92 protein-coding genes and 1 pseudogene (2 of these 93 cut by a window edge) are annotated in these 115,343 nt (G+C 43.7%); 66 read left to right on the forward strand and 27 right to left on the reverse strand.

Annotated features, from left to right (window positions below; genetic code table 11):
* The 3 genes in view from ACYTXU_RS02225 to ACYTXU_RS02235 are tightly spaced (at most 4 nt apart) and all read left to right on the forward strand, a layout consistent with a single transcriptional unit that may run on beyond the window.
* A protein-coding gene (locus ACYTXU_RS02225) for a PD-(D/E)XK nuclease family protein (protein WP_462208024.1) crosses the window boundary here: on the forward strand, positions 1-981 show its final stretch. 1,761 nt of this gene lie to the left of the window's left edge; only the last 981 of its 2,742 coding nucleotides appear in the window; its start codon lies beyond the left edge, outside the window; its stop codon occupies positions 979-981.
* Positions 978-4,394 (forward strand): UvrD-helicase domain-containing protein, encoded by a 3,417-nt coding sequence (locus ACYTXU_RS02230; RefSeq protein WP_462208025.1) that lies wholly within the window; start codon positions 978-980, stop codon positions 4,392-4,394. Before ACYTXU_RS02225 ends, ACYTXU_RS02230 begins: the two co-directional genes overlap by 4 nt.
* A gap of 4 nt (positions 4,395-4,398) precedes the next feature.
* Positions 4,399-4,938: a GNAT family N-acetyltransferase gene (locus ACYTXU_RS02235; RefSeq protein WP_462208026.1), complete on the forward strand. Its 540-nt coding sequence runs from the start codon at positions 4,399-4,401 to the stop codon at positions 4,936-4,938.
* 87 nt (positions 4,939-5,025) lie between these two features.
* Here ACYTXU_RS02235 and ACYTXU_RS02240 read toward each other — a convergent pair whose 3' ends face one another.
* A complete protein-coding gene (locus ACYTXU_RS02240) occupies positions 5,026-6,876 on the reverse strand; it encodes a DUF885 domain-containing protein (protein ID WP_462208027.1) in 1,851 nt (616 codons plus the stop codon).
* A gap of 118 nt (positions 6,877-6,994) precedes the next feature.
* On the opposite strand from ACYTXU_RS02240, the gene ACYTXU_RS02245 reads away from it, so the two are divergent.
* From ACYTXU_RS02245 to ACYTXU_RS02265, 5 genes are all read left to right on the forward strand, one after another.
* The gene (locus ACYTXU_RS02245; protein ID WP_462208028.1) at positions 6,995-7,513 is read left to right on the forward strand and encodes a DUF4442 domain-containing protein; all 519 of its coding nucleotides are present in this window, start codon (positions 6,995-6,997) and stop codon (positions 7,511-7,513) included.
* A 171-nt stretch (positions 7,514-7,684) separates the two neighbouring features.
* Positions 7,685-8,783 (forward strand): peptide chain release factor 2 gene (gene prfB, locus ACYTXU_RS02250; RefSeq protein WP_462208030.1). Its coding sequence is split into 2 segments (ribosomal slippage): positions 7,685-7,759 and positions 7,761-8,783, totalling 1,098 coding nucleotides; the frame shifts between segments, so codons are not numbered across the junction.
* A gap of 469 nt (positions 8,784-9,252) precedes the next feature.
* Entirely contained in the window at positions 9,253-10,752 is a 1,500-nt protein-coding gene (gene lysS, locus ACYTXU_RS02255; protein ID WP_462208032.1) for a lysine--tRNA ligase, read from the forward strand.
* Between the two features lie 113 nt (positions 10,753-10,865).
* Positions 10,866-11,141 carry a DUF3081 family protein gene (locus ACYTXU_RS02260; protein WP_462208034.1) on the forward strand — a complete coding sequence of 92 codons (276 nt, stop codon included), beginning with the start codon at positions 10,866-10,868 and terminating at the stop codon, positions 11,139-11,141.
* A gap of 120 nt (positions 11,142-11,261) precedes the next feature.
* On the forward strand, positions 11,262-13,109 hold the full coding sequence (locus ACYTXU_RS02265) for a DUF885 domain-containing protein (protein ID WP_462208035.1): 1,848 nt from the start codon (positions 11,262-11,264) through the stop codon (positions 13,107-13,109).
* Between the two features lie 77 nt (positions 13,110-13,186).
* Here the strand turns inward: ACYTXU_RS02265 and ygfZ are convergent, their stop codons facing one another.
* Positions 13,187-14,101, reverse strand: a complete 915-nt coding sequence (ygfZ, locus tag ACYTXU_RS02270) for a CAF17-like 4Fe-4S cluster assembly/insertion protein YgfZ (RefSeq protein ID WP_462208037.1) — start codon at positions 14,099-14,101, stop codon at positions 13,187-13,189.
* 107 nt (positions 14,102-14,208) lie between these two features.
* Here ygfZ and ACYTXU_RS02275 point away from each other — a divergent pair, with 107 nt between their 5' ends.
* Positions 14,209-14,463, forward strand: a complete 255-nt coding sequence (locus tag ACYTXU_RS02275; RefSeq protein WP_462208038.1) for an FAD assembly factor SdhE — start codon at positions 14,209-14,211, stop codon at positions 14,461-14,463.
* Positions 14,464-14,513: 50 nt separating this feature from the next.
* Positions 14,514-15,023: a protein YgfX gene (locus tag ACYTXU_RS02280; protein ID WP_462208040.1), complete on the forward strand. Its 510-nt coding sequence runs from the start codon at positions 14,514-14,516 to the stop codon at positions 15,021-15,023.
* On the opposite strand, the gene nadB is transcribed toward ACYTXU_RS02280, so the two are convergent.
* Positions 15,014-16,618 carry an L-aspartate oxidase gene (gene nadB, locus ACYTXU_RS02285; RefSeq protein WP_462208042.1) on the reverse strand — a complete coding sequence of 535 codons (1,605 nt, stop codon included), beginning with the start codon at positions 16,616-16,618 and terminating at the stop codon, positions 15,014-15,016. The two genes, ACYTXU_RS02280 and nadB, sit on opposite strands and share 10 nt — an antisense overlap.
* A 252-nt stretch (positions 16,619-16,870) precedes the next feature.
* Between nadB and rpoE the strand changes: the two genes are divergently transcribed.
* From rpoE to ACYTXU_RS02350, 13 genes are all read left to right on the forward strand, one after another.
* The gene (gene rpoE / locus ACYTXU_RS02290; RefSeq protein ID WP_462208043.1) at positions 16,871-17,461 is read left to right on the forward strand and encodes an RNA polymerase sigma factor RpoE; all 591 of its coding nucleotides are present in this window, start codon (positions 16,871-16,873) and stop codon (positions 17,459-17,461) included.
* A 364-nt stretch (positions 17,462-17,825) separates the two neighbouring features.
* Positions 17,826-18,503, forward strand: a complete 678-nt coding sequence (locus ACYTXU_RS02295) for a sigma-E factor negative regulatory protein (protein WP_462208045.1) — start codon at positions 17,826-17,828, stop codon at positions 18,501-18,503.
* 168 nt (positions 18,504-18,671) lie between these two features.
* Entirely contained in the window at positions 18,672-19,163 is a 492-nt protein-coding gene (locus tag ACYTXU_RS02300; protein WP_462208046.1) for a SoxR reducing system RseC family protein, read from the forward strand.
* Positions 19,164-19,324: 161 nt separating this feature from the next.
* Positions 19,325-20,623 carry a trypsin-like peptidase domain-containing protein gene (locus tag ACYTXU_RS02305; RefSeq protein ID WP_462208048.1) on the forward strand — a complete coding sequence of 433 codons (1,299 nt, stop codon included), beginning with the start codon at positions 19,325-19,327 and terminating at the stop codon, positions 20,621-20,623.
* 185 nt (positions 20,624-20,808) lie between these two features.
* Positions 20,809-22,617, forward strand: coding sequence for a translation elongation factor 4 (lepA, locus tag ACYTXU_RS02310; protein ID WP_462208050.1), 1,809 nt, complete (start codon positions 20,809-20,811; stop codon positions 22,615-22,617).
* 15 nt (positions 22,618-22,632) lie between these two features.
* Positions 22,633-23,505, forward strand: a complete 873-nt coding sequence (gene lepB, locus ACYTXU_RS02315) for a signal peptidase I (RefSeq protein WP_462208051.1) — start codon at positions 22,633-22,635, stop codon at positions 23,503-23,505.
* Between the two features lie 74 nt (positions 23,506-23,579).
* Complete coding sequence (locus ACYTXU_RS02320; RefSeq protein ID WP_462208053.1) at positions 23,580-23,945, forward strand: DUF4845 domain-containing protein; 366 nt, start codon at positions 23,580-23,582, stop codon at positions 23,943-23,945.
* A gap of 23 nt (positions 23,946-23,968) precedes the next feature.
* Complete coding sequence (gene rnc, locus ACYTXU_RS02325; protein ID WP_462208055.1) at positions 23,969-24,658, forward strand: ribonuclease III; 690 nt, start codon at positions 23,969-23,971, stop codon at positions 24,656-24,658.
* Positions 24,659-24,660: 2 nt separating this feature from the next.
* Complete coding sequence (gene era, locus ACYTXU_RS02330) at positions 24,661-25,560, forward strand: GTPase Era (RefSeq protein WP_462208056.1); 900 nt, start codon at positions 24,661-24,663, stop codon at positions 25,558-25,560.
* On the forward strand, positions 25,560-26,279 hold the full coding sequence (gene recO, locus ACYTXU_RS02335) for a DNA repair protein RecO (RefSeq protein WP_462208057.1): 720 nt from the start codon (positions 25,560-25,562) through the stop codon (positions 26,277-26,279). Before era ends, recO begins: the two co-directional genes overlap by 1 nt.
* A gap of 122 nt (positions 26,280-26,401) precedes the next feature.
* The gene (gene pdxJ, locus ACYTXU_RS02340) at positions 26,402-27,151 is read left to right on the forward strand and encodes a pyridoxine 5'-phosphate synthase (protein ID WP_462208059.1); all 750 of its coding nucleotides are present in this window, start codon (positions 26,402-26,404) and stop codon (positions 27,149-27,151) included.
* A gap of 9 nt (positions 27,152-27,160) precedes the next feature.
* Positions 27,161-27,544, forward strand: a complete 384-nt coding sequence (gene acpS, locus ACYTXU_RS02345; RefSeq protein ID WP_462208060.1) for a holo-ACP synthase — start codon at positions 27,161-27,163, stop codon at positions 27,542-27,544.
* A gap of 123 nt (positions 27,545-27,667) precedes the next feature.
* Positions 27,668-28,177 carry a porin family protein gene (locus ACYTXU_RS02350; RefSeq protein WP_462208061.1) on the forward strand — a complete coding sequence of 170 codons (510 nt, stop codon included), beginning with the start codon at positions 27,668-27,670 and terminating at the stop codon, positions 28,175-28,177.
* A gap of 65 nt (positions 28,178-28,242) precedes the next feature.
* On the opposite strand, the gene ACYTXU_RS02355 is transcribed toward ACYTXU_RS02350, so the two are convergent.
* Positions 28,243-29,073, reverse strand: coding sequence for an SDR family oxidoreductase (locus ACYTXU_RS02355; protein WP_462208063.1), 831 nt, complete (start codon positions 29,071-29,073; stop codon positions 28,243-28,245).
* The gene (locus ACYTXU_RS02360) at positions 29,066-29,551 is read right to left on the reverse strand and encodes a glutathione peroxidase (protein WP_462208064.1); all 486 of its coding nucleotides are present in this window, start codon (positions 29,549-29,551) and stop codon (positions 29,066-29,068) included. Before ACYTXU_RS02360 ends, ACYTXU_RS02355 begins: the two co-directional genes overlap by 8 nt.
* Before the next feature lie 124 nt (positions 29,552-29,675).
* On the opposite strand from ACYTXU_RS02360, the gene ACYTXU_RS02365 reads away from it, so the two are divergent.
* The 10 genes from ACYTXU_RS02365 to ACYTXU_RS02410 all read left to right on the forward strand — a co-directional run bounded on the left by ACYTXU_RS02365 (position 29,676) and on the right by ACYTXU_RS02410 (position 38,857).
* A complete protein-coding gene (locus ACYTXU_RS02365) occupies positions 29,676-31,070 on the forward strand; it encodes a M28 family peptidase (protein ID WP_462208065.1) in 1,395 nt (464 codons plus the stop codon).
* 285 nt (positions 31,071-31,355) lie between these two features.
* Complete coding sequence (locus tag ACYTXU_RS02370) at positions 31,356-31,841, forward strand: Na+/H+ antiporter subunit E (RefSeq protein ID WP_462208067.1); 486 nt, start codon at positions 31,356-31,358, stop codon at positions 31,839-31,841.
* Positions 31,841-32,116 (forward strand): monovalent cation/H+ antiporter complex subunit F, encoded by a 276-nt coding sequence (locus ACYTXU_RS02375; RefSeq protein ID WP_462208068.1) that lies wholly within the window; start codon positions 31,841-31,843, stop codon positions 32,114-32,116. Before ACYTXU_RS02370 ends, ACYTXU_RS02375 begins: the two co-directional genes overlap by 1 nt.
* Positions 32,113-32,487, forward strand: coding sequence for a monovalent cation/H(+) antiporter subunit G (gene mnhG, locus ACYTXU_RS02380; RefSeq protein WP_462208070.1), 375 nt, complete (start codon positions 32,113-32,115; stop codon positions 32,485-32,487). Before ACYTXU_RS02375 ends, mnhG begins: the two co-directional genes overlap by 4 nt.
* 77 nt (positions 32,488-32,564) lie before the next feature.
* Positions 32,565-33,497 (forward strand): Na(+)/H(+) antiporter subunit B, encoded by a 933-nt coding sequence (locus ACYTXU_RS02385; RefSeq protein ID WP_462208071.1) that lies wholly within the window; start codon positions 32,565-32,567, stop codon positions 33,495-33,497.
* Positions 33,494-33,862 (forward strand): cation:proton antiporter subunit C, encoded by a 369-nt coding sequence (locus ACYTXU_RS02390; protein ID WP_462208072.1) that lies wholly within the window; start codon positions 33,494-33,496, stop codon positions 33,860-33,862. Before ACYTXU_RS02385 ends, ACYTXU_RS02390 begins: the two co-directional genes overlap by 4 nt.
* Positions 33,859-35,337, forward strand: a complete 1,479-nt coding sequence (locus tag ACYTXU_RS02395) for a monovalent cation/H+ antiporter subunit D family protein (RefSeq protein WP_462208073.1) — start codon at positions 33,859-33,861, stop codon at positions 35,335-35,337. The genes ACYTXU_RS02390 and ACYTXU_RS02395 overlap by 4 nt, the downstream gene beginning before the upstream one ends.
* Entirely contained in the window at positions 35,334-36,854 is a 1,521-nt protein-coding gene (locus tag ACYTXU_RS02400) for a proton-conducting transporter transmembrane domain-containing protein (RefSeq protein WP_462208075.1), read from the forward strand. The genes ACYTXU_RS02395 and ACYTXU_RS02400 overlap by 4 nt, the downstream gene beginning before the upstream one ends.
* On the forward strand, positions 36,847-37,179 hold the full coding sequence (locus tag ACYTXU_RS02405) for a hypothetical protein (protein WP_462208076.1): 333 nt from the start codon (positions 36,847-36,849) through the stop codon (positions 37,177-37,179). The genes ACYTXU_RS02400 and ACYTXU_RS02405 overlap by 8 nt, the downstream gene beginning before the upstream one ends.
* Entirely contained in the window at positions 37,166-38,857 is a 1,692-nt protein-coding gene (locus tag ACYTXU_RS02410; RefSeq protein WP_462208077.1) for a Na(+)/H(+) antiporter subunit D, read from the forward strand. The genes ACYTXU_RS02405 and ACYTXU_RS02410 overlap by 14 nt, the downstream gene beginning before the upstream one ends.
* Positions 38,858-38,963: 106 nt before the next feature.
* Here ACYTXU_RS02410 and ACYTXU_RS02415 read toward each other — a convergent pair whose 3' ends face one another.
* Positions 38,964-41,057: a hypothetical protein gene (locus ACYTXU_RS02415; protein WP_462208079.1), complete on the reverse strand. Its 2,094-nt coding sequence runs from the start codon at positions 41,055-41,057 to the stop codon at positions 38,964-38,966.
* Between the two features lie 202 nt (positions 41,058-41,259).
* On the opposite strand from ACYTXU_RS02415, the gene ACYTXU_RS02420 reads away from it, so the two are divergent.
* On the forward strand, positions 41,260-43,461 hold the full coding sequence (locus ACYTXU_RS02420; RefSeq protein WP_462208080.1) for a winged helix-turn-helix domain-containing protein: 2,202 nt from the start codon (positions 41,260-41,262) through the stop codon (positions 43,459-43,461).
* Positions 43,462-43,491: 30 nt separating this feature from the next.
* On the opposite strand, the gene ACYTXU_RS02425 is transcribed toward ACYTXU_RS02420, so the two are convergent.
* Positions 43,492-43,689, reverse strand: coding sequence for a hypothetical protein (locus ACYTXU_RS02425; protein WP_462208082.1), 198 nt, complete (start codon positions 43,687-43,689; stop codon positions 43,492-43,494).
* 397 nt (positions 43,690-44,086) lie between these two features.
* On the opposite strand from ACYTXU_RS02425, the gene fadR reads away from it, so the two are divergent.
* The 5 genes from fadR (at position 44,087) to ACYTXU_RS02450 (ending at position 50,995) form a co-directional block, all read left to right on the forward strand.
* Positions 44,087-44,809, forward strand: a complete 723-nt coding sequence (fadR, locus tag ACYTXU_RS02430) for a fatty acid metabolism transcriptional regulator FadR (RefSeq protein ID WP_462208084.1) — start codon at positions 44,087-44,089, stop codon at positions 44,807-44,809.
* A 120-nt stretch (positions 44,810-44,929) separates the two neighbouring features.
* Positions 44,930-47,071 carry a hypothetical protein gene (locus ACYTXU_RS02435; protein ID WP_462208085.1) on the forward strand — a complete coding sequence of 714 codons (2,142 nt, stop codon included), beginning with the start codon at positions 44,930-44,932 and terminating at the stop codon, positions 47,069-47,071.
* 203 nt (positions 47,072-47,274) lie between these two features.
* A complete protein-coding gene (gene sohB / locus ACYTXU_RS02440) occupies positions 47,275-48,429 on the forward strand; it encodes a protease SohB (protein ID WP_462208086.1) in 1,155 nt (384 codons plus the stop codon).
* A gap of 14 nt (positions 48,430-48,443) precedes the next feature.
* Positions 48,444-49,106 carry a thiopurine S-methyltransferase gene (gene tmpT, locus ACYTXU_RS02445; RefSeq protein ID WP_462208088.1) on the forward strand — a complete coding sequence of 221 codons (663 nt, stop codon included), beginning with the start codon at positions 48,444-48,446 and terminating at the stop codon, positions 49,104-49,106.
* A 5-nt stretch (positions 49,107-49,111) separates the two neighbouring features.
* Positions 49,112-50,995 carry a S9 family peptidase gene (locus tag ACYTXU_RS02450; RefSeq protein WP_462208090.1) on the forward strand — a complete coding sequence of 628 codons (1,884 nt, stop codon included), beginning with the start codon at positions 49,112-49,114 and terminating at the stop codon, positions 50,993-50,995.
* 17 nt (positions 50,996-51,012) lie between these two features.
* Here ACYTXU_RS02450 and ACYTXU_RS02455 read toward each other — a convergent pair whose 3' ends face one another.
* The 3 genes from ACYTXU_RS02455 to ACYTXU_RS02465 form a co-directional block, all read right to left on the reverse strand.
* Positions 51,013-51,576 (reverse strand): hypothetical protein, encoded by a 564-nt coding sequence (locus ACYTXU_RS02455; protein WP_462208091.1) that lies wholly within the window; start codon positions 51,574-51,576, stop codon positions 51,013-51,015.
* A 61-nt stretch (positions 51,577-51,637) separates the two neighbouring features.
* Positions 51,638-52,201 carry a hypothetical protein gene (locus tag ACYTXU_RS02460; RefSeq protein ID WP_462208092.1) on the reverse strand — a complete coding sequence of 188 codons (564 nt, stop codon included), beginning with the start codon at positions 52,199-52,201 and terminating at the stop codon, positions 51,638-51,640.
* A gap of 94 nt (positions 52,202-52,295) precedes the next feature.
* Positions 52,296-53,606, reverse strand: a complete 1,311-nt coding sequence (locus ACYTXU_RS02465) for a dicarboxylate/amino acid:cation symporter (protein ID WP_462208094.1) — start codon at positions 53,604-53,606, stop codon at positions 52,296-52,298.
* A gap of 149 nt (positions 53,607-53,755) precedes the next feature.
* On the opposite strand from ACYTXU_RS02465, the gene ACYTXU_RS02470 reads away from it, so the two are divergent.
* Together ACYTXU_RS02470 and ACYTXU_RS02475 are read left to right on the forward strand one after the other, a co-directional pair.
* Positions 53,756-54,133, forward strand: a complete 378-nt coding sequence (locus ACYTXU_RS02470; RefSeq protein WP_462208095.1) for a BlaI/MecI/CopY family transcriptional regulator — start codon at positions 53,756-53,758, stop codon at positions 54,131-54,133.
* A complete protein-coding gene (locus tag ACYTXU_RS02475; protein ID WP_462208096.1) occupies positions 54,123-56,324 on the forward strand; it encodes a TonB family protein in 2,202 nt (733 codons plus the stop codon). The genes ACYTXU_RS02470 and ACYTXU_RS02475 overlap by 11 nt, the downstream gene beginning before the upstream one ends.
* Positions 56,325-56,389: 65 nt before the next feature.
* On the opposite strand, the gene astB is transcribed toward ACYTXU_RS02475, so the two are convergent.
* From astB to astA, 3 genes are read right to left on the reverse strand one after another with little or no spacing between them, the layout of a single operon-like run.
* Positions 56,390-57,760, reverse strand: coding sequence for an N-succinylarginine dihydrolase (astB, locus tag ACYTXU_RS02480; RefSeq protein ID WP_462208098.1), 1,371 nt, complete (start codon positions 57,758-57,760; stop codon positions 56,390-56,392).
* On the reverse strand, positions 57,761-59,236 hold the full coding sequence (gene astD / locus ACYTXU_RS02485; RefSeq protein WP_462208100.1) for a succinylglutamate-semialdehyde dehydrogenase: 1,476 nt from the start codon (positions 59,234-59,236) through the stop codon (positions 57,761-57,763).
* A gap of 27 nt (positions 59,237-59,263) precedes the next feature.
* Complete coding sequence (astA, locus tag ACYTXU_RS02490) at positions 59,264-60,286, reverse strand: arginine N-succinyltransferase (protein WP_462208102.1); 1,023 nt, start codon at positions 60,284-60,286, stop codon at positions 59,264-59,266.
* Positions 60,287-60,579: 293 nt separating this feature from the next.
* Here astA and ACYTXU_RS02495 point away from each other — a divergent pair, with 293 nt between their 5' ends.
* Positions 60,580-61,800: an aspartate aminotransferase family protein gene (locus tag ACYTXU_RS02495; protein ID WP_462208103.1), complete on the forward strand. Its 1,221-nt coding sequence runs from the start codon at positions 60,580-60,582 to the stop codon at positions 61,798-61,800.
* A gap of 75 nt (positions 61,801-61,875) precedes the next feature.
* On the opposite strand, the gene ACYTXU_RS02500 is transcribed toward ACYTXU_RS02495, so the two are convergent.
* Together ACYTXU_RS02500 and ACYTXU_RS02505 are read right to left on the reverse strand one after the other, a co-directional pair.
* A complete protein-coding gene (locus ACYTXU_RS02500) occupies positions 61,876-62,382 on the reverse strand; it encodes a hypothetical protein (RefSeq protein WP_462208104.1) in 507 nt (168 codons plus the stop codon).
* A gap of 58 nt (positions 62,383-62,440) precedes the next feature.
* Positions 62,441-62,839: a hypothetical protein gene (locus tag ACYTXU_RS02505; RefSeq protein ID WP_462208105.1), complete on the reverse strand. Its 399-nt coding sequence runs from the start codon at positions 62,837-62,839 to the stop codon at positions 62,441-62,443.
* Positions 62,840-63,085: 246 nt separating this feature from the next.
* Between ACYTXU_RS02505 and ACYTXU_RS02510 the strand changes: the two genes are divergently transcribed.
* Positions 63,086-63,760: an OmpW/AlkL family protein gene (locus tag ACYTXU_RS02510; protein ID WP_462208107.1), complete on the forward strand. Its 675-nt coding sequence runs from the start codon at positions 63,086-63,088 to the stop codon at positions 63,758-63,760.
* Between the two features lie 61 nt (positions 63,761-63,821).
* Here the strand turns inward: ACYTXU_RS02510 and ACYTXU_RS02515 are convergent, their stop codons facing one another.
* Together ACYTXU_RS02515 and ACYTXU_RS02520 are read right to left on the reverse strand one after the other, a co-directional pair.
* Positions 63,822-64,187 carry a hypothetical protein gene (locus ACYTXU_RS02515; RefSeq protein ID WP_462208108.1) on the reverse strand — a complete coding sequence of 122 codons (366 nt, stop codon included), beginning with the start codon at positions 64,185-64,187 and terminating at the stop codon, positions 63,822-63,824.
* An 85-nt stretch (positions 64,188-64,272) separates the two neighbouring features.
* On the reverse strand, positions 64,273-64,608 hold the full coding sequence (locus ACYTXU_RS02520) for a hypothetical protein (protein ID WP_462208109.1): 336 nt from the start codon (positions 64,606-64,608) through the stop codon (positions 64,273-64,275).
* 285 nt (positions 64,609-64,893) lie between these two features.
* On the opposite strand from ACYTXU_RS02520, the gene ACYTXU_RS02525 reads away from it, so the two are divergent.
* The gene (locus ACYTXU_RS02525; protein ID WP_462208111.1) at positions 64,894-65,325 is read left to right on the forward strand and encodes a hypothetical protein; all 432 of its coding nucleotides are present in this window, start codon (positions 64,894-64,896) and stop codon (positions 65,323-65,325) included.
* 54 nt (positions 65,326-65,379) lie between these two features.
* Here ACYTXU_RS02525 and ACYTXU_RS02530 read toward each other — a convergent pair whose 3' ends face one another.
* Together ACYTXU_RS02530 and ACYTXU_RS02535 are read right to left on the reverse strand one after the other, a co-directional pair.
* Entirely contained in the window at positions 65,380-69,366 is a 3,987-nt protein-coding gene (locus ACYTXU_RS02530; RefSeq protein ID WP_462208113.1) for an ATP-binding protein, read from the reverse strand.
* Positions 69,367-69,384: 18 nt separating this feature from the next.
* Complete coding sequence (locus ACYTXU_RS02535) at positions 69,385-70,008, reverse strand: arylesterase (protein WP_462208114.1); 624 nt, start codon at positions 70,006-70,008, stop codon at positions 69,385-69,387.
* Between the two features lie 60 nt (positions 70,009-70,068).
* On the opposite strand from ACYTXU_RS02535, the gene ACYTXU_RS02540 reads away from it, so the two are divergent.
* The 5 genes from ACYTXU_RS02540 to rlmKL all read left to right on the forward strand — a co-directional run bounded on the left by ACYTXU_RS02540 (position 70,069) and on the right by rlmKL (position 79,452).
* Positions 70,069-70,803, forward strand: a complete 735-nt coding sequence (locus ACYTXU_RS02540; RefSeq protein WP_462208116.1) for an ABC transporter ATP-binding protein — start codon at positions 70,069-70,071, stop codon at positions 70,801-70,803.
* Positions 70,803-73,301, forward strand: a complete 2,499-nt coding sequence (locus ACYTXU_RS02545; RefSeq protein WP_462208118.1) for an ABC transporter permease — start codon at positions 70,803-70,805, stop codon at positions 73,299-73,301. The genes ACYTXU_RS02540 and ACYTXU_RS02545 overlap by 1 nt, the downstream gene beginning before the upstream one ends.
* Positions 73,302-73,465: 164 nt before the next feature.
* Positions 73,466-76,096, forward strand: coding sequence for a type I DNA topoisomerase (topA, locus tag ACYTXU_RS02550; protein WP_462208119.1), 2,631 nt, complete (start codon positions 73,466-73,468; stop codon positions 76,094-76,096).
* Positions 76,097-76,196: 100 nt separating this feature from the next.
* Positions 76,197-77,225: a quinone-dependent dihydroorotate dehydrogenase gene (locus ACYTXU_RS02555; RefSeq protein ID WP_462208120.1), complete on the forward strand. Its 1,029-nt coding sequence runs from the start codon at positions 76,197-76,199 to the stop codon at positions 77,223-77,225.
* Positions 77,226-77,295: 70 nt separating this feature from the next.
* Positions 77,296-79,452: a bifunctional 23S rRNA (guanine(2069)-N(7))-methyltransferase RlmK/23S rRNA (guanine(2445)-N(2))-methyltransferase RlmL gene (gene rlmKL, locus ACYTXU_RS02560; RefSeq protein ID WP_462208122.1), complete on the forward strand. Its 2,157-nt coding sequence runs from the start codon at positions 77,296-77,298 to the stop codon at positions 79,450-79,452.
* A 79-nt stretch (positions 79,453-79,531) separates the two neighbouring features.
* Here the strand turns inward: rlmKL and ACYTXU_RS02565 are convergent, their stop codons facing one another.
* On the reverse strand, positions 79,532-80,167 hold the full coding sequence (locus ACYTXU_RS02565; RefSeq protein WP_462208123.1) for a hypothetical protein: 636 nt from the start codon (positions 80,165-80,167) through the stop codon (positions 79,532-79,534).
* A 133-nt stretch (positions 80,168-80,300) separates the two neighbouring features.
* Between ACYTXU_RS02565 and ACYTXU_RS02570 the strand changes: the two genes are divergently transcribed.
* From ACYTXU_RS02570 to rimI, 6 genes and pseudogenes are all read left to right on the forward strand, one after another.
* Positions 80,301-80,567, forward strand: a complete 267-nt coding sequence (locus ACYTXU_RS02570) for a glutaredoxin family protein (RefSeq protein WP_462208125.1) — start codon at positions 80,301-80,303, stop codon at positions 80,565-80,567.
* Positions 80,568-80,860: 293 nt separating this feature from the next.
* Entirely contained in the window at positions 80,861-81,490 is a 630-nt protein-coding gene (locus ACYTXU_RS02575) for a TetR/AcrR family transcriptional regulator (protein ID WP_462208127.1), read from the forward strand.
* Positions 81,491-81,521: 31 nt separating this feature from the next.
* Complete coding sequence (locus tag ACYTXU_RS02580; RefSeq protein ID WP_462209344.1) at positions 81,522-83,990, forward strand: acyl-CoA dehydrogenase; 2,469 nt, start codon at positions 81,522-81,524, stop codon at positions 83,988-83,990.
* 210 nt (positions 83,991-84,200) lie between these two features.
* Positions 84,201-85,346, forward strand: a pseudogene (locus ACYTXU_RS02585) (2-isopropylmalate synthase); the annotation flags it as partial.
* Between the two features lie 27 nt (positions 85,347-85,373).
* Positions 85,374-85,847: a hypothetical protein gene (locus tag ACYTXU_RS02590; RefSeq protein WP_462208128.1), complete on the forward strand. Its 474-nt coding sequence runs from the start codon at positions 85,374-85,376 to the stop codon at positions 85,845-85,847.
* Between the two features lie 63 nt (positions 85,848-85,910).
* Positions 85,911-86,369 carry a ribosomal protein S18-alanine N-acetyltransferase gene (rimI, locus tag ACYTXU_RS02595; RefSeq protein ID WP_462208130.1) on the forward strand — a complete coding sequence of 153 codons (459 nt, stop codon included), beginning with the start codon at positions 85,911-85,913 and terminating at the stop codon, positions 86,367-86,369.
* Here rimI and ACYTXU_RS02600 read toward each other — a convergent pair.
* On the reverse strand, positions 86,366-89,761 hold the full coding sequence (locus tag ACYTXU_RS02600) for an EAL domain-containing protein (protein WP_462208131.1): 3,396 nt from the start codon (positions 89,759-89,761) through the stop codon (positions 86,366-86,368). The genes rimI and ACYTXU_RS02600 overlap by 4 nt on opposite strands.
* A 287-nt stretch (positions 89,762-90,048) precedes the next feature.
* On the opposite strand from ACYTXU_RS02600, the gene ACYTXU_RS02605 reads away from it, so the two are divergent.
* From ACYTXU_RS02605 to ACYTXU_RS02625, 5 genes are all read left to right on the forward strand, one after another.
* Positions 90,049-91,353, forward strand: a complete 1,305-nt coding sequence (locus ACYTXU_RS02605; protein WP_462208132.1) for a mechanosensitive ion channel family protein — start codon at positions 90,049-90,051, stop codon at positions 91,351-91,353.
* A gap of 86 nt (positions 91,354-91,439) precedes the next feature.
* The gene (gene prfC, locus ACYTXU_RS02610; protein ID WP_462208133.1) at positions 91,440-93,029 is read left to right on the forward strand and encodes a peptide chain release factor 3; all 1,590 of its coding nucleotides are present in this window, start codon (positions 91,440-91,442) and stop codon (positions 93,027-93,029) included.
* Positions 93,030-93,082: 53 nt separating this feature from the next.
* Entirely contained in the window at positions 93,083-93,880 is a 798-nt protein-coding gene (locus tag ACYTXU_RS02615) for a TatD family hydrolase (protein ID WP_462208134.1), read from the forward strand.
* A 155-nt stretch (positions 93,881-94,035) separates the two neighbouring features.
* A complete protein-coding gene (locus ACYTXU_RS02620; RefSeq protein WP_462208136.1) occupies positions 94,036-96,945 on the forward strand; it encodes a TonB-dependent receptor plug domain-containing protein in 2,910 nt (969 codons plus the stop codon).
* A gap of 144 nt (positions 96,946-97,089) precedes the next feature.
* Positions 97,090-98,853, forward strand: a complete 1,764-nt coding sequence (locus ACYTXU_RS02625) for a GspE/PulE family protein (RefSeq protein WP_462208138.1) — start codon at positions 97,090-97,092, stop codon at positions 98,851-98,853.
* Between the two features lie 68 nt (positions 98,854-98,921).
* Here ACYTXU_RS02625 and mltF read toward each other — a convergent pair whose 3' ends face one another.
* Entirely contained in the window at positions 98,922-100,412 is a 1,491-nt protein-coding gene (gene mltF, locus ACYTXU_RS02630) for a membrane-bound lytic murein transglycosylase MltF (protein ID WP_462208140.1), read from the reverse strand.
* Positions 100,413-100,577: 165 nt separating this feature from the next.
* Between mltF and purL the strand changes: the two genes are divergently transcribed.
* Complete coding sequence (gene purL, locus ACYTXU_RS02635) at positions 100,578-104,510, forward strand: phosphoribosylformylglycinamidine synthase (protein ID WP_462208142.1); 3,933 nt, start codon at positions 100,578-100,580, stop codon at positions 104,508-104,510.
* Positions 104,511-104,969: 459 nt separating this feature from the next.
* Here the strand turns inward: purL and ACYTXU_RS02640 are convergent, their stop codons facing one another.
* From ACYTXU_RS02640 to ACYTXU_RS02650, 3 genes are all read right to left on the reverse strand, one after another.
* Complete coding sequence (locus ACYTXU_RS02640) at positions 104,970-105,836, reverse strand: hypothetical protein (RefSeq protein WP_462208143.1); 867 nt, start codon at positions 105,834-105,836, stop codon at positions 104,970-104,972.
* A gap of 159 nt (positions 105,837-105,995) precedes the next feature.
* Positions 105,996-106,340, reverse strand: a complete 345-nt coding sequence (locus ACYTXU_RS02645; protein WP_462208145.1) for a hypothetical protein — start codon at positions 106,338-106,340, stop codon at positions 105,996-105,998.
* A 684-nt stretch (positions 106,341-107,024) separates the two neighbouring features.
* Positions 107,025-107,354, reverse strand: coding sequence for a hypothetical protein (locus ACYTXU_RS02650; RefSeq protein ID WP_462208146.1), 330 nt, complete (start codon positions 107,352-107,354; stop codon positions 107,025-107,027).
* Positions 107,355-107,527: 173 nt separating this feature from the next.
* Here ACYTXU_RS02650 and gshA point away from each other — a divergent pair, with 173 nt between their 5' ends.
* The 4 genes from gshA (at position 107,528) to purT (ending at position 112,642) form a co-directional block, all read left to right on the forward strand.
* Entirely contained in the window at positions 107,528-109,096 is a 1,569-nt protein-coding gene (gshA, locus tag ACYTXU_RS02655; protein ID WP_462208148.1) for a glutamate--cysteine ligase, read from the forward strand.
* 28 nt (positions 109,097-109,124) lie between these two features.
* A complete protein-coding gene (gene putP, locus ACYTXU_RS02660) occupies positions 109,125-110,714 on the forward strand; it encodes a sodium/proline symporter PutP (RefSeq protein WP_462208149.1) in 1,590 nt (529 codons plus the stop codon).
* Positions 110,714-111,199, forward strand: a complete 486-nt coding sequence (locus ACYTXU_RS02665; RefSeq protein WP_462208151.1) for an N-acetyltransferase family protein — start codon at positions 110,714-110,716, stop codon at positions 111,197-111,199. The genes putP and ACYTXU_RS02665 overlap by 1 nt, the downstream gene beginning before the upstream one ends.
* 261 nt (positions 111,200-111,460) lie before the next feature.
* Entirely contained in the window at positions 111,461-112,642 is a 1,182-nt protein-coding gene (purT, locus tag ACYTXU_RS02670) for a formate-dependent phosphoribosylglycinamide formyltransferase (protein WP_462208153.1), read from the forward strand.
* A gap of 118 nt (positions 112,643-112,760) precedes the next feature.
* Here purT and ACYTXU_RS02675 read toward each other — a convergent pair whose 3' ends face one another.
* Positions 112,761-113,183, reverse strand: coding sequence for an Hsp20/alpha crystallin family protein (locus ACYTXU_RS02675; protein WP_462208154.1), 423 nt, complete (start codon positions 113,181-113,183; stop codon positions 112,761-112,763).
* 158 nt (positions 113,184-113,341) lie between these two features.
* Between ACYTXU_RS02675 and ACYTXU_RS02680 the strand changes: the two genes are divergently transcribed.
* Positions 113,342-113,797, forward strand: coding sequence for a universal stress protein (locus tag ACYTXU_RS02680; RefSeq protein WP_462208156.1), 456 nt, complete (start codon positions 113,342-113,344; stop codon positions 113,795-113,797).
* Between the two features lie 55 nt (positions 113,798-113,852).
* On the opposite strand, the gene ACYTXU_RS02685 is transcribed toward ACYTXU_RS02680, so the two are convergent.
* Positions 113,853-115,343: the 3' portion of an efflux RND transporter permease subunit gene (locus ACYTXU_RS02685; RefSeq protein WP_462208157.1), read on the reverse strand. Its footprint extends 996 nt past the window's final position; 1,491 of the gene's 2,487 nt are visible here — the last part of the coding sequence; its start codon lies beyond the right edge, outside the window — the gene reads right to left on this strand; it ends in the stop codon at positions 113,853-113,855.

The following is a 115,343-nucleotide window of genomic DNA, read 5'->3' on the forward strand; positions in this document are numbered from 1 at the left end:
CCTGGCTTTATTAACGAAATCACAGCAAATGCGAAGCGTGAAGAGTTTGTTGAACATTACCAGGACACGCATGGTCAGCCACTAGCTGCAGGTGTCGTGAAAGGGGGAACAGGCTTCTTTAGAGATCAGATTAACTGCCCATTCAAAGCCTATATGAGCTATCGCTTGAAGGTCAAAGAGTTTGAAGAAGTGGAGCAGGGTTTAAATGCCATGGAGCGAGGAAGTCTGGTGCACAGTGTTCTGGAAGCATTCTGGAAAGAGCATGATAGTAACGAGATACTGATTGGTAAAAGCGAGTCACAATTATCCTCGCTCATAGAGCCTTATCTAAGCAGCGTGCTTGACGAATATAGGGAACAGTTTTATTACCTGCAGCTTGCTGACTTTGCAGACAATGAATTCCAACGATTGCTGAAACAGTTAGTACAGGCACTACAAGTTGATGCTAGGCGCTTACCGTTTACATCGTTACCACCAGAACAGAATCAATCAATCACCATTGAAGGCTTAACCTTTAATTTGAAAGTCGATCGAATTGATGAAGTTGAAGATGGCCTTTTAATTATTGACTATAAAACCGGATCACCTACTCGCGCAAAACTGTATCCCAGAGATAAAGAATTAGCACCTGAGGAGCCACAACTGGCACTGTATGCGATTAATCAGGGTGATACGCCTATTGCAGGTGTAAGCTTTTTTAATATCAATGCCAAGGAAGTTCGCTATCAAGGCATTGCGGATACTATCGAGCATTTAGCATTGGATAAACGAAGCGCTATTAAAGAAGACATGTCCGATATTATTGAGCGCTGGCAATTACAGATGTCAGAAGTCGCGCGCGATATAAAAGCAGGCACAGCAATTGTGGATCCTAGAAGCTGTGATTATTGTGACTTTGCCTCTGCTTGCAGAATTAATCAGCGCAAAAGCTTACCGCAGCAGACAAACAAGAATGTCATCAATAGTGGAGGCGCTTTATGATTCAGGATCTGAAAGCTCGCCAAGAGGCGATTGATCATACTCGTTCCTTTATTGTGCAGGCGCCAGCAGGATCAGGCAAAACAGAGTTGCTGACCCAACGGGTATTGAAACTGTTAGCCGTGGTACAAAATCCAGAAGAAGTGGTGGCGATTACCTTCACCAATAAAGCCGCTCGTGAAATGCAGAACCGGATTCTGCAATCGCTGTACTCTGCGCAAGGTTCAAAGCCTGATGAACCACACAAAGTATTAACCTGGGAACTGGCTAAAAGTGTATTACAGCGAGACCAGGAACTGGACTGGGGACTTATGCACAGTCCGCATCGCTTACGCATTAAAACTTTTGACTCATTGTGTGCGACTATCGCTAATCAGATGCCGGTTCTGGCAAAATTTGGTGGTCAATTAAGTCCCACCGAAAATCCTTACGAGCTTTATTATCAGGCTGCTAAATCAGTGGTGGACGGAGTCAAGACACAGGAACCCTGGGCTGCGCATGTTCATCGCGTTCTGGCGCATACCGACAATAAGGTCGAGCAACTGCAAGAGCTGCTGGCGCAACAGTTGGCAAAACGTGACCAATGGTTGCGGTTAGAACAGGAGGGCACTGCGGAGCGTGACATATTGGAGCAGGGGTTTATTGATGTGCTTGAAGCTGAGCTTAAACAACTTGATGCATCAATCCCGCAGGCATTAAAACACCGATTGCTTTCTTGCATTATTTTTGCGGCAAATTATTTTGAGGATACCCATCCATTGTTTGCGCTCAAAACTTTGGTTGAATGGCCAGAGCCGAAAGCTGGGCATTTGGTTTATTGGCAGGGCATTGCCAATTTCTGTATGAGTAAAAACAAAACCGAGCTGTTAAAAACAGGGCCAATGCCGCCACAAAAACTGGGCGAAACCAAAGATGAAAAAGCTGTCATCAAATTAAAGAAAGATGAAGCGACAGAAATTATGGTGGAGCTGGCTGAATATTCCGCTTTTGTGGAGCACATGGCTATTATTCGAAACTTCCCCAATATCCATTATCAGGATAATGAGTGGGAAGTGATTGAGTCTTTAACCCAGTTGATGCGTATTGCCACTGCTCATCTCACTATAGAGTTTAAACGACAAGGCGTGGTTGATTTTTCTGAAATCTCTATGGCTGCGGATCGTGCGCTGGGCAATATTGATGCTCCGTCTGAATTGGCGCTTAAACTGGATTATGGTATTTCCCATATTCTGGTGGATGAATTCCAGGATACTTCCTATGGGCAGTATCAGCTGATCGAAAAGTTAACCGCAGGGTGGCAAGCCGATGATGGACGCACGCTCTTTGTGGTTGGCGATCCGATGCAATCGATTTATCGTTTCCGTGAAGCTAATGTTGGTTTATTTATTCAGGCTCGCGATCATGGAATTGGTGATATTAAGTTAGAGTTTTTGCAACTGACCAGTAACTTCCGCTCCAGTGAAAAAGTAGTCAGCTGGGTCAACAAAAGTTTTGCCAGTATTTTTCCGAGTTATGACGATGCTGTGTTAGGAGCGGTGAGTCTGGCGGAAGCAACCGCCACAAAAGATACTACCGAAGATGATAATGTTGAGTTTAAGATATTCTTTGGCGAAGATTCTAATTCTTCTAGTTCTGATTATGACACTAATGAAATTATCACTGATGCAGCGACGCAGGAAGCAAACTACATCGCTGAGCAGATTAGCGTGCTATTAGAAAAGCACCCCGAACAAGATATCGCGGTATTGGTCAGAGCGCGCAACCATGGCATTGCCATCATCGAAGCATTACAGCAAGGTTCGATTGCCTATGTGGCTGAAGAGTTCGAAGAGCTGGCTGAAAAGCAAAGTGTGCTTGATGTGCTGACGTTGTTACGGGTATTAATTCATCCGCATGATAAATTGGCCTGGATGGCTTTATTGAAGTCTCCCTGGTTTGGTTTGACCTTAACAGATATGACTTTGATTGAGTCTATGTTTGGGGATGAGGTTTATCGTGTTTTAACAGAGCACAAGTTAGTGGATAGCTTATCAGAGTCGGCAGTTTCTGCTTTGGAAAAACAGGGGAGCATTGTTGAAAAGTATCGTTGGCAGTTGTATCAGCAACCCTTAGCCATTCAGTTGGAGGCATTATGGCTACACCTCGGGGGTGCTTTGAGCTGCCAGCCTAATGAAATTGAACAGGTTTACACCTTCCTCGACTTTGTCAGTAGTTACGAGCAGAACCAGATCATTACGGATTACAAGCCTTTGCTTTCTGCAATGAGTAAACTGCATGCTCCGCCGAGCCGTGAAGATGGCTGCCGCGTCTCGGTCATGACCATGCACAAATCGAAAGGTCTTGAGTTCGATACGGTTTTTTTACCGCAGCTTAATAAAGGCAGTGGCAATAATGATAAGCAGTTGATGGTGTGGGAAGAGTTTCCGGCACAAGATGACTCCAGTCAGTATTTAATGGCACCGGTTGATCAGGTCGGTGAAAGCAACTCGCTGTATAAGTTTGTGAATGACTTTTCGCGACAAAAGAATCGCTTGGAGAGTGGCCGTTTATTGTATGTAGCTTCAACTCGCGCCAAGCGCCGACTCTTTTTAACTTGTTGCGGGTCAGTTTCTTTTAATCAGAAAGAAGAGCGATTGAAGTTAGGTTCATTTGGCAATGACAGTTTGATGAATTTATTAAAGCCAATTTATGAAACCTATATTGATTCAGAAGTATTGCGACTGGAATCGAATCAAGAAATGGAGCAGGGTTCTGAGCAGATGTTGGATCACAGCTGGCAACGGCTTAAGGCTGACTGGAGTTATTCAGAATTAAATGATTCATTTAAAGGTGTTAAATCAATTCTTGAGAAGAATTCGGTCATTGCTGAGCAAGCAACGATTGAGTTTGATTGGGCGACCGATGTGGCTAAAACAATTGGTGTCTTGATGCATCGGCAGTTAGAACTTATAAGCAAAGGGCAGTGGCAACTTAACCAACAATCGATTAGTGATTACGCAGTAGCTATGTACGAGCTGTTATTGAGTTCAGGTTACAATGAAAAGAATGCTCGCTATGCTCAGCAACGAATCGAAGAAGGATTAGGCAACGTACTAAATGATCCTAAAGCGCAGTGGATTCTATCTTCACAGCACCAGGAGTCAGCTTGCGAATTAGCGTTGACAGGTGTTGTTGATGGGGAGTACAAAGCTTTTGTGATTGACAGAACTTTTGTCGATGAAGAGGGCACTCGTTGGATCGTTGATTACAAAACCGGTAGTCATCTTGGCGATGATGTGGCTGAATTTATTCAGTCCGAGAAAGAACGCTACCAAGGCCAGTTAGAGCAATACAAAACACTGATGGCTCAGATTGATGATCGCCCTATTAAACTGGCCTTGTACTTCCCGATGATGAAACGGTTTGAGGAATTATAGCTCGATGAAAAACACTATAGAAACCGAACGTTTGATTTTAAGACCTTTCCAGGAGTCAGATGTAGATGATTATCTTGATTACGCACTTGATCCTGAAGTGATGAAATATATCCGTCCCGTTGGTGATCCGAAGGAAGCTAGAGAATTATTCTTAAGTCACGCCGGAGAGTGGGATGGCGAAGAAGGCAAGTGGATGGGCGCTGCGGTAGTGCTTAAAGAAACAAATAAAATGATTGGTGATGTTGGGTTTCGTTACAAAAGTAAACAGCATCAACAAATTGAAATAGGTTATAAATTTAATCGTCACTTTCAAGGACACGGTTACGGTACTGAAGCGATTAAAACTATGGTCAAGTTGATTGTTAGAGACTGGCCATTTCATAAACTCGTCGCTTATTGTGAACCTAGAAATATTGCTTCCTGGAAGTTAATGGAAAAACTAGGTATGCAACGAGAAGGTTATTTTCAGGAAAATTTCAACTTTGATGGGCGCTGGCAAAATGAAGTGGCTTACGGAGTTTTGAGAAGAAATATAAAGTTGTAAGTTATTCATTTAAGAACAAAAAAAGGAGCCGAAGCTCCTTTTTTTGTTGGATGATAAATTTGTTAGAGGATAGTTGTTAGAAGAGAATCAGGATTCGTCTAACTGTGAATCTATCCATTCGCGGATTTTAGTTTCCAGTACCGGCATTGGCACGGCACCGTCCACTAATACTTCTCGGTGGAAAGCTCTGATATCAAACTTATCACCAAGTTTTTCTTCGGCTTCAGCTCTTAGGTTGCTGATCACGCGCTGGCCAACTTTGTAGGAAACCGCCTGACCTGGCCACGCAATGTAGCGCTCTACTTCGGAAACTACATCCGTATAGGCCATTGATGAATTGGCTACCATGTAATCGATGGTTTCCTGGCGCGACCAACCCTTGGCGTGCAACCCGGTATCAACCACTAGGCGCATGGCGCGTAACATCTCGTCGCTGAGGCGACCATAATATTGCATTGGGTCTGTGAACATACCCATTTCCTTGCCAATTGATTCAGCATAAAGCGCCCAGCCTTCGCTGAAAACACTCAAGCCACCAAAGCGGCGGAACATGGGCAATCCTTCGATTTCCTGCTGTAATGAAATCTGGAAGTGATGGCCTGGGGCTGCTTCGTGAATGGATAGCGTTTCCATACCAAACTTAGGCTGACCTTTCAGGTTGAAAGTATTAACGTAGAAAATACCTGGGCGAGAACCATCCGGCGATCCGGACATGTAGGATGCACCTGCTGCTGACTCAGCTCGGAATGCTTCTACTGCTCGAACTTCATAGTCAGTTTCGGGAGCTATGTCGAACATGCTCGGCAATAACTTATTAACTTTGGCTTGTAAGTCACGATAGCCCTGCAACAAGTCTTCTTCGTTGTCGTAATAGAACTCAGGATTGGTTTGTACGTACTTGAACCATTCTTCCAGCGTGCCTTCAAAACCTACTTTTGCCATCACTTCCTTCATTTCAGAATGGATTCTTGCAACTTCATCTAAACCAAACTGGTGAATTTCTTCGGCAGTCAGATCTGTGGTGGTGTAAGTTTTTAGCTGATAGTTATACCAGGCTTCGCCATTAGGTTGCTCACTTAAACCAAAGGTATCGCGAGCATGTTGCATGTAATCGTCTTTAATATAATCATGCAGATCTTTATAAGCAGGAACCAGTTTCTCAACAATGGCTGTGCGATAAGCTTCTGTTAAACGCTTCTTGTCTTCTTCTGAAAAGTTTTCAGGCATATCTTTGATTGGCGTATAGAAAATACTCGCGGTAGGATCTTCAACTACATGCGCTGCCAGTTGTGGAATTACTTTTTCCATCAGAGCTTTAGGTTGAACGACTTTCTTTTCGATTCCCTGATCCATATTAATGATCGCTTGCTCCATAATGGCAACACCACCATCAATCCGCTTCAACCAATTTTCATAGTCCTCAACCGTTTTGAATGGTTGGAAACTTTGGCCGGAACCCAGCTGCGCAAAGAAGTTGGCAATATTGCTGGATTGATTGATTGGAATCAGGTGGCCAGGAAACTGTTCACCTTTAAGGCTGTGCTCTGATTGATAGACGAAAATATCGTAACTAAGACGATCCTGACCGGATAACAGGCTGCGATCGATTTGTTTGACTTTATCCAGCCATTCAACAGTAAAATCATGGCTCTTCTTGCGAAACTCTGGCGACAGCATATTAGGCAGTTTATCGTTATAACCTGGAATGCCAATGGCCGTGGCCTGAATAGGGTTGAGTGCCAGGCTTGCCTGAAATTGCTGCTCAAATATTTCATTTAAAGCCTTTGACGCTTCTTCTTTGGTCATGCCTTGCTGTTGCTGGCTTTGCGTCACTTCTGCAGCTGTCGAATTAGCTGTGGGGTTTGCTTGTTCTTGTTCACTGTTACAGCCGTATAAAGCCAAAGCCAAACTAAGGCTCACTAAGGTCATTTTGGTCATACTTGGGTTCCTGAAAATTCCTACCGAGCTAAGAACATTAGCACTAAATTATTGAAGAGGATATGATTTGTAATATCTGTTTACAAATAGGGTCAAGCCCTGCTCATAAGGAATTAATATGAATGAAACAAGCTCGTCCAGTATATTACTGGCGAACAATCGACTCGCCAAAGTGGTCAAGACCATTGAGGGTTATCCGACATTTATGCAGAGCTTTTTACTGAATTTTGTCATCAGAAGAACCGTTAAACTGGTGGGTACGGCCAAAGTTGAAGTCTTAAAACTGACTAAAGAAGAGTCCCAGTTTCGTATTCAGAATCGCAAAAAAGTGCAAAATCATATAGGCACCATCCATGCAGCGGCGATGGCACTTATCGCAGAAACGGCTACCGGCATGGTCGTCGGTATGAATGTGCCAGACGATAAGTATCTGGTGATCAAAACCCTGAAAGTCGATTTCCTGAAAAGAGCCGTGGGTAGCTTAACGGCCACTGCAAAACTGAGTGAAGCGCAGCGCCTGGCAATCCTCAATGAAGATAAAGGTGAAGTGAATGTTGCTGTCAGTGTCATTGACGAAGAGGGCAAAGAGCCTATCGCATGCACCATGATCTGGGCCTGGACACCAAAGCGACGCTAATACAGCATCACATATGACGCGATAGGTATAAGAAAAGAGGCCAGGCTTCATATTTAAGGTATGCAGTGAGCATCAGATTGGTTAAAATGTGTCCCTTTTGCGTGATGCGCTGATGGCCATAAATAATCGTCTCTGGCGCAAAATCCACAAATGAGAAGTGACTGACGTACTATGCTGGAAGTAAACCCAATCCGCGAACAACTAAAAGATATGTCTGAGCGTGTCGAAACGCTTAGGGGGTATCTTTGACTTTGATAGCAAACAAGAACGGCTGGTAGAAGTCGAGCGAGAGCTTGAGCAGCCAGATGTCTGGAACGATCAGGAACGCGCGCAAGCCTTAGGTCAGGAGCGAGCGAAACTGGAAACAGTCGTTAACACCATCAAAGACCTAGAATCAGGTATTGAAGATAATCAGGAATTATTAGAGCTTTCAGTTGAGGAAGATGATGCTGAGAGCGTTACCGAGATTGAAAAGGAAGTAAAGCAACTAAACACCAGTCTCGAAAAACTAGAGTTCCGTCGTATGTTTTCTGGTGATATGGACGAGAATAATGCCTATCTTGATATTCAGGCGGGTTCTGGTGGCACCGAGGCACAAGATTGGGCCAGCATCCTATTAAGGATGTACCTTCGCTGGTGCGAAAGCCGAGGCTTTAAGGCTGAAGTGACCGAAGAGTCTGATGGTGATGTGGCCGGTATCAAAAGCGCTACCATAAGAGTTGAAGGCGAATATGCCTACGGTTGGTTGAGAACTGAAACAGGTGTTCATCGATTAGTGCGCAAATCACCCTTCGATTCTGGCAATCGTCGCCATACATCATTCGCATCGGTGTTTGTATATCCGGAAGTCGATGACAGTATCGACATTGAAGTGAATCCTGCAGATTTGCGGGTGGACACGTATCGCGCTAGTGGAGCAGGTGGTCAGCACGTAAACAAAACTGACTCCGCCATCCGCTTAACGCATATCCCGACTGGGATAGTGGTGCAATGTCAAAATGATCGTTCGCAGCACAAAAATCGTGCGCAGGCGATGAGCATGATGAAAGCTAAGCTGTACGAGCTGGAGATGCAGAAGCAACGCGAAGAGCAGCAAGCATTGGAAGATACAAAGTCCGATATTGGCTGGGGCAGTCAGATTCGTTCTTACGTCTTAGACCAGTCGCGAATTAAAGATTTACGCACGGGACATGAGTCATCGAATACAACAGCTGTGCTTGATGGGGATTTGGATAGCTTTATAGAGGCTTCGCTAAAAGCAGGCGTTTAACTTCAGCGCTTTGTGCGTTGTAATTGCTTTGTTAAAACTTTTTAAGCGGAGCAGTCACCTACTAAAAGTAGGCTCCGGCCCTCGCTAAGAAGTTTTGCCTCGCACTTACTTAGCAAAAGGGCTGAGAAGGTTTGTAGGGGCGACCTGCGGTCGCCCGATTTGGAGCAGGTGCTTTGAGGTTTAGAATAAACTTTCATCGCGCTAGTCGCTAGTTTCAGTTAAAGTTTATTGGTGTGCCAAGGCACACCCTACAAGAGCTTTAGATGATGGTGTAGGGGCGAGCGGCGCTCGCTCGATAGAATAACTTGTAGCCTTGAAGGAGCAATGTGATTTCGAGGTCTGTTTCACCCAGGCATGACTTACGATAAAAATGTATTTTGACATTTTTATCACAGCAACAATTTAATAGTAGTAACAATGTATTTTTTGTAATGGTAAATTTAACGGTAAATTGAGGTAATAAACGAAAATGAGCAATCAAGAAACCCCAGTAGTTGATGTCAACGAGCAGATTACTTTACGTAAGCAGAAGTTGGCAGACAAACGAAAACAGGGGATTGCCTTCCCGAACGACTTTCGTCGTGATTCTTTAGCTGAGAATATCGCCAATGAATATGGCGATAAAGATAAGGCTGAGCTAGAAGAATTGGGTAAACAGGTAACGGTTGCAGGTCGTATCATGTTGTTCCGCAATATGGGCAAAGCGAGTTTTATTACCATCCAGGATATGTCTGGCCGAATTCAGTCCTATGTTCGTAAAGATGCTGTAGGTGATGAAGTTTATGAAGATTTCAAAACCTGGGATATCGGCGATATTGTTGGTATTGAAGGTACTGTTTTTAAAACCAATAAAGGCGAACTGTCAGTTAAGGCATCTAACATTCGCCTACTAACGAAATCTTTGCGTCCATTACCTGATAAGTGGAGTGGTTTGTCGGATCAGGAAACTCGTTATCGCCAAAGATATGTTGACCTGATTGTTAATCAGCAATCACGCGAAACTTTTATCATTCGCTCAAAAGTGATTAAGGCGATACGTGACTTTTTGGAGTCGCGCGACTTCCTGGAAGTAGAAACGCCGATGATGCATGTGATTCCAGGCGGTGCATCTGCACGTCCTTTCGAAACCCATCATAATGCATTGGATATGCCGCTTTATTTGCGCGTAGCCCCAGAGTTGTACTTGAAGCGGTTGGTTGTTGGTGGTTTGGAAAAAGTCTACGAGATTAATCGTAATTTCCGTAACGAAGGTTTATCAACGCGCCATAACCCAGAATTTACCATGTTGGAATTCTATTGGGGATATGCCGATTATAATGACCTGATGGATTTAACTGAAGCTATGTTGCGCTTTACCGTTGAAACGGTTCTAGGTAAAACGGTATTTGAAAGTAGCGGTGAGACCTATGATTTTGGTAAGCCATTCGCGCGTATGACCGTTCTTGAAGCTATCATGAAGTATCAGCCAGAGATTACTCTTGAGCAACTGAGCGATTTAGATAAAGCGCTTGAAGTTGCCAAACGTTTGAAAATCAAAACTGAGAAATCATGGGGCCTGGGTAAAGTTCAAATTGAAATCTTTGAAGAAGTAGCTGAACACAAATTAATTCAACCAACCTTTATTACCGCTTACCCAGCAGAAGTTTCGCCATTAGCGCGTCGCAATGATGAAGATCCATTCGTCACTGACCGTTTTGAGTTCTTTGCCGGTGGTCGTGAGTTAGCCAATGGCTTCTCAGAGCTTAACGACGCAGAAGATCAGGCCGAGCGCTTCAAAGCACAGGTTGAAGCCAAAGACGCCGGCGATGACGAAGCCATGCACTATGATGCCGACTACATTCGCGCATTAGAGTATGGTCTGCCACCAACTGCTGGTGAGGGTATTGGTATTGATCGTCTAGTGATGCTGCTAACGGATAGCCCAAGCATTCGAGATGTACTGCTGTTCCCACACATGCGACCAGAGTAAATTTTCTGCGTTTATTATTGATGTTGTAAGGGCGACTAATGAGTCGCCCTTTTTTTATTTAGAATTCACGTCACTTCCTTTATGATGATTCAAAACTATCGAGTTAAATAATTATGTCAACTGATATAGATATTCGCCAAGCGTTAAGAGTGTTTCAGATCATTGCTGAGCAAGGTGAGCAGCGCGGTAACCGTCATTACTTTAAAGGTATCTACGCCACTTCGGGTTTTGATGGTTATGATGTTGAGTTGACGGATGAGAAGGTGACTCTGAGCATCTATTTTCACAGCAGGTTTGATTTGGACTATAAAAATCAACTGGATAAAGACGCTTTCTTTGAAAAGATTGCTAAAATTGATGCGCTTAGAAAGTCTAAAACGAGCGAATAATTACTTCAAACCTCGCCATTTGTTTACACTTTGTTACCAGTTACTTTTGAGTTGTGATTTGCCCACAGTTATAGTGATTTCCACTAAATCAGTCTAAATATAAACCAGTGGGAGTATTCAATGAGTAGTTCGAGAATCCACAAAGTAACAGCTTTATCTTTTTCAATCGCAATGGCGGTTTCCAGTGCAGCTGTTATAGCAAGTCCTTCCTCAGTGAGCTTTTCAAGCAGCGACAAAGTGGTTGCAGCACAACAGCAAACTGAAGCCGAAAAAGCCGCAGCCATATATGCAGAACATTGGGAACGCAGCCTTGAAATGAACCCCATCATGGCAACCTTTATGGGCGACAATCGTTTCAATGATCAATTGGGTGACTGGGGTACCGAAGAGGGCATTGCCAAAGATTTGGCTTTTAGCAAAGAGTTTCTTGCCAAGATCAATACTATTGATGCTTCAAAACTTCAAGGCCAGGATCTACTGAGTTATAAAGTTTTTAAGGGTGAGCGTGAGGCGGAAATTGAGGGACACCAATACCCTGATCATCTGCAGCCAATCCAACAATTCTATAACCCCTTTAACTTCATCGCGATGCTAGGTTCAGGCAATAGCGCGCAACCTTTTAACACGGTTAAAGACTATGAAAACTGGCTCAGCCGTCTTGAGCAGGCCGCCGGTGGTGTCGATGTGATAATTGGTAACATGCGTGAAGGGATGGAGCAGGGCGTGGTGCAACCTAAGGCTTTGATGGTTAAAGTCTTGCCACAACTTAAAGCACATGTTGTTGATGATGTTGAGACCAGTCTGTTTTACGGTCCTATAAAAAATATGCCCGAATCATTCTCTGATGAAGACAAAAAGCGCTTAACTCAAGAGTACGTTAAAGCGATTAAAGGCTGGGTTGTGCCTACTTACCAAAAAATGCATGACTTCATTGAGAAAGAGTATATTCCTGCGGCACGTGAGACCTCGGGTATGGTTGCACTTCCGAACGGTAAAGAGTGGTATGCCTTTAAAGTCAAGGAAACGACCAGCACTGATTTAACGCCTGAGCAAATCCATCAGATTGGCCTTGATGAAGTGGCTCGCATTCATGAAGAAATGAAGGGCGTTATGAAAGAGGTTGGTTTTGAAGGTAATCTACAGGAGTTCTTTGAATTTACTAAAACCGATCCTCAGTTCCAGTTTGATACTAAAGAGGATATGTTACAGGCCTATGAGAATCTGAGAGGAAAGCTTGATAAAACAGCTCCTGATTTGTTCAAAGTCATTCCGAAAGCTGAGTTTGAGATTCGTGCAGTTGAGGCATATCGTGAACAGTCTTCGTCAGCAGCCTCTTATCAAAGTCCTGCACCAGACGGCTCACGTCCGGGTATTTTCTACGTCAATACTTATGATTTGACTGCTCGTCCAACTTGGACCGTTGAATCATTATATTTACATGAAGCTGTGCCTGGTCACCATTTCCAACGTTCGACTCAGATTGAGTTAAAGGATGTTCCGAACTTCCGTCGCTTTGGTGGTAATACCGCCTACACTGAGGGCTGGGGTTTGTATTCCGAGTCACTGGGTAAGGAAATGGGGGTTTATACGGATCCATACCAGTACTTTGGAGCCTTAGGTGCTGAACTGTGGCGAGCGATTCGTTTGGTAACCGACACTGGCTTACACGCTAAGGGTTGGACGCGTGAAGAAGTGTTGGCGTACATGGAGCAGAACTCACCTGCAGCAGAAGCGCGTATGGTGTCTGAAGCAGAGCGTTTTATGGCCATTCCAAGTCAGGCGCTTGCCTACAAAATTGGTCAAATGAAAATTCGCGAACTGCGAACTTTAGCTGAGAAGGAATTAGGTGATAAGTTTGATATTCGTGAATTCCATCATGAAGTCCTAAAAGATGGTGCGATTCCTTTGAATATTCTCGAAGATAAGATCCATCGCTGGATTAAAGAGCAGAAAAAGTCACAGGCATAATTGACTTGATCTGAATACATAAAAAAAGCCCTTAATTCCTTAAGGGCTTTTTTGTGGTTTAGTATCAAGTTTGCAATTTAATCTAGCACTTCAAACTTAGCTCCATTGATACTCAGTTGGCTTTCTAAAGCTTTATCGGCAAGGCTGATTAAGGCATAAGTTTTGCCATCAAAAACAGTTGAACGGATAACGTCACCAACCGCCTTTTCTTCTTCGCTAAGTACCTTATCACCAGGTGTTAAAGTTGCGGTATCTTTTGAATAAGCGAGTAGGGCATGTATTTTCAGCTTTCCACGATAATGCATGCGTGCGACGATTTCTTGACCGGTATAGCAACCTTTGTCGAAACTGACGCCGCCAACTTGAGGCAAGCCAATGAAATGCGGCAATAACTCTTCAAGGGTTTCTTCGTAGATCAGCGGAATATGAGCTTGAATTTCAATATATTCCCAGGCGTTGACGTCAGCTAGCGTGGTTCCTTCCAATGCCTTAATTATGGCGTTGGCATGCTCTTTCTCGGCAATCATAAAGGAAGCATTGAACAGGCTGTTCAGGTGAACTTCGGTGACGCTATTATCGCGGGTGACCACCAGACTCATATCTTCAGCGAAGTTGGCGGTAGCTCCCTTTTGAGTATGCCCCCAAATTTGAAAGTCGAGGCTGGCATCGGTTAATTCCGCTTTGAAGAATACGGCGTACATTTTGAGCTTGTTCAGCAAGTGCTCAAGCCCTTCTTTGGGCACTAACAATAAGTAGTCATCACCGTATTTAAGGGTGAAAAAGATGCCATGCAAACGTCCCTGAACATTGCAGAAACCACCAAGAGTGGCTTGCTCATTAGTGATTTTTTCCAGGTCACAGGTTAATTGGCCCTGTAGGAATTTTTTGGCTTCCTCACCATGCACTCGAATAATGCCGTAGTGGCCGAGCTCGCAAGCAATATTTTGAAGTTGTGTGATGTGTTGCATTGCGTCTTGATTGGTAAAATTCATAGTTGAATGCTTATTTTGCTTCATAACGTGCATAATTTTACTCTGATTCTTAGCGGTTTTGCACCGTTACCGTTATAATTTCGCGAAACAATTTTAGGTTTGTGCCAATGACTGATGAACAGCTAAAAAAATTACACTGGGCTAGCCGCCGAGGCATGTTGGAATTGGATGTGGTTCTGATTCCTTATCTGGAGCAAGAAGCTTGCCACTTTGATGATAGCAAGTCTGCCGAATACGCTACTTTTCTAGAGCAGGATGATCCAGATCTGTATTCCTGGATTATGGGCTATGAAACGCCTAAACCCGAATTTGAGAGTTTTGTCCTTGCGATCAGAGAGTTTATTAATAAGCAGATAAAGTAATAGAGCCCAATCTATACTGCGTTAATGTCAGGGAGTGACATAAGAGTGACATGAATTTATTTATCGATATACAAGCATCCAAAGCGCTGCCTCGAGTGTTTGTAGCACTGTGGGTCTTGCTCATCCTCAGCTTTGCTCTTTTCGTTATTTCACAATACGCCTTGTTGACCAGCTTTCTCCTGTTGCTAGTGGCGACGTTGGTTTTTGCACCTTGTGCGCTGTGGCAGCAGAAGAAGGTTAATTATCTAAACGAGAGGGTACAACAGCTTCAGTTTGTTGATGGCTGTTGGTATCTGATCATGTCGCATAGTTCAGGAACTGATAAGCATTCCATTGAGCTGGCCAGTGATAATGTAGTTTGGCCCTGGTGGATTCGGTTGAATTATAAACTGGAGCAAGACGATGTAGAGCAACCGTTCATGAATAGATTTACTCCACAGAAAAAACAACTACTGATTTGTCGTGATGCCGTAAGCGAGACAGACTTCAGGCATCTATCTCGAGTGTTACGCTATTACCGCACCGATCATGATGAGGCAGTGGATCAGAATCAGTCCTGAACTGGTGGCTTTAAGCTGGAATCTATCGCTTTGTCAGCAAGTTCTGGGTAGTCTAACGTATAATGCAGGCCGCGACTTTCTTTGCGTTGCATGGCGCAGCGTACGATAAGCTCGGCGACCACGACCAGGTTTCTCAGCTCAATGAGGTCATTGCTTACCTTGAAATTACTATAATATTCGTGAATTTCCTGTTTTAGCAGTTCGATGCGTCTAAGCGCTCTTTGCAGGCGTTTATCGGTGCGTACAATGCCCACATAGTCCCACATCAATTGACGCAGCTCGTGCCAGTTATGGCTCAGCACTACTTCTTCATCAGAGTCAGTGACCTGGCTTTCATCCCACGGTGGCAAAGCCGGTGGTGACTGGCTGGGATCCCATTGTGCCTCAATGTCATTGGCTGCAGCCTGAGCAAATACCAGGCATTCGAGTAATGAGTTGCTGGCCATGCGATTGGCGCCATGCAGACCGGTGCAGGCTACCTCGCCAACAGCATAAAGACCTTCCACATCAGTACGGCTGTTGAGATCCACCTTGACGCCACCGCAGGTGTAGTGAGCGGCCGGAACCACAGGAATGGCATCTTTAGTAATATCCAGTCCAAACTCCAGACAGCGCGAATAAATGGTTGGGAAATGACTTTTGATAAAGTCTTGGTCTTTATGTGAAATATCGAGATAGACGCATTCGATACCATGCTTTTTAATTTCATGGTCAATTGTGCGCGCGACAATGTCTCGAGGTGCCAGTTCTGCGCGCGCATCATATTCCGGCATAAAGCGCTCACCATTAGGACGCAATAATACGGCGCCTTCACCACGTAAAGCCTCGCTGATCAGAAAGCTACGGGCTTGTGGGTGGTAAAGGCAGGTTGGGTGGAACTGATTAAACTCGAGATTGGCCACGCTGCAACCAGCTCGCCACGCCATGGCAATGCCATCGCCGCTGGCGACGTCCGGGTTGGAGGTGTAAAGATAAACCTTGCTAGCGCCGCCGGTCGCTAATACCACAAAACGGGCACTGATAGTTTCGACGCGATCTTCTTTAAGATTGAGTACATAAGCGCCATGGCAGCGATTATCGGTTTTTCCAAGCTTTTGACTGGTGATCATATCCACTGCGATATAGTGTTCGAGGATATGAATATTGGGCTCATTGAGCACTGCGGAAACTAACGTGGTGGAAACGGCTTTACCAGTAGCGTCGTCAGAATGGATGATGCGGCGTTTACTGTGGCCACCTTCGCGAGTCAGGTGATAAGCTTCATCTTCTTTACTGAACATAACACCGCGTTCAATGAGCCACTCAATGGCTTCGCGCGAATGTTCGACGGTATAGCGAACAGCTTTTTCATCGCACAGACCAGCACCGGCAATTAGGGTATCCTCTACATGAGAGTCAACACTGTCGCTTTCATCTAATACAGCGGCAATGCCGCCTTGGGCATAGAAGGTTGAGCCTTCGGTGACTTCAGCTTTGCTGAGCACGGTGATTTTGCCCAGGTGAGCCAGCCGCAAAGCGACTGACAAACCGGCCGCGCCGCTGCCAATAACCAGCACATCTGTAGTGTGCTGAGTAGGATTAATTTTGTTTTTCATGATATCCATGATAAAAGTTGGGAACTTTTCTACTGTTAAGCGAGTCTGTGTTTGTCGCTATCTGTTAGAAAGTCACTGGAAACTTTAGTTTTTTCCTAGCAGAATACCGTTTAATATTGGCGGACTTTATCATAACCGCACGATAGCCAGTTAGTTTTTTTGCTGGTTAGCGAAGGGTTGAATGACCCTGATCAATCAATGTTTGCCCTGCAAGCGACTTCGTCAAGAAGATAACAATTAAAAGGGGATTATATGTCTGGGGCTGATTTAGACTCAGAGTTAGTTAAGCGTGTTCAGGAAGGCGATAAAACTGCTTTCGATATGCTGGTGAAGAAGTATCAGCATAAAATTATGAACTTAATATCCCGTTATGTCAGAGACAGTCATGAGGTAGCGGATATTTCACAGGAAGCTTTTATTAAAGCTTACCGTGCCCTGCCGGGGTTTCGTGGCGATAGTGCTTTTTATACCTGGTTGTATCGGATTGCGATCAATACCGCGAAAAATTATCTGGTATCTCAAGGGCGTAGACCTCCTGGCAGTGACATTGACTCAGTTGATGCAGAACAGTACGAAGGTGGCGACGCCTTGCGCGACACTGGAAGCCCTGAGCGAATTATGTTTCGGGATGAGATTCGGACCATTATTTTCAGAACCATTGACGAATTGCCGGAAGATCTGAGAACCGCGATTACGTTGAGGGAGATGGATGGTTTGAGTTACGAGGAAATTGCTGAGGTTATGGACTGCCCAGTAGGAACGGTGCGTTCGCGTATTTTCCGTGCACGGGACGCGGTTGATCAAAAGATTGCCCCGCTTTTGGAACAGGGTTGGCGATCCTAGCGGGATCAAGTTAACAGTGGAAATACAAACTTTTTTACATTTCTGCTGAACTTTTTACACAGGGTCTAGTCAATGTGTATAGGATTTGAACTGAAAGAAGTAAGCTGAATTATTACTGAATCATAACTCAAATCAAAAATTTCTTTTGAAATCAAGCGGATAGAGTTTTGCTTGAGGTCTTAAAGATAGGATTGGAAACAAAGGGTAATGCTTATAGTTTAAGCGAAAGCCTATCAATTCTCACTCTAAAGACCATTTGACGCACGGATTGTAAGTCGTCGGTTATGCCGATTTTCACATATTTAAACGGCATATTTAAACGGCATCATTAAGGCTTGTGGTTGGAATAAGAGGTTGGATGTTAATGTTGGATAAAAACGGTTTAGAAAAAGGCGCAGCTGGAAGCTTCAATAAGCAGAATGTATCCGCTTGCGTGGATAACGAGCTGGAAGCTTTTGCAACTGAAAGCAGCTTCGCCCTTGAATCTGAAGAAATGCAACTGTGGAGTCGTTATCATTTAATCGGTCAGGTTATGCGTGATGAGGCTCAACATTTGGATATCGATATTTCCGGCCGCATTAATGAGCAAATTGCCGATGAACCAGCTCACACAATGAATCCAGCTAAACCCAAATCCAATGTCATTAGATTCCCAACCAAACCCTTCAAGCAACTAACAGGTTATGCGATTGCTGCTTCGGTAGCTTTGGTGGTGCTTTTCAACGTGGGCACACAATCACAGTTTGACTCACCGGTAACGCCTTTAGCGACGGTCGCCAGCACCGATACTGCTACTTCCAGCTCGAACACAGCAAACCTCAGCAGAGTAGAGCGTCAGGAACTACAAACGATTCATGACATGTTCTTAAAGCATGAAGCTTTGTCGCAATCAAGCTTGTTGCCGAGCGTACAGGTGGTGAGCAATCAGAAAGTGATTCCGGTCAGTGTGCCAATGTTGGCTGAGCAGACTCCTCAAGAGTCTAGTTTGCAAGCACTACCAGTTCCTATGAAAAGTGAAAGTGAGCAGGAAGGCGTTCAGTAAAAACTTTTAAATGTGTATGAATCCAACCTATGCAAGAAAGCCGAAGTCTGACTTCGGTTTTTTTGTTTATGAGAGTCAATCAAGTTATTTCCAAAAGCACATGAGTCACTGCTTTTATACTTGATTTCCAGTAAAATGGTAATACTAAGTCTAGAAGACTCATTCCTTATGACCGAAAGCAATATGTTGACCGAAGTTGGCCGCGTGGTGGCTAAAGAAAATGATACCGTCTGGGTGCAAACTCAGAGTAAAACCGGTTGTTCAAGCTGCCAGGTCAACACAGTGTGTGGCAGTGGTATTGTCAGCAAGGCTTTTTCTCATAAGGTCTTTATCACCCCCTTGAAAAATCGTTTAAGTGCCAATATAGATGATGAAGTAGAAGTTGGAATTCCAGAGGATCTGGTGGTTCGAGCTTCTTTTATGGTGTATCTGGTGCCGCTGATTAGCATGATCATTGCTTTGCTGGTTTGGCAGTTCTGGCTCGCTAACCCTTCTGAGCTGAGCTCTATTCTCGCTGCTGTAGTTGGCCTGGCAATTGGTTTTGTGATTACTCACTTTTACAGTAAGTCGGCGGCCCAAAAAGGTCAAACAGAACCGGTACTGTTAAGAATTGTAAAGAGACCGATTGCGGTGAAACAAATCGAAACAACCCTCGACTAACCACTGACGACTCTGTCGGAACTGTTTACCTTATAAATTTTCCAATCTGTGAAAAGCCTGATTCAATCAGTCTGTCATTGAGCCTTTGCTGTGGCTTTCTGTTATCAGGCCAATACTTTGAAACAAGTGCTGATATAACACGTTGCGGGAGTTATTTAATTATGCTGAAGCGTTTTTATTCGAGTGGTTTAGCCTTTGTATTTTTTGTATTAGCCGCTACTTTTAGTGTAACCGCCAAGTCTTCCTTCCCTGAGTTCACCGAACTGGTTGAAAAGGTACAACCCAGTATTGTGAGTATTCAGGTCGACGTGGTGCGTTGGGGGCGAATGGCCGGGCGTTCTGGCGGTTCCGGTTTTATTGTTGATGATGAGGGTTATATTCTAACCAACCATCATGTTATTGATAATGGTAGCAAGGTCATCGTCAAACTGTTCAATGGTCGTGAGTTTGAAGCTGAAGTGGTGGGTAGCGATGCCAATACCGATGTGGCTTTGTTAAAAATTGAACCCGGCAAGCAAAAATTGAAAGCGCTGAAATTGGGCACTTCAGATGTACTTAAAGTTGGTGAGTGGGTACTGGCTTTCGGTGCACCCTTTAATCTTGAGCAGACAGTCACTGCGGGAATCGTTAGTGCCAAAGGTCGTGGTGAAGTGGGCTCGCAATATGTACCCTTTATTCAAACCGATGTTGCTATTAATCGTGGCAACTCAGGCGGCCCACTAATAAATCTCAGTGGGGAAGTTGTCGGTATTAATTCAATGGTTTTCAACCCTATGATCAGCTCGGGCTTGTCTTTCTCGATTCCGATTGACTTAGCCAATAATATTCGCGAACAGCTGATGGAGTCAGGAGTTGTTAATCGCGGTTATCTTGGTGTCATGTTTAGCCCAATCGACCAGGATAGGGCTGACGCTTTTGGCTTAAAGGATGTGAGTGGTTCATTGATTAGACGTATTCACCCCAACTCAGCTGCAGCTGAGGCCGGTTTGCAAGCAGGTGATGTGGTGGTGGCTGTTGATGGCAAACCAGTACGCAAAGCACAAGACCTGCCATATTACGTTGGGCAAAAGATGCCAGGCGATAAGGTAAAGCTCAAAGTGATCAGAAATGGTGATGAGATTGCTGTTGATGCTGTTCTGACGGATAGTGCTGGCCGAACTGCATTAGTAGGAAGCGGCAGCGATCAGCTGGGAATTCGAGTGCAGGAGCTACGCAATGATTTACAGGATGCTTATGGTATTCGCCATGGTGTAGTAGTCAGTGAAGTGATGGAAAAAAGTCCAGCCGCTGCAGCGGGGATTCAAGCTGGCGATATTATCCAAAAGATCCACCGCACTCCAATCCGTTCGATTGATGATTACCAGGCTGCGCTGGCCGATTTGCCGGAAAAAGGCAAAATAGCTGTGTTGGTTGCCAGACCGGGGCGTGGTAGTGACTTCTTTGTGCTTGAACTCAGGTAAAAACTCTTACAGGCCAGCACTTCTAGTGCTGGCCTTTTCAGTTGTTTCAGCTACAATAGGCCGCTAAATTCCGAGGGTCTGTCGACTCTGGTCTACCTGTACAAGCTATTTTAAGTGGAGTCGTGTAAATCGCTTCTCTTAAATGGCAAATTCATCAACAATCGAAGGAATTCAGCGGAACATCTATGCCCTACACCGATTATATTCGTAACTTCTCTATTATTGCCCATATTGACCATGGTAAATCTACCTTGTCAGATCGTTTGATCCATGCTTGTGGCGGTTTAACTGACAGAGAAATGGCGGAGCAAGTACTGGATTCTATGGATATAGAGCGTGAGCGCGGAATTACCATTAAAGCGCAAAGCGTAACTTTGAATTATACCGCCAAAGACGGTCATACCTACCAACTGAACTTCATTGATACGCCCGGGCACGTTGACTTTTCTTATGAAGTGTCGCGCTCATTGGCGGCCTGTGAAGGCGCCTTGTTGGTGGTGGATGCTGCTCAAGGGGTTGAGGCACAAACTCTAGCTAACTGCTATACCGCAATTGAGCAAGATCTGGAAGTGGTGCCTGTACTGAATAAAATTGATTTACCAGCCGCTGACTGTGATCGTGTGATTCAAGAGATTGAAGACATTGTTGGTATCGAAGCGATGGATGCAGTGCAATGTAGTGCTAAAACTGGGGTTGGTATTGAAGAGTTGCTGGAGCGTATTGTTCGCGATATTCCGCCAGCAGAGGGTGATCCAGATGCACCCTTACAGGCATTAATTGTGGATTCCTGGTTTGATAACTATCTTGGTGTGGTGTCGCTGGTGCGAGTAATGCAGGGTACCATTCGCAAAAACGACAAGATGCAGGTGATGTCGACAGGTAAATCCCATGTAGTTGATCATGTCGGTATTTTTACCCCAAAACGTAACGACACCGAGATTTTACGTGCTGGTGAAGTAGGTTTTATTATTGCTGGCATTAAGGAAATTCAAGGGGCACCAGTGGGTGATACCATCACTCTGACCAAAGCCCCAGCTGAAAAACCACTGCCAGGCTTTAAGAAAGTTAAACCGCAGGTTTATGCTGGCCTGTTCCCGGTCAGCTCTGATGATTATGAGTCATTCCGCGATGCATTAGCTAAATTAAGTTTGAATGATGCCTCATTGTTTTATGAGCCGGAAAACTCAACCGCGCTAGGCTTTGGTTTCCGTTGTGGTTTCCTTGGCATGCTACACATGGAGATCGTTCAAGAACGGCTAGAGCGTGAATACAATCTTGATTTGATTACCACGGCACCTACGGTTGTTTACGAAGTGACGACTACGGATAGCGAAACGCTTTATGTGGATAATCCTTCCAAATTACCGCCGCTTTCGAATATTGACGAAATTCGTGAACCTATTTGCGAAGCCAACATCTTAGTACCACAAGAGCATCTAGGTAGCGTGATTACCTTATGTGTTGAAAAGCGTGGTGTGCAAACGAAAATGCACTATGCTGGAAACCAGGTTGCTTTAACTTATGAGATGCCGATGAATGAGGTGGTGCTCGACTTTTTCGACAGACTCAAGTCGGTCAGTCGTGGTTATGCATCGCTGGACTACAGCTTCAAAAGATTCCAGTCTGATAAGTTGGTACGTCTGGATATCCTCATTAATGGTGAGACGGTTGATGCGCTGGCGTTGATCGTTCATAAAGACCAGGCGCCTTACAAAGGACGAGAGCTGGTCGAAAAGATGAAGGAAATTATTCCTCGTCAAATGTTTGAGGTCGCGATTCAGGCTGCGATTGGTAATCATGTCATCGCGCGTTCAACAGTCAAAGCTTTGCGTAAAAATGTACTGGCAAAGTGTTATGGTGGTGACGTGTCGCGTAAGCGTAAACTATTGGAAAAACAAAAGGCCGGTAAAAAGCGTATGAAGCAAGTAGGCAAAGTGGAAATTCCACAGGAAGCTTTTCTTGCGGTACTGCATGTCGGCAAAGACAATAAATAACAAAAGAAGGCCCTGATGATTTATTACGATTTCGGATTTTACCTGCTATTAGCAACCCTGATTACAGGTGTTGTTACTTTGATTGATAAGCTAAAGTGGCGCAAAGAGCGTGTAGAGAAAGGCATTGAGTATGATGAGAAAGGTAACGAAAAAATGCCGATGTATATTGATATCAGTCGGTCTTTCTTCCCAATCATTTTAGTGGTTTTTTTACTGCGCTCCTTTTTGTTTGAACCTTACCGCATTCCATCAGGCAGTATGAATCCCGGCCTTTACGATGGTGATTTTATTCTGGTTAATAAATTCTCTTATGGTATTCGCATGCCTGGTTTTAACACTACCATTATTCCCACAGGCTCACCTAAGCGTGGTGAGGTGGCTGTGTTTCATCCTCCGCATGAACCTCAAACTGCCTACATCAAACGTATTATTGGCGAACCGGGTGACCGATTAGAGTGGAATCGGGGCGTTTTAACCATTACACCAAAGTGCGGAGGCGAAGAGTCCTGTGAGCCCATGGTGGTTCGCCCTGAGTTCGTGTCTGACGAAGTGCCAGAGTTGGTACCGCAGGCGGATGTTTTTGATTTATATGACGAAAGCCTTGGCAACAATAGTTACCAAGTTCTCTACCTTGACCCACGAGCACGTGCACGACAGAGTCTCGAGCAATCATGGTCAACGGTAGTACCTGAGAACAAATATTTTGTGATGGGCGATAACCGGGATTCAAGTATGGACTCACGTTTCTGGGAGTTTGTTGACGAAGAGGCTTTAATTGGCCGTGCAGCTTATAAGTGGTTGTTTTTAGAGTTCACAGATGAGCCAGTAATATTTGGCAAAAAGTTACCAAAAGGCGTATCTTTTGGTAGAGTAGGTTCTATTGAGTAAGTTAAATCAGCGATTTAACGCGTATCTTGCCAAATAATAAGATAATGGCAAGAAGGACAAAGGAGAATGGGTAAATGCTGAACAGAAAATATCAAGATGGTATGACAGGCGCTGGTTGGGTCATTGTATTGGCTATTGTCCTGTTTTTTATGTTTATGCTGATCAAATTGACGCCAGCTTATTTGGAGTTTTTCAGCATCAAAAGCTCAATGTCTTCAGTAGCAGAGCAGAATGTATCTAATAGCTCTACGGGTGAAATCAGACGTTTACTCGAAGGGCGCTTAAATATCAATGAAGTGAAATCGATTAAGGCTTCGGATGCGCAGGTCAAAGATGTTACCGGTGGCCGTGCGCTTTACGTTAAATATGAACGACGTATTCCTTTGTTCGGTAATATCAGCGCATTACTTGAATTTGAAAATGAAGTACAACTTAAATAATCCGTAAGGTTTCTAGTGCTAAGATGAGTCAAAAAAAGTTGTTAATAGAACGATTCTGTCATCGTCTTGGCTACCAATTTAAAGACCCCTCTCTCCTAAAGCTGGCGTTAACTCATCGCAGTGGCGCCAATAAGCACAACGAACGACTGGAATTTTTGGGTGACTCCATTCTCGGAATGGTGATTGCCGAATACCTATTTTCTCACCTGAAAAAAGCTGATGAAGGTCAATTAACCCGCTTAAGAGCCAGCCTGGTTAAAGGTAAAACTTTAGCCGAGATAGCTAAAGAATTAGAGCTAGGCGAGTGTTTATACTTAGGTGAAGGTGAGCTGAAAAGTGGTGGCTTTCGACGAGCGTCAATTTTAGCAGATGCTTTAGAGGCAATAATGGGGGCAATCTATCAAGATTCGGGCTTTGATGTAGCTAAGCATGTTATCTTGAGTCTCTATAAAGAGCGCTTCGAGCGTATTGATCTGAAGTCGGTACAAAAAGATCCCAAGACACAGTTACAAGAGTGGCTTCAGTCACGGAAGCTTCCTCTGCCGGACTATGAGTTACTTAAGGTAACAGGTGAGCCACATAAGCAAACTTTTGATGTGGCGTGTGTGTTAGCAGAGAAAGAAGTGAAAACTCATGGCTCCGGTTCGAGCCGACGCAATGCTGAACAGCAGGCAGCTGAAAAAGCGTTAGCAATCATATTAGATGGTAAATAGTTATGCATGAAAATTTTCGTTGTGGTTATGTCGCTGTTTTAGGGCGTCCGAATGTAGGTAAATCAACTTTGATGAACCATATTCTGGGCCAAAAGGTAAGCATTACTTCGCGCAAACCACAGACGACACGGCATCGAATTTTAGGAATCCATACTGATGATGACGCGCAAATATTATTTGTAGATACCCCCGGTATCCATAAAAATGAAGCGCGTTCAATTAATCGCTATATGAACCGCGCTGCTTCAAGCTCAATGGTTGATGTGGACGTGGTTATTTTTGTGGTTGATGGTACTCAGTGGACTGAAGATGATGAGTTGGTGTTAGACAAGCTTCAGCAGACTAATTGTAAAACCATTCTGTTCGTCAACAAGGTTGATAAAATTCAGGATAAAAATCAGTTATTACCACACCTTGCTAAAATAACCGAGCGCTATGATTTTGATGCAGTATTTCCCGGCTCGGCTTTAAGAGGAGATAATCTGGAGGAACTTGTCAACAAGATTAAAGAATGGTTACCGAAAGGTGATTTATTCTTCCCAGAGGATTACGTTACTGACCGTAGTCAACGCTTTATGGCTGCTGAGTTAATCCGTGAGAAATTGATGCGTTCCTTGGGCGAAGAAATTCCCTATTCATCGACTGTTGAAATAGAGCAATTCAAAACCGATGAAAAAGGAATCTTACATATCAATGGTTTAATTCTGGTTGAAAGATCGGGGCAGAAGGCGATTATTATAGGTAAACAGGGGCAGCGTTTGAAGCAGATCGGTCAGGATGCTCGAATTGAGATGGAAGAGTTATTTGGTGCCAAGGTATTCCTACAGCTTTGGGTTAAGGTCAAAGACGGTTGGGCCGATGACGAGCGAGCATTACGTTCTTTGGGCTATGATGATAATTAATGGCAGATTCAGAACTCACTGCAGCGTTTGTTTTACATTCCAGACCGTTTAAGGAAACCAGCCTGATTGTTGAGTTGTTCACGGAAGATCATGGTCGCGTTAATCTCTTAGCAAAAGGCGTTCGTGGAAATCGAAAGAGTTCTAACCGTGCTTTGTTACAACCTTTTCAGCCAATTAAAGTTAGCTGGTTGGGGCGAAGTGAGCTTAAAACCTTAAAACAAATTGAAGCAGATGGATTTTCTCATCGTTTAAATGGCATCGCCAGTCTTTCGGCTTTGTACCTTAATGAGCTTTTATTACGTCTGTTTATTCAATGGGATCCTCATCCAGATATTTTCCATCTTTATAAAACCAGCCTGCAGCATTTACAACTGGGTGATAAACCTAACCTGATTCTACGTGAGTTTGAACTGGAGTTGCTGGACGTTCTTGGCTACGCTATTGACTGGCAGCATGATATTTATGGCGATGCGATTGAAGAAAACATGACCTATGGCTTTATAGCAGAGCAGGGCTTTATTCCTCAGTTACAGGCTCCTAGCGAAACCTGGTTAGCTCAAGGAAGTATTATATTAGCAGTGGCTGATCACCAATGGGATGTAAACGGTGCTCCAGCATTAGCGCGGAAAGTCTGTCGTTTGAACATTGACCAGCTGTTAAATGGAAAAGAGCTTAATAGCCGCAAACTCTTACAGCAGACCCTTGCTATGCAATCTTAGGTCTCTTAGCATTGCTGGTGTTAGCCACATAACCTTTAATTGATTGTTGTTAGGGCAGTCCTTTACTACAATTGTAATTACACGATAGAGCAATTCAACAGCATTTAACCAATGGCACAATTATGAAAAAACCCATTCTTCTTGGTGTAAATATCGATCATATTGCCACAGTACGCAACGCACGTGGCACAGACTATCCTGATCCGGTTCAGGCTGCATTTGTATCTGAACAGCATGGTGCAGATGGCATTACTGTTCATCTGCGCGAAGACCGCCGTCATATTACTGATAGAGATGTTGAAGTGTTGGCACGCACCATTCAAACAAGAATGAATCTTGAAATGGCGGTAACTGAAGAAATGTTATCTATTGCCGAGCGAATTAAGCCGCATTATGTGTGCCTGGTTCCTGAAAAGCGGGAAGAGCTGACCACAGAAGGCGGCCTGGATGTAAAAGGACAGGAGAGCAAAATCAAGGAGGCTTGTTATCGCATGGCTAAAGCAGGCATTCAGGTATCTTTGTTTATTGATGCCGATGAAGAGCAAATTAATGCAGCAGCTAGAACTGGAGCACCATTAATTGAAATTCATACAGGTGCCTATGCCGATGCGAAAAGTACTGAACAGCAAGAGATAGAGCTAGTCAAAGTCAAACATGGTGTTGAACATGCTGTATCAGAGGGACTACAGGTCAATGCTGGACACGGACTTCAATATCATAATGTTCAGCCAATTGCTGCAATTCCTGAGATTGTTGAGTTAAATATTGGGCATGCAATCATTGGTAGGGCACTCTTTAGCGGTTTAGATAAGGCTGTTTCAGATATGAAGAAGCTGATGGTCGAAGCACGGCAGTGGCCCTTTAACTCATAAGGAAAGCTAATGATATTTGGAGTGGGAACTGACATTGTCGATATTGAGCGCATAGCACGGTCAGTTGAGCGTCATGGTGATAAATTTGCCGAACGTATCCTTTCCTCTGAAGAAAAAGCAATTTACAAAAAAACCAAAAATAAAATTAACTATCTGGCCAAGCGGTTTGCAGCTAAAGAAGCGGTCAGCAAGGCGCTTGGTACTGGCATGCGAAATGGTATAGACTTTGTGCAGCTGGTCATCACTAATGATGAAGTTGGTAAGCCTCAGGTTATTTTAGAGGGCAAAGCACAAGCTTGGTCAGAACAGAATAAGATTACAAAAATTCATCTATCCATTTCCGATGAAAAGCAACACGCCATAGCTTTTGCGATAGCAGAGTCACATCCTTAACATCACCTCATTGATTTTGTTTAAAAACTAGCCATACAATTCAGACTGTGTTCAGTTTTAGCGTGCTTAACTAGCGCGGGTAAAAGAACCTTTTTTCTTAAAAACAACAGAAGGAAATTTGTGATGAAAAAAACAATGATAGCCGGTGCAATTATTGCATCAATGACCATGGCAACAGCCGTATCAGCTAAAGAAGGTAGTTACTTTGGATTTGGTGCAACTCAGCACAATCTTGATGGCGGTTTCTTTGACGCTGATGTGATGACGCTAGATGGTAAAATCGGTACATATTTCAACGAGAACTTCTCGGGTGAATTTAGACTTGGTTTAGGTATTACTGATGATAATGTTTTCGGCTCGGATATCGAAGTTGAGAATTATTACGGTGCTTACTTAAGAGCAGGTATTCCTGTTACTGATGCTTTCTATCCTTATGCAATCGCTGGTTATTCTAATGTGAAAGTTGGAGTGTCAGGCGGCGGTAGTGATTCAGAGTCTGATTTCTCTTATGGTTTTGGCGCTGACTTTGCTTTGACTAACGACATGGATCTTAGTGTTGAATATATGCGTTACCTTGATAAAGATGGTGGCGAAATTGACGGTATTGGGTTGGGCCTTAAGTTCAATTTCTAATCGATGTCAGCAAAAAAATAAAGCGAGCCTTGTGCTCGCTTTTTTATTTCTGAATACTATGGTTGTTAGTCTAAAAACAAATCTTTTTGAATCTGGTCTTCAAAGTCTGGATTGTAAGCATACTGGCTAAAGTCACTGACTTTGGCGGCTTTCAAAACCTGCTCATCAATCAACCATAAGCCCGTGTAATTTTTGCTCGGATGTGTGAGGACAATTTGCGCTGCATCAGCCATTATTTCGGGCTTTCTTGCATAGTTAAGAGTCTCTTTGTTTCCTACCGCAAACTCGATGGCCGCTGTTGCAATATAAGTCTCTGGCCAGAGCGTATTTACTGCAATGCCGTAAGGTTTAAACTCTTCTGCTATACCGCGACTGAGAATACTCATACCGTATTTTGACAAGCTATATGGGCTGTAGTCTTTGAGCCATTTTACGTCTAAATTGACGGGTGGAGACAGGCTCAAAATGTGCGGGTTTTCGGATTTTTTCAAATAGGGCAAAGCATAGTGGGCGAAGCAATATACTGCGCGCGAGTTAACCTGTTGCATCAGGTCATAACGCTTGGGAGATGTATCTTCAACAGTCGTTAAGCTGATAGCACCAGCGTTATTGACTACCGCATCTATTCGGCCAAATTGTTCACCAATTTGATCGCACAGCTTTTTAATGGCTAATTCTTTTCTGACATCTAATTGCACTGGAATGGCTTTGCCACCAGCTTCTTCGACTTCCTTAGCCACGGTATGAATGGTGCCGGGTAGCTTGGGATGAGGTTGGTCCGATTTGGCGGCAATAACGATGGTTGCCCCTTCTTGAGCGAAGCGAATCGCCATGGCACGACCGATGCCACGACTGGCTCCGGTGATGATAATGACTTTATCTTTTAAGCTAGGCATTAAGCGCTTCCTTAATAGGTTCTTCTAAAGCTTCAGGTTTGGTTGCGGTGGCAAATCGAGTGATCACCTGGCCGTCTTTACCGACTAAAAATTTAGTAAAGTTCCATTTGACCGCTTTGCTACCAAGTAGGCCGGGTGCTTCATTTTTTAAGTATTGATAGAGCGGATGAGCATCGTCACCATTCACATCAATTTTTTTGAACAGCGGAAAGCTGATATTAAAGTTTAAATCGCAAAACTGCTTAATCTCTTCATCTGTACCTTTTTCCTGACTTTTAAACTGGTTACAGGGGAAGGCTAAGATTTCCAAACCTTGGTTCTTGTACTGTTCATACAGTTTTTGCAGCCCTTCATATTGAGGGGTGAAGCCACAGGCGCTGGCGGTATTTACAATCAGTAACACTTTTCCTTTGTATTGCTCCAGTGAAACTTCCTGGCCATTGTTCAAAATAGCTGAGTATTCGTATATGGTATTCATCTTTTGTCCTCGATTGGCTTAAGGTTGGTTGAACCATAAAGCTCATTAGACCCAATTAAACACTCTAGCTACGACTGGTCTGCTCTGTCAATCGAAACAGTTAACAAGACGCATAGGTAACAAGATGAAAGCATTAATTGGTTTGTCGGCTTGCTTGTTAGTTGGCGCTTCTGCATTCGCACAAGTGCCTTCTATTGATGATAAGCATTTAAAAATAGCGGCTGAATTGCGCGATGAGGCTCTGAAAAGCTCTATTGGCTATAACGTGGTTGAATCATTAACCACTGAAGTTGGTCCACGTATGGCTGGCACTCCGGGTGATGCTGCGGCAGTCAAATGGGGCGTTGCTAAGTTAGAAGAACTTGGTTTTGACAAGGTATGGACTGAACCAGTGACTTTCCCAACCTGGAAGCGTGGTACTGAAAAAGCCGAAGTTATCGCTCCCTATCCGCAGCCTTTGGTGATTACCGCACTAGGCTTCAGCATGGGTACGCCAGAAGGTGGCTTGAGTGCAGAAATTGTTGAGTTTGATACGTTAGAAGATTTGGTTAACGCGCCAGAGGGAGTCGCAGAGGGCAAAATTGTTTTCATCAAGAATCGCATGAAGCGTGCCCGTGATGGTTCAGGTTATGGTCCTGCAGTATCGGCGCGTGGTCGCGGAGCCGTAGAAGCTGCCAAAAAGGGCGCTGTTGCGATTATGATTCGTTCCATAGGCACCGACAGTCACCGTATGGCGCATACCGGCATGATGCGCTATGAAGAGGGTGTAAAGCGAATTCCTGCGGTGGCATTGTCTGCACCGGATGCTGATCTGCTTGAGAATATGGTTCGTCGTGGTAAGCCGATAACTGTCAAGCTTGATATCGATGCGCAAGACGGCCCTGATTATACTTCGCACAATGTGATTGGTGAAATTCGTGGTTCAGAAAAGCCTGATGAATATGTCATTTTGGGGGCACATCTGGACTCATGGGATTTGGGTACTGGTGCCTTGGATGATGGCGCAGGTATCGGTATTACAGTAGCTGCAGCAGAGTTGATTGCACGTCTACCTGAACGCCCTAAGCGGTCGATTCGAGTCATTATGTTCGCCAATGAGGAGCAAGGTCTGGTTGGTGGTAAGTTTTATGCGGAAGCGCACAAAGACGAGTTGAATAGAATTATTACGGCTGCTGAGTCCGATTTTGGTGCAGGCAAAATATGGCGCCTTGATTCTCGTGTTAAGCAGGAAGCGATTCCAGTGGTGGAAAAGATGGTTAAGGTCATGGAGCCACTAGGCATCACTTATGGTAACAACCGCGCTGGCGGTGGCCCAGATCTGATTCCTTTGCGTGGCTATGGCATTTCAGTATTTTCATTACGCCAAGATGGCACCGACTATTTTGACTACCATCACACTCCAGATGATACTTTTGACAAAGTAGACAAGGAGTCGCTGGATCAAAATACAGCAGCTTATGTGGTGTTTGCTTATCTAACTGCGCAGATGGAAGGTGACTTTGGTTTCGGTCTTGAGTAAGCATTAGGATTTTATTGGCATTAAAAGGCGCGCCTAAGAGCGCGTCTTTTTTTGGGTGTGCACTGTTTGTTTTTCATCCAATTTGTTAAAAAGTGTAAAAAAACACGCCTTTCTTACTACTTATTTATGTAGTTAAACGAACGATAATTTTAGCTAATAGCACGCATGAGCTTTGCTTGCGCGGGTTTTGGGGGGTTGCTACAATCGATGGGATTTCTCGACTTGAGCCGATGCTTTCATCGGTGAGAGATTGGTTTGCTTTGAACACTTTAGTGTGAGTAATTAATGACCAAAAACAGTTTTCGATACACCTTAAGTCTTATTGTTGTTCTGGCGTTGATCTGGATCGGCAACTCGGGTTTCTATAATGGCCTCCTGTTGTCATTGGGAGCGGTGTCAGTATTGTTTGTTGTGTTTGTTGCTCATCGTCTGAATATTGTTGATGAAGAGTCGCAACCCTTAAACCTGAATAGTCGAATTTTTGGCTACTGGTTGTGGTTGCTTAAAGAAATTGTTCAATCAAACATTCTTGTGATTAAGCGAATCTGGCTTGGCCCCAAGTCTATTAGCCCTGTGGTTATGCAACTGCAAATGAGTCAAAAAACCGATATGGGCAAAACCATCTATGGTAACTCAGTCACTTTAACGCCGGGAACGGTAACGTTGGACATTGAAGACAGCGTAATGACAGTTTATGCACTGACTTATGATTCAATCGAATACCTTCAGGGTGGAGAGATGAATCGAAGAGTTAAGCGACTGGAGGATTAATGTTTCTTGCTGCTGCAATTGCAATCATGGCTGCCATGATGCTCGCGATAGTGCGTGCATTTGTTGGGCCTACGATCTATGACCGTATTTTAGCGGTGAATATGTTCGGTACAAAAACCGTTTTATTTATTGCTGTATTAGGCTTTTTAATGGGGCGCCCTGAGTTTCTTGACGTGGCTCTGGTGTATGCGCTGATCAACTTTATTGCAGTGATTGGAGTGTTACGCTTTTTCGAATATAAGCAGGTGACAGACTCTAAGGAGGATGCGCAATGAGCATGTTTCTTGATGGCGTCAGTTGGGCGCTGTTAATTACTGGCGGTTTTATGTGCTTCTCCGGTGGTATTGGCATTCACCGATTTCCTGATTTTTTCAGCCGTATGCATGCGGCAGGCGTAACTGATACCTTAGGCAGCGCCTTAATACTGATCGGCTTAATGCTACAAGCCGGCTGGGAAGTTACGGTGCTGGTTAAGCTTCTACTGATTTTATTATTTATCTTATTGACCAGTCCCACATCAAGCCATGCTCTAGCAAAAGCTGCTTTACATGGTGGCTTGCGACCTTTGCTGGGTAAATCATCTGATAACAGTGCTATTTCCGACAAGTTTGGGAAAGCACGCTCAGAAACCGACGGTCAATCTTGAGAAGTTAAAGGAGCAGAGTCATCGAAATTACCATTAATGTCATCCTTCTGGCACTGTTAACGTTAACTGCATTGTCTTTGGCGTTTACAAAAGACTTGTTTGCTTCCGTCATGTTGATGGGCGTATACAGCTTGTTGTCTGCAAGTTTTTTCGTGTTGATGGATGCAGTAGATGTTGCTTTTACCGAAGCTGCTGTCGGTGCTGGTATTTCAACCATCTTGATGGTGACTGTTCTATCTATGGCGGGACGCTTTGAAAATAGGCAGCTTCATCACCCGCGGATTGCTTTATTCGTTGTTTTGATTACAGGCGTCATGTTGGTTTACGGCACTTTTGATATGCCTGCTTTTGGTGATCCGAATGCACCGGTGCAAACACATGTTGCTCCTTACTATCTACAACAGTCGGCTCAGGATATTGATATCCCCAATGTGGTCACTTCAGTGTTAGCCAGCTATCGTGGATTTGATACCTTTGGTGAAGTGGTGGTGGTGTTTACGGCTGTGATTGGTGTCTTAGCAATGCTTGAGTTTTCGAGCAAAGCCGAAACTGAGAGTGGTACGCCAGCTCCTATGTATCAACATAAAATTTTGCGCATCGTTGGTAAAATTCTGATTCCGCCCATTATGTTGTTTGCACTGTACGTTCAATTTCACGGTGAATATGGCCCAGGTGGAGGCTTTCAGGCTGGTGTGATTTTTGCAGCGGCCATCATTTTACATGCCATGCTTTTTGGGGTTGAAACAACGCGCAAAGTAGTTTCAATGCCTGTTGTTAAGGTGTTGGCAGCGCTTGGTGTGCTAATTTATGGCAGCACGGGTGTGGTTGCCATGCTAAATGGTGGACGTTTCCTAGAATACAATACCTTAGCGGAGAATCCGGTCACAGGTCAGCATGTGGGAATTATTATCATTGAGCTTGGGGTTGGCATCACAGTAGCGACTGCCATGATGTTGATCTTTTTAACTTTTGCCCGTCGAGTTGGTAAAACCAGCGGAGAGAGCGCATGAATTTTCTAGAACAATACAATTACTGGATTGTCATCATTTTGATGATGAGCGGTTTTTATATTGTCATTGCCCATGGCAACCTAATAAAAAAATTAATAGGACTGACCGTTTTCCAGACTTCGGTTTTTATTCTTTATATCAGTATGAGTAAGGTGGCTGGTGGTACTGCACCAATCTTAAATGAAGCTTATAAGGTTTATTCAAACCCATTGCCGCACGTGTTAATTCTGACAGCGATTGTGGTAGGGATAGCAACCACAGCATTGGGCTTATCATTGGTGGTTAGAATTAAAGAAGCTTACGGCTCAGTTGAAGAAGATATCATTCAAGAAAAAGACTTGCTGCAAGAGGGTTCTCAGGAGTGATAGAACATTTACCGATACTGCAAGTGATTGTTCCTTTACTTGCAGCCCCTATTTGTTTGATTTTGCGAGAGGCACAACTCGTTCGTTGGTTCACTTTTATTGCCAGTGTTTTAGCACTTGTGATCAGTATCTTGTTGCTACAACAGGTGCAGACTCACGGTACTTTAAGCTATTCGTTGGGCGGTTGGGATGCGCCTATTGGCATTGAATATCGTATCGATTTGCTAAATGCTTATTTGTTGATCCTGGTGACTTCAATCAGCTCAATTGTGTTATTGGCTGCTGGTCCCAGTCTAGGTAAAGACTTAAGTGAACGAAAAGAAACCTACTTTTATGTGGCTTATCTTTTGTGCTTAACCGGTTTGTTGGGCATCTTGGCCACCGGTGATGCTTTTAACGTTTTCGTCTTTTTAGAAATATCATCGCTTGCTTCTTATACCATGATTGCCATGGGGCGAGACCGCCGAGCATTATGGGCGTCCTATCAATATCTGATCATGGGTACTATCGGCGCGACATTTATTCTGATCGGTATCGGTTTGATGTACATGATGACCGGCACCTTGAATATGTACGATTTGGCAGAGCGTCTGCCAGAAGTGCAGCAGACTAAAACCGTATTCACCGCTTTTGCGTTTTTCGTGGTTGGCGTTTGCTTAAAGCTGGCACTATTCCCACTCCATTTATGGTTGCCTAACGCTTATGCTTATGCACCATCAATTGCTACAGTTTTTCTGGCTGCTACGGCAACCAAAGTGGCTATCTATGTCTTGCTAAGATTTATTTTTAGCGTCTATGGCTTTGAGTTCTCCTTCTCGCACTTGCCATTACAGGAAATTTTAGTTGCTCTTGGTTTGATGGGAGTCTTTGCCGCATCAATCGTGGCAATTTACCAAGATAATGTGAAGCGACTTTTCGCCTATTCAAGTGTGGCTCAAATTGGTTACATGATTTTAGGATTAGGCGTTGGCTCAAAAACAGGTTTAACCGCCACTCTGCTGCATCTGTTTAATCATGCTTTGATGAAAGGCGCCATATTCCTCGCTTTGGCGGGATTGGTTTATCGGGTGGGAAGTGTCCATCTTCGAGCATTCTCGGGTCTCGGTAAGCAAATGCCGTGGACCATGGCTGCCATTGTAGTTGGTGGTTTGAGTTTAATTGGTGTGCCGTTAACGGTTGGCTTTGTAAGCAAGTGGTACTTGGTTTTAGCTTTATTAGAGTCGAACTGGTGGCCGATTGCTGTATTAGTCTTAATCGGTTCATTGCTGGCAGTGATTTACGTATGGCGAATTGTTGAGGTTGCTTATTTCCGTAAAGCCATGCAAGACACTGCACCTTACAAAGAAGCACCTTTGATGATTTTGATTCCAACCTGGATTCTGGTATTAGCCAATATTTATTTCGGCATCGACACTGGCTTTACCGTTGGCCTGTCCGAGCAGATTTCTGCAATCTTGTTTGAGGGGGCAAAATGATTGAGCAAAGTGTTCTAATGCAGTTGATCATCATTTTGCCGTTATTGGCAATTCCGGGCATTATTATTTTCGGCAAGTGGCCTAACTTGCGTGAAGCAGTGACCTTGATCGCTGGCGGCTTATTGCTGATAGCTGTCATTATTTTTTATCAGAACTTTGATGCAGGGCAGGCAGCTTATGTTCAGTGGATTGAGTTGCTGCCAGGTTTAAATATTTCGTTTCGAGCTGAACCATTAGGGGTTTTATTTAGCCTGGTGGCTGGCTCCTTATGGGTGGTTACTTCGATTTACGCAATCGGTTATATGCGTGGTCATAATGAAGTGAACCAAACCCGCTTTTATGCGTGTTTTGCTGTGGCTATTTCAGCCGTTATGGGCTTGGCTTTCGCTGACAACCTGTTCACTTTATTTATCTTTTATGAAGTCCTGACTCTGTCCACTTATCCTCTGGTGACCCATGCGGGTACCAATAAGGCTAGGCAGGGCGGCCGTACTTATTTATCCATACTACTGGCGACCTCTATCGGCTTCTTGTTGCTGGCGATTGTCGGCACCTGGTGGCAGGCTGGTACATTAACCTTTACTCAAGGTGGTGTATTTGACGATAGTACCTCTAAGGTAGCAGCCAGTGTATTGCTGGTGCTGTTCATCTTTGGCATTGGTAAAGCGGCCATTATGCCATTCCACCGTTGGTTACCGGCGGCAATGGTGGCGCCAACGCCAGTCAGTGCTTTGCTACATGCGGTTGCGGTAGTTAAAGCCGGTGTCTTCACCGTCTTAAAAGTCTGTGTTTATATCTTTGGCATTGATTTGCTACGCGATATTCCGGTCACTCAATGGTTACTTTATTTAGCGGCCGCTTCGGTGCTGCTTGCTTCGTTGGTCGCCATGCGCCAGGATAATCTTAAGAAGCGATTGGCTTACTCCACGGTGAGTCAATTAGGCTACATCACGATTGGTGCTTTGCTCGCATCGCAGGCCGGTATTCTCGGTGGCGCTTTGCACATTGTTGCCCATGCATTCGGGAAGATTACTTTATTCTTCTGTGCGGGCGCGATTATGGTGGCGGCCCATAAAACAGAGATCAGTGACATGAGAGGGCTTGGTAAAGCCATGCCGATTACCATGATTGCATTCTTCATCGGGAGCTTGAGCATTATTGGCTTGCCCCCAGCTGGTGGTGTCTGGAGTAAGTGGTATTTATTGATGGGAACCTTAGACACTCACCAGTGGGTTGTGATGAGTGTTTTGATGGTCAGTTCTTTACTGAATATCGCCTATCTGTTACCAATCCCATTGCGAGCTTTCTTCCCGGGGGCTGGCCCTCAAGCGGCAGATTTCCGTGAGAATGCAAAAGTTATACGAATTGAAAGAGCTCAGATTAAAGAGGCTCCGTGGCCATCATTGGTTGCCTTATCATTGACGGCAATAATGACCATGGTGTTATTTTTCTGGCCTCATGTGTTTTACGAGCTGGCCGCTTCTGTAGCAGGTTTGTCCGGAGGTATTAATGGCTAAGCAAGATAATACTGAGAAACAGTATTTATTTGATAACCCGAAAAATGTTAAGCGCCTTCTCTATGTGGTGTACGCCATTTGTATTGTCTTGGTTCTATTAGACTTTGTCATTCATCGCCATATTTATCATTCATGGGAATCATTATTTGGCTTTTACGCGATCTATGGTTTTGTGGGCTGTGTAGTCCTAGTATTGGTAGCCAAGTGGATGCGAACTTTTTTGATGCGTGATGAAGATTATTATGACCGTCGAGAATTGAAACAGTATAAAACTGGCAACCAGAATCAAGAGAAAGAAGCAGGAGGCGAGCATGTGGATGATTGAGATGCCAGCCTTCGCTCCGTTCTTTATTGGTGCGCTGATAGCTTTATTGACTCAAGGGCGTGTGCGTCAAGCGATATTGCTGATCACGCCGGTTTTAAGTGGCCTTCACTTATTAACAGTACCGGTTGGCACCAGCGTTGGTTTTGATCTGGCGGGATTCTCTTTGGAAATCTATCGTGTCGATAAGCTCAGCCTGCTGTTCGGTTATATTTTCCATATTGCTGCTTTCCTGGCTATTTTATTCTCCATTCACGTTAAAGATACGCTGCAACAAATCAGCGGGCTGTTGTACGCAGGCAGTGCGATAGGTGCGGTTTTTGCCGGTGACTTGCTAACGTTATTTGTTTTCTGGGAGCTGTTGGCCATAACCTCTGTATTTTTGATCTGGGCCAGAGGCACTGAACGCTCCTATGTGGCCGGTATGCGTTATCTGATCATTCAGGTGCTCTCCGGTGTTATTCTATTGGTGGGCATTATTTTCTACGCTTATCACAAACAAAGCATCAGCTTTAGTCTGATTGGCCTTGAAGGCACTGCGGGCTGGCTGATATTTATTGCCTTTGGCATCAAGTGCGCCTTCCCAATGTTGCACAACTGGTTAACCGATGCCTATCCGGAAGCCACACCTACCGGTACCGTTTTTTTAAGTGCCTTTACCACAAAGGTTGCCGTGTACGCCTTGGCGCGCGCCTATCCTGGCACCGAATTGTTGATCTACATTGGCGTCACCATGGCCTGTTTCCCGATTTTCTTTGCCGTCATCGAGAACGATCTTCGTCGCGTACTGGCCTACAGCATGATCAACCAGATTGGCTTTATGGTGGTTGGTATTGGTATTGGTACTGCATTGGCGGTAAACGGTGCTGTATCGCATGCGTTCAACGATATTTTGTTTAAAGGCCTGCTCTTCATGTCGATGGGTGCTGTGTTACACATGACCGGAAAAATAGACGGCTCAAGGCTCGGTGGTCTCTATAAAAGTATGCCCAAAACCGCTATTTTGTGCATGGTCGGCGCCGCTTCGATTTCTGCCTTCCCACTGTTTAGCGGTTTTGTCAGTAAGTCGATGGTGATGTCGGCGGCGATTGAAAACGGTTATGGCTGGGCCTGGTTGTTGTTGTTATTCTCGGCAGCCGGTGTATTCCACCATGCCGGTATCAAGATCCCATACTTTGCTTTCTTCGCACATGACTCAGGGATTCGCACCACCGAACCACCGAAGAATATGCTGATGGCGATGACCATTTCAGCGGTGTTATGTATTGCAATTGGTGTCTATCCGAACGCTCTGTATCAATTGTTGCCATTTGAAACCGGCTACAATCCTTATGATGCTACACACGTGCTCACTCAAATGCAGCTACTGTTCTTCTCTGCATTGGCGTTTATCTGGTTGAATTTACGTGGCATGTATCCGCCAGAGCTGCCATCGGTGAACTTGGACGCAGATTGGCTCTATCGCCGTTTGTTCCCTGCAACCTTGAAGCCATTACTTAACGGCATGTGGCGTCTGGATGATGCTTTCAGAGGCTGGTTTATGAGTCGCTTAAATGGAGCGCTTGGTATGTTGTCGCGTCATGCGCCGGATGGTGTCTTATCAAGAACTCAGCTTTCAGGAAGCATGGTCATCTGGGTCACTATACTGTTAGCGACTTTCCTGATATTAAGCTTCTGGTAGTTTTTGAACATTAATGTCAGACATGAAAAAAGCCGGCTCTCGCCGGCTTCTTTATAATTCATGCTAATTGCTAGCGTAAACTATTTACTCTGAAAATCATCAGTAATTATTGAACAATCACGAAGTTTTCAGTTTCTGGGCAAACACCTTCGAAATCAACTCGGTACTCCCAGTCGGCTGTTGTATCGCCACCGAACCAGTTACGAGTTTCCAGGCGTGCCTCTGAGCGCACACAGTGTTGCGGGGAAATGCTATAGCTTCTACCACTTCCTTTAGGATTGTCCCAATAAAAGTTGGTGATCTTAAAGCCGTTGCCGGCACCGGGGCCACTGCCGCGATATTTATTGGCGAAACAGGCATTACTTGATAAGCACGTCTGATCATTAACATACAGCGTACCTTTGTAAACATGGTGATCATAGTACTTAGAGGTCTCTTCACGGTTAAGTTTCTTAACATTGCTATTTAACCAGCTTAGGAGATTGACACCAGGAGTGGTGGATATGCTACCAGTATTATAGACCGAAGGATGTTTACAGTTACTCCACTCGCGGGTATCACGGCAGGCATCCATTGCTGTAAGCAGCTCAGCTTGAGAAGCGCTACATTGGCTTGGTGCTGATCGGCCATATTCGCCCCATGGATCGCAACGCTCTTTATGTTGAACGCTAATATCTAACCAGCGACGCATTTGAGCTAAGGTGCCTTGATTGCCACGATAATCTGCGAAGATTTGGCTGTGGCTGTAGTTATTATAAACCGTTGGGCGTTGGTAATTGTTGGTACTGAAATCAACGGCTGCCCAGTTGCTTTCTGAGGTATCTTGTACAAATTGGTTATATTTCTCCATGACATTTGATGTTGTTATGCTTGCTGCCAAGCCTTGAGGACCGCCGACTTGATCAGCATTAATGGAAACTTGCAGGTTATCCAGAGTTTGCTTAAATGCTGTTGACGAACCTGCTGCACCACCTATAGAGAAGTAGTCTGAAATTTTCAGGCCCAGCTCGGCTTTTTTAGATTCACGCTCTTCGTAGCTATACTTTTTAGCATCGAATACAAAAACTAAGTATAAAGCAGACCCCAGGTTTGCATTACTTATGAAGTTATCACCACAACGCTCACGAAAATCAGCTTTTGCCTCATCATCATTTGGAGAAAGCACTTGATTGACCAGCTCCGGATAAATCGCATCGGTCGGAGTGTTTAGCTTCCAGAATTCACGGCGATTCTTGACCTTAACCACGAAACGGACATGCTGGTCATCAGTTACCGATTTAACATAGCGTTCTTTTTCACCTGACAGTCCGAGACTAAAGTCGTCGCCAGTTACGCCAATTTTAGCTGATGCTGACACTTCGAGTAACTGAGCTAAGTGCCTATTATCATTGACATAATCAATGCTGAATGTGCTTGGCTGCAATGGCGCAGTTTGAGTGATTTGGAAATCAGGGTGTTCGACATCAAGACAGGTTTCTTTTAGTGCACCTCGAACCAAATCATAACCATCTCCTAGATAAAATCGGTCGCTGCTAGTGGTAGTTCCCATACTCCCCTGTATTGAGACAGTACTTTGTCCAACAGGCTGGTCCCTTGGAATGACTGTTTTAAAACTTTGTGCTGTTGAGTGGTGGTTAGCATTCTTTTGGTCGAGCGTACTAAGGAAACTGTACTTCGAATACAGGTTAGGTTTTGGCTTATAGTTGACAATCATTTTGTCACTGTATTTATAACCACTACACCCTTTGCTGTTACATGAACGAACTCTGTAACGCTTAACTTGTTTGCTTGAAGGTGAACTGAAGTATTTGCTGGTACCATAGCCGTCATAAATTTTTGACCAGCTACCGTTGTTTGTTTGTTGGTAGAGCTCGTTACGAACCGGATAGCCGTACCCATAACCACTAGACCAGTTGACTCGATAATTACTGCCATTGGTATAAACGGGTGTTTTAATAGAGCTGGGTGTTCCAGGAGGAGAGTAGGGGCCTGTGGTGCCGCCGCCGCCATCACAATCATCAATCGGTTCAATTTGATTGATGCTTGGGCTCTCGACACTGACAGGCTCTAAGCAGGGCTCTATGAGTTGGGGAGAAGCTTTCTGGTTGAGTGTTTCTTTGTCTTTTGCATGCAGTTCAGGTGAACCTGACCACAATATTGGCAATAGACACGCCATGGTGAGATATTTACAACTTTTCATGATTTAATGACCTTTCTCTGTTTGTGAATTAAGCTTCAAAACAGTGGCATAAATCAGAAAAAGTAGGCTGATGACGTTGTGATATTTAGTTGATTATAATTTAATGGCAACGTAATTCTAGAATTAGAAAAATAGTAATATACTTTATATATCAATAATTTATATTTGATAACCATATAGCAAAGAGAGTTCTTTAAGAGTCATGCCTAAAACTATAAAAATGGGGAGTTGGTTAGTTTACCCCGATTACAATAAACTCTGTTTCCAAAATGAAGACCATAATATTGAACCGTTAGCTATGGATGTACTGGTTTATTTTGCCCAGCACCCACAGCGAGTAGTTAGTAGGAATGAGCTCATTGAAGCCGTGTGGGGAGGGAGAGTTGTTGGTGACCATGCCGTTTATCGCATCATTAATAGATTACGGCAGATTTTAGCTAAGGACTCTCATCAGGAATACATCAAAACCATAAGGAAAAAAGGCTATCAGCTGGTATGTGATGTTAACCAATATGCCTCGCTTAAGGATTCATCTGAAGAATTCACGCATGCGTCGGATAGTCGTTCAGTTTCGAAAGAGCATAAGACGCTAACAGAATCTAACGTAACAAAACCTGAAGCATCCAACAGTGGTGAAATGTTTAAGCCGGAGAAGCTTGGCAAGAAAAGAACGTGGCGAACAGGCTTTCGTTGGTTGTTGCTATTATTGATAGGAATTAGTGTTGGGCTTTTTACAGTAAAGGTCTATTACTACTACTCATTGACTACTTATGATCGCTCAACACCACTGATTACGTTAGAAGGGGCTATTAAAGATCCCAGCTTTTCTCCGGATGGACAATTTATAGCTTTTAGTTACCGAAAAAGTGTCGAGGATGATTGGGATGTTTATGTGGAGTCACTGGTCGATGGCCGTCTCTATCAGATAACTGATGACATAACGGATGAACTCAGCCCCTCATGGTCACCGGACGGAACCAGAGTTGCTATTTTACGTTATGACAATCAACGTTGCATGGTTGACTCGGTTGCTGTTCCATTACCTGCTTCTTTAAAGGAATCGGTTGCAACCACTATGGTCAATTGTTTTGGGGTGTTACAGCATAATGATGTTGTGTGGGGGAAAGAAGGTAAATATCTCTACTACACTAGTGCTAGCTCAAAGGTTTCTCCGCTGCAGGTTTTTCGTCTCACTATATCGACCGGCAAGACAGAACAATTAACTAACTATACCCAAGGAGAAACCAGAGGTGCTCTCGGAATAAAAATTTCTCCTGATAATAATAAGCTTGCCATTTTGAAGGATATCAATTGGCGTAATAGCCGAATAGATTTGTTGGATTTAACCACGAATAGCGTCGAAACAATGCGTAAGCTGGTTGGTTGGAATCGATACTTTGATTGGGCGATGGATGGGGAAACCATTATTTATAACCGCAACTCTGCTGAAATCGATGCTTATAATGTTTTTATGAGTGTTGAAAAAAACATTGCTAAAAGTGTTGAGCCTATCTCTTTTCCCACTCACTCACCTATCAAGCATGAGCTGGCGGTGGTAACTGGTCGTAAAGTGGTTAATATTGTCGCAGAGCCATTAGGGGTAAGCTCTACAGCTGAACAAAAGCCACTTACCATTATATCCTCCAGCTCAATTGATAATTATGCGGAGTATGCGAATACGTCGGATCGTATTGCTTTTGTTTCAAGAAGAACGGGCGAGCCGCAGATATGGTTAAGAGGTACTGATGGAAGTGAGAAGCAGCTGACTGACTTCGAGACTAGCTTCGATATTAGGAGAATACGATGGTCTCCAAGTGATGAATCATTGCTGTTTATTCATAATAAATTCATTTACCAATTAACCCTGAATAACTTTCGGTTAAAAGTTCTGTATGAAGCACAAGGCAGTGAATCTATAGAAGGGGAGTCCTGGACGAATAATGGTCATTCAGTGTTATTTTCTTCAGATCGCGATGGCGACTGGCAAGTCTATAAACTGTTATTAGACGAAGAAAGCATTGAGCCAGTTCCTAAGCAATTAACTCAGAAAGGCGGTTATGCTGCTTTCGAGTCTGCTGATGCAAATGGAATTTTCTATTTAAAGTATCACACCAAAGGGTTGTGGTTTAAGAGTTATGGTTCTGTAGAAGAGGCTCGCGTAGTAGACAATATCGATGTTTTTAGCTGGAACAGTATCTACTTAAGACAGAATAGTATTTATTATTTGTCCAACGACTATCCTAAGATGAGTATCTATCGTTATGACCTGGCTGAGAGAACCAACTCATTTGTGCAAAACTATTATGGTTCACCATGGTTGCTGTCCGTGTCGCATGAAGCTGATAAGATTCTTTACCAGCGCCATACGCAAACACAATCATCGTTAGTGTTGTTGAAGCCTTGAGCTGGTGAAACTCAAGGCAAGATCATGAGATTAATTAGCACTACAGAAAACATTAAACAGCCTACACATAAAGCCGCGCTCTGTGGTGTCTTCGCCATCGTTACCGGTTCCTGGCTCATCAGCTTGGTATTTTAGTGGGGAAGCAGTGGTGTAGTGTGAGTTCTCGTGGGTTAACCCATAGCCAGAACCAATCATTATCATTATTAGTAAGACATAGAGTGATTTCATGTAACTTCTCCTTCAGCATTATTGCCGTTATTAATCAGGTTGAGCCCCATGGTGAGGCGGACTAAATCTTAGTTTGCCCTGACTTTATTAGCCAGTCGGATTGGTTAATGTTTATTTAATGAAAAGTTAAGCAGCATAATATTTCAGGATTATTGCCAGGCAGCGTAAGCATGAGCCTACTCACTCGGCAGGTTTATCTTTTAAGGGTTTTAAGGTATTTTACTGCGCTGGCATGATACTAGAAGTGGTTGATTTTATTTCAAGCCTTGTCAGGAGCGGTGATATTTCTCAAGGTGGTTAGCGTTACAGCTGGAAATGGCTCTTACTATGTGCTAAAAAGTCTGTGACAATTGACCTCTTACCAGTTACAAGAATTCTTAAATTACGGGGATAGCTGATGGTTTCAACAGCTAAGGCGTTAACGCCAGCTGCTTTCGCAGAACAATATATCGTTGAATCAATTTGGAATGGCAAATTTGCCGCCGGTACTATTTTGCCTGCCGAACGTGAGCTGGCGGAGATTATTGGGGTAACGCGCACCACATTGCGTGAAGTATTACAACGTTTGGCTAGAGATGGCTGGTTAACGATCCAGCACGGCAAGCCAACCAAGGTGAATGATATTTGGCAGTCGGCTACGCTGAACGTGCTGGATACGTTGATTACATTAGATGATGAAGGCTCCATGAAACTGGCTGATGATTTGTTACAAGCCAGAACTTCAATTGCCAGTATTTTCCTTCGTCAAGCCGTCAAAAATGACCCGCAACAGCTTTTAGATGTGCTTAAAGAGCTGGATGATGTGGAAAACGATACTGACGGTTATATAGATTTTGACTGGCATTTCCATCATACCGCAACCCGAGCTTCCGGGAATCCGATTTACACCTTAATGTTAAACGGCTTCGAAGCCATTTATTATAAGCTTGGTCGCTTTTATTTTGGCTGGGAGCAGACGCGTAAGTTGGCTTACCAATATTACAAAGATCTGGAAGAGGCTATTGGTAAAGGCGATGCTGATCAAGTGGTTAAAATCCTTTGGGATTATGGCCATGAAAGCGGTGAGCTTTGGAATAAAGCCAAATCAGAGTTGAAAAGTTTTAGTGAATTGGGTGCATAAAATACTGGTAAGTCCACTTGCATAAAAGCACTGTAAAAGAGTAGGATTGGGGTAATTCTGCATATAAACAAAACGAATAACGGCTTTATAAGCCGTTTTATACCGAATGGGAGTTAAGAGATGAAAAAAGCTTTATACGGAGTCGCGCTGTTGAGCAGCATGATTTTGACGGCTTGTACTGACGGTCCAGAAGAACCAAAAATTCCAGGTGTTAGTGACGGTAGCACTAAACTTATTGCTCCTGTTTATGCGCCCGGTGATGGTCAAATACCAGTTCCAAACGATCTATTATTTAGCGGCACACAAGATTTAACTCTTAATATCCCAACAGCTGATCCAACGGACATGTCTAACCCGCAAAATGCCATCAGTGCATTAGATGGTTGGTCGACTCATGCGCCCTTTAGCTTTTCAATTCGTGGTGAAATCGATGGCTCAACGGTAACCCCAGGGCAAAGTGTTCGTGTGTTTAAAGTATCGGTTAATCGTCCCGAAGCTATAGAAGGTACCGGCATTCCAGCACCAACAGGCCCAGTGACTGGCGTGGAAGCTGAACTTGAACCTGGTGTGGAGTTTGTTGCGACACAAAATAGTCCCACTTCAGTTGCTATCATTCCACTAGTTCCTTTAGAACCACAAGCGAGTTATGTGGTAATTGTTACTGATGGAATTTTAGATGCTAACGGTAACCCTTTAACTTCTGATACCCAGTTTGCAGTGGTTAAATCACCTGATGCCATTGCTCCGGATGCACCAACAGCTGCTCTTGAGCCGCTACGCCAGTTGGTTAATACGATGCTTGTTGCGGTAGAAGCAGAAGGCATGGATCGTGCCAATATTGTTCTGGCTTACCAGTTCACTGTGCAGTCAGTTGCTAATGCATTGGTAACTGCCAATAATGCCTATGTTCAGGTTGCCGCGGATGCTGGTTTACGTCCAGCATCAAGTTTCTCAAGTTTGATGACTGATACCACGCCATTCACTGGAATAGGTGCTGCCAACCTTTACAAAGGTGAAGTAACCTTACCTTATTTACTATCCGCTCCTACGGCGGGCAACCCAACAGCAATATTGAACAGCCCGTGGGTTGGAGCGCAACAAATTCCAACTCCGCAAGGCCCTATTGCTAACCCATTAGCAGGTGCGCCGATTACTTATGCTAATCCTCTAGCGCAAAAAACAGGTGATGAGGTAGTTCCTCTATTAGTGTCCTTACCTAAAAATGTTAACTGCCCTAAACCTTATCCTGTGATGATCTTCCAACACGGAATTACCAGTAATCGCACGGCAATGCTTGGTATTGCTGATACTATGGCCAGTACCTGTACAGCTGTTGTTTCAATGGACTTGCCATTACATGGTATTGCCGCTGATAATCAGGTTCATCAAGGGCTTCAACTAGCAAGTGGCGGCGCTATAGGTATTTTTGAAGATTATGCTGCCGGAGATGTTCGTGAGCGTACCTTTGGCGTTGATTACATTAACAATGCTACTTCCGCTCCAGGTCCAGATGGTATTCCAGATCCTTCAGGCGCACATACTATTAACCTGACCAATTTAGTCGTCTCTCGTGACAACTTGCGTCAAGCAGCATTGGACTTATTGGTTCTTGAAGAAGCTATACCGGCGATGGATGTGGATGGTGACACTGTTCCAGACTTTGATCCTGATAATGTGAGCTTTATGGGTCATTCATTAGGTGGTATTGCAGGTTCTAAATTTATCGGTTTGAGCGATAAAGTCAAAGTTAGCGTACAGGCGACTACTTCAGGAAGTATCGCTCAAATGTTAGACGGCTCAGCGTCATTTAGTCCGCGTATTCGTGCTGGACTGGCGGCGGCTTCTGGCGTTCCGGCGGATGACCCTGCATTTGAATCGCAAGTGTTAGCTCCATTCTTGTTTGCGGCGCAAACCGTTGTTGACTCTGGCGACCCTGTTAACTATGCAGTGTTAGCGCGTGCTTTGGATATTCCAACACTTGCTTTGCAAGTTCAAAACGATCAAGTGGTACCTAACGCTGTTGCAGGCGCACCGCTTGCTGGCAGTATTCCACATGCTGCAGTATTTGGCTTGCCAACAGTTACCGAGTCGACGGCAACAGATCGCGCGTTCTTGAAATATGTTTCAGGTGACCATGCTTCGCCTTTAAGCCCTGCAGCTGATGCAGCAGTAACAGTTTCCATGCAAACTGCGATTGCTAACTTCATCGCCTCGGGCGGTACACAGGTTGTAGTATCTGATCCAAACTTGGTAGAACCATAAGCCAAAATAATGGTTTTCCAGTAAAGCCCTCGCAAGAGGGCTTTTTTGTGGCTGCTGGAAATGACTCAAAGCACTTTATCGATAAGAAGCTAACTGTTATACCTTTAGCCAAGTCGGTGTTAAAATAGCCAGCTATTTTGCGCCTCAAGGCATAATGAACCTTGATAGGGCAAGAATTGACAGTCTGACATTCGGAGAATGACTTGGAATTTTTAAGTGAATACGGTTTATTTTTATTAAAAACAGCCACTATTGCAGTGGTTATTATCATTATTATCAGCTTGCTGATTAGCGCAGGTCAAAGACAGCGTTCATCCAGTAAAGGCGATATCAAGGTAGTTAATCTTGGCGAAGCTATTAAAGATAATAGCCAGTCGATAAAGAATGAAATCCTGACAAATGCTGAGTATAAGCAACTTCTTAAAGAAGAGAAGGAGCGTGATAAGAAGCAGGAAAAGGACGCAAAGCAGAAGCTTAAACATGCTAAGAAATCGGCAGGTAAGGTAGCAGACGAACCTGTTGTTGCTATTGAGGCCTCTGATGATAAACCAGCAAGCGAAGAGGGTGATGTGGTTGCAGTTGATGGCGCTAGCGAGAGCCCGCAAAGGATGTATGTCATTGACTTTGAAGGTGATATTCATGCTTCGGGTGTCGAGTCATTGCGTGAAGAAGTTACCGCTATTTTAGCGACTGCCAATAAAAATGATCAGGTTATGATTCGTCTGGAAAGCCCTGGCGGTCTGGTGCACAGCTATGGCCTTGCTGCTTCGCAGTTGAAACGTATTCGGGACGCGGGTTTAAAGTTGACCATTAGCGTCGATGAGGTTGCCGCCAGTGGTGGCTATATGATGGCCTGTGTGGCTGATGAATTGATTGCCGCCCCTTTTGCGGTATTAGGCTCTATTGGCGTGGTTGCAGAAATTCCAAACTTTAACCGTTTATTGCAAAAAGCCAATATTGATTATGAGCAACACACTGCTGGCCAGCACAAGCGTACGCTAACCATGTTCGGTCAGAATACTACCGTTGCACGCGAGAAGTTTAAGCAGGAGCTTGAAGAAACGCATCAGTTGTTTAAAACCTTTATCCATGAAAATCGTCCAGATCTGGATCTGGATAAAGTGGCAACTGGCGAACACTGGTATGGTCGACAAGCCTTGGAACTTGGATTGGTGGATAAAATTCAAACCAGTGACGATGTTATTCTTGACGCTTTGAATAGCATGGATGTGTATGCCATTAAATATGAAGTCCGCAAGCCTCTTACAGAGCGTTTATCGGTTAATTTATATCAAGCTATGGATAAGTTCGTTCTGCGCTGGGTTCAGCGTTCATCACAAACTAATATCTTCAAATAAGTTGCGACGCTTTTATGGAGTTTGATTTTTGGGATAATTGCTGGGAGCGTGAGTCTCAGCCATTTCACTTGGCTGAGGCGCATACTTTTCTGGTCAAGTATGTGCAGCAGTATTTTTCCAGGGATGAAAAAATCCTAGTACCACTTTCCGGCAAATCCCTGGATTTAGTGTTCCTAGCTGAACAAGGCTATTATCCGATCGGTATTGAGTTTAACCCCAAAGCAGTCAATCGATTTATTCAAGAAAACCAACTGGAATTTGTGTCGCAATCTTTTCCTGCCGCCAAAGATCATCAATTAGTCCGTTATCATAATGACACCATCGAAGTGTGGCTGGCGGATTTTTTCGAAGTTACGCAAAATCATATAGGAAACTTTAAGCAAGTCTATGACAGAGCGGCATTTATTGCTTTGCCAGAAAGTATGCGCCAACCATACGCCAGGCATTTAAAAAGCTTATTGGCAGAGAATGCGACTATCCTTCTGGTCACCATGGATTATCAGCCTGATGAGATGTCAGGCCCCCCATTTCTCGTCACTTCGAATGAAATCAAACAGCAGTTTCCAGAAGGGAAAGTTGAAGAGCTGTGTCGTTGCAGCCTGCTAGACAGTCACCCGCGCTGGAAAGAACTTGAGCTAAGTCGTTTAGACGAAGTGTTATACAAAATTACTTTTTAATGATTATGAAAAATACTACCCCTTACGGACTTTGGCAGTCACCCATCTCTCCCGAAATGTTAGCCAGCAAATCAACACGCTATGGCCAGATGCAGTATATCAACGATGCTGTTTATTGGCTGGAGTCACGTCCGCACGAACAGGGACGTGGCGTCATAGTGCGTTCTCACAATGGAGAGCGAGAGGATGTGACACCAGAGGGTTTTAATGTGCGTACTCGCGTACACGAATATGCCGGTGGTGATTTCTGGGGTAGGGGTGAGCATTTACTTTTCGCCGATGATGCTAATCAACAGCTGTGTCTGCAAAACCTGACCACAAACAGCGTTGAGTTTATTACGCCAGAGCCTCCCATTAAGCGTAGTTTGCGTTACTGTGATGGCGAAGTGGCTCCCAACATGGCGTATACCGTTTGTGTGCATGAACGACATGAAGTGGATGAGGTCATTAATGAGCTGATTATGATTTCGTTGTCAGCACCTTTTACCAAGCACGTCATTGCCCAGGGTGCTGACTTTTACTCCAATCCACGAATTAGTCCCGACGGCAAACAGTTGTGCTGGATTAGCTGGAATCACCCGAATATGCCATGGGATCAAACTGAGCTGTGGTTAGCTGACATTTCTGACTCCGGCGACATTTCTAATCAATGCAAAGTTGCTGGTGGTGACAATGTTTCGGTCTATCACCCTTTCTGGTCGGCGGACAATCAGCTGTACTACGTAGCTGATCCAGAGGGCTGGTGGCATATTTACCGTTTAGGTTCTGAGCAGCCGGTGCATGACAAACTGGATATTGAGTTTGGTTTGCCACAGTGGGTGTTTGGTTGCCATACGGTGCAATGGCTTGATGACAAATCTTTGGTGGCTATTGGCACCAGAAAGGGCCAGCAGGCACTGTATCAAATCAGTCTTGAAACAGGTTCCGTCGAGCTGTTTAGCGATAACTGGACGGCGTTTAATGGCCAGATGGTTACTGGCGGTGATGCGCTGTATTTTATGGCAGCCAATCCGCAGACTGGAGAAGCGGTTTATCAGGTAAATATGCACAGTCGTAAAGCTGAGCAATTGACTGACAGTGATAGTGACCAGCTTTCAGAATATCTCTCTGTGCCGAAACATATCGAATTTCCAACTACTGGCGATCAAAAGGGCTATGGTTATTTTTATCCGCCGAAAAATCCTGAGTACCAGTCATCTGAAGGTGAAAAGCCACCCTTGATTGTTATGAGTCATGGCGGGCCAACCGGCATGACCGATAACGGTTTAAATCTGACCATTCAATATTGGACCAGCCGTGGCTTTGCAGTAGCAGATGTCAATTATCGTGGCAGCACCGGCTATGGTCGTGCCTATCGCGATAGCCTGAAAGGGCAATGGGGAATTCTGGATGTGGATGACTGCATTGCCATGGGGCAGTATCTGGCAAAGCAAGGCTTGGTAGATGGTTCAAGAATGGCGATTAGGGGTGGCTCAGCGGGCGGTTACACCACTTTGTGTGCGCTAACCTTCCATGACGTTTTCAAAGCCGGCATGAGCCGTTACGGCGTTGCTGAGCTGGTTTCACTGTCGCAGGACAGTCATAAGTTCGAAATTCGCTATCTGGATTCGGTCGTCGGGCCTTACCCCGAGTACGCAGACCTCTATCACGAGCGTTCGCCCGTCAACCATACAGAACTACTTTCTTGCCCAATTCTGATATTGCAAGGCTTAGAAGATAAGGTCGTTCCGCCTAATCAGGCGGAAGCAATGGTCAAAGCACTTGAAGAAAAAAGCTTGCCTTATGAGTACATTACCTTTGAAGGGGAAGGGCATGGTTTCAGAAAGCCTGAAACTATCATTAAAGCCTTTACTGCTGAGCTTGAGTTTTATCAGAAGTATCTGCTTTAATAATTAGGGAAGGATAGTTATTGAGTCTCGTGGGGGACTGACGAGGTTTGGTCAATTTCAAGATCATAGAATAGAGTGAAATAGCCATCCTCGGGCTCAAGTAGCAAGTCGACACTTAAGAGAAATTGTAGCGGTGAATCTTCGGTGTAAACAGTTTGAACGGATAGCTCAAACATTCCTTCTCGGTCTTTATCCTGCAAAACAGGGTGTTTTTGTAGCGCCTTGAACTGTTCGACTCCTTCCTCATCAAGTCGATACCAGCTAATATGCTCAACACTGTCGTCCTTGAACCAGTGTTTAACAGTCCTTATCTTTTCTTCCTCAAGCTTCTCCAGAGATAAGTATTGGTCAATGTAAGTTTCAGTGTCCTTGTAACTATATGTGAGTTGGTTTGCCTCTATAACGTTAGTTTTGGTATTGCTACGAACTCTGACTCGGACCTCTTCAGGGTTAAGCTGAATAAAATCTTCCTCATCAAAACTCGACATTTTAAGCATAGTGGATAAAGGCACATTAGAGCATGCCTGCAGGAGCAGAATATGGATAGTAACAATTAATAGCGCGCTTAACTTTTTATCCACTATGACTCCCTTGTGATTTTTACTTCTAAAGCCAGTATATTGCAGTCTTGAGACTTTAGCTTTACTTTGCGCCTTCTTTTTGTGCTTTTCCAATGTCAAATTCATGCTCATCAAGCAAGGTAAAGAAACCATCTTCCGGAGTTAAAAGCAGATCAACACTCATTAAGATTTGCTCAGGGACTTGATCACTAAACTCAAAGTTGACGGTGACTTTAAATTTCCCTTCGCGGTTCTTCGTTGTCATTAGAGGGTGTTGTTGAAGTATTTTAAATTTCTCTACTCCTTCTTCATCAAGCTGATACAGACTGGCATGCTCAAAACTGTCCTCAGAAAACCAGTGCTCTATAGTGTCTACATTTTCTTCTATCAGCTGCAATGAAAAACTTTCATCAAGAACGCCTTCGGGTCCCTGGTATTGGTAGCGCAGAACATTCTTCGTTATTGCGTTATGTTGAGTATTGCTGCGAACCTTAACGCGAACTTCCTCAGCAGTAAGTTCTGCGAAACTATGCTCATTAAAGCCAGACATTTTCATCATGGTGGATATAGGAATGCTGGAGCAGCCCTGCAGAAGAAAGATTAAAACTAAACTTTGAATGATGGCGGTAATTATTTTCTTCATCATTATTCCTTGTGAGGTTGATTATTGTATTGTTTGATAAAAAAAAGAGGTGGCAAGTGCCACCTCTGAATTATAGATATTCTTAATGAATGATCAATTAATCGTCAAACTCGGTGTGAATTTTTGGATGATTATAAACATCCTTATCCAGCTCATTTTCACTTTTGGCAACGATAACACTGACTGCGGCGTCACCAGTAATATTGACAGCGGTACGCGTCATATCGAGTAGTCGGTCAATACCCAGGATCATACCGATCGCTTCAACAGGCAAGTTAACCTGTAACAGTACCCCTTGGAGTAGAACTAAACCTACTCCAGGTACTCCAGCTGTACCGATTGAAGCTAGAGTCGCGGTAAGAACAACTGTGAGCAATTGAGCCATACTCAAATCGACACTGTAGGCCTGCGCAATAAATAAAGTGGCTATGCCTTGCATAATGGCGGTGCCATCCATATTGATGGTCGCACCAAGCGGTAAAGTGAAGGAATAAGTATTGCGGTGGACACCGAGGTTTTTTTCAACGCAACGCATGGTAACCGGCAGGGTAGCGTTACTGCTGGAAGTACCGAAGGCGGTAAGCATCGCTGGCCACATACCTTTGAAAAAGTTAATGGGATTGAGGCGAGCCAGAAAAGTTACTAATATCCCGTAAGTGAATAGTGCATGGATTATTAATCCAGCAATAACTAGTCCGAAATAGTATCCAAGTCCACCTATCAACTTCTCGAATGGGAACGTTGCAAAGGTTTCAGCTATTAGACAGAACACACCATATGGCGCGAAGCGCATAATGATATTAACTAGCTCCATCACCACCTTATTGACATCGTTAAACCAGTTTCCGATACGCTTACCTTTTTCGCCGGACATAGTTATTGCTAAACCAATTAAGATGGCAAATATAATGATTTGTAGCATGTTGGCAGTAACCATGGCTTCAAATGCATTGGTTGGGATGATGTTTATTAGTACTTCTATAAGTGGTGGCTTATCGCTGGCGTCAAAGTTTGCATCACCTACCGGCATACCAACACCGGGTTTGAATATTGAGGCTAGTGTTAAAGCTCCTGTTAAAGCAATTGAGGTTGTAAGTAGATAAAGGCCGATAGATTTCAAACTGAGCTTTCCCAGCTTTGAAGGGTCAGCCAGGGAACTAACACCGCATACCAGTGACACCAGTACCAGCGGAACCATAAGCATTTTTAAGGCATTGATAAACCAGCTTCCGCCAACTTCAAAGATTCCATTCACAAAATAAGTGTAAGCCCAGCTATCATTCTGGATAGCAGAGCAAGCATCTTTAGAAACATCTTTTGCGCATTGATAGTCGCCAAACTGTAGGAAGAGTACACCAACCAGCGCACCGGCAACCATAAAGATAAGGATCTTTAAACTAAGATTCATAATTATTAGCCCGATTTTCGAATAGTGGAACTCTAAGCGATTGGCATAAAAACTGCAAATTTAGTGTTGACTGCTTATGATTACAGGTGTAATCTTGATTTTAGATTACAGGTGTAATCATAAATAACACAGACTGATGTGAGTAAAGTATGTCGATCAGAGTGAGTGAAGCAGAAAAGAATGTTATGGATATTCTGTGGCAGGAATCTCCATTAACCAGTACCGAAGTGGTTGAAAGACTTCAATCACAGGACTGGAGTGAAAAGACAGTTAAAACCTTTCTTAATCGTTTGGTTAAGAAGGGAGTTGTGACTTTCCAGAAAGACGGTCGTCGCTATTTGTATTCTCCCGCCATAGAGCGTGATGAGTTCCTGGCTGACGAAAGTGAGAGTTTTCTGGATAAAATGTTTAAGGGCAATATGAAAGAATTGCTTGCTACTTTCGTTGATAATAAACAGTTATCAAAGGATGAGCTGGATTATTTAAAAGGCTTGCTCAATGACAAGGAGAGTGGCGATGTTAAGTGATCTTAAAATGAACAGTTGGCTGGATGCTTTCTGGCATTTTAATCTCGACTTAAGTGTTATTGTCCTAACTGTCCTGATCGTTCGATTTTTTATTCGAAAAACCACTAAAAGTTATAATTCATATTTGCTCTGGCTAGCGATTCCGGTTGGTTTTGTTGTCGCCAAAATCATTGCATCCATTGATTTTAGTGGCGCAAGCTCCGATTACATTGGACAGGCCGTATCAGTCATGATTGCGCGGCCTGTGGAAACCCTGCAGAACTATTGGTGGCTTGGAGCATTATGGTTATCCGGTACAACGCTATTGCTATTAAGGCTGATTATTCAGCACATAGAACTGAGAAAAGATCTAAGAAAAATTGAAAGACCGCTTGATGAGCTGCCAGGTATTCATTTAATAAGTAATAGATACCGTGTAATTGCCGTAGAACATAAAGAAATGTCGCCAGCAGTTTATGGCTTCGTCAAACCTACCATATATTTTCCGATTCATGTTGCACATAAGCTCTCCGTGCAGCAGATTCAATTAATTATTGAGCATGAAGAGCAACACATCAAACAAAAGCACTTATGGCTAAATTTGCTGTGGGATGTGCTGGTCTGTATTGGTTGGTTTAATCCACTCATTTATATTGCTCGAAAAAATTTCAGGCATGATCAGGAATTATTTTGTGACTACTTGGTGCTCAATAAAGGCAATCAATCACGAACTAAAGATTATGGTCATGCGCTACTATCAACAGTTTCTGCCACTCACTCTGTAAGTCTACTTTGCTCATGGAAGGTTTTTAACCAACTTGAGGAAAGAATTATGAATATAACAGAACCGTTAAACAAAACCGGTAAGGTAATCATGACATTAGGCGCAGCCTTTGTTTTGAGCTGCTGTGCCGTCTATGCTGCGAATAAGGAGCCAAAACAAGAGCGTATTGTAACCACTGAAAACATAGTCATTGATGATGAAGGAAACAAAAAAGTTGTTATCGAATTTAGTGAAGGTGATGGTATTACCTATCTACAGGAAAATGACAACTACTACATCCTTGAAGGTGCCAATAAACGACCAATGACTGAAAAGGAGCGCAAAGAGTTTGAACAAAAACATCAAGAAGCTCAAAAGCACTTAATGGAAACAGAGCAAGAATTAATTCTTGTCGAGAAAGAGCTTGAGAATGCTCATAGAGTATTAGTAATGCACGAAGATGAGATCGAGAATGTCCATCTCGAAATCGAAAAAGCCCATGAGGCTTTGGAGAAAGCCCAAAAAGAAATTGAAGTAGAATTCAACAAAGGGGAGATTTCCAAAGAAGAAATGGAGCAGGCTAGAAACGCCATCATGAAAGCCAAGGAAGAAATGTCTAGCGACAAGATGAAGAAGAGCATCCAAGTTGACATGGAGCGAGCTAGAGCCGAGATGGAAAAAGCGCGTGCTGATATCGAGAGTCAACGACAGGAAATCATTATTATGCGAGAGTCATCGGATGCTGAGAAAGGTTCTCATAGAGTATTCAGGATAGGTGATAAAGAAATAGTTGACGAAGAGAATAAACAAATCCGAGTGATGAAATGGACAAATGATGATGGTAAGGTTTTTTCAACCAAAAACGGAAACTTCATGGTTCTTGAGGATGGAAAAGAACGTGAAATGACGAAAGAGGAAAAGGTGTTATTTGAGAAGAAAATGCGCACTATTCCAAAACCAGAGATGCCACGTATCCCACCGCAGCCTAAAGAACCACCGCCACCAAAAAGTGCTGCAAAAGCAAAAGAGGCAGAAGTTGCGGTTTTCACTGTACCGCCACAGTATCCCAAAGTAGCAGCAGAAAAGGGAATTGAAGGGCATGTAACATTTAAATTTGATGTCGATAAAAATGGTAAACCATTAAATATTCGTGTTCATGAATCAGTTCCGGAAGGTATTTTTGATGAAGTGGCGATGAATGCTATTCAGCAATGGGAGTTTGTAGAAAGAAATCATGGTAAGAAAGATCTGAAGTATATGATTAAGTTTGATCTAGGGCAAAGTGAAGCGACCAAGCCACCTCAGCCACAAAAGCCTGAGCAATCAAAAGCAGCCAAGAATGAAGCTAGCAATAAACTTGAGCAGCTATTAACTTTTAAACTTCATGTTAACTCAAAGTCTGAAAGTGCACTTGATAAGCTTGTGAAGGATGAAGTTCAAGGTTGCTAATTAAAAAGTAAGAGTAGTCCATAAAAAAGCCCGCGATTTGCGGGCTTTTTTGTGTTTGAGGCTTTTTAAACCATCTGGAAAGGATAAACCGAGCCCAGATTTAAAATCTTGGTTAATTCGTCCAACGCCATACGTGACTCGTTTAACAGGCTTGGATCTGCTAAATCATCTTCGGTTAGCGTATCGCGATAATGTTTTTCAACCCAGGCGTTAAGTGTGGCGAACAGATCATCATTCATAATGACATTCTGATTCATGGCGCTAACTTCAGTTTCATTCAGCACGATGCGCTGACGTAAACAGGCAGGGCCGCCACCATTTTGCATGGATTGTTTTACATCAAAGATTTTAACTTCGCTAATAGGCGTATCCTGATCGACTAACCAATCCAGGTATTCTTTAACCGCAGGAACGGACTCGCATTCTCCGGGGGCGATAATCGCCATTTTACCATCCGGCAAAGTCACCAGTTGGCTGTTAAAGAGATATGACTTAACCGCATCTTCAACTGACACGTCATTGTTGCCCACTTCAACCACATGGAACTCTTCACCATCGAATGCACGTTCAAGATCAGTGTAGACCTGCATCTGATTTAAGAAGGCTTTCTGGTGCGCGAACAATACATTGCCATTGCCCACGGAAATCACGTCATTATGGAACACGCCTTTGTCAATAACATGCGGGTTCTGTTGAGCGAAGACTACATTGTCGCTGTCTAGCATATGAAGGCGTGCAACGGCCTGCGAAGCCTCAAAAGTTTGGCGTGCTGGATACTTATGTGGAGCAGGCTTGCTGTCATCAAAAGCGTACTTACCATAAACGAAGAAGTGTAACCCTTTTTTGCCATAGCCCTTGTCGCTGTTTACATCTACAAATCTTGTATGATTCGCAGCGCCTTCATCACCGAAGTGATCGCCCATTGGCAGAGCAGGGTGGTGTACAAAATGATTCTCGTCTTTGAACATGGCCTGCAATACTCGACCAGTGGTTGAGTGTTCAATCGAACGATGAAATTTATTGGCTAGATTAGCCGGGGTAAAATGAACCTTCTCATCGGCAGTATCGCTTGAAGGAGCCATGGTGCAGGCATTAGCTGTCCACATGCTGGACGCCGAGCTACAGGCTGCCAGTATTTTAGGAGCCTGTTTGGCGGCTTTGATGATGACCTGCGCATCGGTACCGGTAAAACCTAATTGGCGTAGTGTAGCCATATCTGGGCGCTCCATCGGTGCAATGACGCCTTGCTTTAAGCCCAGGTCATGCAGCGCCTTCATTTTCTGCAAACCTTGCTTAGCCGCTTCTTTTGGCTTGGCAATCAAGTTTGCGTTGGAAGTCGAGGCAACGTTGCCCACTGATAAACCGGCATAGTTATGAGTTGGGCCAACCAGTCCATCAAAATTAAATTCGTAAGCCATATTCTTATTAGTGCTCATTTATAGAGATACTCCAGGCGTTAGCGCTTCAGGCATGACACAGGCAGGGTTTTCAATCGAAGCCACCGGGTAGGCGCAGTAATCAGCAGCATAGTATGCGCTCGGACGATGGTTGCCTGAGTTACCGATACCGCCAAATGGCGCGGCGCTTGATGCACCGGTTAATTGGTTATTCCAGTTAACGATGCCGGCGCGGATGCGACGATAGAATGTATCGTACTGTGCTTGGTCATCGCTGAATAAACCGGCTGATAGACCAAAGCGAGTGTTATTGGCTTCTGCAATGGCGCTTTCGAAATCATCGTAACGATAGACCTGTAGAATCGGCCCGAAGAATTCTTCGTCTTCGTGTGGTACGTCAGTGACTTCCAATAGAGCCGGACTGACAAAACCGGTACCTTCTTTTATGTGCTCCATTTTGACCAGAGCTTTGGCGCCTTTATCGAGCAGGTTTTGCTGAGCGCGCACTAAATCTTTGGCGGCTTTTTCCGAAACCACGGGTCCCATGAACGGTTTATTTTCATCGTTATAATGACTGACGCGAATGTTTTTGACTGCTTCGGTGAGCATTTCGATGAACTGATCGCCTTGTGCTGTTTTGGGGACAAACAGGCGACGCGCACAAGTACAACGTTGGCCTGCAGATATATAAGCCGATTGAATGGTGTGATAAACGGCAGCTTTCAAGTCTTTAACATCGCCCAGAATGAGTGGGTTGTTGCCACCCATTTCCAGTGCCATAACCTTCCCAGGTTGTCCACCAACCTGTTTATGCAATAGCTTGCCGACCGTTTCGCTGCCGGTGAATAAAAGGCCGTCCACATGTGGGTGGCTGGCAAGTGCAATACCGGTATTGACTTCGCCTTGCACTAAATTAATAACGCCTTCAGGTAAGCCAGCTTTTTGCCATAATTTCACCGTTAACTCGGCAACTGCTGGGGTTAACTCACTTGGTTTAAATACAATAGTGTTACCAGCAATCAGCGCTGGAACAATGTGGCCATTCGGTAAATGACCGGGGAAATTGTATGGACCGAAAACTGCTAACACACCGTGTGGTTTATGGCGAGTGGCAGCAATACCAGCGCCCATCTCGGCTTCTTTCACGCCGGTACGCTCATGGTAGGCGCGAATCGAAATATCAATTTTACCGGCCATAGCGCCGGCTTCGGTTAACGTTTCCCAAAAAGGTTTGCCCGTTTCTTTAGCAATCAGCTCAGCAAGCTCTTCTTTATGATCTTTTAGTTGCTGCTCAAAACTTTTCATGATGGCAATACGCTCATCCAATGACTTCTGGCTCCAGTCCCAGCCAGCTTTCTGTGCGGCTTCAATCGCTTGGCCCACTTGTTCTTCAGTGGCTGCGTTACCTTGCCAGATGGCTTCGCCATTGGCTGGGTTAATTGAGCTAAAGTTGTCGCCTTGACCTGCGAGCCATTGATTGTTGATCATTAAGTTCTTGTGAGCTTTTTGAGTCATAGTAAAAAACACCTGTTGTAAATTCGATTAACGTTTGTTGCGTAAGCTTGCTGCGCGAACGGTATCGCCTTCTTTGACCTGTAATTGATCGAGAACGTCCTGACCGACTATGAGTTCGTCCGTATCAATGCGGGTTTCAAACACGGTAGTGCGGAACTCTTGCAGACGACGATTGCTGATCATGATGGATTCAGTTTCGCCTTCAGGTTTGCCCACACGGATGGGCATTAGGCGACTGGCGCGATAAGTCTTAATTTGATCTTTGGGTACTTCAATGGTGGGGCCAGCATCAAAAATATCCACATAATTTTGATAACGGAAACCTTCGCGCTTGAGCATGGCAAGCGCAGGGCGAGTATCCGGATGTACCTGACCGATTACCTGGCGGGCATCTTCCGACAACATGTCCACATAAATGGGGTGTTGCGGCATCAGTTCAGCGATGAACTGGTTACTGCCTAATCCGCTTATGGCATCCGCCTTAGCAAAATCCATGGTGAAAAAACGACGCCCTAATGACTCCCAGAATGGCGAGCGACCCTGGCCATCACTGAAACCACGCATCTCGGCAATGACCTTATCGGAAAATCGTTGCGGAAAATCTGCCATGAATAAAAAGCGAGACTTCGCCAGCAGACGGCCATTAATGCCGCCGCGATAATCAGGAGAAAGGTAGAGGGTGGCAATTTCAGTTGCGCCCGTGTAGTCATTACAGAGCACTAAAATTTTATGCTTGTTATAAATACCCAGATCATGGCTGGTATTCACAACGGTACTTAACTTGTAGGTATAAAAGGCTTCGTCCATACCGACGGCTGCCACTAACGCACAAGTACCGACGACCTTGCCGGTAGTCTCGTCTTCCAGCACAAAGAAGTAATATTCTGGCCCAGGCTCAACAATATCGCGGCTAATGGCATCCACTGAGTTCTTAATCTTGTCTTCGATGCGAACCGGGTCATTGGGCAAGGTTGTCAGGCCGGTTCCGGCGCTGGCAGCCAATGCTAAAATATCTTGTAAATCAGTATGTTGAGCTGGTCTGATAACCATGATTGAAAGTCCTGAATTCCTTAAAATGTAGCTTTGACTGGCGACACTGAAGCCTAAGCGGTTGATGATAATAGGAAATCTCACCACAGAAAGGAAGTGCCAGTTTGTAATATAAGAGACTTGTACGACCTGTCAGCCCTTTGAAATCAAGCGAAAGTTGAGCCAAACACTGGTACAGGGGTGGAATTTTAGCAGAAAAAAGGACATGATACCGACCTATTTCATTTGACTCATATTCACAGGGAACCAGGTTGGCCAACAGACCCTGGCCCTGTCACAAGCTAAGGTGATTTATGTCTGACAATTCTGCACATTCAAATTATACTCGCGCGACCTTTGATGAGGTGATGGTGCCTAACTACAACCCAGCGACTATCATTCCGGAGCGTGGCGATGGTTCGCGTGTCTGGGATCAAGACGGTAATGATTATGTGGATTTTGCTGGTGGTATTGCGGTAACCGCCCTGGGTCATAATCATCCTGCGTTAGTCAAAGCTCTTAAAGACCAGGCCGATAAGATCTGGCATTTGAGTAACGTTTTTACCAACAAACCAGCGTTGGAACTGGCAGACAAACTGACCAAAGCGACATTTGCCGATAAAGTTTTCTTTGCTAACTCTGGCGGCGAAGCCAACGAAGCGGCATTTAAATTAGTGCGTAAATACGCGCATGACAACTTTGGCCCAGAAAAAAGTGAAATCATTTCATTCAAACAATCCTTCCATGGTCGTACCTTATTTACCGTCTGTGTCGGCGGTCAACCGAAATACACCGAAGGTTTTGAACCATTGCCAGGTGGCATTTCACATGCGGAATACAACAACCTGCAATCGTTAGAAGCGATTATTTCAGACAAAACCTGTGCCGTTGTGATGGAGCCAGTGCAAGGCGAGGGCGGTATCGTTCCTGCCACTGAAGAATTCGTTAAAGGCGTGCGCGCGCTATGCGATAAACACAATGCATTGCTAGTGTTTGATGAAGTGCAAACTGGTGTAGGCCGTACCGGTCAGTTGTATGCTTACATGGGCATGGGCGTGACTCCAGACATTTTAACTACTGCTAAAGCAATGGGCGGCGGCTTCCCAATCGGTGCCATGCTAACGACTAGCAAAATTGCAGCTAGCTTCATGCCTGGAACACACGGCAGTACTTATGGTGGTAACCCATTAGGTTGTGCCGTATCCAATGCGGTTTTCGATACCATCAACACACCTGAAATGTTGCAATCAGTACTCGATAAATCAGCCAAAATCGTTGCCCGCCTTGAAGAAATCGGCAAGAAATACGACGTCTTCTCAAGTGTGCGTGGCCGCGGTTTATTGTTAGGTGCAGTGCTTAACGAAAAATGGCAAGGCAAAGCCCGTCAATTCATCGAAGCCGGTTGGCAGCATGGTGTTATGGTATTGGTAGCAGGCATGAACGTAGTACGTTTCGCGCCAGCACTGAACATCACTGACGAAGAAATTGAAGACGGCTTAAACCGCTTTGAAAAAGCAGTCGCCTCAATTGCTTAATTAAAAAGCTCTATAGACAAACCTCTAAAGAAGAAGCCCCGAACAGTCGGGGCTTTTTTGTATTTACTTGAAGCTTTAAAACTTTCCCAGCCTTTGTAAATTTATACTTATTTCATTGCTGGTATAACCTTCATTAAGTGACGTGAAGTGGTAGTCATAGAAACTCAATAATGGATTAAGTGCCAATTTAAATTCAACTTGTTCTGTATTATTAATACAAATAACTATATCTTCATCAAGTATTAAAATCGGTTTGTGCTCTTTCGTCGTTGTATATTCTATGTTGACCTTAATCTTGTAAGGTTGTTGGGGTGAAATCACTACTTCTCTATAAGAAACTTGATCTAATTTAGGCGAAATGAATGGCCTGCTGCAGGTATCATGATCAGAAATTGGGAATACAAAATCACTTAGTCTATTTGGGATTTTTATGCTGATATTTTCCTCTGACTTTAATATCAATTCATACTGATTTGTTTGGTTGTATTGAATTGTTGACGATTCGGGTGATAAATAAGCAAAAGCATCATAATCACTACACGAAACTAAAAGGACAGATAAAAGATATACTAGTATTCTCATGGATGAGACAGCTCCTTATTGAAAACTAAAAAGAGCTGAGGCATTGGCATGTTTTCCATTAATCGAGCCAATATTGGCCTTTAACATCGATAGTATCGACACCGGGATTAACTATTTCTTTAGAAATATTAAAGCTTAAGTTTTTTAGCTGTTCCGTTTCTAGATATTCTCGAATTAATGTTTCTGTTAAATTTACTTTTTCCTCACAAGAAGATTTATATTGCAGGTACAAACCAGCAATTTCATTATTCTTGTATTTGGGTGCAGTTGCGGCCAAGCCTATTGCCCCATCTAGTATTGCTTGCCCAGTGGCATCAATTAGGGCATTTCTGTCATCGACGTTACCTTCTATCTCTAATAAAACAATGCATTGGCTTCTAGAATATTTTTCGTCGGTTTTGCTCATGTCACATCCAAAGGAAAGCGTGCACAAAACTAATACTACAATTCTTTTCATTCTTTTCTCCCAAGCTTCAGATTTTATAATCCTTCGTACAATACTAGCAGTAAGTCGTTGACAGATCATATTTGTTAGATTAGCTAATCATACACATACACCTTGGGTTGTAACCACAACAAATTGATCCCGATCAATAAAAAGCAAACTGATGAGTTGCTGGGTTGTAACCATTGATCCAGGTCAAGCTTTCATATCGTAAGTGGATTATCTTTGTTGCGTCTTAAACAAAGAAGGAAATTCACCATGAAACAACTTATCAAATCAGCAACTGCTTTAGCGGTTGGCGCGGTATTGTCTTTAACGGCTGTTGGTGCTTTGGCCCACAAAGAAGGCGATTTCATTGTGCGCCTCGGTGCGGCGCATGTTAGCCCTAATGATGACAGCTCTAACGTGTTGGGTGCGAATGATGGCGTCACCGTTGATTCGGCAATTGGAGTCGGTTTTAGCGGCACCTGGATGCTGAGCGATAACTGGGGTTTGGAAGTTTTAGCGGCATTACCCTTCAAGCATGATATTAATGGTTCTGGAGATTTAGCGGGTTTACCGATTGGTGAAACTAAACACTTACCACCTACTGTTTCGTTCCAGTACTACCCAGAGTTTGGCACTGATGATTTCAGCCCTTACTTTGGTCTTGGCGTTAATTACACCAAATTCTTTGATGAGAAAGCTTCCTCTGAATTAAAAACTGCGTTGGGTACAAACGACGTTCAGCTTGAGCTTGACGATTCGTTTGGATTGGCTGGTCAAATGGGTGCCGACTGGAAAATCAGCGACGGCTTCTACTTCAACACAGGGGTTTGGTATGTTGATATTGACACTGAAGCAACGGTTAAAGTTGATGGCGCAACGGCTACCACCGTTGATGTACAAATCGACCCTTGGGTTGTGATGGTTGGCTTTGCCTGGCAATTCTAGGTAGTTCGTAATTGATGTCACCGTCCCTAGGAAACTAGTTGCGGTGACATCTTAATTAAACTCAATAATTGGGTTCCATAGGAGCGTACGTATCAATGACACAGTTAGGGTCATCAGGTCTTGTTTTTTGATGTTGTTGATATTGTGGGTGATAAGCTTTTTGGCCACTTTCTGCCACAACTTCACCAGTTTCATGTTCATGCACAACTTGACTCATATAAAGGTCGGCACAGCTGTAAAATACATGTTTTGGCCCCAAGTATGACTCAATAACCCGCAATCCCCAATCATTAACATGATAATGATAACAACTGCCAGAAGTTGGAGTAGAATTATGTCCAGCTTCTGTTGGTGCATTAATTGTAAGGCATAGAACGGATACTAGAATGAAAGTAATTTTTGAAAGCTTCAGCTTGGTGTTTAACATTACATGCTCCTTTGATGTTATTAATTGCTATGTTATTTGAATCAGATTGCCAAGATTAATTGATAGCCAATCGGCAAAACTAAATTTAATAGTCTGGCTCAGTGTGTGTATTTGTATCAATCACACAATTTGGATCGTCTACACGATGCATTAATTCAGACACGTAAGACTCGGTGCCATATTTGTCTCTTACTATACCAGTGGAATGTTGCTCATGAATTTTATCCATAATTTTAGAGCTGCCCTCACATGTTTCCCATAAATAGATGAATCCTAACCTTGCTGTCTTACCAGTAGCGAGATCTGTGTGATAGCAATTTTTCCAGCCTATAGTTTCTGCAGATACAGGGGATGTTGTGAATAATGTGGAACAAAGAGTAGTGGTAAGGATTGCTGCTAAAGCTAAGTATGATTTTTTCAAAATGAAGGTTCCTTTATTATTTAAAGTTTGCAGAAGATATTATATGAAACACTAATGAGTCAACGACTATACAGGGATTTGTCCTTAATTTAATAGAACCAGTCCTAATTTATAAAGTGGGTAATAATTACTGATAAAACAATAGGTTAAGCATGTCCTTAAATTGGTTTTTTTGGTCCTTTGAGTAACACATACAGCTTTAAGAATCCTCTATTCTATGTGGCGTCACAAATGAATAGCTCGTTAGTGACGCAATAACAATTACTTAATTAAGAGGATTAAAAAATGAAACTAAATTTATTGACAGGTATAGCATCTGTTTCAGCGTTGACATTAGGTCTGTCAGTATCAGCAATGGCAAATAATTATTCTGTTCAATCATCATCAAGCTTAAGTAATGCTGCGGCTGCTTGTTACATTGATACACCTGCCTGGGATGAGGCAACTGCTGATCGTTGTTTTGGTTCTACCTATACTATCAACGGAGATTCAACAGCAGTTTTCTCTGTACTGGGTATCAATCAATCATCTGGACAATTCAATGTCCAATACTTGGACAATAGCTGTGATTCAATTATGAATACTACCCAGGAAGGAAAAGTTTGCCTTAGAGCAATTAGCCCAGGTCAGAAGCTAACTCAAAGAGTTAGAGTAATTGATAACTATACTGGCCAAAGTGTTGTTTTAGATGCAGTAGCAAACTACCGAGTCTTCTAAGGCGTTTGATAAGAATAAGGTGGCTTTTTATTAAGCTGCCTTATTCAATATGAATTAGCGTTGAAGTTCTTTTGGGCTAACACCAAATTTAGCCTTAAAGCATTGGCTAAAGTATGAAGCTGAGCTGAAGCCACATAAGTCAGATATAAGGTTGATCTGTTTACCTGTTGAAAGTAACTCTTTAGCCTTATCCAATCGATAATCTCTGAACAAGTCCATAGGGTTTCTATTAACTAATCCTTTAACTTTGCGCTGTAACTGTCTTTCGCTGACGGCCATGTTACCCGCTATTTCTGCTCTTGTAATAGACGGGTCATTATAATGTTTTTCAAATACTCTAAAGAGTTTATTCAAGAAATCTTGCTCACGTTGGTTTAATCCCGACTGCTTTCCTGAAGGGCTCGAGGAGAGTGTATTTGAGGCCTTTTCTTTAAGGATGTTTCTTATCGATAGAATATTCTTTATTCTGAGTAGTAACTCTTGTTCATCAAACGGTTTGGTCATGTACCCATCTATGTCATTATCCCATCCTTTAATGCGACTGTTCTTATCCCCTTTTGCAGTGAGCAGGACGATAGGTATATGTGAAGTTCTATTATCCGTACGCAACTGAGTAGCTACCTCGTAACCGTCAATTCCAGGCATCATCACATCACATAACACGAGATCAGGAATAATCTCCATAGCCAATTCAATTCCTGACTCACCTCGGGGAGATGAGTAGCACTGGTAGTCACCCCCCAATACTATCTCAAGATATTCCCTCATATCGGGGTTATCTTCGATGATAAGAAGGCATTCTTTGTTATCAATAGGTTCAACGACTTCCAAATTATTTTTTGTTTCACATGATAAGAAGTCATCGTGGGTTAAGTAAGCAATAGAATTAGAATGTGATGGTTGACTTTGTTTAGCTGGGAGATCAGTTAGAGGTAATCTAATCTGGAACGTAGAGCCTTTTCCCAATTGGCTATCGACATTGATATTACCACCATGAGCCATGACCAGCTCTTTTACGATAGATAATCCGATACCGGTGCCTGATATATCTGAAGTATGCTCAAGCCTGACAAATCTCTCAAAAATTTCATTTGTCTTATTGGCTTCCATACCAAAGCCATTATCGATAACTTTTATGATGACATTAGAGCCTTCAGCTCTGGTTTCAACGGTTATGCAGCCTTTGTGAGGGGTATATTTAATGGCATTGGATAGCAAATTTCCGACCATGACCTCAAGAGAGTCACCCGCAATTAAGACCTTACTGGAAGGCCCCAAACGGTAGCGTATGGAAATTTCTTTTTTCTGAGCTAGAGGCTTAAACAATTCGATTATTTGAGGCAATAGAGTGTTTACGTCTAGCGCCGACTTTGAAGCTGGACTTTCTTTTTTTAACTCTGCTAATTTGAGTATTTGTTCAACCATTACTAATAACCTATTAGCATTGCGCTGAATCATTTGTAGGCTTTTTTCACTTTTGGGTTGTTCGAGAGAGTTCAATTCTTTTTGAATAGGACCAAGGATTAAGGTTAATGGTGTCCTGAATTCATGGGAGATATTAGCGAACAGCTCATTCTTCTTTTCAAGAAGGCTCTCAATAACAGCTTTTTGGTTTGCAATTTGATGGGTTCTTTCTTGAACTTCAAGTTGAAGCTTCCTAGCCTGCTTCACAGCGTTTCTTGTACGTAGGTTAATGTAGAGCAATATTAGCAATATGAAGCAAACAGCATATGCTAACTTTGCCCACCAGGTGAGCCATATAGGAGGCAGAATAGTAATAGGAAGAGATAAAGAGTTTTGCTCGGAGCTCCAGTCACTATTATCTGACTTTGCCCTTACTTTAAATTCATACTTTCCTGGGGAAAGGTTACTGAATGTGGTCATTCGATTATTTGCGGCGGTCGGTATCCAGTCAGAATGGACGCCATCCAATTTGTAGGCATACTTTATATTTTTAGATGAAATATAGTGCATACCTGCAAATTCAATACTAAAGTCATTCTCATGATGGGATAGCACAAGGTTTTCATCGTGGCTGATTTCTTGATGGTTGCTGGTTGAGTTATCTGTTTGAGGATCTAAGCCCTGATTAGAAAATATGTTTATCCTGGTTGCTATGACTTTGGGTTCTATTGTTTTTAAATCTATCTTCGCAGGGTTGAAGTAACTGATGCCTTGGTTGCCAGCAAAGTAGAGAGTTTGATTCGAATTTGCTGCTGCTCCAAGATTAAATCTATTACCCTGAAGTCCGCTCTCTTTGGTGAAACGATGAATATTTCCAGTTACGATATCTAAGCTATATAACCCATCCAGCGATGAAATCCACAGTGTGTTTTTACCGCCAAACTTAATTGCTTGAATGCTATTTGTATGGCTGGGTGGGTCAATATAATACTCATTGATTAGAATATCGTTGTCATAGTCTAACTCGTAAATAGCTCCGCGGCTCGAGGCGACAAAATAGGAGCTGTCAGACAAAAGAATATCATTAACTCTGCCGATGGGTATTTGTGATTTTGGATTAATCTGAGTGACGGTACGACCATTGTATTTATATAGGTTATCGTGGGTACCTATGTAAATAAGGTTTCCTTTAGATTTTACTGTATTAACAAACTGCTTTAACCTTTGACCTTCCTGAGATAGCTTCTCTATTTTGAATGTACTTTTATTCACTAAATAGGCGCCTTCAGTTGTACCTACAACCAGCTTATTATCGCTGTGGTTATCTATTGAGTAGACACGAGGTTTTGAGTCGCTTATTTGAGAAATAGTTTTGATGGAACCCTGACTATCCAGTAACAGCAAGCCAAAAGACGACGCCAGCCAAATGTGATCGCTGTCTTCTTGCAAGGATTGATAAACCGTAAACTTGTATAAGCTATCTGTGCTTCCTGTCGGAGGGCTGATTTCATGGCAATGCTTGCTTTTCATATTGTAGGTCGCGACTTGATCAGTAGTTGAAATAAGCAGGTTATTGTCCGGTAACACGTTAATGGATATGATTTCGTTGCTATTTAGGCAGCGAAGATGATTTGTTTTGTGACTAATTAGCTTAAAGTTATTTAAAGCGGGATTAACCTTTGCCAGTCCATTAAAGGTTCCTATCCAAACAACTCCGTCCCCCGACTTATAAAGACTAATAAGAGTATCGTTTGGTAGAGAGTTTTCTTGACTAGAGGAACTTTTATAAGACTCAGTTTTTTCACCGACCACCTGGAGTCCTTGATCGAAGGTAGCGACGAGAACTTTTTCATTTATGACCAGAGCATCAAGTACCACATTTCCTTGTAATGAGTCTGAAACTGTTTGAAGGATATCTTTATCTAAGTGATACCGGTATAGATTTTCGTTGGTTGCAATTAGTATTGAATTGTCTGACTCTTTGACGAGCTTCCTCAATCTAAGTTTATTATCGGGAAATTTTATAGGTAAAGACTTCTTAAACTGAAAGCTTTTATCAAAAGCTAAGATGTGATGGTCAGCCGCTACCAAAATTTCATTGGGGGTAGCGATAATTGAGTTTATTCGATTGGAGGTTGATTGAGTAGTTACGGGTAAATCGCTTAGTTTTATGTGTGAGATTCTATTTGAGGGTAAGTGGATAGTATAAAGTCCTTGATCGGAACCCGCGCCAATATAATCTGTAGTTCCAAATAGGGTTAGGATGTTCTTTGGTGGATTACTGGATGAAAGACTGAAAGCGGAGAACTCTCCATTGTTGTGTTGGACTAATCCGTCGCCAAGCGTACCGATCCAGAGAGTGTTTGCGTCATCCACATAAAGGGATTTAACATGGTCGGTTTCCAAGGATAGAGTTTCAGTATCCCTCAGATTATAGTTTGTAAAATTGTACCCTTCATATTTTGCCAGGCCATTGGCGGTACCTATCCACATGGCGCCCTGTTTATCTTGAGTTATTGCCCATACTCTATTGTCGGGAAGACCTTCTTCTTGAGTAAAATTATTAAAATGAATGTTGGCAATAGCCTGGGTGACTACTGTACTTAAAAACAGTAGTCCAAGGATTCTTTTCAGCATGGTGGTGAATATTCATTTTTATAGTATGTTTTTCAGGCTAGTATACACATTTTCTAGTAAAAGTGGCTGTGCTTTTGCATTGGGGTGAATGCCGTCTTTCTGCATCAACTCATCAACTCCTCCCACATTTTCTAAAAATACAGGTACCAGTTTCACCTTTTTTTCATTGGCTAACTGGGCATAATTGTCGAAGAATGCTTGAGCATAGCGTTGACCGTAGTTGGGTGGGATTTGGATTCCTAACAACAGGACTTCGGCACCTGAGCGTTTGCTGGTGTCGATGAGTTTACCGAGGTTGCGTTTAATGGCGGTAGGGGATGTACCACGTAGTGCATCGTTGCCGCCAAGCTCAATGATGACAACTTCTGGAGCATGTTGCTTGAGCAGAGTAGGTAGGCGCAATAATCCCTGGGTGGTGGTGTCGCCACTGATGCTGCCGTTGATGACAGTATGCGGGTAGCCTTCTTGCTTAAGCTTTTGGTTGAGTAACTCAACCCAGCCTTGCTCAACCTCGATGTTGTAGCCAGCGCTCAGGCTATCGCCGAGAACTAAAATGGTGGGTTTTTCTTGTGCTTTTGCAGTTATTGCAACATTAAAGACCGCAACAACTAGAAACAAAATCCACGCCAATTTTTTCTTCATAATGATATGCTTAGGTTAATTTTTTAATGAGTATATTTGACTCAATGGTATCAATTTAAGATGAATATGATGTTAACAACACGCAATTTAACGAAAACAGTCAAGCTGCCTGAACAATCTCTGACCATTTTATCGGAGGTAAGTTTAACCGTAAATGAACACGATAGTGTAGCGATTGTTGGTGCTTCCGGTTCGGGTAAGTCAACGTTACTGTCTTTACTGGCTGGTTTGGATACTCCTTCCGAAGGTGAAGTAGAGCTTGCGGGCCACCCAATCCATAAATTATCCGAAGATGAGCGAGCAGCAGTTCGTGCTCAGTATGTGGGTTTTGTGTTCCAGTCATTTCATCTGCTTCCGGGTTTGACGGCGCTGGAAAATGTGATGCTGCCGATTGAGCTGAAGGAAGAAAAAAATCCACAAAAGAAAGCGAAAGAGCTTTTGATCAAAGTAGGCTTGGCTGAGCGTCTTAATCATTATCCTCATCAATTGTCAGGCGGAGAGCAGCAGCGTGTAGCGATTGCGCGTGCTTTTGCTTCGGAGCCGAAAATTCTATTTGCCGATGAGCCGACGGGAAATCTAGATACCGGCAACGGTGAAAAGATTATTGATTTGATTTTTGAGTTAAACCAGCAACTTGGAACCACTTTAGTGTTGGTAACTCACGATGATCGTTTGGCTGAGCGTTGCCAGCGTTTGGTGCGTCTTGAAGCGGGTAAAGTGGTTGAAGATTCGGTAAATCAAGCTCAAGTAGTCAAGACTGATACAGCGCAAGCAGACAAAGTGGAGACAGCCTGATGCGCGGTATGGCATGGCGTTTATTCCGACGCGACTGGCAATCGGGCGAGGTTAAGGTTTTATTTTTTGCGCTGATGATTGCGGTGATGGCAATGGTGGCGATTGGTACTATTACTGATCGAACTCATCGTGCCATGGGCGAACAAAGTAGTGAGTTTTTAGGTGCTGACTATACCTTAAGAACACCTAGACCCATTGAGCCAGAATGGTTAGAAAAAGGCCGAGATGAGGGGTTACAGCTCACAGAGTCAACCGGCTTTTCAACGGTCTTGGCGAAAGGCGATGAATTTCAGTTGGTCAGCGTGACAGCATTAGGCGGCAAGTTCCCGCTTAAAGGTGAGTTCGAAATTGCTGACAAGCCCTTTACCCGCGGACAAAGCATGCAGGCTCAACCGGAAGCAGGTTCGGTTTGGGTCGAACCGCGAGTGTTAGCATCTTTAGGAGCTGAAAAAGGCGATGAAGTTGATTTCGGATCGATTCAACTAACCATAGCAGGCGTAATTGTTGGTGGTCCGGGGCAAGCCAGCGAGATGTTCAATGTCGCACCGAAAGTTTATATCAATCAGACGGATGTGGAACGCGCTAATATTATCCAACCGGGCAGCCGAGTTTCTTATACTTTATTCATTGCTGGCGATATTCAACCGCGCGAAAACTTTATCGATTGGCTTAAGCCACAGATGAACAAAACACAGCGCTTAACCGGTGGTAAAGAAGGTACGCCAGCATTACAGGCTTCAATAGAGCGTGCGGAAACGTTTCTGCGTTTGGCAAGCTTGATTTCGGTAGTTTTGGCGGGTGTTGCCATTGCAGTTGCAGCTGGGCGTTTCAGTCGTCGTCATTATGATTATGCGGCAATTTATCGTTGCCTGGGTATGCAGATTGCTCAGGTGCATAGACTATATATTTCGCAATTGCTGATCATGGGTTTGATTGGTTCTGCCATTGGCGTTGTCCTGGGTTTGGCCATTCAACAAGCCATTATCGTGCAGTTTGCTGATTTCTTGCCAAAACCGATGGTGCCGATTAATTGGGCGCCGGTTATAGCGGGTGGCTTAAGTGGTCTGGTGGTGCTGATTGGTTTTGCCTTACCAGCCTTTTTCCAGATTGCGCGAGTATCGCCCTTGCGAGTTTTGCGTAAAGAAATGGTGCCGCAACCTGTTTCGAGCTGGCTGATTTATCTGTTAGCGATATTCACCATGGCGCTACTGATGTGGTGGCAAAGTGGTTCCTTGAAATTGGTCGGTATTTTGCTGGGTGTAGCACTGGTTGCCTTTATTGTGATCCGCCTGATGGCCTGGCTTATCTTTAAAGTGGGCATCTGGCTTGGCAAACGAGGCTCCACAGCCGTTCGTTATGGGCTTGGCCAATTAAAACGTTATCCTGCATTTACCATCAGCCAGATCACGGCATTTGGTTTGGCCTTTATCATCATGCTGTCGACAGTATTGATTCGAAGCGAGCTGTTAAGCGAATGGCAAAGCCAATTGCCGGATGATGCACCGAATCACTTTCTAATTAATGTTCAGCCAAGTGAAGTACCCAATCTGGAGAATATTCTTGCTGAACAGAACGTTGAAACGGCAGGTATTTACCCAATGGTTCGCGGTCGTGTTACCGGTTTGAATGGTAAGCCGATTGAAGAGGCTGTGTCAGAAGAAGCGAAGAATGATGGGTCACTGCGCCGTGAGCTAAATTTGACCTGGGTCGAGGATGTGCCGAAAGCCAACGAGGTAGTTAAAGGGGAGTGGTGGGACAGCGCAGAGCATCAACCTGATGAGAATGGCGTTTATCAATTATCCATTGACCAAAACCTTGCCGGTCGGCTTGGCGTAGACATTGGCGATGTGTTCGAGTTTTCGATTGGTGGTGTTGATGTTAAAGGCAAAATTACCAGCTTCCGTGAAATTCAATGGGACTCATTCCAGCCGAATTTCTTTATGATTTTTGAGCCTGGTGCGCTGGATGAAAACATGGCGACCTATATCACCAGTTTCCATTTGCCGCTGGATAAGAAAGCTGCTTTAAATACTATTCTGCGTGAGATGCCGACAGTCACCATTATAGAACTGGATGTCATCATGGAGCAGGTGCAGACCATTCTTGATCAGGTCACCACGGCTGTTGAGTTTATTATGCTGTTTGTACTGTTGGCGGGCGTGGCAGTCTTATATGCGGTGTTGCAGGCGAGCAAAGAAGAGCGTGTGTTGTCAGCAACTTTATTGAAAACTTTGGGGGCGCAGAAAAAATTCATCCGAATGACCCTGCTGTCAGAGTTAGCTTTGTTAGGAGTATTCTCGGGAATTCTTGGTGTGATTGGTGGCGAAGTGTTAGTCTCCGTTCTTTATCAGGAAGCGATGAATATTGAACCTGTGTTGCACCCATGGTTCTGGTTATGGGTGCCATTACTGGCTGTCGCATTCATTTGCATTGCAGGCTGGTGGGGCTTGAAGAGTCTCCTAAACCAGCCCGCACATCAGGTGTTAAGACAATTGTAAAATAAACCGAGAAAATCATCTTTTTCGAGTCGTTGTATAAAAAAGTCTAGACAGCGACCATTAAAGATTGTTAATAATAAAAAAGGAAAGGGCAGGGTTTATCTCTGCCCTTTGACCAATCAACACAAACAACTCATTGATAACAAAAGAGTTTGGGAACTTTTATGGGAAAATCTTTGGTTATAGTGGAGTCGCCAGCAAAAGCGAAAACCATTAATAAATACCTTGGAAAAGACTTTATCGTCAAATCAAGTATCGGTCACATTCGTGATTTGCCCACTGGGTCGCAAAATAAAAAACCAGTGGATGCCAAAGAAAGAGCCCGCAAGGCTGCCGCGACGCGCAAGCTCTCTCCAGAACAAAAAGCTAAACAAAAAGCGCTTAAAGAAAAAACGGCGCTTTTTGCGCGTATGGGCATTAATCCCGAACAGAACTGGGAAGCTCGCTATGAAGTGTTGCCGGGCAAAGAGAAAGTATTAAATGAATTAAAGAAGATCGCCAAAGATGCTGACACCATTTACCTCGCGACGGATTTGGATAGAGAAGGAGAGGCTATTGCCTGGCATCTGCGTGAGCTGTTAGATGGTGATGAAAGTAAGTTTAAGCGCGTAGTATTTAACGAAATCACTAAAAAGGCTATCCAGCAGGCATTCTCAAAACCTGGCGATCTGGACATGAACTATGTAAACGCCCAGCAAGCGCGCCGCTTTCTGGATCGTGTGGTTGGTTTTATGGTCTCGCCCTTGTTATGGCGCAAAATTTCGCGTGGGCTTTCCGCTGGTCGAGTTCAATCAGTTGCGGTGCGACTGTTAGTCGAGCGCGAGCGTGAAATCCGGGCATTTATCCCTGAAGAATATTGGGATATTCATGCCAATACCCTGACCCAGTCAAAAGATGATTTACGTTTACAGGTCAATAAGTACCAGGGTAAAAACTTCCGTCCGAATAGCGAGCAGGAAACCAATAAAGCGGTTGAAGCCCTTAAGTCTTCGAATTACAAAGTGGTTACTCGCGAAGACAAGCCACAAAAAAGCAAAGCTCCCAAACCATTCATCACATCAACGCTACAACAAGCCGCCAGCACACGACTGGGCTATGGCGTTAAGAAGACCATGATGATGGCGCAGCGTTTGTATGAAGCCGGTTATATCACCTACATGCGTACCGACTCGACCAATTTGAGTGCTGATGCGGTGGAGGCTTGCCGTGACTACATCAAGACTAATATTGGCGCTGAGTATTTACCCAAAGAAGCCAATAGCTACAGTAGTAAAGAGGGCGCGCAAGAAGCGCACGAAGCGATCCGTCCTTCAGATGTGGCTAAAAAAGTCGGTCATTTAAACGGCATGGAAAAAGATGCCGAACGTTTGTATGACCTCATTTGGCGTCAGTTTGTGGCCTGCCAGATGCTACCGGCAGAATTTGATGTGACCAGTCTGAAAGTTCAAGCAGACGATTACGAGCTGAAAGCTCGTGGCCGAGTGATGCGTTTTGATGGTTGGACTCAAGTGCTACCAATGCAAAAGAAAAACGCAGAAGATGAAGAGCTGCCAAATGTGAAAGAAGGTGAAATGCTTGAGCTGAAGAAGCTTGATCCTAAGCAGCATTTCACAAAACCACCAGCACGCTTCTCTGAAGCGGCTCTGGTTAAAGAATTAGAAAAGCGCGGTATCGGTCGCCCATCAACCTACGCTTCGATCATCTCGACCATTCAGGATCGTGGTTACGTGCGCTTAGAGAATCGTCGCTTCTATGCACAGAAGATTGGTGAAATTGTTACTGACCGCCTGGTTGAAAGCTTCAATGATTTGCTCGATTTTTCCTTTACAGCAACCATGGAAAAACATCTGGATGATATTGCATCCGGTCGTCAGAACTGGAAAGTGACCCTTGATGACTTCTATGATGAATTTTCAAAGCAACTGAAAAAAGCCGACGAAGCAGAGGGTGAAGGCGGCATGCGTCGCAATGAGGCCGTTGAAACGGATATTTTATGCGACAAATGTAAAAAGCACCCTATGGCGATTCGGAATGCCAGCACTGGTGTCTTCTTAGGGTGTATGGGCTATTCATTGCCACCTAAGGAGCGCTGTAAAAATACCGTTAACCTTATCCCTGGTGAAGAGTTCATCGCGGCGGATGAGGAAGAAGAAGCGCGTTATCTGCACGACAAGAAGCGTTGTAAAAAATGTAATTCAACCATGGACGATTACTTGGTTGATGAAAGTACCAAGTTGTATATCTGTGGTAATAACCCAGATTGTGATGGCTACGAAATCGAAAAAGGCGAGTTCAAGATTAAGGGTTATGATGGCCCGATTCTTGAGTGCGACAAATGTGGTAGCGAGATGCAGTTGAAAACAGGACGTTTCGGAAAATATTTCGATTGTACCAATGACGATTGTAAGAATACTCGGAAGTTGCTTAAGAGCGGACAGCCTGCGCCGCCAAAAGCGGATCCGATTCCGATGCCTGACTTGCAGTGCGAAAAAGTGGAAGATCACTATGTGTTACGTGATGGTGCTGCGGGTATTTTCCTGGCCGCCAGCAAGTTTCCACGCAATCGCGAAACGCGTGCGCCGGCAGTGGATGAACTAATCACAGTAAAAGATCAGCTGGATCCAAAGTATCAGTTTTTGGCCGAAGCTCCACTTAAGGATCCCGATGGTAATCGGACGTTTGTTAAGTTTAGCCGTAAGACTGGCCAGCAGTATGTGGCTGGTGTCAAAGAAGATGGTAAAGCCAGTGGCTGGGCAGCTTTTTATGAAAATGGAAAGTGGGTTCCGCAAAAATAAGCACGCTCTAGCACTTTGTTTGTTAAAATACAGCCTGTCATCAAGTTGATGGCAGGCTTTTTTGTACCAAACCCTTTATTCAATCAGTTGGGGCAACTGCATGTACTCATTACTTCGATCACTTTTGTTTATGCTGGATGGCGAACGCTCGCATCACTTGTCATTGAGCAGCCTAAAAATACTTAATAAGTTAAAGCTATCGGGTTTACTGTCTCAGCCACAAGTAGATGACCCCGTTGAAGTGATGGGCATAAAGTTCCCCAACCGAGTCGGTCTTGCTGCTGGTTTAGATAAAAATGGTGAATATGTTGATGCATTAAGCCATTTCGGTTTTGGTTTTATTGAGGTTGGCACTGTCACTCCGCGCCCACAGCCCGGTAATCCAAAGCCCCGCCTTTTCAGAATTGAAGATGCAGAAGCCATTATTAATCGTATGGGATTTAATAATGATGGTGTTGATGCTTTGTTAAAAAATGTTGCCGAAGCCAATACCAACAGTGTTCTTGGGATAAATATTGGCAAGAACTTTGATACACCGGTTGAAAAGGCGGTTGATGACTACCTGATTGGTATGGAGAAGATTTATCGTCGTGCCGATTATATGGTGGTTAATATCTCTTCACCAAACACGCCAGGTTTGCGCGACCTGCAGTTTGGTGAGACTCTCAAAAGTCTATTAGAGAGTCTGAAAAAGAAACAGCAAGCATTACATCAGGAACATATGGTTTATAAACCTCTGGCCATTAAAATTGCTCCTGATCTCTCTTCTAACGATATTGAGGAGTTGGCACAAACCTTCAGGCAGTATGAGCTGGATGGCATTATTGCAACCAACACTACTTTTGACCGCAGCAAGGTTGAGGGTATGAAGCATGCTGAAGAGCAGGGCGGTTTGAGCGGTAAGCCGCTGGCCAGCCAGTCAACCAAAGTCATTAAACGACTGGTGGAAGCTCTGGATGATTCGATTCCAGTGATCGGTGTCGGTGGTATCACCGATGAACAAAGTGCCATTGATAAGATTGAGGCAGGCGCTAAATTGGTTCAGATCTATTCGGGGTTTATTTATCATGGCCCACAGCTTGTGTATGAAGTGGCGAAAGCATTAAAAGAGCACCAACAGGCTCAGTAATACAAACTTTCAAAGCAAAGCAAACTAATAGCCGTTATAATGACGGCTATTTCATTTATCGTTCGTGATCATGCAATTTTATGCCAGCTGCCCAAAAGGCGTTGAAGCTCTCTTAATTGATGAGTTGACCTCGCTCGGCGCTACTAATCTTAAAGAACATCCTTCCCATATCGTTTTTGAAGGCGATTTAGAGCTCGCCTATAAGGCTTGCCTTCATTCCCGTTTAGCCAACCGTATTTATTTGTGCCTTCTCGACGAGGAGTTTACCTCTGTCGATGATATGTATCAGAAGGTTAATAACATCGAGTGGAGCTGGCATTTTGATATGCAGCAAACCTTCGTGGTTGATGCCATCGCTCGTAAAAATGATGACATTCGTCATTCGGGGTTTGCCGCACAAAAAGTCAAAGATGCGGTAGTGGATTATTATCAAGAACGATTTGAACAACGTCCTTCGGTGGATAAAGACAATCCTGATTATCGAATACATGCCATTATTAATGGCCGACAACTTAAAATTGGTATCGATTTAGCCGGACGCAGCTTGCATCAACGTGGCTACCGACCGATTTCAGGTCGTGCTCCAATCAAAGAGAACCTCGCAGCTGCGCTGCTCATTCGTGCTGGCTGGCCTGCGTTATCCAAGCAGGGCTACAGTTTTCATGATCCTATGTGCGGTACTGGCACCTTATTAGTCGAAGCGGTCATGATTGCCTGCGATATGGCTCCGGGCTTGTTTAATCCAACCTATTCTTTCGAAAACTGGAAACAGCACGATGCAGAACTGTGGCAAACCACCATTGCAACAGCGAATCGTCAGTTTAATAAGAACAAATTGGCCTTAACCAATCGCTTTGTTGGCTCTGACAGCCATCGTAAGAGCCTTGAGCTGGCTAAAGAAGTAATAGCAAACGCTGACTTCGATGAGCTAATTGAACTCAGTGAGCAGGATATTAGACGGCCTAAGCTTGAAGCATTTAAAGAGCCTGGCCTTTTGGTATCCAATCCTCCTTATGCCGAGCGCCTGGGTGAAGAAGATGATGTCATTCAGTTATACCGTGACTTCGGTGATTACATTAAAAGCCATTGCATAGGTTGGCAGGCGGCCATCATTACCAATGAAGTGTCTTTTGCCAAAGCCATGGGGATGCGTTCTCATAAGCAGTACAAATTCAAAAACGGCGCCATTGACTGCCAGTTATACCTGTTTGATGTTCGCGAAGAGAATTTCTATAAGCCCTTCGATCCGACCGTGGTTAATCCCGACTGGGATAAAAACCTTTCAGAAGGTGCAGTAATGCTTAAAAATCGCATCATTAAGAATCAGCAACGCCTAAAATCCTATCTTAAGCAAAATGATGTAACCTGTTATCGACTCTATGATGCCGATCTGCCAGAGTATTCTGCTGCGATTGATGTTTATGATGAGATGGTTCATATCCAGGAGTATGCGCCACCAAAAGATATTCCACCGAAAGTGGCGCAACGCCGGTTGAATGAGATTGTGCGAGTTACATCCGGTCTCTTGCAGATCCCTGAATCGGAAATCGCCTTAAAACAAAGGCAACGTCAAAAAGGAGACTGGCAATATCAAAAACAAAGCGACGAAGAACAGTTTCAGGTAGTTCATGAGCAAGGTTTACAGTTTTATGTAAACTTGAACCGTTATTTAGATACTGGCTTGTTCCTGGATCACCGTAAAACTCGCAAAATGATCATGGCTGAAGCTAATGGCAAGCGATTCTTGAATTTGTTTGCTTATACGGGCTCTGTCAGCGTTTATGCAGCAAAGGGTGGGGCAAAAACTACTACCGTTGATATGTCCAGAACCTATTTAAACTGGGCGATTAAGAATTTTGGTTTAAACAGTATCCCAATTTATGGACATGAATTTGTACAGTCGGATTGTTTGCAGTGGCTTGATGAAGCTCAGGGGCAAAGGGTCTATGACTTGATTTTTCTTGATCCACCGACCTTTTCCAACTCTAAAAGAATGGATGCGACTTTTGATGTGCAACGAGATCAGGTTGAGTTAATCAATCAAACGATGAATCTGTTGGATAAAGCGGGTAAGTTGTACTTCTCAAACAATTTTAAGAAGTTTGAGATGGAAAAGGAGCTTTTAGAGCACTTTGATGTTCAGGAGATAACAGCAAGAACCTTGCCAAGTGATTTTCAGAAGAGCCGAAATCATCACAGATGTTGGTTAATTCAGCATAAAAGTTGATTATTCTTTTTTTACGCTAAAGTTAGAACAATAAAAAACCCAGCCTAAGCTGGGTTTTTTATTGAATAAGTCCTAAGACTTACTTTTTCTTTTTAGCTACACGCTTTTTAGCAGGAGCCTTTTTCTTGGCTGGTGCTTTTTTCTTAGCAGGAGCTTTTTTCTTTGCAGGGGCCTTTTTCTTGGCTGGAGCTTTCTTCTTAGCTGGTGCTTTTTTCTTAGCAGGAGCCTTTTTCTTAGCTTTTGCTTTAGCTTTAGCAGCAGCGGCTTTAGCTTTAGCGGCAGCTTTTTTCTTGTCAGCAGCAGCTTTCTTCTTAGCTTTAGCAGCGGCTCTCTTGTCAGCAGCAGCTTTCTTCTTAGCTTCTTTAGCAGCCCAATCTTTTTCGAATTTGGCAATTGCTTTTTGTAAAGCAGCTTCTTTAGTAGCCGTTGCTTTTGCAGTAGCTAGTGAAGATTTAGCTGAATCGTGAGCTTTAACGGCCTGATTAACAGCTGTCTTAGCTTTACGAAGAGCCTCTTTAGCTTTTTTGGCAGTAGCTTTAGCAGCTTTTGTAGATTTGCCTTTAGCTTTAGCAGAAGCAGTCTTAGCTTTATCACCTGCTTTCTTAGCAGCTTCACGAGCTTTCTTTACTGCGGCTGCGGCTTTCTTTTCAGCTGCCTCGAGTTGCTTCAAAGTTGTACCTTTAGAAGCAGATTTTTTTACTGGTTTTTTAGCCATGGTCATTTCCCCTGTGTTGCGAGATGTTTTGATTAAAATTCAATCAAAGTATACGTAAATAATTTTAGAAAGTTAATAATTAATTATGCTAAAGTTGCAAATAACGAACCTTTTTTAATGTTTTTTAACAAAAATGAATGATAAAGAGCAAAAAATATTTTTTTACACAACTTTTGGTTGTCATTTGTGCGAAAAAGTCGAAGCTATGTTAATTGAAATTTCGCATCAATTTAAGGATAAATTTCATTACCAAATCATTCCTTTTGACATCATTGATGATGATGAAATATTTGCGCAATATCGTTACTCAATTCCCGTTTTGAAGAAAGAAAAAGATGTTGAAGAGTTAGGTTGGCCATTTGACTATCAACAATTATGTGATTGGCTCGAACTCAGTTAATTTTTTCATTGATATTTTGTCTGTTCAAATAGCGTTAGGGTTTAATTGTTTCATTAGAACAGCTTTATTAATTCCATAATCACTCAGACTGACTTTAAATTGTAGTTTTGTTCCTGGAATTTTCTTGATAACACAGTTTTGGATTCTTCCCTCCTTATAGGTTTCGAATCTTTGTTGCCTCTTTTGTATCACTATTACTTCTGTGTAGATTAGTTTGCGTGCTTGACAAATTTTGCTTTTGAACGTATGTTTCAAACAGTTGTTTGGAATTGATTGGGCAGGATAGTGTAAGCATGACTAAAACCGAATCGACCAAGAGTCGAATACTGGATGCCGCAGAGCAACTCTTTGCTGAGAGAGGCTTTGCCGAGACCAGCCTTAGAACCATTACTACGCGGGCTAGAGTCAATTTAGCCAGTGTTAATTATCATTTTGGTTCCAAGAAGTCTTTGATTCAGGCCGTATTTGACCGCTTCTTACAGGACTTTACTAAAGAGTTAAGTCTTGAACTGATGACCTTAGAGCAGTTATCGCCCGATCAGCTTGAGGCTGAAAAGCTTTTGAATGCTTTGATAAGACCTTTATTAAGTCTTAATACTCGTCGTAATAACGCGATTTCCATTTTTATGCGTCTGTTAGGTCGCGCCTATGCCGAAACACAAGGGCATTTACGTCGTTATGTCACAGACAAGTACGGTCATGTTTTAGTACGCTTTACACATCTGTTTCAAAAAGGCTATCCAAACTTAAGTATTGACCAAATTTTCTGGCGTTTGCACTACATGCTCGGAAGTATGATTTTTACTTTAGGTGGTAGCGATGCATTACGTCAGATTTCGCAAGCTGACTTTAATCGAGATTTGGGTGTAGAGGATGTCATCAAAGAAATGTTGCCGTTCCTCGCAGCAGGTATGAAAGCGTAATATTGAATAATATTTGAGGTAATTTGAAATGATGGGTTTATTACAGATTGTTGTGATGTTGCTGGTGGTGGGCTTTTGCGCCTATCAACGTTTGGCAATGAAGAAAGCAATGATCATTAATGCAGTGGCTTTGGTTGTTTTATGGATTCACGGTGGTTTTACCTGGGGATTATTCATTTCGCTACTGATTTTTGCTGTAGTGGCAACTTTCTATCTACTTCCTGATTTACGCATCGATTGGATTTCTCGTAAAGCATACCTCTTTATGCAGAAAGTCCTGCCGCCAATGAATGAAACCGAAAAAACGGCTCTAGAAGCTGGTGACGTCTGGTGGGAAGGCGATCTGTTCCGTGGTAATCCAGACTGGAACAAGATGTTAACTATTGCCAAACCAGTACTAACTGAAGAAGAGCAATCCTTCGTTGATAATGAAGTAGAAGAATTATGTGGCATGCTGGATGATTGGGACATTGTGCATAAGCGTAAAGATTTACCGCCTGAAGTATGGAAGTTCATTAAAGACAAAGGTTTCTTAGGAATGATTATTCCGAAAGAATACGGCGGTAAAGGTTTTTCAGCACTTGCTCATTCAACGATTGTAACCAAAATCGCAACTCGAAGTGGTAGTGCGGCAGTAACTGTGATGGTTCCTAACTCATTAGGGCCTGGTGAACTGCTACTGCATTACGGCACCCAGGAACAAAAAGATCATTACCTGCCTCGTCTGGCTAAAGGCGACGAAATTCCGTGTTTTGCTTTGACCTCTCCTGTTGCAGGCTCTGATGCGGGTGCGATTCCCGACAAAGGTATCGTCTGCAAAGGTAAATACAAAGGTAAAGAAGTTTTAGGAATCAAGCTTACCTGGAATAAGCGCTACATTACCCTGGCACCAGTGGCGACTATTGTTGGTTTAGCTTTTAAATTATATGACCCTGACAATTTAATCGGCGATAGGGAAGATTACGGTATTACCTGTGCCTTAATTCCCGCGGACCATCCAGGCGTTGAAATTGGTCAGCGTCACTTGCCTATGAACCAGGCATTCATGAACGGCACCACAACCGGTAAAGACGTTTTTATTCCAATGGACATGCTGATTGGTGGTCAAGAGTATGCCGGTCAAGGCTGGAGAATGTTGATGGAAAGTCTGGCAGCCGGTCGCTCGATTTCATTACCGGCAATGGGTACTGCTGTTGCTAAGTTATCCTACCGCATGACAGGTGCTTATTCGTTAGTGCGTGAACAGTTCAAAACGCCAATCGGTCGTTTCGAAGGTGTTGAAGAAGCGATGGCTCGTATTGCGGGGCTTGCTTACCGAACCGAAGCAAGTCGAGTAATGACTGCGGGCGCGGTGGACTTAGGCATCAAACCGTCTGTTGTATCCGCCATTGCGAAATATCACATGACTGAAATGGGTCGTGAGATCATGAATCACTCAATGGATATTCATGGTGGTCGAGCCATTATTATGGGCGAACGTAATTATCTGGCGAATGGCTATATGAGCCAGCCGATCGGGATTACCGTTGAAGGTGCTAACATTTTGACTCGAAACCTGATGATTTTCGGTCAGGGGGCGATTCGTTGTCACCCTTATGTGTTGCGTGAAATGATGGCGGCACAGCTGGAAGATACCGAAGAAGGCGTTAAGCGTTTCGATAGCTTGTTATTCCGCCATATTGGCTATGGGGTTAGTAACTTTGCGCGTACTTTTGCATTAGGTTTGAGTGCCGCTAAATTGGCTAACAAGCCCGTCGGTGGGCAAACCGGGAAATATTACCAGCACTTAACTCGTATGAGTTCGGCCTTAGCTTTAACTTCGGATATCGCTATGGGTATTTTGGGTGGTGATTTGAAGCGCAAAGAACGTTTGTCAGCGCGCCTGGCCGATGTGTTAAGCCATCTTTATATGTGCTCCGCGGTATTGAAATACTATCAAGATAATGATCGCCCATTAGCCGACTTACCTTATGTGCAGTGGAACATGGAGTATGGCTTGTATAAAACTCAGGAAGCCTTTTATGAATTTTATGAAAACTTCCCGCTTAAGGCTGTCGGCAAAGTATTACGGTTTATTGCTTTCCCTTATGGTAAAAGCTATCACATGCCATCGGATAAGCTGGAACAGGAAATTGTTAGGCCGATGACGCAGAATTGTGAAATTCGTGACCGCATTACTCAATATGCTTACGTAGGTAAAACCGCCGATGATGTTACGGGGCGTGTTGAGCTGGCGTTCATGAAAGTCCTGGCAGCTGATGAAGTCCGACGCAAGCTGCGTAAAGCAATGAAGGCCGGTGACTTGGATAAACACGCCACCAATATGGAGCGCATTGAGCAAGCAATAGAAAAAGGCATTATTGATAAGGATGAGCAGCAAATCCTGGTGGATGCCGAAGAAGCTCGCATGGATGTGATTCAGGTGGATGACTATTCCCATGAAGAAATCTCTGGCGTAGTTGAAGACAAGCCTAAGAAGAAAAAGAGCAAATCAGCTTAGTTTTAGTGGTGTGTTAAAGAAGCAGGGCATAGTCCCTGCTTTTTTTATGCTTGATCTTTATCAACAATCTATGAAGTGATAGAGAAAATGTTGGTCTAACCTGTCATCAAACCTTATCTTAGCCCCTTAATATTTGGTATCCTTAGCGGATGAATAAAGTTGGCCTGTGAGCGCTTGATGCTGATTGGGCCTTATTGGAGTAGATATTATATGAGTCAGAAAGATAAATTAGTGATTTTCGATACCACCTTGCGCGATGGTGAGCAAAGCCCCGGCGCGTCAATGGACAAAGAAGAAAAACTGGAAATCGCTAAACAATTAGAATTAATGAAAGTTGACGTGATCGAGGCAGGTTTCGCCATTGCAAGCCCGGGTGATTTCGAGGCCGTCAAGTTGGTTGCTGACAATATCAAAGACAGCACCATCTGCTCACTTTCTCGAGCTATGGAAAAAGATATTCAGGCTGCGGGGGATGCGCTTAAAGGCGCTAACTCAGCACGTATTCATACTTTTATTGCTACTTCGCCGTTGCACATGAAGCATAAGTTACAGATGGAGCCTGAGCAGGTGATTGAGCATGCGGTGAGATCGGTTAAATTCGCGCGCGGCCTGTGTGATGACGTTGAGTTTTCGTGCGAAGATGCTGGCCGCTCTGATTTGGACTTTATGTGCAAGATCATTGAACAGGTGATTAACGCTGGTGCTCGCACTATCAATATCCCTGATACCGTGGGTTATAACCTGCCTGACCAATACGCTAATACCATTCAGCAATTAATCGAACGTATTCCTAATTCGGACAAAGCTATTTTCTCAGTGCATTGCCATAACGACCTTGGATTAGCTGTTGCGAACTCTCTAGCAGCAGTTCAGAAAGGTGCGCGTCAGGTTGAGTGTACGATTAATGGCCTTGGTGAACGTGCCGGTAACGCTTCTTTGGAAGAAGTCGTTATGGCGATTAAAACGCGTCCTGATTACTTTGATGTGGAAGTCGATATTGATACGCGTCACATAGTACCAACTTCACAATTGGTTTCTAAAATTACTGGCTTCGCGGTACAACCGAACAAAGCGATTGTTGGTGATAACGCCTTTGCACACGAATCTGGCATCCATCAGGATGGCGTACTGAAGCATCGTGAAACTTATGAAATTATGCGCGCTGAAGATGTGGGCTGGGCTAACAACCGTATGGTGTTGGGTAAACACTCCGGTCGTAATGCTTTCAAAAGCCATTTAGCACAACTGGGTGTGCAGTTTGAAAATAATGATGACTTGCACGATGCTTTCGTTGCCTTCAAAAAATTGGCTGACCAAAAGCATGACATTCTTGATGAAGATTTGTTATCGCTGATCAAGCGCTAATTTAGGTCATTATTAATAATGTCGACCTGGAATCGTTCGTATCTTGAAGCAATGGGTGTGCCTGTCTGGGTTTCCAGACAGGCGGCCGTTGTGGATACTGTTACCGAAAAAGCTGGAGTGGAAACGCAAGTAGAACCTAAAGCGACTTTTGGTTATGTTTCAGTGGTGAGCAATCCGCAACCTAAAGCGTATTTACTGGTGACACCCGAACAAGATTTGCAGCTAGTCAAAAGTAACTTTCAATCGCTCTCGCACGCATGGCAATCATGGCAAAGCACGGAGCTACCGTTAGTTTTGTTGCAACTAGTTGAGCTGGATGACTCAGCAGTAAGGGCTGAATCAATCGATAGCTTGAAAGATCACCCATTGTTAATTGTGACGAATCAGCCGAGCCAGTTCTCAGATCTTAATTATGAACAGGTTCCGGGTCTAGACTGGCAGTCTGCCAGTGATAAGAAGGCTTGGTGGCATTTGTTGCAGAAGCTCGCTTAGTAATCCTAGTCTTGCACCCCTCCGACTCCCTTCATCAAATGGATGCCTTGATAGCAAACCAATATGTTTTATCCTGATAATGAATACCATATTCGTCAGCTAGTTAAAGCTGATCTTCAGCAAGTTTGTACGATTGAAAAAAATGCTTATACCATTGCATGGACGGATAAGGTTCATGCCGATTGTGTTGAGTCGGACTATCCCAGCTTGGTACTGGAGCAAGGCGAAGCGATAGTGGGCTATGTCATTTTTAATTATCTGTATGATGAATGCCATTTGATGAATATAGTTACTGACCCAAGCTTTCAGGGCTTGGGCATTGCAACATTATTGATGAAAGCCATGTATGACAGGGCAAAAGAGTCGGGGATGGCAAAGGTTATCCTTGAGGTGCGAGCTTCGAATCAGGTTGCCATTGAGTTTTATCATAAGCAAGGCTTTGCAGAGATTGGTTTACGCGAAGGCTATTATAAAACTGCTGAAGGCAGAGAAGATGCTTTAGTTATGGAGCGCATACTTTAGGTGCTTGCCGTTTCTTCGGTATCCTCGGGTTTATTAGGGACGAGGAATGTCTCGAACTGTTCTGCTACTAATGGATGACTGTACCAATAGCCCTGGATTTCTTCACAGCCTTTTGTGCGTAAAAAGTCCAGCTGCTGTTGTGTTTCAACTCCTTCTGCAATGGTGGTTTTATGTAGACTGTGAGCCATCTGAATAATAGCTGTCACTATGGCCTGGTCGTCGATGTCGGTCACAATATCTTTAATAAATGATTGGTCAATTTTAAGTTTATTAACCGCGAAACGCTTGAGATAACTCATTGACGAGTAACCTGTTCCAAAATCATCGATCGATACTTTAAAACCTGCCTGGCTCAATGTATCTATTGTTTTGCCGGCGACTTCAGGATCTTTTAGTGCTACGGCCTCTGTCAGCTCAATTTCAATATTACTCGGGCTCACTCCGGCGGCATCCACCAGCTCGGTGATTCTTTCTATCAGATTTGGTTGATGAAATTGAAGAGCCGAAATATTTACAGCGATAATAATTTCGGATAATCCTTTATCAAGCCATTGTTTTTGCTGCTCGGCGACTTGTTGAATGACCCATTCACCAATCTTCACGATTAAACCATTTTGCTCTGCCAGTGGAATAAATTCGCTAGGTGATATATTGCCCCATTCGGGATGCTCCCAACGTAATAATGCTTCAGCACCAACCATAGTATTACTACTGAGACTCATTTGTGGCTGATAGACCAGGTGGAACTGGTTATTAAGTAATGCCTCTTTAAGAGCTGCTGACAATTGTAGAGATCGTAATGAATGCTCCTGCATCTCTTGAGCAAAGAACCTGAAAATATTACGGCCGTCACGCTTTGCTCTATACATGGCCGTTTCAGCATTCATAATAAGCTTATCGGCACTTTTACCGTCATTTGGTGAAATAGACAGTCCTATTGAGGCGCTTACCGATAGCGCATGAGAGTTAAATTTTATTTTGCGCTGGGTGACTTCAAGAATATCTTTAGCGATAACTACTGCGGCGTGCTCATTGGTTTCTGGGAGAATAGCGGCAAATGTGTCTCCTGCGATGCGGGCAAGGATGGATTTTTTACCCAGTCCAAAGCGTAGCCGATTGGCAATTTCTACTAGAATCAAATCGCCGACCTGATGGCCAAGCGAGTCATTGATTGTTTTAAAGTTGTCCAGACCAAGCCACATAACCGTCATGGTTTGTTTCTGCTTGAAGCTGTCATCTAACAGCTGTTGTAATCGCTCTTCCAGTATTTCGCGCTTTAATAGGCCTGTCAGCTGATCATAATTAGACAGTTGATGTATTTTCTCTTCTGCAACTTTTTTAAGGGTAATATCTTCTTTGTGTGCGACATAGTTAATGATTTTACCTTGTTCATTGCGTACCGGATAAATCATGGCAAATTCGGTGTAATGAGAACCATCTTTTCGTCGACTGATTAGTTCGCCGCGCCATGCTTCACCACGTGCCAGTTGTCGCCAAATTGTTTTAAAGGTTTTATCAGGATTATCCTCAGCGCTAAAGTCAATGGGACTTTTGCCAATAGACTCTTTTTCAGTAAAACCAGTAGTTGTAGTGAATGCTTGGTTGACATACTGAATCTTGCCGTCAGTATTGGTAATAAGAACAGGATAGGGGTTTTGGTCAATACCGGTAGATAGGCGACGTATGGTAGTATCTTGCCAGCGTTGCTTAATCAGGTTCCAGATAGTATTAGCAAGCACTTGTAAGGTTTCTGTATCTTGTGCGGTGTAATCGGTCGCTTTATTGCCAACGCCAACCATCATAGTTACTTTGTTGTTTTCAATAACGGGTAGGCTGATAAACCTTTTGAGGTGGGCGTGTCCCTCTGGTAGTTCTTTTTTAGCACTGGAGTTTTGATAGTCGTTGACGACTATAGGACATTTATTACGTATAGCATCAGCCCAGACTCCTGCCTGATCAATTGGGTAGTGACTTTCAAAATTTGCGGTGCAGTGATGGGCTAGAGTGTTGGTTGACCAGGTTACGATTTCTATATTTTTTTGTGACTCATCGATAAAATGAATAAATGCTATAGAACTGTCGGTCAACTTCTCTGCAATATCGACACTATGCTGCATGAAGTGGCGTTCCCCCCCAATGTGCAGGTGACTCTGTAACTCCAACAAGTATCTATTGAGCTTTGCTTCATGCGCAATCTTTTGTTCATTTTCTATCGTGCCGCTAATGTCTCGTGACAGTATTAGAAAGGTTGGCTCCTCCCCAGATCGCCCAGTCTTACGTGCGATTGACAGTTCAAAGGTGCGCTCGCCAGATGGAACATTAAGTGTTATACGAGTCCCCCTTGAAAGTCCTATCTTATCGGCAACTGCCATGGCTTGAAGACACTCATTTGCAGCTTCTTTACTCATTACATCTTTGATGTTTTTGCCGATCAGATTTTCGGGTTTATCGAGAAGCAGATCGGGATCACTGGAGTGGATGTCTAAATGGTTTCCTTTAGCATCGACCTCGACCAGAATGTCAGGAAGTGTTTCTATCGTTGCAGAAAGTTTAGCTTGCAGCTGAAGCATGTTTAGGAAAGGACTCTGTACCGCTTCAACAAATAAGGCGCGATATAAAAAACCAAAAGCAAAAATTTTATAAACATGACCAGTCAGGTTATACATATCGGCTACATTGGCATAAAGCGTAAAAAAGAACTCACTCATAGCCATTGTAATAGCTGCTGCAACGAGCCAGTTTGCACCAAATTCACGAATATCATTGAGTTGTTTAATAAGCAAAAAAGCACTCAATAGATAGAGACCAATTAAGATGTACTCCGATATGACCTTAAACTGGGTTAAACCTAGCTCATTGGAGTAAGTATCTGGAACAAGTTCCGGGTAAAAAAGAAACCAGAAGTGAAATAAGCTGACTAATGCCAAAATTATAAGGAGCCAAAAATAACGAGGCAGCTTTGCCAGCTTCTGTTCTATCTTTATTGTGATGCAGGATACTAGGAGCAAAGCTAAGGCTATGGTAAATCGTGCTGCTAACCAGAAGTTAATCGCTTTTTCGGGGCCACTCGGTGTGATTAAGTCAGGCATTCCTTGGTAGGAGACAATATGGGTCAGGTCCAGGAGTGCAGCTCCTAATGCTCCTGAGCCTAGAATGATAACCTTGGTGGTTGGTTGGAACTTTTGGGTTACCCAGGCTATGCCGAAGACCATGGCCGCTACGGCAATAGAAACGACTTCAAGCGCAGTATGCAGTGGCAAGTAGGAGGCAAGGCCTTGACTGACATCGGGAGTTGGTAAAATAAGAACAATGCCTAAAGAAATAACTAAAGCAATAACCCAAATAGACACGGATCTGTCTGAGTTTTGAGACTTTCTTTGTTCTGAAAGCATGTTTGCTGGCTATCTCCCCATTTTTTAGAGGTGGGTACTATCTATTAGAGTTAAGATCGCCCAAATACTCGCAGGAGATAACTAACCCTATCACTGTTTATAGCAGTAAATTAGCAAACGCTCAACTAATCTTGTTAATTGCAAAGGTAATATAAAAGCAGATAAGATTTGAGAGCAGCAAGCTTTTATCTGATTGCTATGTTTAAAACTATTAATTTTGCATCCCAACTTGACAGATGCACGGAAACAACTAGCCTTAGTAACATTCTTCTCATAACAGTGAACCTATGCAAAAACAATTTTCTGATTGGCTAAAAAATCATGGTGTGGAATTTTCAGATATGACGGGGCTGGCCTCGGTACTGGGGTTAATTGTCCTGATATCGGTAGCTGTCCATTTGATACTCCATCGAGTTGTTTTACGGTTTGTAGAAAACAGGGCGCGGCAATCGAAGAAACTTTGGAAACGCTCGCTGTTCGAGAATAAATTATTCAATCGTTTTGCTCTGATGATCCAGGGGCTGATTATTTATATTCAGGCCGAACTTTGGCTGACCCCTGATTCTGCGGTACTGAACTGGGTTCAAACTTTGTCGGTACTCTGGATTCAGTTGTATGCTCTGCTGACTACTTTCTCGTTCCTCGATGCTATCTATCTAATGGGCCAGAAAAATAAGGATGCAAGAGCCTTGCCACTTAAAGGCATTTTTCAGAGTATCAAGATAGTTGCTGTTCTGGTCGTCACTATTTTCGCGGTATCCATTTTAGTAGGAAAGTCTCCACTACTGATTCTCAGCGGCTTAGGCGCCATGACGGCAGTTGTGATGCTGGTGTTCAAGGATCCAATTCTTGGTTTAGTGGCAGGAATTCAGTTATCAGCTAATGACATGCTGGAAGTTGGTGACTGGCTGGAAATGCCTCAATACGGTGCTGATGGTGACGTGATTGAAATTGGATTGACTACCGTTAAAGTCCGGAACTGGGATAAAACGATCACTACCATCCCAACCTATGCCCTGATATCAAACTCCTTTAAGAACTGGCGCGGGATGATGGAAACAGGTGGTCGTCGAATTAAGCGTACCGTTCTGATTGACTCGACCAGCGTTGAGTTTATGTCTGATGAAGATATTAAGAGACTGAATCAGTCCAAACTGTTAGCACCTTATTTCCAACAAAAACTGGAAGAGGTGGAGAAGTACAATAAAGAGCATGACTTAGATATGTCTTTGCGCATTAATGGCCGTCGCCTGACAAATTTGGGGACATTTAGAGCCTATTTGGGGAATTACTTGAAAAATCACCCGCAAATTCATCAGGAACTGACGCTAATGGTTCGTCAGTTAGAAGCTTCTGCCAATGGTATTCCGGTGGAGATTTATGCTTTCACTAAGACCACTGACTGGGCTGTCTACGAAGGCATCCAGTCGGATATCTTTGACCATATTTTCGCTGTATTGCCTGAGTTTGGATTAAGAGTACATCAGGCGCCGACCGGTTATGATGTGCGATCACTGAGTCTGTCGAGGGAGGCAGGCTCACCAAATCAGTCGGAATCAAAGCCTGTTACTGAACAAAATAAATCCAGCTAATCGCCTTACAGCCTATGACAATGGGCGGCAAACGCTTATAATTGCCGCCTTATTGCTTCCGCACACGTTTTACTTAAGAGAGTCGCATGTCCAAAACTGATTCAAAGCTAGTGTCTCAAATTGAGAATCGCCGTACTTTTGCCATTATTTCGCACCCTGATGCGGGTAAAACTACCATTACCGAAAAGGTATTGTTATTCGGTAATCAGATCCAGGAAGCGGGTGTGGTTAAAGGTCGTGGCGGCAAACATGCGACTTCAGACTGGATGGATCTAGAAAAACAGCGTGGTATTTCGGTGACCACCTCGGTGATGCAATTCCCTTATGGTGGACGCACCGTAAACTTACTTGATACTCCTGGCCACGAAGATTTCTCTGAGGATACTTATCGTACATTGACGGCGGTGGACTCTGCGTTGATGGTGATTGATGCCGCAAAGGGTGTAGAAGCCAGAACTATTAAGCTAATGGAAGTCTGTCGTTTGCGTGATACACCGATTATCACTTTCATGAATAAGATGGACCGTGATATTCGTGAGCCAATTGAGCTACTGGATGAAGTCGAAGACGTATTAAAAATCAATTGCTCGCCAGTCACCTGGCCAATTGGTATGGGTAAGCAATTTAAAGGTGTTTACCATATTCTGGAAGACAAGACTTACCTTTACCAATCTGGGCTCGGTCATAAAATTCAGGACGTGCGTATTATTGAAGGGCTGGATAATCCGGCTCTTGATGAGGCGGTAGGTTATCTGGCAAAGGATTTGCGAGAAGAGCTGGAGCTGGTGAAAGGCGCTAGTCATGAGTTCGATCTGCAGGAGTTTTTAGAAGGAAAATTGACACCAGTATTTTTCGGTACAGCACTGGGTAATTTCGGGGTTAACCATATGCTGGATGGTCTCGTGGAATGGGCGCCATCGCCATTGGCGCGTGAATCTGATGAGCGTCAGGTTGAAGCGACTGAACCAACATTTTCTGCATTCGTATTTAAGATTCAGGCCAATATGGATCCGCAGCATCGCGATCGTATTGCTTTTGCTAGAATTTGTAGTGGTAAATACACTAAAGGCATGAAAATGCGCCATGTGCGACTTAATCGTGATATGACGATTAGTAATGCGTTGACGTTTCTGGCTGGCGACCGTGAGCACCTTGAAGAAGCCTATGCCGGTGACATCATTGGTTTGCATAATCACGGTACTATCCAGATTGGTGACACCTTCACAGAAGGTGAAGTGATTAAGTTCAAAGGTATTCCTAACTTTGCACCGGAGCTGTTCCGCCGCGTCCGACTACGCGATCCCTTGAAGAACAAGGCACTGATTAAGGGCCTTGTCCAATTGTCTGAGGAAGGAGCCACTCAGGTGTTCCGCCCACAAACGTCTAATGATTTAGTGCTGGGTGCGGTGGGGGTACTACAGTTTGATGTGGTTGCACATCGCTTGAAAAACGAATATAAAGTGGAATGTATCTATGATCAGGTTAATGTTGCAACGGCCCGTTGGGTTGAGTGTGACGATGAAAAGAAGTTTGAGGAATTCAAGCGTAAGAATGCCGATAACCTGGCCTTAGATGGAGGGGACAACTGGACTTATTTAGCACCAACCATGGTTAATCTGAATTTAGCCATAGAGCGTTGGCCAGATGTTCGATTCTTTGAAACGCGTGAGCACTAAATCAGTCAAGTTCTACAATCAGGTGCTCCAACGGAAAGGGTAGAGAATATAGGATGTTCAAACCAAAGCACAAAGAGCCAGAAATTAAACTTTTTGACAGCCACTGTCATCTCGATTTCCCGGTTTTTGATAAGGATCGGGAAGTTATCCTCAGCAATATGCATAAGGTTGGGATCGAAGGAGTTTTGATTCCAGGCGTCACTCAAGATAAGTGGCGAAACTTGCGCCAATTAGCAGCACTAAGACCGGATGTTCATGTGGCTCTTGGGTTGCATCCAATGTTTCTCAAAGAACACAAGAAACAGCATCTGCATGACCTTGAGTTAGCGGTTACTGTTAATAATCTGTCAGCCATTGGAGAGATTGGTCTTGATTATTATGAAAAAGAGGCTGATCGTAAAACCCAGATTGCGTTATTCAAAGCGCAAGTTGAAATTGCCAAGTCCGCCAAACTGCCTGTAATTCTCCACGTTAGAAAATCCCACGAAGATATCCTGCTATACCTGAAAACATTGCATTTTGAACATGGTGGAATTGTGCATGCGTTTAATGGCAGTATGGAGCAGGCCAAACGCTATCGAGATTTTGGCTTTAAGTTTGGGTTTGGCGGTGCAGTTACCTACCCACGAGCGGTGAAGTTACGCTCTCTTGCTGCAGAATTACCTTTATCTGATATAGTTCTGGAAACCGATGCGCCAGATATGAAGCCTTATAATTATAATAAAGAACACAATACTCCGCTTAATATATTCCAGAATTTCAATAGCTTAGTTGAATTAAGGGATGAGCCTGCCCATGAGATTGCTGAGGCGACTACTCGCAATAGTAAGCAGGTATTAGGTATTTCTTAGCTAATATCTGGTTATTTCACATTTATCTAAAAACCCTGTTGTTATTGATTATGTTTTAAGCTATAACAGGCCGCGGTGTGCCTTTTAGAAGGCTAACCGTCCTATAGCTGAATATTTAATAAACATACAATTAACTAACAATAATGGGGTTTAAAATGGATAAAAAATCTATTTTCCCGCCTGCCAAAAAGTTAATGATTGCTACTGCGGTATTTTCTGCAGTCAGCTTTAATAGTGCTGTTTTGGCGGCAGAAGAGGAAGAAGCGACAGAAGCGGAGAGCATTGTTATTACCGGCTCTCGTATTCGTCAGGCACAAGCTGAAGGTGCTAATCCAGTCACTGTACTAGATAGAGATTATCTCGAAAATACTGGGGCAAAATCAATCGGTGATATCTTGGCACGTTTGCCAGCAGCAGGCTCTGCCTTAAATACACGTTTTAATAGTAGTGGTAACTTCGGTTTTCCGCCAGATGGTGGTGGTGTCGGAGCCGGTGCAGCTGAAGTATCTTTACGACACATGAAATCAAAGCGCACCCTGGTTCTGGTTGATGGTATCCGTTGGGTCAATGGCTCTTCAGCATCAGGCGTTGCTAACTCAGTTGACTTAAACACCATTCCAATCAGTATGATTGACCGCATTGAAATTCTGGAAGATGGTGCATCGTCAATTTATGGTTCCGATGCGATTGCTGGTGTTGTTAACGTCATTACTCGTAAAGATTTTGACGGTATGGAGTTCAATGCATATAACGGCATGTTTGACGAAGGTGATGGTGAGACATCTCAGTTCGATTTAGCGTTTGGAGCCAGTGGCGATAAGCATAGAATCTTTTTTAGTTTGAGCCATTATGATCAAAAAGCTGTCGATTCGATTGAGCGCGAACTTTCAGCTCTGCCTAAACCAAACACTGGGTTAACGCGTGGTAGTTCCGGTACACCTCAAGGTCGTTTTGTCTTTATAGATCCTAACGATCAGGTCAACGATTTGACCATTAATAATGGAGTAACAGGTACACCAACTTATGATCTCAGTAATCCAGGTGGACCGAATGATGACTTCCATGTCTTTAGTAATAGCGATCGTTATAACTATGCTGAATATAACCTTTATGTAACGCCAAGCAAGCGTACCTCTATCTTTGGTCAAGCTGACTATCAGTTGACGGATAATGTTAACTTCTATACCAAAGCACTTTTTAACAATCGTGAATCAGTGAATCGTGCAGCACCTGAACCATTATTTTTAGGTCCGGATGCAGGTACCGGTGGTTTAGCAGATACAGTAAGTATCCATGAAACTAACCCTTATAATCCTTTCGGATTCACTTTGGATGAAAACAACCTGATCTTTATTGGTCGTCGTCCGATTGAAGGTGGGCCTCGTATCTTTAAGCAAAATGTGGATACGGTCTATGTCGGCTTCGGTTTGAACGGTGATTTTTTTGCTGGAGATAACAGCTATTACTGGGATGTCAATTATACTCACGGTAAAAACGAAGCTAAACAAACTACTTTGGGAAGTTACAACATTCGCCATATCAAAAATGCGCTTGGTCCTTTAGCTGACTGTCAGGCAACTGAGGGCTGTGTACCGCTGAATATTTTTGGTGGCCAAGGTGATGGCTCAGGCTCAATCACACAGGAAATGCTGGATTATATTCAACCTATCCTGACCGACCAGAGCGAGAATGTTATTGATACTTTGTCGGCTAATATCTCAGGTGACTTGTTTGAAATGCCTGCCGGTTATTTCTCCTTCGCTGCAGGTATTGAGTCCCGCGAATACAGCGGTTATTACCAGCCAGATGCTATCGTGGTAGCAGGTGATAGTAACGGCGTGCCATCTTCACCAACCAGCGGTTCCTATGAAGTTGATGAGTATTACACAGAGTTTAAAGTGCCGTTATTGTCAGGAATGGCTGCTGCCGAAGAGCTGACTGCAAGTGTGGCATTCAGAAACTCTGACTATTCAACATACGGCTCTAATGACACAACTAAGTTTGGTTTGCTGTGGAGAGTTAATGAACAGTTCTTGCTACGGGGCTCTGTTTCTGAGGGCTTCCGTGCACCCAGTATTGGTGAGCTGTATTCAAGTGGTTCTCGTTTTGATGCAGAATTAGCTGACCGCTGTAGCGATTACACTGGCACTCAGTATGAAGCGAACTGTCAGGCTTTAGGCGTGCCAGATACTTATTCCCAGTTAAATAGTCAAATTTCTATTACCACTGGCGGAAATATAGATCTAGTACCAGAAACTTCTGATAGTACTACTTTTGGCTTTGTGTATAGTCCAACTTGGGTTGACAGTATTGATTGGATGAATAGTTTCGATATTAAAGGCACTTATTATGAGCATGAGCTTGAAGGTGCAATCGAAGCGATTGATGCTCAAACGCAACTTGATTTGTGTGTTAATACCTTAGACCCTCAGTTCTGTGATGGTATTAGTCGTACTGCTGGTGGTGCCATTAATGGTTTCAATAATCGTCTGGTTAACATCGGCGGCATTGAGACCTCTGGTTATGACGTTGGCATCAATTATTCAAGTCCTCAATATAATTGGGGCCGATTGAGTATTAATTGGACCAATACTTTTGTTAATGAGTATGTTGAAGAATCTTTAGGGCAGCGTGTAGATCTGGCAGGATTAGAGCGAAACGACACTGGTATTCCAGAGTGGAAGTCTTCTATGAATATTGGCTGGAGTCTTGAGGATTGGTCTGTTAACTGGACGGTCCGTCATGTGGATAGCCTGACAGAGCCTTGTACTGATTTCCTTGATGGAACACCTGACAGCTTAACAGCACTGGGTTTATGTTCTAACCCAAACACTGCTGATGAGTCACAATCAACTAACAAGCTTGATGCAACTACTTACAGTGATATTCAAGTGAGCTACTTCGCAGACGTTGATGGTGTGGATATGGAGCTAACCTTTGGTATTAATAACGCCTTTAATGCCCATCCACCAGCATGTTATAGCTGTTCGTTGAATGGTTATGACCCATCAGTGTATGATCCTGAAGGTAGCTTTAGTTATGTTGCAATAAAAATGAAGTTCTAATCTGCTCTTTTAAGAGTCTAATTAGACTTTATTTAGAAATGGGGCTTCAGCCCCATTTTTTGTGGTTTGATTAGCTTGAATATTTGGAAAATCAGACTGTTTGGTTTAACCTGAGTGAATCCTACAGCAATAGTTATTGGCACTATGTCAACAAGCCTATCCTCGTTTCAATTATTGGACTTATTAAAAAAAGCAAACTGGATTTCAGAGGAGCAGTTCCAGGCGTCACGTATCCACTTACGCCAGGTGAATCCCAAGTTACATCCTATTGAACAAGTTGCCGACCTTTCCTTAATGCGTCACGATGATCATCGAAGTATGATCGATGAGGAATTGCTGACTCAGTTTGTAGCGAAGCTTTATAAGCTGCCCTATGAAAAAATCGATCCCTTAAAAATTGATGTAGAAGGCGTGACTAAAATAATGTCGATGGCTTACGCTAAGCGACACAACATCTTAGTAATTAACGTTGATAAACAAAGTGAAGTAGTCAAAGTCGCGGTAATGAACCCAGAAGACCTGGCGTGGCGTGAAAGTCTTGAGCAGGTTTTGCGCATGAAGATTGTGCCGGTTATGGGAAATCCAGCACTCATCAAGCGTTATCAAAAAGAATTCTATTTATTGTCTGCTTCGGTTAAAGGCGCCAATGAGGTCAAGCTACAAAAAGACAGTTCGGTTACTAACCTAGAGCAGCTGATTGAGCTGAAAGGCGCAGAAGAAGCTGACGCTAATGATCAGCACATTGTGCAAATCGTCGACTGGCTGTTGCAGTACGCCTTTAAAGAACGCGCCAGTGATATTCATATTGAGCCACGTCGTGAGGTGGGACGAATTCGCTTTCGTATTGATGGGGTTCTGCATAAGGTTTATGAGCTACCCATTTCGATTACGCATGCTGTGATTTCTCGCTTAAAGATTTTAGGTCGAATGGACTTAGCTGAACGACGTAAACCGCTCGATGGTCGTGTGAAAACCAAAAGCCCTGATGGAACTGAAATTGAATTACGACTATCTACGTTACCTACTGCGTTTGGAGAAAAGTTTGTCGGACGTATTTTTGATCCCACGGTATTAACTCGTAACTTTGATGAGTTAGGTCTGGAGCCGGAAACAGAAGCAACTTGGCGCGATTTAATTAGTCAACCTACTGGAATTGTATTGCTAACCGGCCCGACAGGCTCAGGCAAAACGACAACCTTGTATACCTCATTGAAACTGTTGGCCACTCCGGATGTTAACATCTGTACCGTTGAAGATCCGATTGAAATGGTCGATCCAAATCTCAATCAGATGCAGGTCCATCACGATATTGATCTAGATTTTGCGGCAGGCATTCGAGCTCTGTTACGGCAGGATCCAGATATTATTATGGTTGGCGAGATTCGAGACAAAGAAACGGCGCAAATGGCAGTACAGGCAGCGTTAACTGGCCACTTGGTTATTTCAACACTGCACACCAATGATGCGCCTTCAGCAATTACTCGACTGATTGAGATTGGCATTGAGCCCTATTTATTGAATGCCACCATGTTAGGTGTCATGGCGCAACGTCTGGTCAGAACCTTGTGTAAATTTTGTAAGGAAGAAAAGCCAACCGATCCATTAGCCTGGGAAGCGTTAGTTGGCGGTAACCAGAAAGTTCCGATGCCAGAAAAAATCTGCCACCCAGTCGGTTGTGATCGTTGTCGCCATACTGGGTATCAGGGGCGTCAGGGTATTTATGAACTAATTCGGGTAACAGATGAACTTAAAACATTGGTTTATGAAGGTGCAGAAATGCGTCAATTAAGACGACAAGGGATTAAAGATGGTATGAACCTGTTACGAGTGAGCGGTGCTTATAAAGTTGCTGCTGGAGTGACGACTATTGATGAGGTGTTGCGAGTGGCGCCACGCGATACTAAATAATTATTGAAAGGTATCAAAAAAACAATAAGCCTGATGAAAGTCTCATCAGGCTTATTTTTTACACCAGTCTAGTTGTTAACGGGTTCTGTAGTTTCTTCGCTGGTTCCTAACACTTCGTCACTTTCTGTATCGGTATTTTCAATATCAACATCGGGAAGCGATTCCGTTTCTGTATCCAGTAATTCGGATCCACCCGCTTTAGCCTCTGCAACCTGCTTGAGTACCTGATAGTAACGTCGAATATTGTTAACATATTTAACGGGTTCGTCACCACGTGCATAACCATAACGAGTTCTTGAATACCATTTTTTCTGACGCAGCAATGGTAAGTACTCTTTAACAGACAGCCATTTATCAGGATTAGCGCCATCTGCTTCAGCCAAACGACGAGCGTCTTCCAGGTGACCAAACCCTACATTATAAGCAGCCATTGCAAACCAGGTTCGATCTGGCTCACCAATGCGCTCGGGAATTTTTTCTTTGACTAATCTTAAATAATCAGCACCGCCTAAGATACTTTGCTCTGCATCAAGTCGATTTTTAACACCCAGCTGCTTGGCTGTATTTAAGGTCAACATCATAAGACCCCTAACACCGGTAGGGGAGCGTGCATGAGGTTCCCAGTGTGACTCCTGATACCCCATTGCTGCCAACAAACGCCAATCGAGATCATTACCGGCCGCTTCGTAAAAGTAGGGGCGATATTGATCCAGCTTATTATCTATGGCGCGTAAAAACTCTCGGCTACCGACGTAATCAAATTTGGAAAGGTGACCATAGTAGCGCTCCGTCAAATAGCCCAAGGTACCGTCTTCACGGATTTTGGAGAAAAACTCAATCGCTTTTACATAGAGGCTGTTGTCATTTTCCTTGCGAAAAGCCCAGGCTAACTGTTCAGGTTCTGAAACGCTAAAAGCGACAGCCAGTTCGGGTTGAACCTGGCGAGCCAGTTGCAGTTCATTGGAATCAACAATGGTGTAATCAAATCGACCATCTAATACACCATCCAGTAAATCTTGCGGTGTTAAATCCGAGCGCTCTGTCCAGCTTAATGCAGGGTAATCTTGTTGTGATTTTAACAAAGCTTCGGAATGTGAGCTGTTGGCGACAACGGTCAGGTTTTTATCCACCTGGCTAAAATCACGTGGACGGTCATTGCCTTGCTTATAAACCATCTTACTGGTGATTTCCTGATAGGGCGGCCCGAAACGCAAATACTCTTCACGCTGCCGAGTTATGGTTAAGCCGGCCGCAGCAAAATCAGCGCGTCCACTGGCGACTTCACGAAGGATTTTCGCAATATCGTTCTCGGTGACGATCTGGACACGAACACCCAACTCATCGGCAAACAGCTTGACCAGGTCGTATTCAAAGCCACTAAAACCGTCTTCGCCAACATACATGGTGGTCGGTGAAATACGGGTATAAACTTTGATGTACCCTTGTTCCTGTACACGCTCGAGCTGGTTTTTGGGCTCTTTGCCGCAACTTGTCAGCAACACAAGTGATGTTATCAGTAGCGCAAAACCAATGAAGCTTTTTCTAAGGCCTTGATTCATTTAAGAAATTATAATCTTAGCGGTTGTTTGCCAACATTATGACTGCTTCAAGCCGAAAAGTGCAAATTAAAGCATTCAATTTCTCCTTTAGGACTTATCAATAACAGCCAATTAGAGTAAAATTTGCGCTTTCGCAATTCCTCCAGATTTACAGTCGAGATCGGTATGCTCATATTACGCGGTAACCCTGCCTTTTCTAACTTTCAAAAGTCATATTTACTCAAAGAAGCGTCAGCAGTTAGCTCTCAAGTCATTGATATTTATGGTGAATATGTTCATTACGTTGATACCAACAATGAGTTGGATGATGCAGAACTGAAGATTCTCGAAAGATTATTGGAATATGGGCCAAGCCGTCCAGCCAGCGAGCATTCGGGTCAGCGCCTGATTGTGGTGCCTCGCCCCGGCACGATTTCACCCTGGTCTTCGAAAGCGACCAATATCGCGCAAAACTGTAGTCTGGATAAAATCGAGCGAATTGAACGTGCTGTTGCGGTTTATTTTAAGACCAGCGATGGTGCCGAATTGAGCGCCGATGTAGTTGCTCAATTAAAGCCATTGATTCATGACCGCATGACGCAGTCGGTTTTCACCGAGCACAGTCAGGCGGAAGTTCTTTTTGAGCAACATCAGCCTAAACCACTCGCCCATGTCGATATTCTCGGCGGAGGCCGTGAAGCCTTAGTTAAAGCTAACACTGATATTGGCTTGGCCTTGGCAGAAGATGAAATTGATTATTTGGTTGAAAGCTTTATCAAGCTTGGCCGTAATCCATCGGACGTTGAACTGATGATGTTTGCGCAGGCCAATTCTGAGCATTGTCGGCACAAAATTTTCAACGCATCATGGACCATCGATGGCATCGAGAAAGAGATGTCATTGTTCAAGATGATTAAAAACACCTATCAGGTCAATTCCGAAGGTGTCCTATCGGCTTATAAAGATAACGCGGCAGTTTTCGAGGGCTTCACGGCCCATCGTTTTTTTGCCAACGCAGAAACCCATGAATACCAATACCATTTAGAGCCGGTACATGTTTTGTGTAAGGTCGAAACTCATAACCACCCAACCTGTATTTCGCCATACCCTGGCGCTTCTACTGGTTCTGGTGGTGAGATTCGTGACGAAGGCGCAACCGGTATTGGTGGCAAACCAAAAGTTGGTTTGACTGGCTTTACGGTATCGAACCTGAAAGTGCCGGGCTATGTTCAGCCCTGGGAAACGGATTATGGCAAGCCTGAGCGTATTGTCACTGCATTGGACATTATGCTAGAAGGCCCGATTGGCGGCGCCAGCTTTAATAACGAATTTGGTCGTCCGGCAGTGAACGGTTATTTCCGTACTTTTGAAGAAGAATTCGATTTCGACTTTGGTTCAGAGAAGCGTAAAGAAGTTCGTGGTTACCACAAGCCCATCATGATTGCAGGCGGTATGGGTAACATTCGCGAGCAGCATGTCGAGAAAAAAGAAATCAAACCGGGCTACAAAGTGATTGTCCTTGGCGGCCCAGCAATGTTGATTGGTTTAGGTGGCGGTGCTGCTTCATCCATGACCTCAGGAACCAGCCAGGAAGATTTAGATTTTGCTTCAGTTCAGCGTGATAACCCAGAGATGGAACGTCGCTGCCAGGAAGTGATTGACCGTTGTTGGGAGATGGGTCAGAAAAACCCAATTGAGTTTATTCATGACGTTGGCGCGGGTGGCCTTTCGAACGCCATTCCAGAGCTAGTGCATGATGGTGAGCGTGGCGGTAAGTTTGAGCTTCGCCGTGTACCCAATGCAGAAAAAGGCATGGCGCCAGTTGAAATCTGGTGTAACGAAGCGCAGGAGCGTTATGTATTAGCGGTCTCTCCTGACAGCTTAGCCAAATTCGAAGAAATTTGTGGCCGTGAGCGCTGCCCATTTGCAGTAGTTGGCGAAGCGACAGAAGAGTTGCACCTAGAGCTGGCCGATGAGCACTTTGATAATAAGCCTGTTGATCTGCCAATGGATATTCTGTTCGGCAAGCCGCCTAAAATGCATCGTGAAGCAGAGACTTTAGCAGCTCCATCAACGGCACTTCCTCAAGTTGATGATATAAACGAAGCGGTTGACCGAATTCTAGCTTTACCGGCTGTAGCCGATAAAACGTTTCTGATTACCATTGGCGACCGTACCGTCGGCGGTATGGTATCGCGTGACCAGATGGTTGGTCCGTGGCAGGTTCCGGTAGCCGATTGCGCGGTAACCACATCGACTCATAACAGCTACACTGGCGAAGCGATGGCGATGGGTGAACGTACTCCTGCTGCATTGCTGGATAGCGCTGCCTCTGCGCGTATGGCGGTGGGTGAAGCTGTGACCAATATTGCCGCAGCGAAAATTGATGACATCAAAAAGATTCGTCTATCAGCAAACTGGATGGCCGCCGCAGGCGCACCGGGCGAAGATGTGAATCTTTATAAAGCGGTTGAAGCCGTTGGTATGCAATTGTGCCCAGAATTAGGCATTACCATTCCGGTTGGTAAAGACTCGATGTCAATGAAAACCGTCTGGGAAGACAATGGCGAAAAGAAAAGCGTTACTGCACCTTTGTCATTAGTGATTACTGCCTTTGCGCCAGTGACCGATGTGCGCAAGAGTTTGACGCCACAATTGAGAACAGATTTGTCTCAAGAGAATGGCGGCTCTTCATTAGAGACTGAATTATTATTGCTAGATCTTGGCCGTGGTAAAAACCGCCTCGGTGCAACAGCCTTCACTCAAGTCTATAAATTGCTAGGTACGGAGCCAGCCAACGTTGACTCAAGCGATGACTTACGTAACTTTTTTAATGCCGTGCAGGCGCTTAATCATAATGATTTAGTTCACGCTTATCATGACCGTTCAGACGGTGGTCTATTAGCAACCCTGGTTGAAATGGGCTTTGCCGGAAACTGCGGCGTTAGCGTTGATTTGTCAGAACTGAATGGCACAGCCGAAGAGATTCTGTTCAACGAAGAACTTGGTGCAGTATTGCAAGTCCCTGCGGATAAACGCGATCAAGTTGAAGCGATTTTGGCCGAACATAAGGTCAACGAATTTGCTCACTTCATTGGTGAACCAGCAGAAACCAAAACTTTCAGCGTCACCAAAGATGGTAATGACGTTATCTCGCGCGACATGAAAGACTTGCGCGCCATCTGGTCAGAATTAACCTTCCGTATGCAAGCCATGCGCGACAACCCAGAGTGCGCACAACAGGAATTTGATAGCAGGCTTGATCTGGATAATCCAGGCATCAAGCCATTTGCCACATACAATGTCGATGAAAACATCGCCAAACCATTAATCTCAACCGGTGCACGTCCACGTGTAGCCGTTTTAAGAGAGCAGGGCGTCAACAGTCAGCTCGAAATGGCAGCCGCGCTGACCAAAGCTGGCTTTGAATGTATCGACGTTCATATGAGCGATATTTTAACCGGCCGCGTTAGCTTGCAAGACTTCATAGGTGCAGTCGCCTGTGGTGGCTTCTCATACGGTGACGTGCTTGGTGCAGGCGAAGGTTGGGCAAAATCGATTCTATTCAACTCACGCGCACGTGACGAGTTTGAAGCCTTCTTCAACCGTCAGGATACTTTCAGCTTAGGTATCTGTAATGGTTGCCAGATGATGTCAAACCTCAAAGAACTGATCCCAGGCGCCGACCACTGGCCACACTTCGTGCGCAATCAATCAGCGCAGTTCGAAGCACGTTTCGCCATGGTTGAAGTTGCAAAATCACCATCGCTATTCATGACCGGCATGGAAGGTTCACGCCTGCCAATCGCCGTCTCGCATGGCGAAGGCCGCGCAGAATTCAAATCAGACGACCTGGCAAAACAAGTTAACGAATCAGGTTTAATCACAGCGCGCTACATCAACAACTACGGCGACATCGCAGATACCTATCCAGCCAATCCAAACGGCTCACCATTCGGCATCACCGGTCTCACCACGAACGACGGCCGCGTCACCATCATGATGCCGCACCCAGAGCGCGTAGCACGCACCGTGCAAAACTCCTGGAGACCGGATGAGTGGAGAGAGGATGGGGCTTGGCAGAGAATCTTTTACAACGCTCGCCTTTCAATCGGTTAAAACTATCTTTTTTGCCTAACACTGCGTTACGAAGCTTTTTATCTTGCTCATGGACAACTAGTCCACTCCGCGAGCTAAAAAGCTTCAAGCCTTGTTTTAGGCAAAAAATCTAAGTTTTCACCTGATTGAAAAAATATTAAGTAAAACTGTCTTTCGACTGCCATGGATGGCGGGAATGCCAGCACAGTCGGGAACAGTGCTGGTATTATTCCAATACTGCGTTATAACCCTTTTTTAGGTGCTCACGGACAACTAGTCCGCTCCGCCCGCCTCAAAAAGGGTTATGCCTTGTCTTGAAAGAAAAATCCTGCTTTAAAAAAGTGCTACCTTTTGAAGTGGGTGTGGCTGTCGACCTAGCTCTGTCATACCGCGGCTTGACCGCGGTATCCAGCGACTTTCGGGCTTGTCATTCCCACGAAGACGCGAATTTCCAGAGTGGAAAAGGGTTTATTAGGAGGCTTACTTCTTTGCTCTCAAGTATGCCTCACAATTATCACTTAATGGGCATTTCGTTTGGTAATTTATAGACAAGCACTCACCGCTATTGAAAGATAGGTCTTTATTAGGCTCAATTTTTCTTTGGTAAGTTAAACCTTGAAAGAAACCACAAACCACTGTAGCGGGCTCTAAAGAAAGGTTTTGGTAAAAATAACTAAATACACTTTCTTGCAAGTTAAAACAGTATTGGTATGTCTTATTTAAATACCCAATAACATCGTTAATAACTAAAGCTCTTGAAGGGTTACCTAATCCGGGATGTATATAACAAATTTTCTTAGTTTTCTGATCTTTTGAACAAAAACCTAAACTCCCGTGTGTAAATTCTGTTCTATATTTATTAAGTTGTTGAAACCATTCATCATGAGCATCAACAAGCAGTATTGTTAACTCTTTAGGAAAATTTGAGCAATATTTTCCTTCCTTAGCTTTTGTAAATAGTTTGGATGTGCTTTTCTTCTGCATTCCTTGTATCTTTCGATCTTTTAAGACCCAGTACATAAAGTCTCTTATACCATCAAGAGATGCATAAAGCTCGTTTAGGCAGCACTCTATTAGAGCTGCTGCACGCTTAGAAAAGATGGCTGGAGAATGCCCTGTTTCATTTACTTCTTGATGATCAATATCCATTTTTAAAAGACTTTCATTTAATAAATCGGCAAGAGTCTTATACTTTTGAAAATGATCTAGAGCAGTCATAATACTTCGGTTATAGTATTTATTATCTTTTAACGGAGCGTACGTAAAGTGTCTTAGTTTAGTCGCAGAGCTCCACTGTTCAGGAGTGAACTTTATTAAGAATTGGGTGCTACCTGCTAGTGTTTTCATATTAGCTCCTGCTATATATCTATAAAGTAATTTAGCCTTACATTATTAAATAAAGCCTTTATTAAGTGTAGAAAATTGAGGTTATGAATAATGGCTATTAATATTCCTTTCAAAAAGATGGTGTCTAATACCAGCAAGTTGGCGATGGCGACTACTGTTCTAGTGTTTGGTCGGTAGGTAGTGATTTTCTGGATCGAAGTCATCCGAGAAATCAGGCTCTCTAAAAAAACTGATCGGCAAATTATATTTAATTACTAAATCAATTACCTGTATTGCTCCATCAGGTGCTTTTGCAGAGCCTGGGTTTTCCCTGTAGTAATAAACCGCACCATTATTATTTTTCAGGAACTTAAACGCCGACTCTATTATTGATATATCGGATGGCTTTCCATTGAGTAATAACTCTCCTGAAGAGAGAACACTTACCCTGGCGATATTGTCTCCTGCAGTTGCAGTTTGTATGTTTAAAATGATAATGATTAATGCGAACATCAGATACTTCATACTACTCCAGATATTTTATAATTCGAATTGGTTGCAACATATTATTTTCAAACCACTCACAATACAAGTTTGGTTTGCTTCTAAAATTGAGGCTTGCTCCCATTACCCCTTAGATTGAGCTGAGGTACGTACAAAATATAGTAATCAAAATCTGTGACTCAAAGGAATCCCTTTAGGGAGATGGAACGTATTTTGCGGCACCCAAGGGGGCAGACCCTGCGTTAAGTGGCTCGCCGAGTGGCGAAACCATAAGTCAAAATAAGAATCAAAACCTCGAAGTCGTTTCCACTCCTTCGAGGCTACAAAGAATCCTAAATACTCGCCATCAAACTAGCTGAAAACACTGTCAACAGTATCACTAGTATTATTTGAATCCTTGGTTGTGTATCAAATTATAGTAGTAACCAGATAACTAATAAAACTGTTGCGAACCAAAGAATTGTTATGTGCTTTAAATACTTCCGAGGCTCCCCACTTCTTTTATAGAACAAGTTCCGCAGCGAGTCCTTCTCACCCCCTCTCCAGAAATTTGCACGAAATGGGACAATTTTGTTGGGGTTAATAATAATAACCGCTAAAGCTAGTAGCACTATTAATATCGTAAAAAAGATTTTTAAATTAATTTCCATAGCTACTCTTATATCAATAAATATTATTACGTAAATTCAATTCTAAGTTATGAGACTAAATCCCCGCCATCAAGCTGGCCACTAAAGCCGTCAGCAACACCATCAAAATCACCTGTACGATTCCAATTAAAATAGCTTTCAAAAAGGTTGTACCCAATACCAGCATATAGGCGAGGGCGGCTACGGGAACGGTGACTAGCCAGCCGTAGGTGTCGTCTAAACCGGGGAAGTAGTAGTCTACGCCAAACTGGAATAATGCGGATACGATTAAGGCGAACAGGCAGGAGAAGAAGCCTGTGTTTCTGGCGCCGATAAATTTGGCGGCAAATTTTAGTGGTAGGACTAATAATAATACGACTATGAGTAGGTTAATTAATGTTTCCATGGTGTCTCCAAACTGTTGTTATGGTTATTTATCCGATTTGAATTATGGCATCTGACGATTGTTATTTCCAATTCATTGATAGTTGGTATGCATTGAGGAACAAAGACTTAACTTCAAAATAGGTTTTCCCTGTGGCATAGTATTGGCTGCTCAATTCTTACTGAATCTATTTTATGCGTGACCCGAAACTGGATCGTGACGCTTTGGCGTTTGTGGAAGGCGAGTTGGCGGATTGTTTGACTCGTTTAAACCGTGGCATTGAAAAAGAGAGTTTGCGTGTTACGGAGGATGGCTATCTTTCGACCAAACCTCACCCTAAGTCTTGGGGTTCGGCGCTGACTAATGAGTATGTGACGACTGACTATTCTGAGGCTTTGCCTGAGTTGATTACGCCGGTTTCGAATGACCGCTTAAAGCCTCGTCAGTGGTTGCAAGATATTCATCAGTTTATCTATCAGCACATGGATGATGAGATTCTATGGATTGGTAGTATGCCGTGTATTTTGACTAAGGAAGAGGATGTGCCCTTGGCCAATTACGGCAGCTCTAATGTGGGCATGATGAAGCATATCTATCGTCGTGGTTTGGGTTATCGCTATGGCCGTTATATGCAGGTGATTGCCGGGGTTCATTATAATTTCTCCCTTCCTGAAGATTTTTGGCCTAAATATCAACATTTCAAGCAAGATAGCGGCAATTTAAAAGATTTTATCTCCAATCAATATTTAGGTCTTATTCGCAATTACTTGCGCTACTGTTGGTTACTTCCATATTTGTTTGGTGCTTCGCCTGCGATTTGTCGTTCGTTTACCAAAGGTAAGGGCGGTTCTTTGTTAGAGGATTGTGGTGACGGTAGTTTATACGGTCAATATGCGACTTCTTTGCGTATGAGTGATCTTGGTTATCAAAATAATGCTCAGTCGAAATTCTCTATACGCCACAATGACTTAGACGAGTATGTGGGGGAACTGGAGCGGGCCATTCGGACCAAGGATGAGTTCTATGAAGAGCTTGGGGTTAAGGTTGACGGTGAATACCGTCAGTTGAACGCTAACTTACTACAAATTGAGAACGAATATTACGCGAAAATCCGTCCCAAGCGGGTCATTAATCCAGGGGAAAGACCGACCCAGGCTTTGAAAAGAGGCGGGGTTCAGTATGTGGAAGTTAGGTCACTTGACTTGAATCCTTTCGATCCCCTTGGTATAAGTCAGTCACAAATTGACTTTTTAGACGTCTTTTTGCTCTTTTGCCTGTTGCAGGAGAGCTGCAATCAATCGGATCGTGAGAATGCTGAAAACGACGAAAACTTCCGTCGTACGGTGTATTACGGCCGAAAACCTGACCTCGGGCTCTTGAGATTTAATCGAGCAATCCCACTAAAAGAGGCGGCATTGGCTATTTTCGAGGAAATGCGACCGGTTGCAGTGTTGCTGGATAAGAGCAACCAGACCAAGGCTTATACGCAAGCGCTTGGTGAGGCCATTGAAATGGCCAAGGATCCGGAGAAGACGTTGTCGGGTCAGTTTCTCAATAATATGTTGGCGTACGGTAAGGGTTACTATGGATACACCATGGACCTTTCGAAGAAAACGCGTCAGCACTTTCTATCTGAGCACATCAGCCCTGAGGTTGAGGCTCTGTTTGAGCGTGAAGCGGCTCAGTCGATTGAGAAGCAAAAGCAGATTGAGGAGAGTGACTCCTTATCTTTTGAAGAATATCTCAAGCAATATTTTGCTTAGACACATTTATTTAACCTAGTGAGGTGTTATGAACTATACCAAGTTCGATTTTTTGGGGATGACAGTAGGGCCGGTTGAGATCGCGTTTTTGATCTATCTGGTGTTCATGATTGGTATCGGTATCTGGGCTTACATGCGCACTAATGATTCCAGCGATTATATGCTGGGTGGTCGCGGCCTGGGTGGTGCGGTAACTGCATTAAGTGCTGGCGCATCGGATATGAGCGGCTGGATTTTGATGGGCTTGCCTGGTGCGATTTATTTTTCAGGGCTCTCTGACTCTTGGTTAGCGCTGTTTTTAATTATCGGTGCCTACATAAACTGGAAGTTTATTGCCGGTCGTTTGCGTTCCTATACTGAAATTGCCGACAATGCATTAACCCTTCCTGATTATTTTGCTGGCCGTTTCCACGATGCTGGTAAGTCGCTACGTATCGTTGCCGTATTGGTTATGATTGTGTTCTTCGGCTATTACATCGGTTCTGGTCTTGTTGCGGGCAGCAAGCTGTTCGAATCAAGCTTTGGTTATGATTACAATACGGCGTTATTGATCAGTTCCATTGTTATTATTTCGTATACTTTCCTTGGTGGTTTCCTGGCGGTTTCCTGGACTGATTTTTTCCAGGGTTTAATCATTATGATCGCTCTAATAGTAGCGCCGATTGTGCTACTGGTTGAGTACAACGGTCTTAGCGGTATTGTTGAAGCCACGCGTGAAATTAAGCCAGAGGCTGTGAGCTTTACACAAGGTTTCTTTGATAATAACGACTCTTTCAAATGGATTGCCTTTTTATCACTGGCTGCCTGGGGTTTAGGTTATTTCGGTCAGCCACATATCTTGGCACGTTTTATGGCGATAAAGAGTGTAAACACCGTACCGCAGGCTCGTCGTATTGGTATGAGCTGGATGATTATCTGTGTGCTGGGTGCAGTATTTATTGGTTTCGCCGGTATTGCTTACTTCGGTGGCGACTTTAATGCCAAAGCCTATGTATTGCTAAGTGCGGAAGATGTTGCAGTACTAAGCACTAAGCCAGGGAGCGAGAAAGTGTTCCTGTTATTGACGCAGGCACTGTTTAATCCATGGTTAGCGGGCTTCCTGTTAGCAGCAATTCTGGCAGCGGTTATGAGTACTATCGACTCGCAATTATTAGCAGTTTCAAGCTCAGTTACCGAAGACGTTTATAAACCATACATGCGTCCAGATGCTTCTGAAAAAGAACTGGTTTGGGTTAACCGTTTTGTGGTGATTCTGGTTGCCGGGATTGGTATTGCAGTTGCGATGGGAGAATCTAGAAATGTCCTTAATCTAGTCGGTCAAGCTTGGGCAGGTTTTGGTGCCGCCTTTGGTCCGGTTATTATTTTCTCTCTATTATGGCAACGTATGACTCGTCATGGTGCATTAGCAGGTATTGCAACGGGTGCGGTGACCGTATTGGTTTGGGACTGGTTGGGTAACAATACCGATATTGCATTATTCAAGCTGTACGAAATGTTACCAGGCTTTGTATTGGCCAGTTTAGCAATCGTTATTGTGAGTAAGTTAACTAAGGTTGCTGAAACCACTTACAATCAGTTTGACTGGTATCGCAACGAATTTAAGAAGTACAAAAGCTAATGAGCAACCTGGTTATTCGAGAAGCGGTGCGTCAAGACGCGCCGCAAATTCTTGGCTTCATCAGAGAGCTAGCAGAATATGAAAAGCTGTCGCATGAAGTGGTGGCTAGTGTCGCTGATATCGAGCAGACCGTGTTTGCTGATGACGCCAGAGCGCACTGCCTGATTGCTGAGTACGAGGGGAAGCCAGCCGGCTTCGCCTTGTACTTTTTCAACTACTCAACCTTTTTAGGTAAATACGGTATTTACCTGGAAGATCTTTACGTTAAACCAGAGTTCCGCAGCAAAAAAATTGGTTATAGCCTTTTGCAGAAACTGGCAAAAATCGCCGTTGAGAAAGATTGTGCACGTGTAGACTGGTCTGTTTTAGACTGGAACCAACCTGCAATCGATTTCTATAATAGCATCGGCGCCAAGCCAATGGACGAATGGACCGTGTTCCGTTTAACCGGTGATGCGTTGGGTGATTTTGCGGATAAGTCATAACTCAATTTGCTTCTGGTTATTTCTCTAGATAGATTCCGAAAGTTACAGTCTAGGATTATTATAGGATGGGTTAGGCGATAGCCGTAACCCATCAATTACAAAAGCGATGGGTTACGCATAAATGCTAACCCATCCTATGACTTCCTGTTAAAGCCTCCTAGAGAGGCTTTTTTTATGACCATTCTTTATTGCCTGAACCTACCCCAGTTGCTACTCTATCGGCACTTTAATTTTTAAATCAGTCTTCAGTTGGAATTTGTTATGTCTAAGATCGGCACTCCTTTATCGAATACGGCTAAAAAGGTCATGATGCTCGGCTCGGGTGAGTTGGGCAAAGAGGTGGTTATTGAGTTGCAACGCTTTGGGGTGGAGGTGATTGCAGTTGACCGTTATGCCAACGCGCCTGCGATGCAGGTGGCGCATCGTAGTCATGTGGTCAATATGCTCAATGGCGATGCGCTAAAGCGTTTAATTGTAGAAGAAAAACCGGATTTAATTGTGCCTGAAATTGAGGCTATTGCGACGGAGACTTTGTTAGAAGTCGAGAAAGAAGGTTTCACCGTCATACCAACCGCGCGTGCGACTCGCTTGACGATGGATCGCGAAGGCATTCGACGTTTAGCGGCAGAGGACCTTGGTCTTGTGACTTCTCCTTATCGTTTTGCCGATACCTATGAAGAATATAAGCAGGCTGTAGCAGAGATTGGTTTGCCTTTCGTGATTAAGCCAGTCATGAGCAGTTCCGGTAAAGGACAATCAACGGTGAAAACTGAGGAGCAAGTTGATGCGGCCTGGAAATACTCGCAGGCGGGCGGGCGTACCGGGGAAGGACGCGTAATTGTTGAAGGTTTTGTGGATTTTGATTATGAAATCACCCTGTTAACCGTCCGATCGGTTAAAGGAACTCAGTTTTGTGCACCCATTGGCCATATTCAGGAAGATGGTGATTACCGCGAGTCGTGGCAACCACAGGCGATGTCAGAAAAAGCGTTAGCTGAAGCACAACACATGGCTAAAGCTGTGACTGATGATTTGGGCGGTTATGGACTTTTTGGTGTAGAGATTTTTATTAAGGGTGATAAAGCGATTTTCAGTGAGGTATCACCAAGACCACACGACACCGGCCTGGTTACTTTGATTTCTCAGGATTTGTCTGAGTTTGCACTGCATGCCCGAGCGATTCTTGGCTTGCCGATTCCTGCTATTCGTCAGCTAGGTCCGTCTGCTTCAGCAGTGATATTGGTTGAAGGTGAATCACAGGAGGTGGAATTTGGTAATCTTGAAGCAGCTCTATCTGAGGTTGATACTGAACTACGACTGTTTGGTAAGCCTGAGGTTAGTGGCAAGCGACGGATGGGGGTTGCCCTGGCTAAGGCAGATTCGGTAGAGCAAGCTAGAGCTAAAGCACGTAATAGTGCTGCTAAAGTCACTATTAAGCTTTAAGGTTTACTAAGGACAGTTTTTTCGGACGGTAAAAAAGAACTCTCTTGGGCTTAAGTGTCATTACTCGTAGCGAGTGATACCCAAGAGAGTCAAGTGTGACCTACCTATTTACAAGCCACTAGTTGATTTGGATTGATTTTGTTGGCTTTTCACTGCCAGCTTTTTTAGGCAGGTGGATGTTTAGCATGCCATCTTTGAACTCAGCTTTGCATTGATCCGTGTCAACATTATCAGGCAAGGTAAAGCTGCGAGTGAAGCTGCCATAGAATCGCTCCAGCCTATGTTGTTTTTCGTCCTTTTCTTCATAGCGACGTTCGCCCTGAACACTGAGGATATTATTCTCGATATTGATTTTGACGTCTTCCTTTTTAACCTCCGGTAGTTCTGCTTTGACCAGAAACTCATCAGCTTTTTCGATAAAGTCGACAGCTGGACGCCACTCATTACCAATCCCATTCGACATTTCGTCAAATAAGCCTGACACAGGGAAGTTAAGATAAGATTCGATATTGGAAAAGGGTTTCCACTTTGATAGTTGCATAATACACCTCCAAATTATGTAGTTTGCTATGCTAGACTAAACCTATCAACCTCATGTCATTTTGATCCAGATCAAAATAATGTTAGGTTGAAAGGGTATAACTAACGTATCTATCACGTATACCTATTAGAAACACCTGTTAGACAAAGGAGAGAGTTATGGGTTCATATAAACAGGTTCTAGTGGCATTAGACCTTCGCAAAGAAGGGGAAGCCATTATCCAAAAAGCACAAAATATTCTGGCAGATGGTGGAGACTTGCACCTGCTCCATGTCGCAGAACCCATCGAAGCAGGACTCTGGGCGGGTGCACCGTTTGGAGCTGTTATCGTCAATACTGATGATATTGAGCAGGAAGCGATTAAAGCTAAGACTAAGCGTATCAATGAGTTTGCCAAAAAATATGGTGTTGCTGATGATCATTGTCATATCAAAATCGGTAAGCCATCACGCGAAATCAAGAAATATGCTGAAGAACAACACTGCGATATGATCGTTATCGGAACTCATGGACAGCATGGTTGGGAACTACTGTTAGGCTCGACAGCTAATGGCGTTCTACATGGCGCACCTTGTGATGTGTTATGTGTCCAGATGCGTAAACCGAAAGAGTAATTTAATACCAAAAAAGGAGCTCATTGAGCTCCTTTTTTTTAACTGTGATTATCCTTTATTTGTCTTTAAGTGGCTTAAAGGTAATCAGCATGAGTGGTAACAAGGTTAAATTAAGGAACAGTGCTACCGCCATTGCAAAGCCAGTCAGTAAACCAAAGTAGATTGATGGAATAAATTCAGACAGTGCCAAGATGGCAAAACCTACAATAATGGTTACACCAGTGTAATAAATCGCTTTACCAATACTACCGTGGCAACGCTCCATGGTTGCCAGATAATTATTATCCTTAGTGAACTCACGTTTAAAGCGATGCACATAGTGAATCGAGTTATCTACTGCGATACCTATCACAATGGCGGCAATGGTAATGGTCATCATATCCATCGGCACGCCCATCCAGCCCATAATACCGAGCACCAGCGCTGCTGAGAGAGCATTAGGGATGGTTGCGAGGATAGCAAGAACAAATGAACGGAACAGCACCAGGAACATTAGCAGGATAGCGAGGTAGACTACGCCAATGGTCATGATCTGCGAATCAAACAGGCTTTGTAGCATATTGTTATAGAGCACCAACATACCGGTAAAATGAACATGTTCCGGTTTAATACCGGTTTCATTAACAATAAAAGTATTGATGGTATCAATTAGCTCTGAGCGCTTTAAATCTGGGTTAGTTTCTTCGACTCGAATATTGATACGAACCTGGTCGCCATCATCAGAAAGGTATGGGTCTAATAATGTTTTTCGGACATCATCAGGCATCTTTTGATGCACCAAGGTTAAAGTCAGTTCATCAGGATACTCACCGTCGTTCATTCCTTTCAGAACTTTTGCCGTAGTAGTCAGTGACTGGACTTTGCCGGTGACTTCGAGACTATCAATGTAATCATGAATCTTTTCTAGCGTTTCCAGTTTACTGCGGGTAAACCAATAACCGGCATCGTAACTGCCACTATCAAATTCATCGGAAAATTCGTCTTCAAACTCATCCTCGGCAAACAGTGATTTCTCATCCGGATCAGCGTCGATAACGATGTCTAACGGGGTTGTACCACCAAGCTGTTGGTCGATAACGGTCATACCCCGATAAATTTCGGTGGTTGGTTTGAAATAATCAATAAACCGGTTTTCGACTTTCAGCTGAGAAATTCCATAAGCACTGAAGAGCACTAATAGTATTGCTAAAACAAAAATAGCCGGTTTGAATTTTACGCTGATGTTGTAGATCCAGTGAGTGATTTTGTAAGTGATGCTGGAGCCACTTTGATGCTTTTCAGTACTGAGCAATTGAATAAAGCTTGGGAATACAATGAAAGTAATAATGAAACCTAACGCTAAGCCAATAGTCATGATCCAGCCAAAATCAATAACCGGACGAATACCGCTGATTAGCAATGAAATAAAGGCGACAATGGTGGTGAGAGCCGTATAGAGGCAAGGCCAATACATGGTTTTTATAGTGGCTTTGACGCGCTCCATTTGTGAACTACTGGGGTTGTCAGAAATAAAGTCTCGATAAAAAACAACCAGGTGCACATTCAA

Source organism: Kangiella sp. M94, from assembly GCF_054926195.1.

Excerpts from the sequence above, each read along its gene's own strand:
- ACYTXU_RS02275 (WP_462208038.1), top strand. The coding sequence starts at position 14,209 with ATGACTGATGAACAGCTAAAAAAATTACACTGGGCTAGCCGCCGAGGC.
- ACYTXU_RS02370 (WP_462208067.1), top strand. The coding sequence starts at position 31,356 with ATGACCAAAAACAGTTTTCGATACACCTTAAGTCTTATTGTTGTTCTG.
- ygfZ (WP_462208037.1), bottom strand. The coding sequence starts at position 14,101 with ATGAATTTTACCAATCAAGACGCAATGCAACACATCACACAACTTCAA.
- ACYTXU_RS02415 (WP_462208079.1), bottom strand. The coding sequence starts at position 41,057 with ATGAAAAGTTGTAAATATCTCACCATGGCGTGTCTATTGCCAATATTG.
- ACYTXU_RS02350 (WP_462208061.1), top strand. The coding sequence starts at position 27,668 with ATGAAAAAAACAATGATAGCCGGTGCAATTATTGCATCAATGACCATG.
- ACYTXU_RS02555 (WP_462208120.1), top strand. The coding sequence starts at position 76,197 with ATGTACTCATTACTTCGATCACTTTTGTTTATGCTGGATGGCGAACGC.
- ACYTXU_RS02245 (WP_462208028.1), top strand. The coding sequence starts at position 6,995 with ATGAATGAAACAAGCTCGTCCAGTATATTACTGGCGAACAATCGACTC.
- astB (WP_462208098.1), bottom strand. The coding sequence starts at position 57,760 with ATGAGCACTAATAAGAATATGGCTTACGAATTTAATTTTGATGGACTG.
- gshA (WP_462208148.1), top strand. The coding sequence starts at position 107,528 with ATGCGTGACCCGAAACTGGATCGTGACGCTTTGGCGTTTGTGGAAGGC.
- ACYTXU_RS02265 (WP_462208035.1), top strand. The coding sequence starts at position 11,262 with ATGAGTAGTTCGAGAATCCACAAAGTAACAGCTTTATCTTTTTCAATC.
- ACYTXU_RS02575 (WP_462208127.1), top strand. The coding sequence starts at position 80,861 with ATGACTAAAACCGAATCGACCAAGAGTCGAATACTGGATGCCGCAGAG.
- ACYTXU_RS02280 (WP_462208040.1), top strand. The coding sequence starts at position 14,514 with ATGAATTTATTTATCGATATACAAGCATCCAAAGCGCTGCCTCGAGTG.
- ACYTXU_RS02240 (WP_462208027.1), bottom strand. The coding sequence starts at position 6,876 with ATGACCAAAATGACCTTAGTGAGCCTTAGTTTGGCTTTGGCTTTATAC.
- lepB (WP_462208051.1), top strand. The coding sequence starts at position 22,633 with ATGATTTATTACGATTTCGGATTTTACCTGCTATTAGCAACCCTGATT.
- ACYTXU_RS02320 (WP_462208053.1), top strand. The coding sequence starts at position 23,580 with ATGCTGAACAGAAAATATCAAGATGGTATGACAGGCGCTGGTTGGGTC.
- recO (WP_462208057.1), top strand. The coding sequence starts at position 25,560 with ATGGCAGATTCAGAACTCACTGCAGCGTTTGTTTTACATTCCAGACCG.
- lepA (WP_462208050.1), top strand. The coding sequence starts at position 20,809 with ATGCCCTACACCGATTATATTCGTAACTTCTCTATTATTGCCCATATT.
- topA (WP_462208119.1), top strand. The coding sequence starts at position 73,466 with ATGGGAAAATCTTTGGTTATAGTGGAGTCGCCAGCAAAAGCGAAAACC.
- ACYTXU_RS02530 (WP_462208113.1), bottom strand. The coding sequence starts at position 69,366 with ATGCTGAAAAGAATCCTTGGACTACTGTTTTTAAGTACAGTAGTCACC.
- ACYTXU_RS02375 (WP_462208068.1), top strand. The coding sequence starts at position 31,841 with ATGTTTCTTGCTGCTGCAATTGCAATCATGGCTGCCATGATGCTCGCG.
- ACYTXU_RS02505 (WP_462208105.1), bottom strand. The coding sequence starts at position 62,839 with ATGAAAAGAATTGTAGTATTAGTTTTGTGCACGCTTTCCTTTGGATGT.
- ACYTXU_RS02460 (WP_462208092.1), bottom strand. The coding sequence starts at position 52,201 with ATGATGAAGAAAATAATTACCGCCATCATTCAAAGTTTAGTTTTAATC.
- ACYTXU_RS02500 (WP_462208104.1), bottom strand. The coding sequence starts at position 62,382 with ATGAGAATACTAGTATATCTTTTATCTGTCCTTTTAGTTTCGTGTAGT.
- tmpT (WP_462208088.1), top strand. The coding sequence starts at position 48,444 with ATGGAGTTTGATTTTTGGGATAATTGCTGGGAGCGTGAGTCTCAGCCA.
- ACYTXU_RS02675 (WP_462208154.1), bottom strand. The coding sequence starts at position 113,183 with ATGCAACTATCAAAGTGGAAACCCTTTTCCAATATCGAATCTTATCTT.
- nadB (WP_462208042.1), bottom strand. The coding sequence starts at position 16,618 with ATGAAAAACAAAATTAATCCTACTCAGCACACTACAGATGTGCTGGTT.
- fadR (WP_462208084.1), top strand. The coding sequence starts at position 44,087 with ATGGTTTCAACAGCTAAGGCGTTAACGCCAGCTGCTTTCGCAGAACAA.
- ACYTXU_RS02365 (WP_462208065.1), top strand. The coding sequence starts at position 29,676 with ATGAAAGCATTAATTGGTTTGTCGGCTTGCTTGTTAGTTGGCGCTTCT.
- ACYTXU_RS02475 (WP_462208096.1), top strand. The coding sequence starts at position 54,123 with ATGTTAAGTGATCTTAAAATGAACAGTTGGCTGGATGCTTTCTGGCAT.
- ACYTXU_RS02450 (WP_462208090.1), top strand. The coding sequence starts at position 49,112 with ATGAAAAATACTACCCCTTACGGACTTTGGCAGTCACCCATCTCTCCC.
- ACYTXU_RS02600 (WP_462208131.1), bottom strand. The coding sequence starts at position 89,761 with ATGCTTTCAGAACAAAGAAAGTCTCAAAACTCAGACAGATCCGTGTCT.
- ACYTXU_RS02425 (WP_462208082.1), bottom strand. The coding sequence starts at position 43,689 with ATGAAATCACTCTATGTCTTACTAATAATGATAATGATTGGTTCTGGC.
- ACYTXU_RS02590 (WP_462208128.1), top strand. The coding sequence starts at position 85,374 with ATGTCGACCTGGAATCGTTCGTATCTTGAAGCAATGGGTGTGCCTGTC.
- ACYTXU_RS02620 (WP_462208136.1), top strand. The coding sequence starts at position 94,036 with ATGGATAAAAAATCTATTTTCCCGCCTGCCAAAAAGTTAATGATTGCT.
- ACYTXU_RS02625 (WP_462208138.1), top strand. The coding sequence starts at position 97,090 with ATGTCAACAAGCCTATCCTCGTTTCAATTATTGGACTTATTAAAAAAA.
- ACYTXU_RS02650 (WP_462208146.1), bottom strand. The coding sequence starts at position 107,354 with ATGGAAACATTAATTAACCTACTCATAGTCGTATTATTATTAGTCCTA.
- ACYTXU_RS02410 (WP_462208077.1), top strand. The coding sequence starts at position 37,166 with ATGTGGATGATTGAGATGCCAGCCTTCGCTCCGTTCTTTATTGGTGCG.
- astD (WP_462208100.1), bottom strand. The coding sequence starts at position 59,236 with ATGACTCAAAAAGCTCACAAGAACTTAATGATCAACAATCAATGGCTC.
- ACYTXU_RS02295 (WP_462208045.1), top strand. The coding sequence starts at position 17,826 with ATGTTGGATAAAAACGGTTTAGAAAAAGGCGCAGCTGGAAGCTTCAAT.
- ACYTXU_RS02680 (WP_462208156.1), top strand. The coding sequence starts at position 113,342 with ATGGGTTCATATAAACAGGTTCTAGTGGCATTAGACCTTCGCAAAGAA.
- astA (WP_462208102.1), bottom strand. The coding sequence starts at position 60,286 with ATGGTTATCAGACCAGCTCAACATACTGATTTACAAGATATTTTAGCA.
- ACYTXU_RS02305 (WP_462208048.1), top strand. The coding sequence starts at position 19,325 with ATGCTGAAGCGTTTTTATTCGAGTGGTTTAGCCTTTGTATTTTTTGTA.
- ACYTXU_RS02260 (WP_462208034.1), top strand. The coding sequence starts at position 10,866 with ATGTCAACTGATATAGATATTCGCCAAGCGTTAAGAGTGTTTCAGATC.
- ACYTXU_RS02495 (WP_462208103.1), top strand. The coding sequence starts at position 60,580 with ATGTCTGACAATTCTGCACATTCAAATTATACTCGCGCGACCTTTGAT.
- ACYTXU_RS02420 (WP_462208080.1), top strand. The coding sequence starts at position 41,260 with ATGCCTAAAACTATAAAAATGGGGAGTTGGTTAGTTTACCCCGATTAC.
- pdxJ (WP_462208059.1), top strand. The coding sequence starts at position 26,402 with ATGAAAAAACCCATTCTTCTTGGTGTAAATATCGATCATATTGCCACA.
- ACYTXU_RS02435 (WP_462208085.1), top strand. The coding sequence starts at position 44,930 with ATGAAAAAAGCTTTATACGGAGTCGCGCTGTTGAGCAGCATGATTTTG.
- ACYTXU_RS02230 (WP_462208025.1), top strand. The coding sequence starts at position 978 with ATGATTCAGGATCTGAAAGCTCGCCAAGAGGCGATTGATCATACTCGT.
- ACYTXU_RS02525 (WP_462208111.1), top strand. The coding sequence starts at position 64,894 with ATGAAACTAAATTTATTGACAGGTATAGCATCTGTTTCAGCGTTGACA.
- rnc (WP_462208055.1), top strand. The coding sequence starts at position 23,969 with ATGAGTCAAAAAAAGTTGTTAATAGAACGATTCTGTCATCGTCTTGGC.
- ACYTXU_RS02640 (WP_462208143.1), bottom strand. The coding sequence starts at position 105,836 with ATGAAAACACTAGCAGGTAGCACCCAATTCTTAATAAAGTTCACTCCT.
- ACYTXU_RS02235 (WP_462208026.1), top strand. The coding sequence starts at position 4,399 with ATGAAAAACACTATAGAAACCGAACGTTTGATTTTAAGACCTTTCCAG.
- ACYTXU_RS02405 (WP_462208076.1), top strand. The coding sequence starts at position 36,847 with ATGGCTAAGCAAGATAATACTGAGAAACAGTATTTATTTGATAACCCG.
- ACYTXU_RS02355 (WP_462208063.1), bottom strand. The coding sequence starts at position 29,073 with ATGCCTAGCTTAAAAGATAAAGTCATTATCATCACCGGAGCCAGTCGT.
- ACYTXU_RS02605 (WP_462208132.1), top strand. The coding sequence starts at position 90,049 with ATGCAAAAACAATTTTCTGATTGGCTAAAAAATCATGGTGTGGAATTT.
- ACYTXU_RS02470 (WP_462208095.1), top strand. The coding sequence starts at position 53,756 with ATGTCGATCAGAGTGAGTGAAGCAGAAAAGAATGTTATGGATATTCTG.
- rlmKL (WP_462208122.1), top strand. The coding sequence starts at position 77,296 with ATGCAATTTTATGCCAGCTGCCCAAAAGGCGTTGAAGCTCTCTTAATT.
- purL (WP_462208142.1), top strand. The coding sequence starts at position 100,578 with ATGCTCATATTACGCGGTAACCCTGCCTTTTCTAACTTTCAAAAGTCA.
- lysS (WP_462208032.1), top strand. The coding sequence starts at position 9,253 with ATGAGCAATCAAGAAACCCCAGTAGTTGATGTCAACGAGCAGATTACT.
- rimI (WP_462208130.1), top strand. The coding sequence starts at position 85,911 with ATGTTTTATCCTGATAATGAATACCATATTCGTCAGCTAGTTAAAGCT.
- mltF (WP_462208140.1), bottom strand. The coding sequence starts at position 100,412 with ATGAATCAAGGCCTTAGAAAAAGCTTCATTGGTTTTGCGCTACTGATA.
- ACYTXU_RS02645 (WP_462208145.1), bottom strand. The coding sequence starts at position 106,340 with ATGAAGTATCTGATGTTCGCATTAATCATTATCATTTTAAACATACAA.
- prfC (WP_462208133.1), top strand. The coding sequence starts at position 91,440 with ATGTCCAAAACTGATTCAAAGCTAGTGTCTCAAATTGAGAATCGCCGT.
- rpoE (WP_462208043.1), top strand. The coding sequence starts at position 16,871 with ATGTCTGGGGCTGATTTAGACTCAGAGTTAGTTAAGCGTGTTCAGGAA.
- ACYTXU_RS02665 (WP_462208151.1), top strand. The coding sequence starts at position 110,714 with ATGAGCAACCTGGTTATTCGAGAAGCGGTGCGTCAAGACGCGCCGCAA.
- purT (WP_462208153.1), top strand. The coding sequence starts at position 111,461 with ATGTCTAAGATCGGCACTCCTTTATCGAATACGGCTAAAAAGGTCATG.
- ACYTXU_RS02390 (WP_462208072.1), top strand. The coding sequence starts at position 33,494 with ATGAATTTTCTAGAACAATACAATTACTGGATTGTCATCATTTTGATG.
- ACYTXU_RS02580 (WP_462209344.1), top strand. The coding sequence starts at position 81,522 with ATGGGTTTATTACAGATTGTTGTGATGTTGCTGGTGGTGGGCTTTTGC.
- acpS (WP_462208060.1), top strand. The coding sequence starts at position 27,161 with ATGATATTTGGAGTGGGAACTGACATTGTCGATATTGAGCGCATAGCA.
- ACYTXU_RS02300 (WP_462208046.1), top strand. The coding sequence starts at position 18,672 with ATGACCGAAAGCAATATGTTGACCGAAGTTGGCCGCGTGGTGGCTAAA.
- ACYTXU_RS02615 (WP_462208134.1), top strand. The coding sequence starts at position 93,083 with ATGTTCAAACCAAAGCACAAAGAGCCAGAAATTAAACTTTTTGACAGC.
- putP (WP_462208149.1), top strand. The coding sequence starts at position 109,125 with ATGAACTATACCAAGTTCGATTTTTTGGGGATGACAGTAGGGCCGGTT.
- ACYTXU_RS02545 (WP_462208118.1), top strand. The coding sequence starts at position 70,803 with ATGCGCGGTATGGCATGGCGTTTATTCCGACGCGACTGGCAATCGGGC.
- era (WP_462208056.1), top strand. The coding sequence starts at position 24,661 with ATGCATGAAAATTTTCGTTGTGGTTATGTCGCTGTTTTAGGGCGTCCG.
- ACYTXU_RS02540 (WP_462208116.1), top strand. The coding sequence starts at position 70,069 with ATGAATATGATGTTAACAACACGCAATTTAACGAAAACAGTCAAGCTG.
- ACYTXU_RS02515 (WP_462208108.1), bottom strand. The coding sequence starts at position 64,187 with ATGTTAAACACCAAGCTGAAGCTTTCAAAAATTACTTTCATTCTAGTA.
- ACYTXU_RS02510 (WP_462208107.1), top strand. The coding sequence starts at position 63,086 with ATGAAACAACTTATCAAATCAGCAACTGCTTTAGCGGTTGGCGCGGTA.
- ACYTXU_RS02360 (WP_462208064.1), bottom strand. The coding sequence starts at position 29,551 with ATGAATACCATATACGAATACTCAGCTATTTTGAACAATGGCCAGGAA.
- ACYTXU_RS02570 (WP_462208125.1), top strand. The coding sequence starts at position 80,301 with ATGAATGATAAAGAGCAAAAAATATTTTTTTACACAACTTTTGGTTGT.
- ACYTXU_RS02565 (WP_462208123.1), bottom strand. The coding sequence starts at position 80,167 with ATGGCTAAAAAACCAGTAAAAAAATCTGCTTCTAAAGGTACAACTTTG.
- ACYTXU_RS02400 (WP_462208075.1), top strand. The coding sequence starts at position 35,334 with ATGATTGAGCAAAGTGTTCTAATGCAGTTGATCATCATTTTGCCGTTA.
- ACYTXU_RS02535 (WP_462208114.1), bottom strand. The coding sequence starts at position 70,008 with ATGAAGAAAAAATTGGCGTGGATTTTGTTTCTAGTTGTTGCGGTCTTT.
- mnhG (WP_462208070.1), top strand. The coding sequence starts at position 32,113 with ATGAGCATGTTTCTTGATGGCGTCAGTTGGGCGCTGTTAATTACTGGC.
- ACYTXU_RS02465 (WP_462208094.1), bottom strand. The coding sequence starts at position 53,606 with ATGAATCTTAGTTTAAAGATCCTTATCTTTATGGTTGCCGGTGCGCTG.